We start from the raw sequence: 110806 nt of genomic DNA on the forward strand, positions 1-110806 counted from the left end.
CAGCAGATGTGAAATGGGTGAAGCCACCGGAAACAAGGGCGCAGTAGGCGCCGTTCGCCTTCATCGTCTGGACCAGCGTGCGGCCGCCCGGCATCAGCTGGATCCGCTTGCTGAGCACCGTTTCGATGGCCGACACCGGCAATCCGGCGAGAAGGCCAACACGTTCGCGCAGGGCCGGTTCAAAATCGATCTCGCCGCGCATCGCCCGCTCGGTAATTTCCGATATGCGATCCTTGAGGCCAAGTTCAGCCGCCAGTTCGTCGATGCATTCCTGGCGGATCATGGTGGAATCCATGTCCGCGATCAGCAGGTGCTTGCGGCGGCCGGCTTCCTTCTGCACAAAGACGTCGACGGGGGCACGGCCAATCACTTCGCGCAGGATACCGTCCGCGGCACTTGCATCCAGACCCTCAAAGCGGATATCCGCTGCGACACCTGCAGAAAGACGTGTCGAGGTTCCGGTAACGCCGAGTGCGTCGGATGCCAGCCGAACCAGATCCTCGTCGACTGCAGGCGCAGCAGGAGTGGACACCAAAGTGGCAACAAAAGACATGGACGGTTCCCTGGACGACGATGACGGCACGCCCGCAACTGCCAGGCGCGCCATTCTGATAGCCGGGCCGACAGCCAGCGGCAAGTCCGCTTTGGCGTTGACGCTGGCCAAAAGGCTGAATGGCGTCATCGTGAATGCAGATTCCATGCAGCTTTACGAAGACTTGCGATTGGTGAGCGCACGCCCCAGCGTCGCGGAGGAGGGGGAAGCGCCTCACAGGCTATACGGCGTGTTGCCTGCATCGACGGCCTTTTCGACCGGCGACTGGCTGCGTCTGGCGGAACGGGAACTGCAAGATGCCTGGGGAAACAGCCAGATGCCTATCCTCGTCGGTGGCACCGGCCTCTACTTCAAGGGGGTGACGGAAGGCTTTGCGGAAATGCCCGGCATTCCGGAAGAGATCCGCGCCAGGGCGAGATCCATTGCCGACACGCAGGGTGTCGAAGGCTTGAGGCAGCAGCTGATTGCCGAGGGGGATCCTGAGTCTGCCGAGGCGCTGGTTGATCCGCAACGTCTTGCTCGTGCACTGGAGGTTCTGCTGGCAACCGGTCGCCCTCTGAAGGCGTGGCAACAGCATGCCCAGTCATCGCCACTTCTCAAACCGCAGGCGTGTCACCGGATCGTTCTGGCACCACCGCGGCCCTGGCTGCATGAACGTATCGAGCAACGGGCAAGGTTGATGGTTTGCGAGGAAGGCTTCAATGAAGTGCGGGCCCTGCTTGATCAAGGCCTATCGGATAAGTTGCCAGCGATGAGGGCGATCGGCGTGCCGGAACTTGGCGCCTATCTTGCCGGAAAAGCCGATTATGCAGAAACCATCCACAGGCTGACTGTTGCAACGCGTCAATATGCAAAGCGTCAGGAAACCTGGTTTCGCAACCAGATGTCGGATTGGCAACGGGTTGATCCTTCAAACCTAATTGAGATGGAGGCTTTTCTTCGAACGGTTTGACGGCTCAGCGTCAACTTCTGATGTGTGCGGTGCAGCAGTGGTGTGAGCGTAACTCTTTGGTATTGCGAATATATTTTTGTCAAAATTGATCTTATACTTTTGTCTGCCATGGCAATGGCACAATTCAGGGTTACATGGCTAGCATGCGTTCGGTGGCGGGATTCGCCGCCGCGTGTACGGCCTGAAGAAATCCTAGACTGGGAGGTCACGGTGCAGACGATCATACTCGAATGCGGTTCAGTGCGGCTCGTCCCTTTCACGCCAACCGATATTCATCTCGTCAAAGATCTTCACTCCGACCCTTACGGCAACCGATGTACAGAATATTCCACCAATTGCACCGTCGTTGATGCGGAAGAACTGGTGCGGTCTGCTCAGCAGAACCAGGACGACCTCGGGTTTGCCAAGTGGAAGGCGGTGTCTTCCGATGGGGTATTTCTCGGCTGGGCCGGGTTTACGCCTGTCAGCGAAACTTCCGAGATCAGTCTGAACTATTGCCTGCGTCTCGACGTGCTGGATCAGGACCCGGATCTGCCCAAGCGCCTTTGTGCCGCCTTGTCTGACTGGTTCTTCGAAAACACCTATTTTTCCCATCTGGTCGCTGTCGTGCGCACCGACAACCGGAACATGCGGGAAGTGGTCAAGGGCAACGGTTTCTATCATCGCGAAAGCAAAGTGATCGAAGGCATGCAGGCGGACGTGTTTCAGCTCCTGAGCCCGTCCATGCAATCCTATCTCATGAGTGCTTAGGCATTTTCGGGGCTTACGGGACCTCGGGAAATGCGTCGGGACCGTGTCTGCCACGGTCCCTTTTTTTGAGAGTAACCCATTTGAACACACCCATTCTGACAACAGGCAGGCTGCGCCTGTTGCCTTTTTCCGAAGATGACTTCCCATTGTTGCAGGACCTTCATTCAGATCCGGAGGTCAATCGCTATCTGTCTCCGGGACCGGCGATCATGGATCCGGAGGAAGTGCGCCGGCGACTGGCGAATTACGTCGGCGATCACCGGGGCACCGGGATGTCCAAATGGAAACTGGAGACGATTGAGGGAGCCTTTATCGGCCGGGCGGGGTTCTCGTTCGAAAGGAACCCGGAAGGTTATGAACTCGGCTACAGCCTGAAACGATCAGCCTGGGGGCAGGGCTATGCGAGCGAGATCGCGCGGGCTCTTGTCGGTTGGTTTTTCGACACGACACAGAACGATCACATGCTCGCCTATGCAGTCGCGGAGCATAAGGCTTCGCAGCGGGTGATGCAGAAGGCAGGACTGCGTTTCTGGCGGGAAATAAGAAAGCACGGATTGCATTGCCGGTTCTACCGGATCACGCGTCGGCAATATCTTCGTTCTCTGGAGCCTGGCACGGGCGGTTGATCACTTGAGTGCGATTGGTCGCCATCAAACTCCGGCAGCCTGCAAGGCGGCGGGCAGGGCGGCCGCTGTCACGGTTTCGGCAAGGGCTTCATCCGACATGGCCCGTGCCGTGGTCAGCCCTCCTATCAGGAGACTGAGAAACACCCAGGCGCGGTTCCGACGTTCAGAAAGATTGCCTTCCTTCAGCCCCTCGGCAACCAGTGCCGCTATCTCCTGCATCTTGTCATCATAGAGTTTGCGGGTCTCAGGCTTGGCCCGTGCGACATCGGGCGATAGCGCGGTCATCGCACAGCCGCAGGCGCGGTCCTGTCGATGCGCCGTGCCGAGATAATACCGTGCAAATGCCTCGACCCATTTGTCGCCGAAACGTTCCCGGTAGTCAGGAATGGTGGTGATTACTTCTTCCAGTCCCTGTTCCAGCGCGGCGTGAAAGGCCCCGTCCTTTGATCCCAGGTGCGCGTAGAATGCACCCGAGGTAGCGCCCGCCGCCTTTGCGATCGCGTCGACACCAACCCCGGAATACCCTTCGCTTCGGAAGGCCCTGCTTGATGCGCTGAGCAAGGCTTTTTGAGTTTCTGCCTTGCGAAGCTGTTGTTTTGCCATGCGGTTCTCTCACTTTAAGAACGATCGTTATATATCATGTTGACTTCATAACGATCGTTACATAAATAGGGTGCGTCAGAAAATATAACGAACGTTATATTTAATCGAGAGGAACGGAAATGCCACTTGCACTCAATTACACCCAAGGCGTGATGAGCGAAGATGCCGGTTTGAAAGCAGGCAGGAAAATCACCGAAGCCTTCCTGAAATGGCACGGGCTTGGCGGCAACAAGGTCATGACCCCGAACGTGACCATGCAGATACAGGCACTGCCAAAGAATGGGGCGCTGTCCGGCGGCGAGCCGGTGGAAGGGGCGTGGCTGGAATGCAAGACGCCAAGTTTTGCCCTGGCTGCGCGGGACGTTCAGGTCGGGTTCTTCAAGGAAGCAACAGACATCATTGCCGCGGCGGCAGAAGGTCGTTTGCCACGCGACCGCATCTATTCAAACGTGGTGCACACTGTGGACGGGACCTGGAACCTGGACGGCGAAGCCATGACCAACAGCCAGCTTTCCGAACGGATTTCTCAGGGTTGACGTCACAACACGAACTGAACAGGGGCCGCTTCTGCGGCCCCTGTTGGCGGATCCAGGGACACTTTACCGGCAGGCCACGGGGAATTCAGGAAACCGGGCCACTCTCGAGTGAGCCGAGAAAACGCTTCAACTGGCGTGGACGGATGAAGACATGGCTCACTCCGGAGAACACCCTGATGCTTTCCAGATCACGTTCCCGCCGCGTCCGCCTGTAGTTCAGAACGAACTTGAAAAACGGCCAGTCGAAGCGCTCCAGGCAGCCATCCGGCAATTCGCCACTGCGGGTGCCGCCGCGGCCGAGAACGGAGCGCTTCAGCACTCTTGTCGCACAGAGAAACGTCTTAAAATCGAGATAGATGAGCGTATCGGCTGCTTTCAGGCGAAGGTCCAGGGTGCTGCCGTAGTTGCCGTCCATGATCCAGCGCGGGCGAGCGATCAGTTCTTTCATGGTGGCGCGCCAGGCTTCGGGGGAAGGGCGCTGCCAACCCGGTTGCCAGTAATGACTGTCCAGATGAATGACGGGCAGGCCGGTCAGGTCGCTCAAGGTTCGGGCCGCACGGGACTTGCCGGCCCCCGGGCATCCGGCGATCACCACGCGCTTCATCTCTCCGTCTGTGCCAAGGCTTTCCACCCCGTTTGTCCTCCCCGACAAAACAAAGCCTCCTGAACCTTACCGGAAAATCGGTGGCTCAGGAGGCTTTTCGTGTCAGGTCCGAAATCGGGCGACAATACAGTCACCTTGATCCGGAGCTTTTGGTGGTTCCGGCGTTAGACGGCAGCAAGCGCGCCCGGGTTGCCGGTCTGCTGGCGCAGGGCCAGCTTGTTCATGGCCGAAACATAGGCACGGGCGGAAGCGACCAGCGTGTCGGTGTCCGCTCCCTTGCCCGTGGCAATGCGGCCGCCAGCCTCCAGGCGCACGGACACTTCGGCCTGTGCGTCGGTGCCCTCGGTCACTGCATGCACCTGGTACAGCGACAGCTTGGCTTCATGCGGCACGATTGCCTTGATGGCGTTGAACGTGGCGTCGACAGGACCGTCGCCCGTAGCTTCCTTGGTAACGTGTTGGCCGTTGACGTCCATGGTCAGGATCGCCTTCTGCGGGCCACCCGTACCGGCAATTACCGTCAGCGCAATCACCTTGGTGCTTTCGCCCAGGATGCTGATTTCGTCCTCGACCAGGGCTTCGATATCCTCGTCGTAAACGTGTTTCTTGCGGTCGGCGAGGTCCTTGAAACGGCGGAAGGCATCCTGCAGGGCATTGTCGCCCAGTTCGAAGCCCAGTTCTTTCAGCTTGTCGCGGAAGGCGTGGCGGCCGGAATGCTTGCCCATGACCAGCGAGGTGGATTTCACGCCAACATCTTCCGGGCGCATGATTTCGTAGGTTTCGGCGTTTTTCAGCATGCCGTCCTGGTGGATGCCGCTCTCGTGGGCAAAGGCGTTCTTGCCGACGATGGCCTTGTTGTACTGAACTGCGAACCCGGAAGCGCCCGCCACCATCTTGGAAGCGCGAACCATGAATTTCGGGTCGATCTGGGTCATGTAGGGCAGGACGTCGCTGCGGGTGCGGATCGCCATGACGATCTCTTCCAGGGCAGCATTGCCGGCGCGTTCGCCCAGGCCGTTGATGGTGCATTCGATCTGGCGGGCACCGCCGGCGACACCGGCCAGCGAGTTGGCAACCGCCAGGCCCAGGTCGTTGTGGCAGTGGACCGAGAAGATCGCCTGGTCGGCATTCGGCACGCGCTCACGGATCTGCTCGAACATGGACTTGTATTCGTCCGGGGTGGCGTAGCCGACCGTATCCGGCAGGTTGATGGTGGTGGCACCGCACTTGATGGCGGCTTCCACGCAGCGGCACAGGTATTCGATCGGCGTGCGCGTTGCGTCCATTGCGGACCATTCGACATCGTCGATCAGGTTGCGCGACCGTGTCACCGTGTCGGTGATGATTTCCAGCACCTGTTCTTCGGTCTTGTTCATCTGGAACTTCAGATGGATCGGCGAAGTGGAAACGAAGGTGTGGATGCGGCCCTTGCCGGCGTGTTTCACGGCTTCGCCGCAGCGGTCGATATCAGCGTGGATGGCGCGGGCCAGACCGGCAATGACGGAGTTTTTCGAGCGCTTGGCAATTTCGCTGACGGCTTCAAAGTCGCCGTTCGAGGCAATCGGGAAACCGGCTTCGATGATGTCGACACCCATGTCGTCGAGAATTTCCGCGATCTGCAGCTTTTCTTCCAACGTCATGGAGGCGCCGGGCGACTGTTCGCCGTCGCGCAATGTGGTGTCGAAGATCCGGACCTGGTCCTTCTCGGAAGTGGCAGTCATGTCGTTTCGTCCCTGGCTTGGATCGGGCCTTAAGTCGCTCGGGTAAGGAAAGGCGTGGCGCGATCCGATGGTCGTGATGCGGTTTTTTGAAAACTCTCCCCTAAGTGCCCGTTCCGCCTAAAGACAAGCGAAGCAGCCGACGCTCAGGGGCATCTAAGAAGGAGGAGATCGCCAAGTAGAATGAGGCCGCCGCGCTGAGCCAGCGCGTTGCGAGAAGATCCAGAAATGTCGCGAACCGCGATCATGGGTCTGTCTTGGCCTTTGGTCGTCTTTTCAACTGGTCCGCCAAGCGTGGCGCAAAAGCGTGACCTGACGGTTAATGGGGACTGTTCATAAGTCAGGATGAACCATGATGCAACCAGCTTTTCCGAAGCTTGCACATTTGGAAACCCCTTGGCCCGGAGTTTCAAGCAATAGCGATAGCTGGCGCAGACGAGATCTGAGCCGCTGCAAAGGCAGGAGGCAAAGGCATCCTGCCCAAAGCCGGTCTTCTCCCGCGGCGTTGATCACAACGAAGCCAGGGCGATTGCCGGCGTTTCTGGTGGGCGTCTTGCGGTCTGATCGCCTCAGCCGTTTTTGGCCAGGGGAATGGGCTCGTCGGCAAACCTCGCCTGGATCTCTTCCACTTCCTTCTTCTTGCTCAGAAAGGCGGCAATGCACTCCGGGTCGAAGTCGCTGCCTGATTTTTCTTCCAGAAAGCTGAAGGCCCGTTCGTTGGTCCAAGCGGACTTGTAGGGGCGCTCCGTCGTCAGCGCGTCGAAGACGTCGGCAACGGCCGCTATCCGGCCGACAAGTGGAATTTCTTCTCCACGCAGGCCATTGGGGTAACCGCTGCCGTCCCAGCGTTCGTGGTGTGTCGCGGCAATCTGGGTCGCGACCTGCAGCAGCCGGCAGCTGGAGCCCTTGAGGATGCCGGCGCCGATTTCGGTGTGCCGGTTGATTTCCTCGCGTTCTTCCGGGGTGAGGGGGCCGCGTTTCAGCATGATGCTGTCCGGAATGCCAACCTTGCCGATGTCGTGCATCGGTGCGGCCATCTTGAGGTCTCGCCGAAACTCCATGCTCATGCCGAGTTCTTCGGCAATCAACTCGCAGAAGTTCGCCATGCGAAGGGTATGCATGGCCGTGTCGAGGTCCTTGTATTCGGAAGCAAGGATCAGCCGGTGAACGATTTCCTCGCCCCGTTTCCTCAGTTCGGTCGTTGCCCTGTCGACTTCCTCTTTCAGCCATTCCGCCCGCATCGACAGCTTGCGCTGCGCCTCGGCCAGTTTGGTGAGGTTCCGGACGCGGGCCTTGAACTCCACGATCTCCAGCGGCTTGTTCAGAAAATCGACGGCACCGGACGTCAGTGCCTCGATGCGCGTGTCCCGGTCCTTGTCTGCCGTGACGATCACCATCGGCTTGTCGGTGTGCGCGGGGTGCTGATGAATTTCCTTGATGAGCTCGATGCCGTTGAGGCCCGGCAATTGATAGTCGACGATCGCCACATCGAATTCGACCTTGTCGAGCGCCGCGATCAGGTCGATGGGATGGGCAAAGCTGACTGCGTGGCATCCGGGGATGCGCTCCACAAGCCGTTCCATGATCATGCGGTTGGTGGGATCGTCTTCGACCAGAAGGATGCGGAATTCGGTGTCGGCTAGCGGTGTGTCGGTCATATCGCAATCTTCCGGTATCTGTTTTTTGCTTTTTCCAGCTCCACCGTCAGGAGTGTCTCCTGGTTGGAGGTTTCGATGCTGGTGCGAAGTGCGTCCGCAGTTATTGAAAGGGTCGTAAATCCGAGATTGTCCGCCGCACCTTTCAGTGTGTGCAGCAGCCGGTCGTAGCTTTCCGCATCACCCGAGCTTGCTGCCTCGGTGACTTGCACAACGAGAGTGTCGGCATTTTCAAAGAAGGCATTCACCAGAGAATGGAAGATCTCGTCGCCAAGTTCCTCGCGCAGTTCAGCTCGCCGGGCATCCCCTTTTTCTTCTCCGGCAAGGCGAACCACATTGGCGTTTGGTGTCGCGACGTCGGATTGAGCCGCATGCATTGGTTCCGTCGGTTCCGGAGAACCTGGGGATGTCGGCAGGTCGGTGGTGCCTTCTGCTGAATTGTCCGAAGGACCGTGTTCACGCAGGATAGTCGCAAGCCTCTGGAAGGTGACGGGCTTGGACTCGAAGGCATTCATGCCCGCGTCCAGGCAGTCCTGGCGGTGCCGGTCGGAAGCATTTGCCGTCATTGCGATGATGGGCAGCTTGTCGAATGGAGCGCCGATGTTCCGTATCAGCCGTGTTGCCGCGATCCCGTCGAGATCAGGCATCTGCACGTCCATCAGCACGAGATCGAAAGTGGCGTCCTGCACATGTTTGATCGCCTCCCTGCCGTCGCTGGCAACGATGACTTCCTGACCCAGTCTCTCCAGCAACTTCGTTGCAACACGCTGGTTTATGACGTTGTCCTCCACGAGCAGGACACGCAGACGGGGGATCAATGCAGTTGGGGTCGAACCACTCTCCAAACCGGTGAGATTCGCAGCAGGGGCGTGTGCCAGTTGAACCGGCAAGGTGAAGCTGAAGGTCGCGCCTTCACCAGGAACACTGAACACACCTATCGATCCACCCATCGCCTCGACGATCTGTTTACAGATGGCAAGGCCGAGGCCTGTGCCGCCAAAGCGTCGGCTGATCGAGGAATCGACCTGGTGGAATGCGGTAAAGAGCTGCTTTTGTGCCTCTTCGGCAATGCCGATACCGGAATCCTTGACACTGATCTTCAGTTCCAGGGTCTCGGCGACAACTTTTCCGGCAACCACATCGACGTGGATTGAGCCGTTTTCGGTGAATTTCACGGCATTGGATAGCAGGTTGAGCAGGACGCGCTTCAGCCGGGTGGGATCGCTCTTGATGAAAGCTTTTTCCAGCGTCGGGTCGATATGAAGTTTGAGCTCGTCATTCTGCTCGAGCGCCTTGCCTTCCACGACAGCTGCCGCCTCTCGCACCAGTTCGTCGAGCCGGAAGACAATCTGTTCGGTCTCAAGGGATCCGTATTCGATCTTCGCAAAGTCGAGGATCTCGTTGATCATCTCCAGCAGCGTATTGCCGGAACTCGTGATGGTGCGGACGTAGCCGGTTTCTTCTTCCGGAAGCTGCTTTTGTGCCAGAAGTTCGGCCATGCCGAGAATGCCGTTCAGCGGGGTGCGGATTTCGTGTCCGATCGTGGCCAGAAACTCCGACTTGGCCTTGTTGCCGGCTTCTGCTGCTTCATAGGCTTTCTCGAATTCCTCTGCGGCCTTGTTCATGCCTTCGCGGGTCTGCTTCACGATGCGGACCTGCAGAAGCATGTGCAAGGCCAGGAAAAGAGCAGCCACAACGATCGCGAACATGAAGAGGAAGGCCAGCATCTGCACATGGAAGACGTCGTTGCGGGCTTCGGCGCGTGCTTCTGAAATCGTCGCGTTCGTGCGGACAAGAAATTCGTTCGTGGCGCTACGAATTTTTTCGAGCGTTTCTTCGACAGGCGCAAAGTCGATGTCGGAGTAGTTCTTTTTCGCTGCGATTTCATTGAAGACAGGTTCGATGGCCAGGATCTTGGTCTGAATGGTCGTGATCCTGGATCTGAAGTTCGGACTTTGCTCGAAGAAGACGTTGTATTTGGAGTTGGCGAGGACCGAGAGACGCGAATAGAGGATGTCATAACGCGTTACGAGATCTCGCGGTGCTACGGCTTCCTGCGCCGCTTCGATACCGGCCTCGCCGATACGATATTCGACGTGTTGTACCAGCTCGTAGACGGCACGTGTTTCGCGGTCGAGCTGATAGACAGCCCAGATTGCGTCTTCACGGATTGCGTCATGCAACTGGCCTTCGCGTTTGACCAGCATTGAAAAGATGGCAAGGACCGTACAGACAAGAAAGATCTGGACGACGAGAACGGATTTCGTCGCCCTTGCAGCCTGTTCAACGGCCTTACCGCCTATTTCGAGCTGATTTTTCACTCGACTACTTCAACTTCGCGGATTTGCCAGACCGAACGGGAAAAGTATTTCTCGTTGAAGAGTTCCGGGTTCGTGTCGAAAGGGTAGATCAGGAACAGGGGGCCCTTGTCGCGAACGGACATGTAGTCACCGTTCATTTTGGTCGCCAGCATGGTGTCGAAGTTCTCGGCATCTTCTACCGGCACTTCTGCACTGTAGTCGTTGAGAGCCTTGACGATCAGTTTGGAACCGCGTGCGCCAACTTCCTCCAGCACTGCGCGCAGCTGAGGGCCGGAAAAGGCGGTGGTGCCTTCAGTCCAGGGAGTCTCGAGCGTCTTGGAGATTTCTGTAAGGCCTTCCAGCATCTCCATGTCAAATTCGGCGCTGTCACCTTTGTTGGTGTTCTTGATGTTTCCGGTCACAACGAGGACGACATCACCTGTTGGAGCAGGAAGGTTGGCAGCCTGAACGGCAGAGCTGATCATCAGCGCCCCAGCCAGGAGGCTCAGTAAGGTTTTCATGGCGTTTCCCTGTTTACTTGTGCGTTACTGTAATTTTTGACAGTAAACTTGTTTTCATTAGTTCCTCTGCGGAACTTGGATACACCGGGAGCCTTTAATCAAATGCAAATTAAATGGGCAAACATCTGGTTAATTTCATCAAATAAAGTAAATATCTTTGTCATTTATGTGTTTTAAATCAATGTTTTAAAAGGTTTCGATGTGATGAATTTATTTAATTCGAGCACGAGGAAATGACGCCATGATGGCTCGCTGAAAGCACGTAAAGTATTGTGATTTTTTACTATCCAATGGCAATGCGCGTTTAAGCGGCTAGGCCTCATTCGGATGCGCGGAAATGGTGTTCAAGAAGCGACGATCCGGGCGGCGCTTCAACAGGATTGCGCCGAAACGCTGCCGTTGGGCAAACAGCCGCCCATGTGCGCCGGAGAGGCCGGCAGCCGGCGAGGGCCGGCGCCGGGGCTAGCGTTGGTGTCCTGCTTCTTATCCGTTCCTGGGGGCGACGAGATCAGCCAGTCGGGCAAAGCAGCCGTTCCAGCCGCCGCCGACACCGCGGCGGGCATCTTCGGTCTTGATGGCCTCGTGACGTAACTTGACCTCCGTCGCCTTGCCGACTTCGGTAAAGGTAACGGATACCCTTGAAGTGTCTGTCGCTTCCCGTGTGCCGTCGGCATGTTCCTGAACATGGCGCCAGGAAAATTCAAGACGGTTCGGCGCTTCGATGGCCAGGTATTCGCCTTCAAAGTGGATCTGCTTTTCTGGGGTTTTCTCGATGACGAAACACCAGCGCCCACCAACCTGAAGATCGATCTCCGCCGAAACCAGCGCACCGGACTTGGGTACGAACCAGCATCGTACCTCATCGGGTTCGGTAAAGGCGCGGAAGACCCGCCCCGGGTCGGCCCGGAACAGGCCTTCCACGAGCACCGGCTCCTGGCCGGGATTGGATTTCAGGAACGCTTGGGGCTGCTGTTGTATGGTCATTTTTCGCTATCCTTGGCGAGGTGACGGGCAAGAGCATCGAAACGGTCGATCCAGAACGCTTCATATTTGCTCAGCCAGTCCACGGCTTCCTTGATTGGTGCACCGCGCAGCCGGCAATGGCGGGTACGTCCGCGTTTTTCGATATCCACCAGCCCGGCATCCGAGAGCACCCGCAGGTGTTTGGAAACCGCTGTCAACGACATATCGAACGGTTCGGCGAGGTCCGAAAGCGATGTCTCGCCGTCGGCAAGCCTGGCTACGATCGCACGGCGCGTGCCGTCGCTGAGGGCGGCGAAGGTGGCATCGAGTTGAGGCATTTCAGCTGCATTCATAAAGTGAACCTTTTGGTTGACTATCACCTGACTTCATTATAGTCAACTAAATGGTTGAGTAAATGGGTGGCGCGCGACACCGGCTCAATTTTCCCATGGTCGCGCAGCACAGGTTTCCGGCCGAACCTGGAGCTGAGGACCGGACTTAAGAAAGTGGAGAGACGGACATGAAACTGTTCACAGCAGACATTTCGCCCAATTGCCGCCGTGTCGAGGCGGTGCTGCATCATCTCGGACTGTTCGATGAGGTCGAGGTTCACAGGTTGAACATGATGGCGGGTGAGCATCACCGGGATGACCTGAAGGCCGCCAATCCCAATTTGAAGGTTCCGACGCTCGTGGTGGGTGACATGAACCTGTGGGAAGCCAACCCGACCATGATCTACCTGAGTGACCGGGCAGGAGCCGAAGCGTTTTGCCCGACGGATGCCAAATCGCGCTTTGAGATCCTGCGCTGGATGTCCTGGGAGGTGCAGCATTACAACCAGGCCGCAAGGGACATTGCCTGGGAAACGATGGTCAAGCCGCTTTTCGGTCTGGGGGAACCGGACGAAGCCAGGATTGAAGCGGCAAGCGAAAACTTCCATCGCTTCGCTGCAGTTCTCGACACCCACCTGGAGGGGCAGGCCTACATGCTTGGGGACAGGGTGACCGTAACCGATTTTTCGGTCGGTGCCTTGTCGGCGTTGGCGTTGAACCCGCAGTCGCGTATGCCGTTGGAAGGCCATGCCAACATCATTGCCTGGTATCAGCGGCTGGAAGCAGTGCCGAGCTGGGCGATGACGGCACCTGCACGCCTGATGGAAGCTGCCGAATAGGCCAATGCAAGCGGCGGCCGGGATCCGGCCGCCGCGGCACACTGCTGACTTGGGGTGTCAGAGGTTCTGACCGCCCGAGACTTCAATGCGCTGGCCGGTCATCCAGCCGGTATTGCCGCTCAAAAGCGCGGTGATGGCTCCGCCAATGTCATCCGGAAGGCCGGCACGGCCCATGGCTGTCATGGCGGCGACCACCTTGTTGAGTTCCGGATTGTCACGCACGGCACCACCACCGAAATCCGTTTCGATGGCACCAGGCGCCAGCGTGTTGACGGCGATGTGACGAGGTCCCAGTTCCTTGGCCAGATAGCGGGTCAGAACTTCGATCGCGCCTTTCATGGTCGCGTAGGCGGAATAGCCGGGCAGGGAGAACCGGGCAAGGCCGGACGATACGTTCAGAATGCGGCCGCCATCTGCGATCAGCGGCAGCAACTGCTGGGTCAGGAAAAAGACTCCCTTCACGTGAACATTCATCAACTGGTCGAAATCGGTCTCAGTCGTCTCGGCGAAGGGCTTGTGAATGCCCGTACCGGCGTTGTTGACCAGGAAATCGAAACTGTCACGCTGCCAGGTCTGCTGTAGCACGGTTTTCAATGCGTCCGTGAATGCGGGGAAGCCGGATGTGTCGGCAGTATCGAGCTGCAGGGCAACAGCCCTGGCCCCCAGCGCTTCCACTTCGGCAACGACCTGTTCGGCTTCTTCCTTGCTGGTCCTGTATGTCAGGACCGTGTCGATATCGTTCTTGGCAAGATGAAGAACAGTGTTGCGGCCAAGGCCGCGGCTGCCGCCGGTGATGAGGGCGATCTTGGGGGAGGTGGTCATGTTATTGGCTCCAGTGTTGTGGGGCGTGATGTCGATGACCATGAGATAGTCCGTAGCGAGATGTGTTGTGTGCCGGTTTCTCCAGAAGACTTGCCTGATCCTACAAATCAGGCAACCTGCATACTTGCCATCACCAACCGGCGGGCGTATCGCTGGATTCTTGACGGAGGGAACCATGCAGGCAGACGAGCTTATCCGAAAAGTTGTTGCATTTGCTGATGATCATGGCGCTGGAGGCGATCCTTTTCCTGTTGGTGCAGGAGGCATGACGCTGGTGCGTCAACGCCGACCAACCCTGATTTATCCGATCGTCTACCAACCGATTTTCTGCCTGGTTCTCCAGGGGGAAAAACAGACATACCTCGGATCGAATACCGTCCGGTTCGGTGCCATGCAGTCACTGATTGTCGGGCTGGATCTGCCCGCGCAGGCACGGGTCGTGCGTGCGAGCCAGGCCGAGCCGTATGTTGCGCTCGCCATTCCACTGGACATGGCTCTGATCCGCGAACTTGCTTCGGAGCTGGACCGGCCGGGTAAAACATCTATTGCTGCACGCGCCGTGGCAAGCGGCAGGGCAGACGCGGCAATCGTCGATGCGATGCGGCGCCTGTTCGAACTTGCGGAGATGCCAGAGGCCGGCAAGGTGTTGCTGCCGTTGATCCAGCGAGAGATCCATTACTGGCTGCTGACGGCAGAACATGGCGCGATCCTGCGTCAGATTTCAGAGCAGGACAGTCACGCGGCCCGCATCGCCAAGGTCATTGCCGGTATTCGCCGGGACATTGCGGCGTCTTTGCGGGTGGACGATCTTGCCGGTGAGGCAGGCATGAGCGTGTCTGCCTTCCATGCGCACTTCAAGGATATTACCGGCACCAGTCCGCTGCAGTTTCAAAAGCAGTTGCGGCTGATGGAGGCGCGCCGGCTGCTGCAGGCGGAAAAACTGTCCGTCTCGCGCGCGGCGTTCCAGGTGGGTTACGAAAGCGCGACCCAGTTCAGCCGAGAGTACGCCCGGCATTTCGGTCTGCCGCCACGCGCCGACAAGGCGAACGAACCTGCCCAGGCAGCCTTCTGACCGTCCGGGCAGCTTCTGATTTGATTAGAGGAACAGTTCGCCCCGAGCGACAAGCGTCGCCTGACCGCCGATCCTGACCGCATGCATCTTGCCGCCCTCGATGTCGATTTCCAGGTCGATCAGGGATGGCCGTCCCATCTCGAAACCCTGTTCGATGCGGATATGGTGCGTGCCGTTGGGAAGGTCGTCGTAATAGTCGACCACACCTGCAAAAGCCGCTGCGGCAGAACCTGTCGCGGGATCTTCGGGAATGCCCATGTCGGGCGCAAACAGGCGGGCGTGGAAAGCGCTGTCATGGGAGCGGGTTTCGCGGCAATAGACATAAGCGTCCGTATTGCCGTTCTTGCCGAAGCCCGCGTTCCACATGGCCGGTACCGGTTTGGCGCGCGCCAAGGCATCCAGATCGCGCACCGGCACGAAGGTGAACGGAGGGCCCACGCGGAAGCGGGAGGGGCCATGGTTCTCGAACCCGATGTCACTCGGCTCCAGGTTGAGCGCGGCGGCGATTAGCTCGACGTTATGGGTCGGTCCGGCGGGTTCCGGCAGGCTGGGAACGTCGAACTCGGCAAAGGCGGCAGCGTGCTCGCGCAGGATGACCGCGCAGCGCACGGTGCCGATCTGCTGCTTCAGAACAACAACGGCATCCTGCTCGCCCGAAATGTCGCCGAAGCGTTCCGTTGCCAGAAGGATGGCCGTACCGACGGTCGGGTGTCCGGCGAACGGCAATTCCATCTTGGGAGTGAAGATCCGTATGGTGGCAGAATGCCCGGGCTTTTCCGGCGGGAAGACAAAGACCGTTTCGGAAAGATTGAACTCACCGGCGATCTTCTGCATCTGCTCGTCGCTCAGCCCCTCGGAGTCCAGAACCACCGCCAGGGGGTTCCCGGCAAGGCTCGTGTTCGTGAAGACATCCAGGATCGCGTAGCGGCGGCTCATACTTCTCTTCTCCCTGTCGCCGCCTGCCGGCCTTCAAACGAAGTCAGGCGAGGGGCTCAAACGTTGTAAAACAACCAACCTGTCCGCATCGGACGGCCCGTGCAAACCACGTGCCGGCTTCAAAGGTGAGCGGACTTTTGCATTTTCAGGCAAGTCCTGCCAGTGCTTAGTGCGCATTCTTGGTGAACAAAATATTGCCGTTCCCGGCCGTCTCGCCGAGTGCTCTTCATGGCAGCAGATATTTGCCGAGCGAACGGGCGTAAGGCACGATGGCACTGTCCTCAAGGTCCGCGCGCGTGCGAATGATGCGCATATCGGCAAGCTCCTGTTCTTCCGACGCCTCTGAAAAACGCAGGATCTCCGTGCGCAACTCTTCCGCAGGGCGGGGGACATCCATCACCTGGCCGATGGAAATCCGCCAGCCGTCGAATGTCACCAGCAGCTCGGCAGGCTGGACTTCGTCTCGTTTGAGGCCTGTTTCCTCTTCAAGTTCCCGGTAGATCGCCCCGACAACGTCGACCTTGCCATCTTCGGTCAGGTCGGTCGGGTCGAGATTGCCTCCGGGAGGGTAGATCATGCCCGCCGTGGCGGTCTTTCGGGACATGACACCATAGAGCAATGCGCCCTCGGCAGACCTCAGGATGGCGGAGCCGAAGAGATTGAAAGAGCTTGCGTCGGGCGCACCCCAGTCGCGCCACGCCAGGAAAGCGGCAAAGGAACATTCCGCGCAGGTGCCGTTAAAGGTGCCGTCCTTGAACTCGAACCCGGTCAACTTCATGGTTCGGCCATTCCAAAGTATGGGAATGCGCTTCCTGGCTTCCTCGAAATACGCATCGATGGCGTCTGCATGCTTCGTTTCGAAAGCCCAGGGTTCTTCCGAAACCTCGATGTTCAGCGCTTCCACCCGGTAGACCGCAGGTGGCAGCGGTTTTTCCATCAGGGGGATTTCCCCGCCGGGCGACATCTCGCTTGGTCGTGTCGCCATCGTCCGAAACCCGCGCTTTTCGTAAAAGGGGCCCGCGTTGGCGTCGCTTTCCAGATAAAGCCGGCTCAATCCCTGTCGGTGGGCATGATCTTCCGCGCGCTTCAGCAGAAGGTCGCCAATGCCCTGACGCTGGGCTTCAGGGGCAACAAACAGGAAATCGACAAGCAGCGTATCTTCGCTTTGGGGAGAGAGCCCGGAAAAGGCTATGGGCTGACCGTCCCGCTCTGCAACGGTGAGCGTAAGGGACTGGATGGTGGCCTCGGAAATTCGCCAGTAGTCGCGAAACTCTGCCATCTTGTCCTCCGGATAGCCCCAGGAGGCCTTGGCGCGATGGAGGATATCGGTGAGAGCAGGGGCGTCGGCCTCTGTGGCCGGGCGGAGTTTCAATGGCATGGGCTGTCCAGATTGATTGTATCCCGGACAGCCCTAGCCAGACTTTGTGAAAGTTACAAGGCAGCAGGTTCTTTTCAGCCCTACCGGATAAATGTGCCGTTCTGCAGTTCGGTTACCGCCTGGATCAGCTCCTGGCGGGTGTTCATCACGATGGGGCCGTGCCAGGCCACGGGTTCCTTGATCGGTGCACCGGAGACCAGAAGGAAACGGATGCCTTCCTCGCCTGCGTGAACGACGATCTCGTCGCCGGAGCCGAAGATCACCAGAGAACGGTTGCCGGTCTCGTCACGGATCTTCAGTTCCTCGCCGCCGAATTCCTTTTCCGTCAGAACCCCGAACGGGTCGGACGCTCCTTCGAACGTGCCGGAGCCTTCGAAAATGTAGGCGAAGGTCTGCTTGTAGGTGTCGACCTTGAAGCGTTTCTTGTGACCTGCCGGCACATGGATGTCGAGATATTGCGGATCCGCGGCAATGCCGTCGACCGGGCCGCGCTTGCCCCAGAACTCGCCACAGATGATCCGTGCGGAAGTGCCGTCGTCATCGGTCACAACCGGGATCTCTTTCGACGCGACATCCTGGTAGCGCGGTGCGGTCATCTTCAGCGAGGACGGCAGGTTCGCCCAGAGCTGGAAACCGTGCATGCGGCCATTGGCGTCGCCCTTGGGCATCTCCTGATGCATGATCCCGCGCCCGGCTGTCATCCACTGGACGTCGCCCGCACCCAGGTTGCCGCTGTTGCCCAGGCTGTCACCGTGTTCAACGGTGCCGGCCAGCACGTAGGTAATGGTTTCGATGCCGCGATGGGGATGCCAGGGAAAGCCCTTCAGATAGTCCTCGGGGCGTTCGTTGCGGAAATCGTCCAGCAGCAGGAAAGGATCCAGCATTTCCGGATCCTGAAATCCGAACGCTCGCTCCAGCCGGACGCCGGCGCCTTCCATGGTTGATTGTGTGTTGCCGATGTGGGTGACGGGGCGGATGGACATGACTTGGTTCCTGATGCGGATTGACTTTGAGGGAAAGATAGCGGCTCGCAGGGCAAAACCTAGTCTTGGCTCTGCAGACGCAGTGTTTCGAAAGACGAAACAGTGATGTCGTCATCCGGATAAGGCCCGACCGGACGGTGGCTTACGGCCAAAGGGTTGCATCTTGCGGACGGTCCGCCCACATGCAAGTGTGCACGCCTGTTTGGCCGTCTGGTCAAATCCCCAATTCCGAACCGGTTGAAACGATGGCCCCGATACTTTCCGTACGCGACCTGGAAAAAACCTATGAAGGTGGCTTCCAGGCTCTCAAATCCGTGTCTCTGGATATCCAGCAAGGAGAGGTTTTTGCGTTACTCGGGCCGAATGGCGCCGGCAAGACGACATTGATCAGCACGATTTGCGGCCTGGTGCGGCCGACCTCCGGCAGTATTCACGTGTGCGGCCATGACGCCTTGAGCGAGTACCGTGCTGCCCGGCAGATGATCGGTCTGGTACCTCAGGAAATGCCGACGGCGCCTTTCGAAATGGTCGGTGATACCGTCGCCTTCAGCCGCGGCCTGTTCGGCATGAAACCCGATCCGGCACGGATCGAGAGCATTCTCAAGGACCTGACGCTCTGGGAAAAGCGCAACAACCCCATCATGGCCCTGTCCGGGGGCATGAAGCGCCGCCTGCTGGTCGCCAAGGCGCTGGCGCACGAGCCGAAGATCCTGTTCCTGGACGAGCCGACAGCCGGTGTGGATGTGGAACTAAGGCACGACATGTGGCGCATCGTTGGGGAGCTCAAGCAGAAGGGCGTCACCATCATCCTGACCACCCACTACATCGAGGAGGCCGAAGAAATGGCCGATCGTGTCGGGGTGATCAACAATGGTGAGATCATCCTCGTGGAAGAGAAGGCAGAGCTCATGCGCAAGCTCGGGCGCAAGTTGCTGTCGCTCAGCTTGACGGAGCCACTCATCGAGATTCCCGGCAGTCTTGCCCGCTACGATCTGAAGCTCGAGGATGACGGCCGCAGCCTGGTCTATACCTACGATACCCAGGCTGACCGGACTGGCATCACATCGCTTCTGACCGATCTCTCCCAGTCCGGCGTGCGTTTTCACGATCTGCAGACGGATCAGTCGTCGCTCGAGGACATCTTCGTCGGTCTGGTCAGTCAGGGATGAGGCGGCGATGGACACCGGTTTCACCATTCGCAAGGCGACACTGGACGACTGCACGGCACTGACGGACCTGTGCATGCGCTCCAAGCAGTCGAACGGCTATGACGACGCTTTCATGGCCATGTGCGCCGAAGAACTCAAGGTCCGCGACAGCTGGATCGAGGAGCACGATTTCTGGCTGGCCCAGGACGCACGGGGTGAGCCGGTCGGCTGTATCCGGCTGTCCATGGAAGACGACGGCGAAACAGGGGAACTGGAGACCTGTTTTGTCGACCCTGCCTGGCAGGGACGCCGCGTCGGCCGGGCGCTGTTCGATGCGCTTCACGAAAGAGCGCAGAGCCTTGGTCTGGTGAGGATCGGTCTTGATGCGGATCCTTTTGCAGAACCTTTCTATGCCCGCATGGGCTTCAAGACCATTGGCCGGTCTCCATCCGGCTCGATCCCGGGGCGCACGTTGCCCCGAATGGAACTCATTCTGATTTCGGGGCAGCAGGGCACATGAATTTCGAAGCGATCAAAGTCATCTATCTGGCCGAAATGGCCCGCACCCGCCGCACGATCATGCAGAGCATCATCTCGCCGGTGATTTCCACGGTGCTTTATTTCGTTGTCTTCGGGGCAGCCATCGGCTCTCGGATCTCCGAGGTGGACGGTGTCAGCTACGGCGCCTTCATCGTGCCCGGGCTGATCATGCTGTCCCTGATGACGCAGAGCCTCTCCAACGCCTCGTTCGGCATCTATTTTCCGCGGTTTACGGGCACGATCTTCGAGGTGCTGTCGGCACCCGTGTCGTTCCTGGAAATCACCGTTGCCTATGTCGGGGCGGCGGCAACGAAGTCGATCCTGGTCGGGTTGATCATCCTGATCACGGCGAGTTTCTTCGTTCCGCTGGAAATCCAGCATCCTGTCTGGATGGCCGCGTTCTTCCTCCTGACGGCCGTTACATTCGCCTTGCTCGGTTTCATCATCGGCATCTGGGCGGACAATTTCGAAAAACTGCAGTTTGTACCGCTGTTGATTGTCACGCCTCTGGCTTTTCTGGGCGGCAGCTTCTATTCCATCAACATGTTGCCGGATATCTGGCAGAAGATCACGCTGATCAACCCGGTGGTCTACCTGATTTCCGGGTTCCGCTGGAGCTTCTATGGTCAGGCGGACGTCAGCCTTTGGCTGTCGCTGCTGGCGACGATGATCTTCCTCGGCGGTTCACTGGCCGTCATACATTGGATTTTCAAGACCGGATACCGCCTGAAGGCTTGAGGTATCCGGCCGAAACGCGAGTTTAAGAGAGCGGGAATGCGTGCGTCTGTCCTTTTGAAGAAGGCTTCGATCTTCGTTCTGGCCGGGTTTCTGGCCGCCTGTCAGACGGGGCAGGGGCCAGCCCCGACGCCTGTCACAAGTGCAGCGCCTGCCGTTCAGACAGCGCCTCTTCCTGCCGTTGCCTATGCGCCGGAAACGGCCGTCGAGCGCGGGTTCTCCGCGCTGGTGCTGAATGCGTCGACCGGCGAAGAGCTTTATGCGGTCGATGCGGATGCATCGAGGTATCCTGCTTCGCTGAGCAAGATGATGACGCTCTACCTGCTCTTTGATGCGGTTTCGCAAGGGCGTTACACGCTTTCCACCCCTTTGAGCGTTTCGGCCAAGGCGGCTTCGCAGCCGCCGGCAAAGATCGGCATCAAGGCCGGGTCGACCATCACGGTCGAGCAGGCGGCAAGGGCGCTTGCGGTCAAGTCGGCCAATGACGTCGCCATTGCCGTTGCCGAAAATCTGGCTGGAAGCGAAGCGGCCTTCGCCCGGCAGATGACGTCCCAGGCGCGGGCTCTTGGCCTGTCGCGTACCCGTTTCGTCAATGCCACGGGCCTGCCCGATCCCGCGCAGGTGTCGTCGGCGCGTGACATGGCGGTGCTTGGCCTTGCCCTGAAGCGGCGGTTCCCGCAATACGGCAGCTATTACCGGGCCAGGTCGTTTGACTACAACGGCCGCACCTTCCGGGCCACTAACAACCTGGTCGGCAAGGTTGCCGGTGTCGATGGTCTGAAGACGGGCTATATCCGAATGTCCGGCTACAATCTGGTAGCGACTGCCAACCGTGGCGGCAAGCGACTGATCGTCGTCGTCATGGGCGGGGCGAGCGAGGCTGCGCGGGACAAGGAAGTGACGCGGCTGATCGAAGCCTATTCCTGAGCTGTCCGCAAAGGTTCGGCTGGTATTGCACCGGAAACCTTCTCGACAACTGACACCCGATTGCGGCCGGTCCGTTTGGACAGGTAGAGGCTCTCATCGACTGTCTTGAGCAATTCGGCTGACGGCAGCTGGCTGCCGTCGCCGTGATAGACACCTGCCGACGCCGTCAGGTTGAAGTCCTGCGGGGCGAACTCGAACCGCAGGTCGGAAATGCGCTCGCGCAGGCGATCGGCAACCCGGAAGGCGTTCTCGCGCGAGATGGACGGCAGAAGCACCGCGAATTCCTCGCCGCCGAGGCGGGCAAAGCAGTCGTTCTGGCGCAGATGCGCCTTCACTTCCGAACAGACCTTCACAAGCGCTTCGTCGCCTGCAACATGTCCGAACCTGTCGTTCACCTGCTTGAAGTGATCGAGGTCGAAGTGGACCAGACCGAAGTCGTCCTTCTGCGTTTCCTGCAGGAGGCTTTCCAGACGTGTCTGAAACTCTCTGCGGTTGAAGGCACCGGTCAGGGGATCGCGCCTTGCCGCCTCCCTGTTCCGGTTCGCCACCAGCTCGAAGGACAGCGCAAGGGAGAAAGCGCCGGTCAGACTGACGAAGACGAGTGCGCACATCAGGTGAATGTCGACAATCAGGTCGTCGATCATGCCGGGCCCTTGCGGGCCGCCGGAAACAAGTCCGTGCACCGTGCGCAGCACACCTTCGGCAGCCAGAAAGAAGAACGCCAGGATGAGGCCTATGTTGGAAATCAAACCCCGGAACGGCCTTGAGGCGTAGACGGTAATGGTTGCGACGGACAGCAGCGTGAACACCACGTTGGAGGCCATGTAAGCAAGGGCGTAGTTGGAAAGCAGATACGCGCAGCCTGCGACGATGCCGTAGGCAAACGCGGGCGCGACAACATTGCTGAGCTTGCTCGGCATATCCGCCAGGAGGCGTGCCGCGTGCCAGTGACAGCCAAAACCGAGCAGCAACAGCGTGTTGGGGAGCAGATAGGCGACCAGAGGCGGCAGCATGCTGCTGAGCGCAAAGCAGATCAGAGACGACGCCAACAGGGCATTTGCAGCGGCCCAGCTCAACCAGTGAATGCGTGGACTGGTCTGCAGGGAAATGGCCAGGAAGCAGATGGCAAAAATCGACAGCAGAAGCACATTTGCCGAAAAGAGTGTCGATAGATCCATCAAGGCAGTCTCCGGAACCGGTTCCTCAATCTCACAAAGGATAGTGATTACGTTACGGGATAGGGTCTTGCAATCCGGTTAGCCGCGATAAAAAAACTTTTATCAAATAGGGAATTCAACGCTTTGGTCCCGTTTACGATACCTGTGAAATTTGCGGAGGCAATGCGGCATCTTTGGGGCGGCAGGGCGGGTGTGGTCGCGGGCTGCTTATTTATAACGCCCGCATCCGGATTTCTATTTGACGACCTGCAGGAACCGGCAAAAAGAAACCCCGCTGTTGCCAGCGGGGTCTCGTTTCGGGTCGATGGGGCGAACCTTGTTAGTTCTTGGTCTTGTCGACGAGCGCGTTGGACTTGATCCACGGCATCATGCCGCGGAGCTTTTCGCCAACTTCCTCGATCTGGTGTGCGTCGTTCAGGCGGCGGGTTGCCTTGAACTTGGCAGCGCCTGCACGGTATTCCTGCATCCAATCGGAAGTGAACTTGCCGGTCTGGATGTCTGTCAGGACGCGCTTCATTTCCGCCTTGGTTTCCGGCGTCACGATGCGCGGACCAGTCACGTACTCACCCCACTCTGCAGTGTTGGAGATGGAGTAGTTCATGTTGGCGATGCCGCCTTCGTAGATCAGGTCGACGATCAGCTTCACTTCGTGCAGGCACTCGAAGTAGGCCATTTCCGGAGCGTAACCGGCTTCAACCAGAGTTTCGAAACCGGCGCGGATCAGTTCGACGAGACCGCCGCACAGAACAGCCTGTTCGCCGAAGAGGTCGGTTTCGCACTCTTCCTTGAAGGTGGTTTCGATGATGCCCGAACGGCCGCCGCCAACGCCACAGGCGTAGGACAGGCCGAGGTCATGGGCATTGCCGGAAGCGTCCTGGTGAACAGCGATCAGGCACGGCACGCCGCCACCCTTCATGTATTCGCCGCGCACGGTGTGGCCCGGGCCCTTCGGTGCAACCATCAGAACGTCAACGGTCGACTTTGCTTCGATCAGGCCGAAGTGAACGTTGAGGCCATGTGCGAAGGCGATTGTAGCGCCGTCACGGATGTTGGCTGCGATGTGGTCCTTGTAGATGTCGGCCTGCAGTTCGTCCGGGGTTGCCATCATCATCAGGTCGGCCCAGGCAGCAGCGTCAGCCACGTTCATGACCTTGAAGCCGTCAGCTTCTGCCTTCAGAGCGGTCGTGGAGCCCTCGCGCAGGGCAACGGCGATCTCCGTGCAGCCGCTGTCCTTGAGGTTCATGGCATGGGCGCGGCCCTGCGAGCCGTAGCCGATGATGGCGACTTTTTTGGACTTGATCAGGTTAAGATCAGCATCACGATCGTAATAAACGCGCATGGGTTCCTTTCTCCCGTCTGCATTCTGTCGTTGGAAGGCCGGTTTTCCGGTCTTGATTGGTTCTGGTGTTTCCCAGTGGTTCCGAAGGTTCGCGGCGATCAGGCCCCGAACAGACGGTAAAAGCGATCGACGGCCACTTCGGCCTGCGATTTCAGATCCTTCTCGGCAGGACCAGCGGTCTCACCCAGAAGGAGGCGGATATGGACGTCCCGAATGGCAAGGCCGTAAAGCACCTGGTAGGCGTCTTCGGATTCGTCGAATTTCAGAAGCCCGTGGCGGCGACCGCTGTCCAGCATGGCGCGCGCACGGGCGGAAATCATGTGTTTGCCGCGCACCAGCAGAAGCTGGCCGAGGCGGTTCGAATTGGTGTTGGACTGGCCGATCGACAGCCGGTTCAACGCCAGCGAGGTTTCGGAAAACAGAACACCCAGCAGAGCTTCGACAAAGGCTGTCACATGTGCCCGGAAAGTCGCCGCATCGGCGGTGGCGCCAGCCTCGGAAGGAAACTGAACCTGGCTGGCCTGGAACGCGACAACCGCAGCCAGCAGGCCGTCACGGTCGCCGAACCACTTGTAGAGGCTTTCCTTGGAACAGCTTGCCGTGCGGGCAAGGCCTGCTGTCGTCAGCGCCTTCTCGCCACCTTCGACCAGCAGCGTCAGCGCATGTTGCAACACCACCTGCTGGCGCGGCGAAAATTCGGGCGCTGCATCCGGGCGGGAGGTGGCAATATCGTAAGCGGTCGCTGTCATGTCTCAGGTCGGATCGTTAATTGTCAGTAGGGAACCGTACGGTACGGTTCGGGTGTGGTTATGGCACCGGCGACAGGACAGGTCAAGGGTAATTTTGCACCTATTCGGCGTAGGTGCGCATCTGGGCAAGCACTCTGGAACAGGCGCTTCAAAGTGTGATCGGAGTAGACGTTTACGCTTACTTCAAGTTTGGCTTGCGTCTCGAAGAAAGTGCGGATTAGATTTTCGTATTCAATTTTGTTGTCTTGTATTTTCTTGGGTGTCTTTGAGATGTTGACCATCAGAAAACTCATTGCCGGGCCGTTGTTGCTGGCCTTTTTTGCCTTGGCTACCACCGGTGCAAGCGCTGCACCTCGGGTAACCGCAAAGATCGATCTTTCCGAACAACGGCTTTATTTGTACGTCGACGGACGTTTGCGAAACAAATGGCCGGTTTCAACTGCACGCAAGGGATATCGCACACCAACGGGAAGCTGGCGCCCGACCCGGCTGGAACGCGACTGGCACTCGCGCAAGTACAACTGGGCACCCATGCCCTATTCGGTCTTCTTTCTCGGCGGATACGCCATACACGGCACCAACGATCTCAAGCGGCTGGGCCGTCCCGCCTCGCACGGATGCATCCGGCTCCATCCCAGGAACGCCGCTCAGCTTTTCAATCTTGTGCGAAAGGTTGGTCGCGCCGATACGAGGATCGTGATCACGCGGTGACTTGAGGGGGCAATTCATCCGTTGCTACCACCGGCCGTTTTCAGGAGCGGCCTGTGTGGGCACAGGTTGCATGGCTTTGGCGTGGCGGCTTACCCTTCAGGAACTTTCAGCGTGATTCCCCTACTGCCAAGCGGAGGCCATCGTGACCGCCTGCTCGAATTTCTGTCGATGCCTGTCAGCTGCCCTTGTGTTGTGCCTGTCGATTTTTCTCGCACTGCCGGCATTGGGGCAGACGGCGGAAGGGGACGACAATCCACCGCTGCCGGTCTCGCCGGTCAGCGTCGGCCTCTACATCAGCCCCCCCTTTGTCATGGAGGAAGAGCCGGGTGTCTATTCCGGCATGGCGGTGGATCTTTGGGAAGCACTGGCGCAGAAAAACGGTATTCTCTACGAATATCGGATCTTCCCGACCATCCGGGAGCTGGTGGACGCCGCGGCGGACAAATCCATCGGTATTGCCGTCACCAACCTGACGATCACCCGCAAGCGCGCCGACAGGATCGACTTTACCCAGCCCTGGTTCGATGCGGGCCTGCGCATTCTCGTGCCTGACAGTCAGGGAGCGAGCTTCAGCGAGGTGTTAACGGGCCTGCAGGAATCCGGTTATCTGAGAGCCTATGGCTGGTTGGCACTTGTGATCGTGTTTGCAACGGCTCTGATGACGCTGTTCGACCGGCGTTTCGACAAGAACTTTCCCCGGGGCTGGCCGGAAGGCGTGTCGGAGAGCTTTTATGCGGTCATGTCGGTGGTGACATCCGGCAAGGCACCTTCGCGCAAGAACCTGTTTGGTTGGCCAGGCCGCATCTGGCAGGCGCTCTGGCTGGTCTGCGGCATTGCGGTGATGGCCTATGTGACCTCGTCGGTGACAAGCGTCATGACAACCCTATCGCTCACAAACCAGATCAACAGTCTTGCCGATCTGCCGGGCAAGAGTATCGGTGTCTTCGTCGGCAGTGTGGCCGAGGAGTTTGCGGAAGCATCCGGCTGGTCGCACCGGTCATTTGACGACATCGAAGGTGCAGTCACTGCTCTGCGCAATGACGAGATTGACGCCGTTGTGGGCGATGCGCCTGTCCTTGAGTATTACGCTCACAGTCACCCGCGGGCGAATGTCGAGGTGATCGGCCCGATCTTTGAACCGGACAAATACGGCTTTGCCCTTGCGCACGGCAGTCAGTGGACACGGCCGTTGACGCTGGAATTGCTGACGGCGCATGAGACGGACATGATCGAGCAAATGCGCGTGCGCTACTTCGGGGACGAGCGCTAGGAGCCATTCCCTAGAGCTGTGGCTGCGCGGCAGCTCTCAACCAGTCAACGACAATGGCGGCCGTTTCCCGGTTCCGGCTGCGGTGCGACAGCACGGCATGATAGGCGTTGTTTGGCTGCAGCGGCGGCAGGCCGGCGGGGACCAGCAGACCGTTTTGCACGTGGTCACCGGTGATCGAGCGCCAGCCGAGCATGACCCCGTGGCCCGACAAGGCCGCCTGGGTGGCCTGGACATAGTTGGAAAACCGGAGGCCTTTGGCCGAACCGGCGGCCTTCTGCCCCGTGCGGGCAAGATACTCCTGCCAGGAAATCCAGCGGCGATCGCTGGTGTCCACATGGATCAGGAAGGCTGAGCCCAGGCTGCCGCCATCGGCGCGGATGCGCTCGGCAAGGGAAGGGGCGCACACAGGCTCAACCAGTTCGCGGAACAATTGTTCGACCGTGCCGTCGTCCCAGCGGCCGTCCCCGTAGCGCATGGCGATATCGGTCCCCTGGCCAAGCCGGGGGACTTCCTGCTGCGTGGTGTGAACGTTCACCGGGATTTCCGGGTGGTCCAGATAAAACGCCTCAAGCCGCGGCATGAGCCAGTAGGTGGCGAAGCCGACGGTGCAGGCAACAGTGACAGAGGCGCTGGCCGGATCGGCAAGAGCCTGGATGTCATTCAGGGCTTCGCTCAGCCGTTCGCGGTTTTCGATCACCGCTTTCAGCAGGATCTCGCCGGCGGCAGTGAGGCCGGCCGGCCTTGTGCTGCGATCGATCAGGGCGGTGCCGACGTGCTCTTCCAACTGTCGCAGGGACTGGCTGATCGCCGACATGGATACATTCAATTCGCCCGCCGCCGCCTTGGTGCCTCCCGCGCGTTGAACCGTCTCGAAGACGGTGAGCAGCCTGAGCGGGGGGAGGCGGAGCATTTGTCTGTCCAAGTTAAGTGAATGCTTAAGTTAAGTTTCGATTTTATCGCCTTTCCAAATCGCCAGTGCAAGAGCAACTTCATAGAAAGTAAATGGAACGCAGAGCTTTGCGGTGACTTGTGCGAAGCACCTGTAAGGCTGATGAGCTAAACTTAAGGACGGATCTGATGCTTGGAACTGGTGATGCAGGTGTGTTGCTGCAGGAAAAAGGCCTCGATGTGCCACTGAGCAACGGGCAAACCGCCTATTTCAATTATTACTGGCTGCGCGACAATTGCCCGAGTTCCTTCGACCCGGAAACCCGCGAACGCGTCAATGACATCTTCGCCCTGGACGAAGCGCCAAAAGCAGCCTCCGCCGCCATTGTGGGAGGCGATCTGGAAATCGCCTGGGCCGGCACAAACGACGTCTCCCGCCTGCCGCTGTCCCTGCTCAATGCCTATTCCAAAGGCGAGAAGCGCCCCGATATCGCCAACCTTCGAAGAGTGCCCTGGTACGCTGACCACTATCCGAAGATGGCCCGTTTTTCCCATGACGAGGTTACGAACGACACCGCGCGTCGGCGTGACTGGGCCAAAGCGATGCTGACGGATGGTGTCGCGCTCTTGACCGGCTTGCCGGATACGGATGAAGCGCTCACCGACACGGCCGGCCTGATCGGTTATGTGCGTCCGAGCTACTTCGGCCTGACGTTCGAGGTAAAAACCCACATCAAGCCGACCAACCTTGCCTTCACTGCCAAGGCCTTGCCGCTTCACACGGACTTGCCGGACGAGGATCTGGCGCCGGGCGTGCAGTTCCTGCATTGCCGGGCCAATTCGGTCGAGGGAGGCAACAGCATCTTTGTGGACGGGCTGGCTGTCGCGGAAGACTTCCGCAAGGCCTATCCGGAAGACTTCGAACTTCTGATTACCGTGGATGTTCCCTATTTCTGCGAGCATGACACGTTCGACATGCGGTCCCGCCAGCGGGTGATCGAGCTGGATGAGCACGGCAATATTTCGGGTGTCACGATCAGCCAGCACCACGCCGATATCTTCGATATGCCGCAGCATGAACTCGACCGTTACTACCCGGCCTTCTGCCGCTTCGGACGGATGATGCGGGACGACAAATACCTGATGCGGTTCCGTCTGAATGCGGGCGAATGTATTGTCTTCGACAATCACCGCATCGTGCACGGTCGGGCTGCCTATTCGGCAACCAGCGGCAATCGGCACCTGCGTGGTTGTTATACCGACAGGGGCGAGCTGCGCTCCACCTACCGGATCCTGTCCGGGGAAGGACGTTTCAAATGAGTGTCGTTACGGATGTACGCTTCGGGGCTGACCCGGACCGGCAAAGCGAACAGGCCCTGCGGGAAGACCTCGCAGCTGCCTTTCGTCTGGCGGTAAAATTCGGCTGGAGCGAATCCGTCGGCAATCATTTCAGCGCCGCGGTTTCCGAAGATGGTTCGAAATTCCTGATGAACCCCAAGTGGCGACATTTCGGGGAAATCAGGGCCAGCGACCTGTTGTTGCTCGATGCCAATGATGACACCGTGATGGCGGGCGAAAATGCCCCGGACCCATCTGCCTGGTGCATTCACGGCACGGTTCACCGGGAAAATCCCAAGGCGCGGGTGCTGTTCCACTGCCACCCGCCAAATGCGACCGCGCTGGCGACGCTGCAGGATCCATCAATGAAACCGATTGACCTGAACACCGCCCGTTTCTTCGGCAAGGTTGCGGTTGATCTCGGCTTCGGCGGCATGGCTGACGAGGCGGAGGAGGGCAGGCGGATTGCCGAAACACTTGGCGACAAGCCGGTTCTTGTAATGGGCAATCACGGGGTGTCGATTTCCGCCGTCACTGTCGCTGAAGCCTTCGAGCATCTCTATTTCTTCGAACGGGCCGCCGAAACGCTTTTGAAAGCCTATGGGACCGGTCAGCCGCTGGCCATCATGTCGGACAACCTTGCCGCCAAGACAGCTGCCGAATGGGAGCCCTATGTCGGCATGGGCTATGCCCATTTCGACTATTGGAAGCGTGATCTTGACCGGAGCGAGCCGGATTACCGCGACTGAGATCCGTCGATGCCGACTTGCTTTCGCCTCTCCAATGCGGGGAGGCGAAATGCATTTGGGCGAAGCATGGCAATCCTTCTTCGTGTCGCCCCGGACAAGCGCAGTGCAGATCCGGGGGCTATTCGCAAGACACATAGCGGCATCGCGTGAGCTGGAAATCAGATGTCAGTGTGAGCTTCTAATCATTGATCATCATTCAATTTTGAGCAGGAGAGGCTTTGTCGCAAAATAGGTCAGGATCCGGATCAGAGTTCGGCTTCCGCCTCACTTGTCCGGTATGACGGGTAGGCAAATGTTCCTGCAATAGACCGCCAAAACTGCAGAAATCTAACCTGTAGTAGCGACCTAATACCCGTTCAAACGCGCCGACTGCTAGCCTTTCTCCATCGCAATTTGCCAAGCTGGAGGACAGAGCATGAGCGCGAAGAAGATCCTGATGATCACGGGAGATTTCACCGAAGATTATGAGACCATGGTGCCGTTTCAGACGTTGCTTGCCATGGGGTACACGGTTGATGCGGTATGCCCCGGCAAGAAGGCCGGCGAGACGGTCGCCACCTGTATCCACGATTTCGAAGGCGACCAGACCTATTCGGAGAAGCGCGGCCATAACTTTACGCTGAACGCGACCTTCGCCGATGTCGACGTTGCCGGTTACGATGCCCTCGTAATCCCGGGTGGCCGGGCACCGGAATATCTGCGTCTTGATGCGGCTGTCATCGATGCCGTGAAGCATTTCATGGACGCGGGCAAGCCCGTTGCCGCAATCTGTCACGGCGCGCAGATCCTGACTGCTGCCAAGGTGATTGAAGGCCGCACCGTTTCGGCTTATCCGGCCTGCCGTCCGGAAGTGGAACTTGCAGGCGCCACTTACGCCGAGATCGCAATCGACGGCGCCGTGACCGACGGCAACCTTGTTACCGCCCCTGCATGGCCGGCGCATCCGGCATGGCTGTCGCAGTTCCATGCGGTTCTGGGCGGTGCAGCCGAAGGTTCCCTGGCTGCCTGAGGCAAAACGGTGCGGGCCAACAAAGAGCCCGCACCATCAACTCCGTTTGCCTGGTCCGTGAAAGCGCAAGAGTGGTGCCCCGGCGGCGGACGACGGGTCCCGGGGGCGCCACCTACACGCTACCTGACCACTTTCCCGCACGCGGGAAGCGGACTAGGCTGAGTTCAAATAACGGGCGTTGAGATACCGCGACAGCTCCGCGATTTCAGCTCGCCAGTCCGTCACGAAGGAAACATCATGTGCAAGCTCTTCATCGAGGCAGATTCCACGCTTTGGGAAAGCACGACAAAGTCGCTGCGCATTGACGGCATGGTGACATCGGTGCGGTTGGAAACCTTCTTCTGGAAGGTTCTGGACGAGATCGCCGGACGGGACGGCATGAACGTGGTGCAACTGATCACCAAGCTTCACCACGAGAGCATCGACGCGGGCCATGATCTCGGAAATTTCACGAGCTTCCTGCGCGTTTGCTGCGGCCGGTACCTGGCCTTGCAGCTGTCTGGCGATGTGCCGACCGACAAGCGCCTGCCCATCGCGGGCCTGGATGCGGACGGCATTCTGGAAGCCGAAACCGGCCGTATGCATTGAGACATGCACCGGAATGAGTGCAGGAGCTCTCCCTCGTCATCTTGGCCGAGCACAACGCTGCCAGGATGACGTGGGATGGCTGATCATGTGCTGGTGATACAGCGCCTTGTCAGGCAGCCGCTTTTTGAGAAAGCGCCAGACGCATGTCTTCGGCGACCGCAACCGGGCCTGCCTCGGTCGGGACCTGGAACAGCCCCAGTTTCTTCGTGACCTTGCCCAGCAGCACCGATGCCGTCATCCAGACCAGGAGCGGAGCGACAACCAGTGGCAGGGCAACAGGCAGGAGCCAGTAGAACATCTCCGGCGCATAGGTGTGCGAGAAGGCGATTGCGCCGGCACCTGCAATGCTCATCCACCAGGTGGCGGAAAACGCCGCGGTGATCGGCAGCGAGCCGTCATCCCGATCGGCTGTCGGCCAGCCGCTGTCAGCACCCGTCAGCACCTGAAACACCGAGCGGCAGTGGAACATCATGTGGATCGGTGCAAGGATCGAGGTCAGCAGGATTTCAAGGAGAAAGCTGATCAGAAGCCGGACCGGACCGCCGAAGTCCGCCGAGTTTCCGCCAAAGAGCGCCCGGGCAACGAGCAGCAGCTTGGGCAGGATCAGCAGAGCTACCAGACCGAAGAGCAGGGCGAGCGCCGTGGTCGTTTCCGGATGTGGAAAGACCGGGAATGGCGAATGACCGTCGAAGTAGACCGGGGGCGGAGCAACCAGCGGGGCGGCAAGGCTTGCCAGCAGGAAGATGCACCAGATCGGCGAAGCCAGATAGGCAAAGACGCCTTGCAGGATCGAAATCCGGCTCCAGAAGCGGAAGCGCGGGGCCGCCAGAATGCGGCTGTGCTGCAGGTTGCCCTGGCACCAGCGCCGGTCACGCTTGGCGTAGTCGACCATGTTGGCGGGGGCTTCCTCGTAGGAGCCCGTCAGGTCCGGGTCGAGACGTACCTTCCAGCCGTCGCGCGCCAAGAGCGCAGCTTCAACAGTGTCATGGCTGAGGATGTGACCACCGAAGGGCGGTTTGCCGGTAAGCGGAGCCATGCCGCAGGCTGCTGCAAATGCGCGGGTGCGGATCAGCGCATTGTGTCCCCAGAAGGTGCCTTCCTCGCCCTGAACGGCGGCAAGGCCGCGCGCGAAGTAAGGCCCGTAGAGACCGGTTGCGAACTGCAAGAGGCGTCCGAAAAGCGTGGAGAGCCCGATGATCTGCGGCAGCGACTGCAGCAGCCCCAGTCGCGGATCGGCCTCCATGCGCCGGACCATTTCCAGGATGGTCTTGCCATCCATCAGGCTGTCGGCATCAAGCACCAGCATGTAGTCGTAGGCACCGCCTGATGTCGTCAGGAAGTCGGCAATGTTGCCTGCCTTGCGGCCGATGTTCTTTTCGCGCCGCCGATAGAACAGGCGGCCACCGGCGTTCTGGCGAACAAGCAGTCGCTCATAGGCACGTTGTTCTTCCTCGCCGACATCCGCCTTGGTGGTGTCGGACAGGACGAAAAAATCGAACCGGTCCGCCGCGGGCAGGGCGGCAACCGATTTCATGATGGCCTCCAGGCGGGCGAACACCGGACCGGTTGCCTCGTTGTAGATCGGCAGCAGAACGGCGGTGCGACCGTCGGGCAAAGCTTCTGCTGTTGCCCTTTCTTCAGGCGGAAACAGGATGCCGAAGAGAGCGATACATCCGCCCCAGGCCAGCCAGAAGCTTGCTACCGCCATCAACGCGATGCGGACGATGTCCAGCCAGTCGAAACCGTCCGACTGGACAACAATGGCAAACATGTACGAAGCGCCCGTGGTCAGGCACAGGGCGATCACTGCCATGGCCAGCCGCCGGAAGGCCGTCGACCAGGCTTCGGAGCTGGCCTTCTTCATGTCAGCGGTCCTTGGCTGGAACCGGAACGCGCTTCAACTGCGGAGCAAGCGGCTGCACAGCCCGTTGCCACAGGGCGACAAGCGGGGCAAAGCGCACGGCCAGTGGCGGATTGAGGTCGTGATGGGGCATTTCCAGCCCGTGACGGGGGGCAGGCACCGGCAAGGTCCTGATGAAGGCAGCCCGGTCTTGCGGCGTGCCGCTAAAATGGTCGATACCACGGCGCGTGGCGGCAGAACCGGACAGAACGGACAAGAGGACGTCGTCGCCAAGGTCGGGCCGCTTCAGGACTGTCCTGATTTCTTCAAGCAACTTACCGTCGGCAAAAAGGGTCGGACTGGTCGTCTGATCGATACTCACATGCGATGTCATCTGTTCCCACTCCACTGATACATCCAGGTTTCCGTTACATCGGTGCCGTCGAGTTGCAGGGCGAGAATGAACTCGACCGGTATTTCCTCGTCGTCCCGTGCGATATCGAGCACGGCACGCCAGCTGCCGCTTTCCAGCCGCTGGACGAACTGATGCTCCACCTTGCCGTTCTGCAGGGTCAGTCTCGGTGTCAGAGGAGCTTCCGCACCCATGTCACCCAGATTGCCGCCGGCAAATTCCACGACGAATTTGCGCAGTTTCGGGTCCGGATCTGAGGCAGCCGCGCCACCATGCCCTGTGCTGGTCGCGATTACCTGTGCCAGCTCGGTACCCGGTTCCGGTTCCCGGCCCCAGATCATCCGATAGGCAAAGCGATGTTCGGAGCCTGCCTTGGTGCCGTTTTCCGGCACCCAGCAAGCAACGAGGTTGTCGTAGATCTCTTTTTCGGCCGGGATTTCCGCCAGCATGACCTGGCCATTGCCCCAGTCGTTGATCGGCTCGATCCACAGTGACGGGCGTCGCTGATACTTGGCTTCCGTGTCCTGGTAATGATCGAAATTCCGGTCCCGCTGCAGCAGGCCAAAGCCTGCCGGGTTCTCCTCGTTGAAGAAGGACAGGGCAAGCTTTTCCGGATTGCGAGCCGGCCGCCACAGACGCTGGCCATTCTGGCGCAAGATCAGGAGACCGTCATTGTCATGAACTTCCGGGCGATAGTCGTCGAAGTTGGTGCGGTCGTTCTCGCCGAACAGATACATCGAAGTCAGCGGCGCAATCCCGAGACGTTCGACATCGTCGCGTAGGAAAATGTGCGCATCCACTTCCACAACGGTGTTGATGCCCGGCTTGATCGTGAACTGGTAGGCACCGGCAACGCGCTCGCTCTCCAGTTCGGCATAGAGCCGCATCTCGGCAGCGCCGTCCGTCGGCCGCTCCAGATAGAACTTCGTGAAACGCGGAAACTCTTCCGGTCCGGCGATGGCCGTATCGATCGCAAGTCCGCGTGCGGACAGGCCATAGACGTTGCCCTTGCCGAGCGCACGGAAATAGCTTGCCCCCAGGAACACCACCAACTCGTCGAAATACTCCGGAGTGTTCAGCGGATGGTGCAGGCGGAAGCCGGCGATACCCGGCAGATCCACATCCTTGAACTTTTCCGGATCCAGCGGCTCGCGATATTCGAAGTCCGCGCCGGTAAAATGCAGTTCGCTGATATTTCCGTCGACGATCTCATAAAGTTCCACCGGCTCCTTGTAGAGCCAGCCCGGGTGGAACGCCTGCAGTTGATAGTTGCTGCCGGTGTCCTTCCAGACGGACTTGTCGGGATTGAACCGGATTGCACGATGCTGGTCATAATCGAGATTGGCGAGGATTTCGGGAAGAGCCGGTACATCGGGCGCAAATGCGTTCCCGGCCTTTTCCTTCATGCGCTCGACGAGCGCGGAAAAGTTAAACTCTTCGCCTGCCGCAAAGGCTCCGCCTGCTTGTGCAGGTGCGGTATTCTCTGCTGCGAGTGCAGTGCGGAGGTCCGCGCCTGCCAAGGCACCGGCCGCCAGGGCCGTTGCCGATAAAAACGTGCGCCGATTGATCACGACGATTGGCCACCTTGTTGAAATTAAAGTGTTCTTTTTGGTTCACTTTTGAATGAGCACGCGCACTGCAGCAATTTTATGGAGAAAACCGGTCCAAAAAATGGCATTCCTGTGCAATGCAGCATCGTACGCTTGTTCGTTCGACTTTCAAACGTCCAAACAGCCGGTTGGTTTCATATTTTTTTGAAAAAAGTTAAGTTCAGATGCCGATTGTAACCAGATGGGCGACGTAACTTCCGATTGCCATGGCCGATGTGAGGCCGGGGGATTCGATTCCGTAGAGCGTGACCAGACCTGCAAGGCCATGATCTGACGGCCCGTCAATTCGGAAATCGGCCGCCGGTTCACCCGGACCGGCGATCTTGGGCCGGATGCCGGAATAGTCTGGCAAAAGTGCATCGTCCGGCAGGCCGGGCCAGTAGCTGCGGATGGCGGCATAAAACTTGTCGCCCCGGGCGGGATCCACCCTGTAGTCGGCAATCTCCACCCATTCGACATCCGGACCGAAGCGTGCCTGGTGCTGCAGGTCGAGTGTCAGGTGAACGCCGAGCCCGCCAGGTTCCGGCACGGGGTAGATGAGCTTGGAAAAAGGGGCCTTGCCCTGAAGCTTGAAATAACTGCCCTTCGCGAGGTAGGCGACCGGTGGATTGGCACCCTCAAGCCCGGCAGCCAGGGCAGGTGCGCCGTGGCCTGCGGACAGGATCAACTCCTTGCAGGTGAGGGCATAGGTTTCCGTTCCCTCCGTTTCCGCATGCACCCGGTAACCGCCATCAGCCAGGTGTTCGAGGCGCGCAACCCTCGTGTTCAGCACAACCTGACCGCCGTTTGCCTCGAGCTCTCCCTGTAGAGCCAGCATGAAACCGTGGCTGTCGACGATGCCTGTGGAGGGGGAATGCAGTGCGCCGGTGCAGGCAAGCTCCGGTTCGGCTTCGTTCAGGCTGTCCTGGTCGAGGAATACGAGATCTGAAACGCCGTTTTCCGCCGCTTTGCGACGGATTGACTGCAGTTGCTCCAACTGATCGTTATTGGACGCAACGATCAGTTTGCCAATCTGCTCGAAACCGACGCCATTCTCGGCACAAAACCGGTAAAGCCGTTCTTTGCCCTCCACACAAAAACGAGCCTTAAGGCTGCCCGTGGGATAGTAGATGCACGCGTGGATGACTTCCGAATTGCGGGCGCTGGTCTCCGATCCGATCAGGCCATGCTGTTCCAGCACCATTACCTCGCGGCCGGTCAGTGCCAGCTCACGCGCAATCGCAAGTCCAACGGCACCGGCGCCAATAACGAAGGTTTCAATGTCATGCATGGTGTTGCCGGCAATCCTGATCGAGCGTTCTTTTCCTTGTCAGCCCGTCATGCCACGGCTTGCTTCAGACGTCGATGCTGGAATTGCGGATGGAAACAAGGGCCTGGAAGTCACATCAACGAAAGTCGGCTCTGCCTTGGATTGAAACCCATAGACCTCTCTCCGTCATTGCCGGGCTCGGCCGGGCAATCCATCCCGTTCGTACGAGGAGCCTTTAGCACCCGTGAATTAAGTCGATAGGGCGCGCCATGGCATGACGGTGGAGGGATGTTTGCTCCAGCCCAGTTCACGCCAGGAAAATGTTCTTGAGGGGACTGCCGACACAAAGCGGCGGAGATGTCATGGTCAGGCTGCGGCCGACCGGAGAAAATCAGGTGTGCAGCCCCGGGCCGATGAACGGTCCGGGGCGCATATCAACAAACGGGATCAGCTCCACCAGGCTTCCGGCGAGAACGAGCCGGCGGCATCTTCGATGACCTGGCCGACCTGGAACAGGGTGCTTTCCTCAAAGGGTTTGCCGATCAGCTGAAGACCGAGCGGCAGGCCATTGTTGTCGAGGCCGGCCGGAACGGAAATGCCCGGAAGACCGGCCATGTTGACGGTGACGGTGAAAATGTCGTTGAGGTACATTTTCACCGGGTCGGAATGAAGGTCCTGGTCGGCAACACCGAAGGCGGCAGACGGGGTTGCCGGGGTCAGGATTGCGTCGACGCCGTTTTCCCAGGCCAGGTCGAAGTCGCGCTTGATGAGTGTGCGAACCTTCTGGGCCTTCAGGTAATAGGCATCGTAGTAACCGGCGGACAGCACATAGGTGCCGATCAGGATACGGCGCTTGACCTCTTCCCCGAAGCCTGCTGCGCGGGTGTTCTCGTACATCTCGACGATGTCCTTGCCCGGAACGCGCAGGCCGTAGCGCACACCGTCGTAACGGGCGAGGTTCGAGGAAGCTTCCGCCGGTGCCACGATGTAGTAGGCCGGCAGGGCGTATTTGGTGTGCGGCATCGCAATGTCGACGATTTCCGCACCGGCATCCTTCAGCCAGTCGATACCCTTCTGCCAGAGTGCTTCAATATCGGCGGGCATGCCGTCCAGGCGGTATTCCGCCGGAATGCCGATCTTGAGGCCCTTCACGGATTTGCCGATGGCCGCTTCATAGTCCGGCACGGGCAGATCGACCGAGGTGGTGTCCTTGGCGTCGACGGAAGCCATGGATTTCAGCATGATCGCGCTGTCGCGAACGGTGTGAGCAATCGGGCCGGCCTGGTCGAGCGAGGAAGCAAAGGCAACGACGCCCCAGCGGGAACAGCGGCCATAGGTCGGCTTGATGCCGACAGTGCCGGTGAACGCGGCCGGCTGACGGATGGAGCCGCCGGTGTCGGTTGCGGTGGCGCCCATGCACATGCGGGCGGCAACGGCGGCGGCAGAACCACCGGAAGACCCGCCGGGTACGAGATCCTGGTTGGAGTTCTTCTTCCGCCACGGGTTGATCACCGGACCGTAATAAGAGGTCTCGTTGGAGGAGCCCATGGCGAACTCGTCCATGTTCAGCTTGCCGAGCATGACCGCGCCGTCGGCCCACAGGTTGGACGTAACGGTGGATTCATAAGCGGGTTTGAAGCCGTCCAGAATGTGGCTGCAGGCCTGGGTGTGTACGCCCTGGGTGGCGAAAAGGTCCTTGATGCCAAGCGGGATGCCTTCCAGCGTACCGCCTTCGCCCTTGGCGAGCTTGGCGTCGGATGCCTTTGCCATGTCGCGCGCCTTGTCGGTGGTCACGGTGACATAGGCATTCAGTTTTTCATTGGCGGCTTCGATGTTCTTGATGAAGGCATCGGTCAGTTCAAGGGACGTGTAGTCCTTGTTTTTCAGGCCTTCGCGGGCCTCGGCAATGGTCAGTTTGGTCAGATCGGTCATGAATTTGAACTCTCAGGCGGCCGCCAGCGGCCGGGAATAGAAGATGGAATAGGGACTGTCGGGATAATCGAGCACCGGTCCGCAGCGGCTGAAACCGGCTCGTTCATAGATGCGCCAGGCTGCCGGGTGTTTGTCGCCGGTTTCCAGAACGAGCATGGAGATGCCCTCCCGGGTTGCCAGCTCAATAATCCGGTCCAGAATGCTGCTTCCCAGGCCGAGGCCCTGATAGGCCGGTCTGGTGTACATGCGCTTGACCTCGGCAATGCGGTCGGCGTGCCGGTGCAGGGCGCCGCAGGCTGCCGCCTTGCCGTCAATCCGTGCAACGAAGACAGTCGTTGCCTCGCCGGACATCTCTTCGGCCGTCATGTGGTAGCAGGCCTCGGGCGGGCTAAGTGTCAGCAGCAGGTCGTTCAGCTCGGCAATCATCTCGCCCATGTCGGCAGACAAGGACGTTTCGACGGCTATAGCTGGAACGGGTGCGATCATCCGGGGTGGTCCGCTTATTCGACGACTTTCGGCACCATGAAGAAATGATCTTCGGAGGCCGGTGCGTTCAGGGTGATGTCGGCAGCCTTGTTGCCGTCGGTCACGCCGTCGGCGCGCTTTTTCATGGTCTGTTCAACAACGGACGTCAGCGGCTCGACGCCGGAAATATCGACTTCGTCCAGTTGCTCGACAAAGCCGAGAATGGCGTTCAACTCGCCAGTCATGCGGGTCGCGTCTTCTTCGCTCACCTTGATGCGCGCCAGCCGGGCAACGCGTTTCACCGTATCGGTATCAACAGACATGTGTTCCTCGTCGTTACTGGTGCCTGAAGCGGAAATCCGCTCATGGCTTGCGCTCTTCTTGCGGCGGCCGCGCGGGGAAGGCAAGAGCGCAGGCTTGCCTTGCGGGAGAAATCGGAATAAATCGGTACCAATGGGAACCGAAATAGGTGTTTGCGCGTGATCCAGGCTTGCGAAACAATCCGGCCATTGCCGATGGCGGCCATCGTCTATCTGGCTTTCGAACCAGCCTGGCTGGCGCTCAGCCGCCAGGAAAGAGGCGAGATTGCCGGCCAGATCGGCACAATCCTGGCGCGTCACCCAAGGGTTGCCTTCGAGTGGTTCGACGCCGATGCCCTGGCAGGCGGGTTTTCGGATTTCGCGATCTGCCGGTTTTCCGACATGCGCGCCTATCATCACTTGTGGGAGGAACTGCGCGACACGGTGATCTTTTCAAAACCCTATGCGCGGATCGTCAACGTGACGACCGGCATCGAGAATGGGTTTCAGGACTACGAGGCAAATCTTCAAAGTGCTGCGGTTCCGGAGGCTGGAGATGCCTGAAGAAGGTGCTGCCGGTCGGCCGCAGGAGGGCCGGGTCAGCAAGGCGCTTCTGGAGGCCACGCTGATTGAGCTTGCCGAAAACGGCTACGAAAAGACGACGATTGCCGCCATCGCGGCGCGAGCGCGCACCAGCAAGCAGGCAGTCTATAGGCGCTATGCGGACAAGGGCGCGCTGATTGCGGCGTCTGTCGAAGCAGCTCTTGCCACTGCGAACCCGGCACCACCCCAGAGAGGCAGCGTGGCAGAGGATTTGCGGCAGTGTCTGTCGAACACCGTTGCGGCCTTGCAGGATACCGCGTTGGGCGCGGCGGTTCGGGCACTGGTTCCCTATCGAAGCAGGCCGGACCTTGCCGGCGTACTCGATGAGGCGGAGGCTGCCAGACGTCTGGTCCTGCGGCAGATCTTTATCGCGACCCCGTTCGAAGCTGACATGGAAGCGCGGATCGACCTGCTTCTCGGCCTCATCTATTTCCGCCTGCTGATCCGCAATATCAGGATCGAGACGAGGGACATAGAAACGGCCATCTATCTGGTGCTGGGGCTGGTCGCACCGCGCCAACCCGTACCACGCCCGGATCTGCCGGGCCTCCCCGGATTGTGAAGCCAGCCGCCATCACGATTTTCTCGCCCGCCGTTAGCGGCTCTGTGATCAAGGGTGATTGGCCAAATTCTGCGGCAGAAGACATGGTTTTTTCCGCGTGGAGCGTTAGGCTTCACCTGAACACGCCATTCACACCCCAATGGAGACGCACATGCCGCTCTATACGTCCAAATCCGTTCTGCTGGGACTGACCGCGCTCTTCTCCGCTGCTGCCTTTACCGCTTCCGCTGATGAGATCACCACTTTCACCAAAGGCGGGGCTGCAATCGGCGGCACCGATCCGGTTGCCTATTTCACGGACGGCAAGCCTGTTGCCGGCTCCGATGAATTCACCGCAGAATATGACGATGTGACCTGGAAGTTCTCGTCCGCGGAAAACCGTGACAAGTTCGTTGCCGACCCGGCGAAATATGCCCCTCAATACGGCGGCTTTTGTGCTTTCGGTGCGGCCATGGGTTTCAAGGTTCCGGTGGTGCCGGAAGCCTGGTCGATCGTCGACGGCAAGCTTTACCTGAACAACTCCCTGAAGGTGCAGGAACGGTTCGAGGAAGATGTGCCGGGATATATCCGCAAGGCGACCCTCAATTGGGACATCATCAAGGAGAAGAACCCGGGCGATCTGAAAGAACCGATCATTCGAGACTGATCTGTCGAGTGTTTTCCTGGCCTGAGCCCGTCAATCGGCGGGCTCAGGCTTTTTTCCGGAATAACATGATCGGCGCACGTACCATCCAGGCCAAGCGTCACGTGAACCTGGCTCGTAACCGCGCAGGTCTCTTCTGCCAGGCGCCGTTACACTTTTCCGAAAGGCAGATCTTTAAATCGGCTATCGTCGATGCTAAATCTTGAGATTATAACTCAAGATTTATGAGGTCCTCCTTGGCCACTCCTGCGAAACGCCAGCCCAGATTTCTAACCGTCAAGTCGACGCACTACCTCAGTCCAAATCTTATCCGTGTCACTTTTGCCGGCCCGGAGTTGCAGGGTTTTCCCGAAGGGCACGAGGGCGCGAACTGCAAGTTACTGTTGCCGCGCGACGGCGAAAGCCGCGAGGCCTTTGAAGCGCATTATGCGCCGGACGGGCCTTCCGAACGCGTTCATCCGGTTCGCACCTACACCGTCCGTTCTTTCCGCCGGGATACGCTGGAACTCGATATCGACTTTGTTGCTCACGGCGACGAAGGGCCTGCAACGCGCTGGGCACAGCGGGCGGCAGAGGGAGATTTCCTGGGCTTTCTCGGCCCAAGCCAGCCGAAAATCACCGAGTTTCATGCCGACTGGTATTTGCTGGCCGCAGACCTTTCGGCAATGCCGGTGGTCGAAGCGACGCTGGAGGCTATGCCGCGCGAGGCAAGCGGTCTCGTGCTGTTCGAAGTTCCGTCAGAAGACGACAAGCGCGAGATTGCAGCACCAGAAGGCGTGGAAATCAGATGGCTGGTCCAGGAAAACCCGCATCTGCCTTCAACCGCGCAGGTTGACCTCGTGAAATCTCTGGAATGGCCTGCGGGAACGATCCAGACCTGCATTGCAGGTGAAAGCTCCGTCATTCGGGCCCTTCGGGATCATCTTCACAACGAACGGAAAGTGCCGAAGGCGGACACCTACATTTCGGGCTACTGGAAAATCGGGCTCGTCGAGGACGAGCATCAGCAGCTCAAACGGGCGGAAGCCGCCTGAGTCCTCTTGCCTGAATATCCCACTTCTCGCCGGTTGGGCTTGCTCCAACCGGGGGGATGTAGAAGGCCGGTCTGACTGTGCGGTCGAATATCTTCCGGCGACCCAAATCTTGCCATCAACCTGAGATCCGTTAGATCAGTTGTTACAGGTCTTTCGGGAGGCATTCTCATGCGTGGTTTTGCAGTTGGTCTTGGGCTCGTTGTTGCCGGGTTCGCCTTTGTGCCGGCGGCTTGGGCAGCCGGCCCGGCCTTCGATTGTGCGAAGGCGGAAAGTTCGGCCGAAAAGCTGGTCTGTTCGAATGATGATCTGGGAGCACTGGACCAGAAACTGGCCGATATCTATGAAGGCGCGGTCGGCGTCGTGAAGTCGCTTGATGCAGGCGCCGAAGAGGAACTCAACACGCTGAAGGCCTATCAACGCGGCTGGGTGAAAGGGCGCGACGAATGCTGGAAGAGCGACGACGAACTCTCCTGCGTCCGCTCTGCCTATGAACGCCGGATCGCGGAACTGACAGCGCGCTATCAATTGATCAAGGGACAGGCCCCGGTCTTTTACACCTGCAACGAAAATCCGGCAGACGAGATCGTGGCGACCTTCTTCGATACCGAGCCACCGTCTGCACGGTTGGAGCGCGGTGACACGACGGAAATTGTCGTGCAGGGTCCGAGCGGATCCGGCGCGCGTTACGAAGGTGATTTCGGCATTCTTTTCTGGATCAAGGGAGATGAAGCCATGGTGGACTGGCCTCAGGGCACGTCGTTCGATTGCAAGGCGAGGAGCTGACAGGCCTTTGACCGCCTGTCAGACCGCAGAAAAAAAGCCGGCCGGTGCGATAAGGCAGCGGCCGCCGCCTCATGATCAGCCGTCCTTGTAATAGTAGCTATAGCCATTGAGGGCAGGGGCGCCGCCGAGGTGCGCGTAGAGTACCTTCGATCCGGCGGGAATCTTGCCAAGCTTTACCAGGTCGATCATGCCTTGCATGGATTTGCCCTCATAGACCGGGTCGGTGATCATTGCCTCGGTCTTGGCGGCAAGCCGGATGGCGTCGTTTGTCTCTTCAGAGGGAACACCATAAGCCGGGTAGGCGTAGTCGGGATTGATCACGATCTCGTCGTCCCGAACCGAGCGGCCAAGTTCCACAAGGGAGGCCGTGTTGTCGACGATCTGGCGGACCTGCGCACGGGTCTGGTCAAGGGTGCCGGAGGCGTCGATGCCGATTACGCGGTCCGCCCGGTTCTGGTCGGCGAAGCCCACGATCATTCCGGCCTGGGTGGAGCCGGTGACCACGCAGACGATGATGTAGTCGAAGGTAAAACCGAGCTCTTCTTCCTGCTGCTTCACTTCCTCGGCAAAGCGCACGTAACCAAGGCCGCCGTATTTGTGGACGGATGCCCCGGCAGGAATGCCGTAAGGCGTGCCACCCGCATCGCGAACGGACTGCATTGCGTCTTCCCAGCTCTGGCGAATGCCGATGTCGAAGCCGTCGTCGACCAGACGGGAATCCGCCCCCATGAGACGCGTCAGCAGAATGTTGCCGACCCGGTCGTAGACCGCATCGTAGTGCGGTACCCATTTTTCCTGCACCACAACGCATTTCATGCCGATCTTGGCGGCGGTGGCTGCAACCATTCGAGTGTGGTTGGACTGGACACCGCCGATGGAAACCAGCGTGTCCGCGCCGGAAGCGATCGCGTCGGGTACGATATATTCCAGTTTCCGCAGCTTGTTGCCGCCAAAGGCAAGGCCGGAGTTGCAGTCGTCCCGCTTTGCATAGATGTCCACCTTGCCGCCAAGCGCTTCGGAAAGCCGGGGTAGAGGTTCGATGGGCGTTGGGCCGAAGGTGAGGGGATAGCGTTCAAACTTGCTGAGGTTCATGGAGCACACCGGATTGATTGTTGACCCCTTGAGCCTTGCAGAAAATTTCAGAAAGGTGCTTTCAAAGTTTGATGTATTTTTTCTGTCAATGAGATGTTGAGACGAGTATGAATTCCTCAATCATCGAATTTTTGTCAAAAAACTGAAAGATTCTTCCATGGTTGGTGAGCTCGACCGGATTGACCGCAAAATTCTCAAGCTGCTGCAGGAAGATGGCCGCCTCAGCAACGCCGAACTTGCCGGTCTGGTAAATGTCAGCCCGGCGACCTGTCACAGGAGGACGCAGCGGCTGTTCGAAGAGGGTTTCATTCAGGGCGTGCGCGCGCATATCGATCCGCAAAAGGTCGACAGATCTGCTCTTGTAATCGTGGGGGTGGTGCTGGACCGGTCGACGCCACAAAGTTTTGCGGAGTTTGAAGAGGTGGTTCGCAAGGCGGACTTTGTTCTCGACTGCCACCTGGTGGCGGGCGACTTCGATTATTTCCTGAAGATCCGTACACGGGACATGGCGGACTTCAACAAGCTGCACGGCGAAAAGCTGATTGCACTGCCTGGTGTGCGCCAGACCCGCACGTTTTTTGTCATGAAGGAAGTGACGGACAACGCGCCGCTGCCTTTCTGATACAGTTCGGCTTCCTTGGCCGGCAGGTCGCCGGCCTCGCAGACCGGACGACTGATGAGCGCCCCGGATCTGCTGCCTGAAATTCCCTTCCATTGTTCTGCCGTCAGTGAGCCTCGATCGCCCTGGCTTAAAAAACGGTTGCCTTGGTCACCGGCAATAAAGTACAGATTTGATATGTAATAACATAACATATCAAACTTGCTGGAGGCCTTATGTCCGATCGACGCCTGCCTGTAACCGTTCTGTCCGGGTTCCTTGGAGCGGGAAAAACCACCTTGCTCAATCGCATCCTCAACAACCGTTCCGGGTTGAAGGTGGCTGTAATCGTCAATGACATGTCGGAGGTGAATATCGACGCAGACCTGGTACGGGCTGGCGGTGCGGAGCTGAGCAAGACCGAGGAAACGCTTGTCGAGATGTCCAACGGCTGCATCTGCTGCACCTTGCGCGACGATCTGCTGAACGAGGTTCGCCGCCTGGCTGGCGAAGGGCGGTTCGACTACCTGCTTATTGAATCAACGGGAATATCCGAACCGTTGCCGGTGGCAGCGACCTTCGAATTCCGAGACGAAGCCGGCGACAGCCTCGCCGATGTGGCAAGGCTCGACACGATGGTGACGGTGGTCGATGCGGTCAATCTGCTGAAGGATTACTCCAGCCATGATTTCCTGAGCGATCGGGGCGAGACGCTGGGCGAGGAGGACGAACGCACGCTGGTGCATCTCCTGACGGACCAGATTGAGTTTGCCGATGTGGTGGTTCTCAACAAGGTGGGTGCCGCGTCGGCCGGACAGGTGGATGCTGCCCGCAAGATCATCCGCAGTCTCAACGCGGATGCGAAGATCATCGAGACCGACTACTCGGAAGTCTCGCCTTCCGACATCCTGAACACGGGGCTCTTCAATTTTGACAAGGCTCATGAACACCCGATGTGGGCCAAGGAGCTTTACGGCTTTGCCGACCACATTCCCGAAACCGAGGAATATGGCGTTGCCTCCTACGTTTACCGGGCACGGCGGCCATTCAATCCGGAAAAGATCCATGAGCTGCTCAACGGGCAATTACCAGGCGTGATCCGCGCCAAGGGTCATTTCTGGATCGGCAGCCGGCCGCAGTGGGTGATCGAGTTCTCGCTGGCCGGGGCGCTCTCCAGCATCAGTCCGCTTGGCACCTGGTGGGCGTCTGTGCCGCAGGAGCGTTGGCCGGATGACGAACGCGCCCGGGCCTATGCGAAGTCGCTCTGGGTCGAACCGTTTGGTGACCGGCGGCAGGAAATTGTCTTTATCGGTGCGGGCATCGACTGGCCGCTTCTGAAAAGCCGGCTCGACGCGTGCCTGATCGGCGAAAACGCGGGTGACGAACTTTCGGCCTTTGCGCATCTGCCGGATCCCTTTCCTGCCTTCCGCCATGCGGACCGCGCAGCATGACAGCGCTGGAACCGAAAGTGGACGCCTTTTCGAACGTGCCTGCCGCACGGGATGTGATTATCGGCCGGGATCCGGACATCCTCGCCGACATTCGCGATCCGGGCATTGCCGCCGCTATCTGGCGGCGAACGCCGGATCCCGAATTTCAGAGGTGGATGAATGCCTTGCCGAAAGACAACCTGCCGGACCTGCGCACGGTGGTGCCTGTGCATCTGGCAGAGGCGGCTGTCCGGGCGGCTTGCGAGAGCCATAGAATTCCTGCGTGTCGGGAGACGGACATGCTGGCAAGCGATGTCGGGGCACTTGCCCTGATGCTGGCAAAGACGCTGACAGTGCGTCTGCTGCGATTGCGGCTGGATGTTTCGGAAGACGTGATGTGTCCGAAGTTCCACCTGGACAATGTTCGCGCCCGGTTGTTGTGCACCTATCGCGGGCCGGGAACGGAATATGTGCCGGAAAATGTGGCCGAGGAGACTGGCCGTATCCGTCAGGTGCCGCCTGGAGGCGTTGCCGTTTTTCGCGGCCGGCAATGGTCTTGCGACGAAAGAACCGCTCTCTTGCACCGGTCGCCGGCCGCAACCCCGGCAGGTGGACCGCGGCTTCTTCTGGTAATCGATCCGGCAGACTAGGCGGGCTGCATTTCCGAAGGGGACTCAGCCACGCTCTCGGCTTAGCCAGGTTTGATATCGGTCTAGGTGTCGCGTGACGATCGCGGCAAGGGAGGCATCCGTACAGATCATCTCGGGGGTAACGGCATTGCTGGTGAGGCCAAGCGAAAATCCGGCTTCGCCGACGATTTCGGCGGACATGGTCCGGAGGATCTCTTCCAGCTGAACCGGGGCAAAGGCGTGGCGGGAGGTGACATGGGCAAGGGCGACCGGCTTGCCGGGAAACTTCTGACAGCCAACCATCCAGTCGAGAGTGTTTTTGAAGCTGCCGGGCAGTGCATGCATGTATTCCGGCACGGCGAACAGCAGCCCGTCGGCGCGCGCCACCTGTTCGCGCAGGTCGATGACGATTTCCGGCAGGTGGTCGGTAATATCGAGATCCGGCACGAAATGCGGCAGATCGCCGATGCGGTCATAGCGGCTGAGAATGAGCCCGTCGGGCGCCAGTCGTTCTGCTGCGCTCAGCAGGGCCAGATTGGACGATGCGGCACGAAGACTGCCGCAAAATGTAAGGATCCTGAAAGGCAAGGGACTGGTCCGGTTGAAGGAGGCTAGGGGCGAGTCTATCGGATTCGCCCCCTACCGTGATCCTCAAACGACCGACCAGCGTGCAGCTGTTACCGGCTGGCTGCGGCCAGTGCAGCACCAAAGCCGACAAAGAGCGTACCGGTGATCCGGCGTACCCACAGCATGCGCTTCGCAGACGTCAGGAAACGGCGCATGTGGCCGCCTGCGTAGGCAATTGCGGCATGGTTGGCGAAACACAATGCGGCGTAGGTGAAGGACAGTACCGAGATCTCCGTGAGATCGATGCCGTCGGCGCGCATGAATTGCGGGAACAGCGCGGTTATGACCAGAATGGCCTTCGGATTGGTGACGGAAACGAGCAGCGCCTCCAGGAACAGCTTTCTGGGGCTTTTGCGGGCAATCAGGACCCCATCCTCCACGTGAAAGGCAGACTTGTCGCGCCAGATCTTGAGGCCGATGAATATGAGATAGGCGGCACCAATGACCTTCAGCACCGTGAAGGCCACGGCGGAGGCTGCCATCAGGGCGCCAAAGCCAAGGGCGACCGCGTATCCAAGGATTACCAGTCCCGTGGCATTGCCTGCCGCGGAAGCGAGGGTCGCGTTACGGCCGAACCGGAGCGTGTTGGAAATGGCCAGCATGACTGCCGGGCCGGGGCTGACGGCAGGCAGGAGCGAGACAGCAATAAAGACGAGCCAAAGATCTATCGGCATTTCGGTTCTCGAGAAAAGGCTGCGGGGTGCAGCCGGAGGGGTGGTTCAGGGCAGCAGCCGGCCGTCGCGTACGGCCTGGTTCAGCAGGTCCTGGGCAAAATCCCAAAGACCCGGGAAGGGAGACAGGCGGGATTCCTTCGTCAGCTTCAACGCTTCGGCGGAAATGGGTTCATGGGTCGGATCGTCCAGGCCGGATGCAAAGACCAGCACCATCGGATGCAGCGCGTCCATCGCGTTGGCGAATTTGGCCTCCGGTGTTTCGTTGGCTTCGAACTCCAGCCAAAGAGCCTTGAAATCCAGGCCCTGCGACGAGGGAAGCAGGGCGAACAGTCGGCTTGCGGCTGCCTGTTCCAGATCCTTGATGCCGGCCCGGTTGTCGTCAGTGACCCAGTGGTCGCCTGCGTCGATCTCGACCAGGTCGTGAACGGCGAGCAGCTTGACGACGTGGTTGATGTCGGTGCCGGCAGGGGCGTGCTCGGCAAGCGTCAGCGTCTGCAGGATCACGTGCCAGCAGTGCTCGGCCGTGGTCTCGCGCCGGGCGCCACCCGTGAGCTGGTTCAGCCGGACGACTTCCTTCAGCTTGTCGGTTTCCAGAAGAAACGCGACCTGCTTTGCCAAAGTGTCGTGCATCAGATCTCGCCCATGGCCCGGCGGAAGCGGGCAACGCTTTCGGCAAAGCCATGGATCAGCGCATCGGCGGTAAAGCCGTGGCCGATCGACATTTCCCGAATGAAGGGGGCGCGCGCCATCAGGGCAGGAATGTTTTCGACGGTCAGATCATGCCCGGCATTGACGCCGAGCCCGCAGGCTTGGGCAGCTTCCGCCGTGGCGACAATCTTGTCGAGTTCCTTTTCGGCGCGTGCCGGGTCATCGTAGCAGGCACCATAGGGGCCGGTGTAGATCTCGATACGCTCTGCCCCAAGCCTGGCAGCGTGTTCGGGGGCAGCCGGGTCCGGATCGCAGAAGAGCGAGACCGTGACTGCCCACTCCTTGGCGGCGGCAATTGCCGTTTCCAGCGCGCCGGTGTCTTTCGAAAAGTCCCAGCCATGGTCCGAGGTGGACTGCTGCGGGTCGTCCGGCACGAACAGGACCTGTTCGGGGCGAGCTTCCTCCACCAGCTTCATGAAATCGGGGGTCGGATAGCCTTCCAGGCACAGTTCCTTGTTCGGGAACCTGTCCTCGATCAGCTCGGACAGCTCGAACACGTCCGTCTTGCGGATATGGCGTTCATCGGGACGAGGATGCACGGTGATGCCCTTGGCGCCGGCTTCCATCGCGATGGCCGCAAGGCCAGTCACGCTCGGCCAGGGCAGATCCCGGCGATTTCGCAACATGGCGATGGCGTTGACATTGACGGAAAGGCGCGAAACGGCAGGCATGATTGATAGTCCGGTGAAAACGGTTCTGATCTGGCTTTAAGAGACTGGGTCAGGTTCGCAAGATTGTGTCAAAAGCCGTTGAAGTCAAACGAGGAATTGTCACTAGAGACAATGTTTTTCAGTGTTGGTTGTTGTCGGCTTTCCCGCGAGTTTGTGTTGGAGGGGCTTCAGCCACCCCTGATATCGCACGAGCCGCCCGAGGCCGGGCAGGGAGATCTCGACGTCGAAGTGGAAGATGCCATCCGGCGCCGTCTCGGCTGTTTCGCTGATCGGCAACAACCAGCGCGGCAAGGGAATGCCAAACAGCTTGCCACTGCGAACGGGATAGGCGAGTGCATCGCCTTTCAGGTTCAGGTGAATGTTGAAAGTCGTTGGTCCGAAACGCTCCTGAACCACGCCGGACCCCAGTGCTCCTGACAGGCTGAGCACGGACCGGAAAGTCTTGCCGCCGAAGTTGCGCTGCCAGATTTCCTTGTCGCCCTGCCGATCGATTGTCACTTTCACCGGAGTTGCATCTGCTTCGGGCGGAAAGCCGACAATACGGCACAGCAACTGGCCGAGCCATGAGGTGCCGCGCGTGACCTCTGCCTCACCGGTCCATTGCCGGCGATCAAACACTGTGTGAAGGGAGCGGATCTCTTCAGGCAAAGCTTTGAAGGTGCTGCTGCCGAGAGCCTGCTGGAACAAGACCGGTGCAGCCTGCTTTGCAACGAAGGTGCGAACGTTCAGATGAGCGGTGGCCTCCTCGACGTCTGTCAGCTTGAATTCTCCAAGGCTCGGCCGCGCTCCGGCTGGAACAACACCCTCAACGAGGTGCTTGCACAAGATAGCGCCCGGGACTGCCGGGATATGGGGCCCGTCGCCGGCTTCCGCAATCAGTGTCCAGCTGGCGGCCAAAGGCTGGCCGTCCTTGCCAAGCCCGGCAAGCCGGACTTCCATGCCGCCGCGGTCGGACCCGAACCGTTCGAACCAGCCCGCGACAGTGCGAAGGAGTGGCGCGGCAGCTTGCAGCGACCTGACAAGGCGAAGACGCACCAGCCAGGAAAGAGCCCAGAGACCCAGATGAAGGAGGGAGAGTTCAAGTCCTGCCCGGAACAGCACTGTTCGGGCGTTGTAGACCTTGGGAAAGAGTGTCAGATCCGGCGCGCCGATGAAACTCGACCAGCGCTTTGAAAGACCGCTGCTGCCTTCAGGGCCGATCCGGCGCCGGGAGAGACCGGACCAGCCGATGACCTTTGTCCATCCGCCATCGCGGTAGACGGAAACGGGCTTGCCGGACTGGGTCAGGATCGCTTCGATGACGGAGAGGCCACGAGGTGCACGATTACCCGGCAGGATGGAGCTTTCGATCAGGTCGACCTGTGAGAACTCATCCCGAAGAGCTTCGACCGCAACCGAAGAGAGAGCCGGTACGCTGGAAACGCCTGAAAGCACGGTCAGTCCGCGCAAGCGTGCCTGCTCGTCGAGCGCGGTAATACCGCTGGTAAACCCGGCATCGTCGGAAAGATCCAGATAATGGCTGCCGGCTGCAAGCGCGGCTTCCGCAACAGCGTAGGGGGCTTGCCGGTAGGCCTGAAACGGACCGGCGGCGTCGACGGTGACGAAAGGCCGAAGGGCGAGAAGGGCAGCAGCGAAATCAGGTGCCGTCCGATCCAGAAAGGCGGCAGTGCCGCCATGCCGGCGACAGAAGGCTTCAGCCTTTCGCTGGCTGCGGCCCGCGACGATGACCTCCAGATGCTCGTGCCTCAGCAGCGCCTCGGCCAGCTTTCCGCCGAAAACGCCATAGCCGCCGAGAACGACGATCCGCTTCCTTCGGGAAAGTTCAGTCAAGGAGCCGTTCCTTCAGCGCCGCCGACGGCAGGGGACAGGTTCGTCTGCCGAACCGATAGCGGTTTTGCGCAATCCTGTCATAAGTCCAGTCCGCGAGCCTGCGCGGCAGAAGATCCAGCACCGTGAGAGCCTTCCAGGGCCAGCCGAGACTTTTCATGGCTGCGGTGAAGGACGCCATTTTGGTGAAGGCCCGGCCGCGGCAGATAACGATGTTGGTTTCCATCTTCTGCGGGTCGAGCCCGTGGTGCCGGTAGAGTGCCTGACCGATGTCCGAGTGGGCGTCGACAAAGCGAAAGCCTGCTGTCCGGTCGTGCCTGGCGACGAACCGGGCAAAGCCGGAGCACAGAACGCAAATGCCATCAAAGACGATCAGGTTGTCCGGCAACTCTGCAAGGGCAGGCGGGACCGGTTTGACGTTGCGTCTGGTATCCATCGTCTTGGGGCTTTCGCGGGCAATGACAGGTTTCCACCTCTCATGTAGGGTTGCAACGCAGGGTTCGGCGAGCCCGCACAAGGTCGCAGTACAGTATTACGACTAGGTTTTCAGGTTCCGCCGTTTCCTCTAAGACTGGGCGCAAGGGGCCCGATTCTTAAGCTTGTTCCGGACTGAAACCGATTTCGGTGTCGATCCGAACGAGAATCAATGCATACATCGAGGTCTCGGATCGAGAAAACTACCAGGTAATCCATGGCCATCTCCAACGCGCTCCTCCTCTTGGCCCAGGCAGCCGTTTATTTCATCGTCATGATGAGCCTTCTGCGGGCTCGTCAGGTGATCGGTATCGGCGTCTTCATGTGCGCGCTCGGTGTGATGCATTTCCTGGAAACATATCTCGCCAGCGTCTTTTACATCGAGTTGCCGTTCGGCATCGTCTCCCCCGGGTCGACAGTGCTCTTTTCCGGCAAGCTTCTGATGATCCTGCTGCTTTACATCCGCGAGGATGCGCTGATCGTCCGCCAGCCGATCTACGGCCTGTTGATCGGCAACTTCCTGATCGTCGCGCTGGTGATGATCCTGCGGAACCACGATACCATCTCGGTCACGGACGGCCGCAATCCGGATTTCGCCTTTATCGATGAAATGGGACTGCTGATGGTCTGGGGCACCATCTTGCTGTTTGTCGACGCGATCGCGATCATCGTGCTTTATGAGCGGATCGGCAATTGGGTCGGGCGGCACCTGGGCCTGCGTTTCCTGATCTGCGGCGCGGCAGTGCTGACTTTCGACCAGGCCGGGTTCTTCCTGGCGCTGCATTATGTTTCCGGTGCGCCCTGGCATGTGTTTGTCGGCGGCTGGGCGGCCAAGATGGTGGCGACGCTGGTCTATACGGCGCTGTTCATCCTCTACCTGAAGTATTTCGACAACGAGAGCAGCTGGCTCACCAACAGGTCCTTCAAGGACGTGTTTCAGGTGCTGACCTACCGGGAGCGCTATCACAAGCTTCTGGAAGCTTCCATTCGCGATCACCTGACCGGCACGCTTCACCGCAGCCAGTACGACCAGAATGCGCCCAAGATCCTCGCCAAGAACCTGCAGGAAAACCGGCCCATGTCCCTGCTCGTGATCGACATCGATCACTTCAAGCAGGTGAACGACCGGCATGGCCATCAGGCCGGTGACGAGATCCTGAAGATGGTTGCCCGGCTTCTGGCCGACAACCTGCGTTCCGACGATCACCTCTACAGGGTCGGCGGCGAAGAGTTCGTGCTTCTGTGCGAGAAACTGCCGGTGGAAGGCGCGACCTCCATGGCCGAGCGGCTGCGCAAGGCGATCGAGCGTTTCAGCAAGATCTATCTTCCGGAAAAGGTGACGGTCAGCATCGGTCTGGCCAGTGCGCCGCAGGACGGCGAGACCATGGAGGCCCTGTTCAGGCAGGCAGACCTTCGGCTTTATGAAGCCAAGAAACAGGGGCGCAACCGGGTCTTCAGCCCGGTCACTGTTGATTAGACCTTCTGTGGCACCCGCGATCGTTCGGTTGAGTGACGGGTCGGACAGCTGCGCCGAAAAAGAAAAAGCCCTGGAACCGGTCCAGGGCTTTTGTCGTTTCTGAAGGCCGGGACGATCAGACCCGGTTAAGCAGCCTTGCCCGGATGGTGTTGGGCAGGGTGCGGATCTCTTCCAGAATGCTGACCGGATCTTCCACCGGGCTGTCGACATCCAGAACAACGTAGCCGATGTCCAGATGGGACTGCATGTACTGGGCACAGATGTTGAGGTTGTGCCGGGTGAAGAGGTCGTTCAGCGTGCGCATGGCACCGGGAGCATTGTGGTGCACCTGGATGAAACGCGTGGCCGACGTGCCCTTGGGCAGTTGAACCTGCGGGAACGAGACGGCGCCGATGGTGGACCCGACATCGGAGTATTCCACCAGTCGCTTGGAGACTTCCTCGCCGATCCGGTCCTGGGCTTCTTCCGTCGAACCACCCACGTGCGGGGTCAGGATGACGTTGTCGAGGCCGCGCAGCGGCGACAGGAATTCGTCCTTGTTGGACTTCGGCTCGACCGGGAAGACGTCGATGGCAGCACCCGCCAGGTGACCGGACTTCAGCGCGGCGGCCAGAGCGTCGATATCGACAACCTTGCCGCGGGCGTTGTTGATCAGGAACGCGCCCTTCTTCATCTTAGAAATCTGGTCAGCACCGAACATGTCGCGCGTTTCCGGCGTATCGGGAACATGCAGGGACACGACATCGGATTCAGCCAGCAGGCCATCGAGGCTTTCGGAGGGCATCACGTTGCCGTGCTGCAGCTTGTCGACGAGATCGAAGTAGATCACCCGCAAGCCCATGGCTTCGGCCAGGTTCGACAATTGCGTGCCGATATTGCCGTAGCCGACGATACCAAGTGTCTTGCCGCGAACTTCGTGGGAACCGGCAGCGCTTTTCATCCAGCGGCCTTCGTGGGCAGCGGTGGATTTCGGGAAGACGCCGCGCATCAGCATGACGATTTCGGCAACGGTCAGTTCGGCCACGGATCTCGTGTTGGAGAAGGGGGCATTGAACACCGGGATACCGCGCGTAAGCGCGCCCTTGAGGTCGACCTGGTTGGTGCCGACGGAGAAGCAGCCGACGGCAACCAGGCTCTTGGCCGCTTCCAGAACCTCTTCGGTTACCTGGGTGCGGGAGCGGATGCCGAGCATCTGGACGCCCTGCAGCTTGTCGATCAACGCGTCCTTTTCCAGGGCTCCGGACAGGACTTCAACGTTTGTATAACCGTGTTTTTCAAGAACCGCGCGCGCGGTCGGCGAAATGCCTTCCAGCAGCAGCCAGCGGATCTGGTTTTTCGGCCGGGAGAGACCGTGAATCATGGCGAAATGCCTTTTGGTCTGATTGGTTTGAATCGCGCCGGATCGGCGCTAACAGCGCGCGTGTCGTATACGCGCTCGTTCACGTCGCGTCTAGGGCGCCGTTTTGATGGAACGCAAGCCGACACCGCGCGTTTTGTCACCCCGGTGTTTGTGAAAGCGGTTGCTGACGGACGACAGCCTGTGCCAATAAGCGGCGGGGGCGCGTTACGGCCGGATCTCCAACCGGCTGCTTGAATAAAATCCAACACCAAGCGAGAGCAGGGACCCCGATCCATGTTGAAATTGAGCGGGCCTCAATTCGATTACGAGCCATATCCCGTTTGCTATGTAACAGATGTATTGCCGCCGGAAATGTACCGGTCACTCGTCGAGAGCTATCCTGACAAGGATCTGTTCAAATACATGCCAAACCTCGGACACAAATATTCTCTGTCCGATATCAATAACCCGGATAACTACTACAAGTTCCTGTCGGAGACACCTGGCTGGAAAGCGTTTTACGATTATGTGAAATCCGAGAACTTCATAGACAACGTGCTGGATATGTTGACCGCCAACAATATCGACCTGGGCCTGCGCCGGCTCAAGGTGATTGCGAAGGATGGGCAGCGGAAGGCCAGCCTGCTGAGTCGCCTTCGTCGCCAGACCGAGATCAGTGCCCGGTTCGAGTTCTCGATGATGCCGGCAAACGGCGGTCAGATCCTGCCGCATACCGACGCTCCGCATAAATTGATCACGCTGGTTCTGTCCATGATGGAGCCTGGAAGCTGGGATCACGCATGGGGTGGCGGCACGGCGGTGTGCCTTCCCAAGGACCGGACGAAGGTCTTCAACCACATCAACAAGGCGATGCCTCTCGAGGATGTAGATACGCTGAAGACATTCCCGTTTGAGGAAAACCAGTGTGTCCTGTTCGTGAAGACCTACAATTCCTGGCACCACGTCGCGCCGATGAGCGGACCGGACGATGCCCCCTTGCGCAAGACGCTGACGATCAATATCGAGAGCAAGCTTTAGGGAAGGCGAGGCCTGTGGAAATGCCGCAGGCCTCTCGGTATTGCGGTGCTGTTGCGCCCAATTCAGACGAGGCTGTGCAGATCCCTCAAGCGCAGGGCAATGGCTCGCACCGTGTCGTCGTCATATCCGAGGCCAAGGTCGTTGCGCATGAAACGGCCAAGGTCTTCCGCTTCCTCGATCAGCCACTCCCGCTTGTTGCCACCACCGACAAACCGTGCCCGGCCGTCCAGAAAGCTGATGAAACCCCTATCCGTCAGCCGGTAGAATTTCATGCTGCCCGCAAAGGACTGCCTGGGCGAGGCGGCGCACAGGAAATTGGCGGCTTCAATGTCGACAGAGCGGACGTCTACCCGGTCAAATCCGTAGAGCGCGAACCAACCCTCCTCAGTCTGTCGTTCCAGTACGTGCTCTTCTGACACAGCTTCAAAGCGGATCCTGTAGACCTGGTCGCGGATCTGCTGGCGTTCCTCTGAAATGCGCACAGGCTCGGCTGGAGCCTGGCCGCCGAACCCGGCATCGACCAGCCATTCGCTGCCATCACACGTCACGACATGGGCAAGGTGTGAGCGTGCTCCACCCTCCGCCGCCCCCATGCGAACCCGGGCAAGCACCTGCCGGGAGGAAAAACCGATGGCTGCCAGTGCGTCACCCAGCAGAGAGTTCAGCTCGAAACAGTAACCGCCGCAACGGTGTTGAACGAGCTTTTGCCAGAGGCTGTCCCGGCCAAGCTCCGGAACCTTGCCAAGAAAAGGCATAACGTTTTCGAACGGGATTGCGCTGATCTGGGCTGCCTGCAGGGCCCGCAAGCCATCCAGGGTGGCCGGGCACGTCTGCAGGCCAATTCGCTCAAGATAGAAATTAAGATCGAAGGGCATGGGCAGGCTCTGTCCGGTTTCGAGGTGTCCGCTGCATGTAGGCAAGTCTTCGGCTGTTGCCAAGGAACACGGCGGCGGGAGTTCGCCTGGCCTGCTGTGTGCTGCCTCAACATGCGCAGGAAAACAAAAAAGGCCCGCCGCACGGGATGCGACGGGCCTTGCGATCAGAAAGCGACCCCTTAAAGGCCTTCCGGTCCGCGCTGAACGGCAGCAACGCCGGTGCGGGAGACTTCGACCAGACCGAGCGGTTTCATGATGGAGATGAACTGCTCGATCTTGGAGGTCCGGCCGGTGATCTCGAAGACGAAATGTTCCGTCGTCGCGTCGATCACGGTGGTGCGAAAGGCATCTGCAAGGCGCAAGGCCTCCAGGCGCTTTTCACCGGTGCCTGCCACCTTCACCAGGGCGAGCTCACGTTCCAGCGGCTTGTCCTGGTTGGTGCGTTTGGCGCGAACGGTCAGGTCGGTCACCCGGTGCACCGGCACCAGCCGGTCGAGCTGGTGGCGGATCTGCTCGATGATCATCGGGGTACCGGTGGTCACGATGGTGATGCGGGACAGGTGTTTCTCGTGTTCGGTTTCCGACACGGTCAGGCTGTCGATGTTGTAGCCACGGCCGGAGAACAGGCCGATCACGCGGGCGAGGACACCCGGCTCGTTGTCCACGAGCAGCGATAGGGTGTGGGTTTCGATTTCGTTGCTGACTTCGGCCAGGAAATAGGCGGAAGGCGCATCAACATTCTGTGCGTTCATTTTCTTAAAGTCCTTTTGCCTATTTCACCTTAAACGAGCGACTTGCCTTCGGCGCTGATGGCGTTGGCAACCGCTTCGTCGTTGGCTTCGTCCGGCAGCAGCATTTCGTTGTGAGCCTTGCCCGAGGGGATCATCGGGAAACAGTTGGTCAGATTGGCTACGCGGCAGTCGAACAGGACAGGCTTGTCGACGGCAATCATTTCCTCGATTGCCCCGTCCAGATCACCCGGCTTTTCGACCCGGAACCCAACCCCGCCATAGGCCTCGGCCAGCTTGACGAAGTCCGGCAGGCTGTCGGTGTAGGAATGGGACAAGCGGTTGCCGTGCAGCAGCTGCTGCCACTGGCGCACCATGCCCATGTACTGGTTGTTGAGGATGAACACCTTGACCGGCAGGCCGAACTGAACGGCAGTCGACATTTCCTGGATGTTCATCAGGATCGATGCATCGCCGGCAATGTCCACGCACAGCGCGTCGCGGTGGGCCACCTGCGCACCGATGGCAGCCGGCAGGCCGTAGCCCATGGTGCCGAGGCCGCCGGAGGTGAGCCAGTGGTTCGGCTCCTCGAAGCCGTAGAACTGGGCCGCCCACATCTGGTGCTGGCCGACTTCGGTGGAAATGAAGGTCTTGCGGTGCTTGGTCAGTTCATAGAGCCGCTGGATCGCATATTGCGGCATGATGACGTCGCTGTTCGGCTTGTAGGCCAGCGAGTTGCGTGCCCGCCACTGATCGATCTGCGTCCACCAGTCCTTCATGGCCTTGGCATCGGATTTCAGCGAAGAAGATCGCCAGATCCGCACCAGGTCTTCCAGCACGTGGGCGACATCGCCGATGATCGGCAGGTCGACATTGATCGTCTTGTTGATGGAGGACGGATCGATGTCGATATGAATCTTCTTGGAGTTCGGCGAGAAGGCATCGGTCCGGCCGGTGATACGGTCGTCGAAGCGGGCTCCGATGCAGATCATCACATCGCAGTCGTGCATGGTCATGTTGGCTTCGTAGGTGCCATGCATGCCCAGCATGCCGAGCCAGTTGTCTCCGGACGCCGGATAGGCGCCGAGTCCCATCAGGGTTGAGGTGATCGGGAAGCCGGTCAGCGACACCAGTTCGCGCAGCAACTGGCAGGCCTGCGGGCCGGAGTTGATCACGCCGCCGCCTGTATAGAGAACCGGTTTCTTGGCGTTCGCCATCAATTCGGCGGCCATGCGGATGCTGGAGGCATCGCCCTTCAGCTGCGGACGGTAGCTCTTGTGCGCGGCAGCCGGGTTCGGCGTCGGGCCCTGGTAAGTGCCGGTCGCGAACTGAACGTCCTTCGGAATGTCGACGACAACCGGGCCCGGACGGCCGGAAGTGGCGACGTAGAAGGCTTCATGCAGGATGCGCGGCAGGTCGTCGACATCGCGAACCAGCCAGTTGTGCTTTGTGCAGGGGCGGGTGATGCCGACCGTGTCGCACTCCTGGAAGGCATCGTTGCCGATCAGATGGGTCGGTACCTGGCCGGAAATGCAGACAAGCGGAATGGAATCCAGCATGGCGTCGGTCAGGGCAGTCACCATGTTGGTGGCGCCTGGACCGGAGGTGACCAGGGCAACACCCGGTTTGCCGGTGGAGCGGGCATAGCCTTCGGCGGCATGGCCTGCGCCCTGTTCGTGCCGTACGAGAATATGCTCCAGACCTTCCTGCTGAATGATCTCGTCGTAAATGGGAAGCACAGCACCGCCCGGGTAGCCGAAGATCGTGTCAACTCCCTGGTCTTTCAGCGCCTGGATGACCATTTCGGCGCCGGTCATTTCCCGTGTCATTCGTTTCGTCCTTGCATTCTCGCCTGTGGATCAGGCTTTGGCTCACATAACTGTTTGTTCTTCTGTCAATCCTGCCCGATCGGGCGCGGACTGATACAACACTGTCTGTCTGGCCTGACGCATGCGGCGTCAAAGATCCGGGCAGTGGTGGAAAATGCGTGGTCAGGAGGCGGGTACAAAAAAAGGCCCCTTTGGGAGCCTTGGTCGCGCGCCATCCTGTCCGTACGGGGTTATCCCGCCGCGGAGGCGCGCTTTCCTACTACTACTAGAATGAGCGACATTGCCATGTCGTCCCGGTCCTTTGATGCTGCAGGCCGTCTGGCCCGGTTCGACGTCGTTGTGGAACTCCCGGAACCGGGTTTGTCCCGCCAACCTGAGGCAAGCCGATATGACAACGACTTCAACAAGCTGGCCCAAGCCCGTCACGTCTGCCCCGGTCTTGATGCGCCGCACCCTAGTCAGGCGGATAAAACCGGTCAAGCCTTAATTTCGAAAATTGCGCAAAAGATCGAAGATGTTTCTGAAAGTTGCCTTTCGGGCGGCGTTAACGAGCTTTCCTTCCGGCGTCTGCGGATTTTCTCCGGGTTGCATTCCCCGCAGACCGGCCATGATAAAAAATTGTCATAAAAACCGTTGCGCCAAATCGGATCGCACTATATACAACCGCCATCCGACGTGCCGCGCGGTTCTCGCGGCCCTGTCGCTTTGGGTGTGTAGCTCAGTTGGTAGAGCAGCTGACTCTTAATCAGCGGGTCTGGGGTTCGAGCCCCCACTCACCCACCATCAACCTTCCTTTGAAATTGCTGAAGAAATTGCGGTAAAGCGCAATTCTTGCGCTGTGAACGTGGCGTGAACATACGAACCCGTACGAATGCCGTGCGAATTCGTACGGTCTGTTCTGTTCCTGTTCCGTCCGAAATATCACACGGCATCGATAGCCTCCCGGGCGTCTGCAAGCTTCTGTTCTATTTGACGTGACAATCTCAGGAGCCCCTGGCGGGCGTCGTTCCAATCATCCTGTTCGGCTGTCTCGGTGATAATCCGGACCAGTCTGGCCAGATCCTGCGCCACCTCGAGGTGCCGGTCGGCGATGTGTGGCGGCGCTTGAGAAACTCCCATATTCTATCTGCCTCCCCGGCTGATTGAAATCTGCAATTAACATTAATTATGTCAATTTAACATCTGAAATGTAAATCGCAATCAGGGCATGCGGTATCGGCAAAAATAGCTACACTGCAACCGGATTTGCATTAGGGAACTTGAAATGGAAGACGGGAGCATCGATGTCCTCCGCATGGCTGGGGCAATAACCTCGCTGGAGCGGCAGATCAGGCAATGCGGTGTCGCGGAAGTCAGGATGTCACAAGACGTCGATCAGCTTGCCAAGGCGGAGACCGAGTGTGGCAAGACCAGTGTCGGTGAGCATCTGAGAAAATCCATCAATACGCTGCCACCCGGCCGGGTTCACTGGATCGGGGCTTTTGACGAAAACGGCAAATGCGTAGCGACGTGCGCCAGCCGGTTCGATGATATTTCCGGCTGGAGCTTGCAGCGCTTCATGCACGAATTCTGGACGCGGTCGTTTCCCGGCGAAGACGGCCAGCCGGCAAAGCTGGCGCCGCATGCCTGCAACTTCGCTGCTCGCTATACGGGATCGTTCGCCTATATCGGCGAGGGGGCCGTACGCAAGAGCCATCGGGGACGGAACCTGCTCGGCCTAGTCCAGAGGACTCTGATTCTGTCCGTTTGGTTTCTGTGGCGACCGTCGCTAATCTACGGCTACATGCGGCCGCCAATGATTGATGCGGGATACGATCTGAACTGGGGCTATACAATCCGTGTCAGGCACGCGCATGACTGGGAAAATCCGCCGCTACAAAAGGACCTGCTTGACCTCGTTTTCGTTGCTGTTGGCGTGGAAGGCATACACCGTCTGGTTTCCCAGGAGCAACTGGCAGATCCGTTCCGGCTGGAAAAGAATAGCAGCCTAGAAAAGGCGCTCCCTGCATCGTCTCAAGAGGCACAATAACCCGGTGGTAGCGCAAATGAATGGACCGGCCCTGTGCGTGCAGCGTCGTTGACACCAGGTCGAACACCGGGCGGCGCTGCAGGATGGCCACCCGGTAGGCCTCGCTGATCAGACAGCGATAGTCAGTGTCCATCGTGCCCGTTTCCGGGTGTCTGGCCCAGCCGTCTCCCAGGATGCGGCTGGCCAGGGCGTCGTTGCCGGCAAACAGGATCTCCGGTGCATCGTGCTGATTGTAATTCCCGTTGAGCATGATCAGTCTCCGCGACAGAGGCAGGAGACTGTCATTCAGCAGCCCGTTTGACCGCCGCCAGCATTCGATCAACTGCCGGGCCTCGTCGTTGGCGAAGCCGCTGTCGACAGCCGACACGTCGAGTGTGAACACACCCTCGGTCATTGCTTCAAAAGCTGCTGCGACATGATCGCTGTCAGGACCAGGTCAATGTCATCAATGAAGCATTGTGCCTCGTGAGGGTGCATCAGCAGGATCTCCTGGTGGCCTGAACGTTTCAGGCAGACCATTTTTGCGAACGTCATAACGTCGTGGCGTTCGCAGACCTGCAGGATATTGCGCACCTGCTCGTCCAGAGATAGAGCAGCGCTGCCTTCAAAAAGACTTTTGAAGAGGTCCTCTTTAGTTCCGTTTTTCAAAGTCATGGGAAGAAAAATATCCAGAATTGCCGAAAGTGAAAAATCTAACGCTAGGTTGTGAAATGGGCGTGATACCGCTGGTCTAGTCGCGGTTGTATTTCTATTCGGCACGGCCTTTCAGGATCATCTTGTAGATTAGACTGACCACTTCGGCGAAGACTTCCTTGTCGCCACGGCCACTAAGTGCGCTGTATTCTGCATCGCGCGCGATGCGGTATGCCTGCAAGTACGCCTCCGGATCCTCGATCCCAGGAAGGCGCTGAAGCATGGCCTCGGCCGTTTCCGCCTCGACCTGGGTGGACGCGTTGCCTTCCCCAGTCAGAAGCCATGCCGGGGAAACCGAAAACTGCATACTGTAAATGGTCGCGCTTTGCAGGCTGAGCGGGTTCTGGCCATTTTCGTGCGCGATATAGGTTGACACCGCAATGCCCATGTCCTTTGCGGCTGCGGAGGCAGATCGGTAGCCCGCTTTCTTGCGGGCTGCTTTCAATCTTTCATTCGGCGTCATTGCGACAGTTATAGGCAGGTTTTACCCCACGGGAAAAGGGGTGTCGATGCTCATCATTGTCATAGGCCTATGTCCGTTTCACCGTCCTTTTCGAACCATGCAACCATTTTCGCGATGGCGCTGTCGGCCATGTCCGGATGCATCGCCAGGTAGTGGTGCAGCACCTGGGTGGCGGACTGGACCGAATGGCCGGTGACCGCGCAGATCTCCGGGATGGTCGCCTCGGCCAGGGCCAGCCAGGTCACGGCCGTGTCGCGGAAATCCATTTCCTGGAAGTCCTCGAGCGAGCGGCAAGGCTGCACCAGGCAGGTGCCCTGAACGGGGCCGATGGTGACGTGCTTCAGATACTTGAAGCCCTCATTGACCGGGCAACGCAGGCCGCCGTCCGGCAGCTGCCAAAGACCGCCCACCGCAACGCGGCTGATGTCGTTGAAGAAATGGCGGTAGGTGTTCTGGTTGAATGGCTGCCAGGTGTTTTCGAACAGGATCAACTGATTGCTGACCACCCCGGCCTCCTGCCGGCGGATCTGCCCGGCCGTGCGCCGGCGCTGGAACTCCGGCGCAATCTGCATGTTGACGATGGCACCGGTCTTGGACTGCTTGCAGATCAGCCGATCCTTGACCTGGCCGCGCACCTGCAGGGCCAGCCTGTCGCCCTGGCGCTGTCCGGACCACACGGCGGCAATGAAGCTGTCGCCCATGTCCGGCCGGCTGACCAGGTCGGCCACCTTGACCAGGGTTTCCAGCTCCTGCCGGGAGGCGAAGCGGACGCGCGGATCCAGCGATTTCATTTTCAGTTTCAGGCAGGGGTTGGTTTCCCGGATCCGGAACTTGCCTTCGTCCAGGCCCCAGGTGATGGCGGATGACAGGATCCGGATCATCGAGCGGGCCATGGCGTTGCCGCGCCGGTCGCGCGCCAGCCGGTAAACGCTCTTGACGATGACGCGGTCAAGCGCATCGATCTCGCTGGCCCAGACATCGGGCGCGGTTTCGGCAATCGCGTTCATCTTGTTGGCGTAGTCGCGCCGGGTGCCGGCGACCAGATCCTTGAACTCGCTCGAGCGCTGCCAGTCCTCGTTCAAGCGGCTGAGCGGATAGGAATTGCGTGGGGCCGTTGCCCGGGACGGCCGGGAAACACCAGGTGTCTTGATTTGCGCCGGGCGCGGTTCGCTGGCCGCCTGTTCCTTCTGCAGGATAGCCAGGCGCTTGGCAAAGGCGGCCGACCAGTCCATGGCTTCGCCCGGGCCGAACCAGTCGCCCCGGTTCTTGGAGCCGGGCTGCAGCTCGGCCGGGGTGATCTTGTTGCCATCGGGGTGGCGCAGGTCCGTGCCGGAAAAGCCGAGCGCGCGCAGGTTCGCACCGGGGTCGAACCGGGGACGGCCGTCGCGCCAGTTCACGTAGGGAATGGAGATCTTACGCTTCATTGGCCTGGCCCTCCTGCAGAGTGACTATCTGGATAGGCGTGGGTGCTATCCCGGTGCGGCTTTCCATGCTGCGCGGATCCGACCAGATGGCGACTGGGGCCGGCGTCGTGCAAAGCATGTGCACGAGTTTGTCGCCTCTCTCGGTTGTCCGCCAGTTCTCGTCAATCAGGCCTTCCTTTTCGAGGTGTTTCAAGGCTGCTTCGCGGGCAACGCTTGCAGTCAGATGCTCGCCGAGTTGTATTCTCGGTCTTGCGAGGGCGTAGCCGAACAGGAGAGTGTGGATCTCCAACGGCGAAAAGATGCCGTAGTTGTCAGTCATAGCGTTACTCCAAAAGTTGCGGGCGGCCACTCGGTACAAAGGCCGCCCAGGTTGACATGAAAACACCGGAACCAGTGGCGGGCGGTCCCGGTGGAGTTGGGCCGGGCCGGACGCAATGTGGGGGGGCGTCCGGTGGCCTGAGATTTTGTTGTTATTGAAAGGGCCCCGGCCGTGATGTTTCACTTGACCGGGTACGCGCCGGGATGGGGCCAACGCGCAAGCCGTTGTGAGAGCCGGGCGCGAAGAACGGGTCCGGTTCCTGGATGGTGTCGTGGTCCTTGTGCAGGCCGCGCAGTGCCCAGATGCAGGCGGCCATGAGGCAGCCGAACACCATGGAGAGGGCGGCGACCACGACCATGGCTGCCAGCATCAGCCTGTCCGGATCGATCGATCCGAAGAAATCGCCGGCGGCGCTCATGCCCGGCCGCCCTGCAACGTCAGCCGCTTGGCCTCGTTGTCGCGGTGGATCTGGGCCACGCGGCCATAGGCGGCCTTGGCGGCGCGCAGGTGGTGGTTGGCCTCGGCCAGTTGCGGGTTGGTCTGGTCGCGCACGTCCTTGGGAAAGTCCATGTCGTTCAGTTCCGCCCGCAGCTGTGCCTGGGCCAGCTGGAACATGAGGGATTGCTGCCTGGTCATACCCGCTTCCTTTCGCGCTGGCCGGCCTTGGTTTCCTTGGCAAGCCATTCGCCCGCGCCGGTCAGCTGCAGGCGGGTTGTGCCCTTGCCCGAAACTTCCTGCGCCAGGCCCCGGCGGATAAGCGCTTCGCCGGAATTGAGCTTGTAGGATTTCGCGTGGCCCTTGGGGCTCCAGCAGCCGCGGCCGCGCCAGGCGCAGGAGTTGCCGGCCAGCGCCAGCAGCAGCTCGCGCGCGGACGGTGTCAGGTGCGTGGGAGTGGTAGCTGCTGCCGCGTTGTGCGGCGCGGCCATTGCGGCCTTGATGGCTGTGCGCATCTTCGGGGTCATGACGTCACCCCCAGGCTCTTGTGCAGGGCGGCGCGCTGTTCGGCGACCCGCTGCGGGTGCAGGTCGGCCGGGGTTTCGCCGGCGTTGTCATTGCCGGGAACGGCGCTGACGGCGGCCTGGCTGGTCAGCCAGATGTTGATGGCCCCGCGCGGCCACAGCCAGCCAGCGGCATGCTTGCGCGGCATGGCGTGCTTCTGGTGCAGCTTGAGCCAGGTGCGTTTCAGATTTTCCGGCGTGATGCCCAATACTTCCGCCAGCTCGGCAAGGCCGATCACCAGATCTCTGGTGTTGGTGGCCTGAAGTGTGCTTGGCATGATGCCATTCTCCCGTCGAGTTGGTGACGGGCGCATTGTCACTATAGGTGGCATTTTCTGTCAAGCGAAAATGTTACTATAGGTGACACTTAATTACGGTATCGAAATGAAAAATGTCACGTATTGGTATAAATATTCGTGCTCAAAATCCCTAAAGGTTTGAAAACAAACGAACCGGCAAAATGGGATTATGGCAATATGTGATATTTTCGAGCCGGGACCGGCTGGAAACCCACGTTGTTTTTTTAAGTGCGGGCTGTCGCTGTTCCCACGTGGGTTAATTAAGTGGGCCTTTTCTGAAACCCACGTGGATTTATTAAGTGCGTTCGACCGAAAACCCACACGGGTTTGTTAAGTGCGGGCACCCTGAAAACACACGTGGATTGATTAAGTGCTAGCGGCTGAAAAACCCGTGTGGGTTTCTTAAGTGCGCTCGGAGGGTTCGTCCCTGAAGGCGGACAGGAGCTTTAGCGCCTTGTCTTGCTGGTCTGTCGGAATGTGTTCGAACAGCAGGCTTAGGGAATTGAATTTGTCCTCGGGCGACCGGAGTAAGTCGCTCGGGTGGCAATCCAATACCTTCGCCAGGGCAATCAAGTGATCGATGTTCACACGCTTCGTCCCTGTCTCCAGTTGGGAGAGCAAGGTGCGGGTCATGCCCGCCTCTACCGCAAGCTTCTCTGCGGTGAAGCCGCGCTGTTTCCGCCACTCGAAAATGTAGACGGGATGGCGCGCGTTTTTGTGAGGGTAATCGGTCATTGCGAGACACAGCATACAAACTCTCGCCTGTTGAAAACGTTACTAATGGTGACATTCGCAGTTGATAAACTGTCACCATAGGTAACAAAATGCAAGCCGCAAATCACTCCACGGAGGCCAGCTTGCATGCATCCACTCGAAGAATACCGCAAGAATAACAATCTCACGATGCAGGAGATGTGCGACAGGATCGGGTGCAAACTGAGCCCGTACAAGTCGTGGATCTATGGCTGGAAATTCCCGTCTGCACGAAACCTCCTTCTGATTAAGGAAGCGGTGGACATATCTGCAGACAGGCTCCTGAAGGCATATGAGGAACTTCAGGAGAGCGCTGCATGAGTGCCGCCCTTGCTCCTCTGTCTGACTTCGCAACCGAGGTCACCGTGTCGGATCTGCTGCCGCAAGAGGGCGAGCCGGCCAAGTTCTATAAATCCGTGCTCGACGATGTGAACGGCCAGGCCGGTTATTACGGTTGGAAGGGGGTGACCTTCCGCCGGGTGCGCTACTGCGAGGAGACACGGGTCTTTTCCGTGACCGTGGGGCAGGGCGCTTTGCCGGCAACCCTGCACCTGATGAAAAAGCACATTGCCGAGGCTTCCCAGGCCGCACAAGCGGGGGCGAAGCCGAATGACGGATGAGGTCTGGCAAATCGAACGGCGGCGGCGGCATCTCGGGCTTTCCGCAAACAAACTTGCCGCGCTCGCTGGTGTCAATCAGAGCCATTACTACAGGATCATAAAGCGGGAATATGACCCGCGCCGCGACACTGTCGCCAAGCTCAAGACCGCCCTTGCCCGGTTTGAAAAGGGCGAACCTCCCAAATTTCCCTTGCTGGTCTATCGGCTGTGCCTGGGCTTGGTCTGCCAGGCCGAGGGCGTGCCGGTGGCCGAGGTTCTGGCCTCGGACCCGGGCCGCCGGGCGACCTTCGATCCCGTGTGGAAGCGGGCCGCCGATCTGCGCGGCCGGGCGCTTTACGTGGCCCATGCCTATTGCGGCATTCCCCAGGCGCAGCTGGCGGCCGCCGCCGGCCTGACCAATGCCGCCGTTTCCCTGGCCATGGGCCGGGTCGAAGACGCCTGCGAGCCCGACGACGATCCCCTTTTTCAACTGGTCGAAACAGCCATAGGAGGGCTTTAGGAATGCTGTCGCTAAGCCATATGTCTATGCTTAATTTCGCTAAGCTTTCCTCGTATTTTAGCTTCTCGCTTTACTGCGTGAGACTGTACATAAAAAATACTATCAAGAATACTATCGTATTGATCAAATACTTCTTTTATGCAATTCTTGAAAAGTTCCGGATTTCCCGTCTTATGTATCTTCATTGCATCAAAGAGTGCAAATATCTTCTGTATTCCCTGTGCAATTGGGTAAATCGTCATTCGTTCTTCGAAAATATCTCCGAAATGATCTTCGAAAAAAATGTCTTCTACTTCGTCGAGAAATTTCGAATAATTTTCGGGTATTCTTATTATTTCTCCGTATGTGGCCTCATTTATTTTTTTTGGAAGGTAATCGTTTCTTCGTTGTTGGAAGTAGAATGCAGAATTTTTGTATTTTGTGATGCGATCAAGTCTTTTGTGAAAATTCTCTATCATCGCTATTTCGGCTTGTGTTTGTCCGTCTCTCATCTGACGCAAAGCTATGAACAGTGCAGACAACGCCGAAGTAAAGGCGAGCATAGTGGTGATAAGCGTCAGCCACGCCACCAATGCCGCCCCACGTTCTGTGAACAGCAAGCCTTCCAACTTCAAGAACGAAAAAGTCGCCACAAGGAAAATGCCACCAAACGTGCAAAACGCCGCCGGCGCGATCCAGCTCTTTTCCTCTGCCATTCCATCCCCCAAACGCTTGCCCTGATCCCCAATCTTCAACCCATGGAGGTATTCCATGGATAGGCCGGAAATCAAGCAAGAACGACAAGTGCTGGAAGACCTAACGCCTGCCAACGTGCGTCAGGCGGCCAACACGAACGTCTGTGGGCACAAAGCACAAACAGCTGGCTCTCGGCAGCGCCCAAAGGATCCTCATGTTCATGCTTGGGGTAGGGACGTGATCGCACTGACCGACGCACAGGAAACGGTGGTCTATGCCGCTGGCGTGACGCCTACCACCGTTTCGCTTGCTGCGAACGCAATCGAAAACCTGCGCGATGACGTCCAGGACTATCTTTTTGAAGCTGGCCGAAACAAGCATGGGAAGGCTTTAGGGGCGATTGTTTGGTCAGATAAAACCGACCCGCTCCCTGAGTTCTGTTCGAAGGTCTTTTTCTCGTTTCTCAATTCCGAGACTGAATTCCTTCTCGATATCTTTGAATTGTTCGAACGAAATATCGAATACGTTTCTAAGATTACTCGGAAGTTTTCCAGTTCTCTCAATTGTATCTGCAATAAAGTGGAAATTATTCGATGTATTTTGAATAATGATTCTGTGTCTTATATTATTTTTTTCCATTTCCAAATCGCCGTAATAGTCTTTTGTGTATATATTAACCGCATTGAGATGAGTTGTTTTAGAGTAGTCTTTAAGTTTTTCTGTGATATTTTTTGTATCTATTTTTCCATCTATTACATTTTTTATCGTAGATCCAATGTATCTGGTTTTCAGTATTGTTTCTCTCGCGATTTCAAGTCTTTCAAGGCGATCTTTAATCTCATTCACTATCGAAATATTTTTCTGAGCTTGTCCGTCGCGCATCTGCTTCATGGCAACAAAAAACGCGCTCAAGGCTGCGATGAAGGCAAGTGCTGTTACGACGAGCGTGAGCCATGCTGCCATAGCTGTGCCGCGCTCAGTCAGCATCAGTTCCTGCTGCCGCAAAAACAAGAATATCGCGGCAATAACGACACCGCCGAATGTGCAAAAGATCAGCGGTGCGACCCAGCTTCGATCTTCTTTCATTCTATCCCCCAAACGCATGCACTGATCCAAAGTCTTCAACCCATGGAGGTAGTCCATAGGCATTCTCGAAATCAAGCTGGATCGACAACCATTGGCGGGTTTTGCGCTCGTCAACGTGTACCAGGTCGCCAACACTCTGCATGTCATGGCCGAGAGGTATGGCGCTACTATCGAGACGCAAGGAAGGTTAGCGCCAACGTCGTCAACATAGTGCACAAACAGCTGGCCCTGCGCAGCGCCGACAGGATCCTCATTTTCATGCGTGGGGTGGAGACATGATCACAGTGACCGACAAACAGGAAACGGTGGTCTATGCTGCCTTCAATCTTCTGACCGCGAACCTGCCCAACAAGGTGGTGATCTACGTTCTGGCGGACGTTCTGGCCGAGGCGATCCACGACAACACCAATGACCTGGACGTGGCGCGGATCAAGGCCGACACGCTGAATTTCAAGATCAAGCAACGCCTGCAGACGCTGGCGGAGGAGGGGGGGGGCAATGCTTCGCGTCGTCCTCAAGTTTCATAGCTTTCGTCGAAAGTTCCGTGAGCGTGTTCACGCAGCATTCTGCTATTCGAAGATGTTTGCTCTTCAGTACTACCTGGTAATCCAGAGCCTCATCCAAATCGACCTCTCCTACTTCCACAAATTGTATTGCATTTTTGATGATTATCCGATGTGCTTCCAAGTAAGAAATCAGGTCTTGGATAAAAGCTTTCGAGATGTTTTTCGGAAGTTGGTTGACTTTGCCAAGTGTTGTCCAGTCATCAGTGTTAGCGATCCTGTAGGACAATTCGGCAAGTTCTGTTGTTTCGCTAAGTACCATTTTTGCAATGCTATTTGTGGCATTGAAGTCTGCAGTGAAACTCTTGAGAAAGTCGACAAGAAGTCCAACATCATTTTTGAGACCCATTCTTTGGGCTTCAAGTGCTTGTTGTTGTGCGATGCGGGCCTGTTGGATGGCGTAGATCACCCCGGCAAAGGCCGCAATGAGTGCACAGGTGGTTACGCCAAAAGTCAGCCATGTAACCAAGGCGATACCGCGCTCGGTCAGAAGCAAATCTTCTGCTCTGAGGAAAGTGAAAATCATACCCATGAAAATGGCTCCGAAAGCTGCGGCAGCCACCGGCACAACCCAGTCTCGATCTTTTTCCATCTTTCCCCCTCGTTAGTAGATGTTTCGTGCGCGTTCTCAACCACTGGGAGTAGTGCATGACTGGTCAATATTTCAAGACTGACCGAAGCGATCGCGCCGAAGTCGAGCTGGTCAAGCAGTTGCTGTGTGACAGGCTGGAGGATGTCTGCCGCTGGCTGGTGCCGGACGGCCGGCGCAACGGCCGGACCTGGAACTGCAGCAACCCGGTGAAGGACAAGCCCGGCCAGACGGCGGAAATGCATGTCTATTTCACCGGGGCGGTCGGTTCCTGGAAGTGCTACCGCTCCGGCGACAAGGGCGATGTGCTGGGCCTGGTCGAATACATCCACGGGTGTGACTTCCGCCAGGCGATGGCGATGGCAAAGGATTTTGTCGGCCTGCAGCGGATGAGTGCGGACGAACGCCGGGAGAGTCAGCGCCGCGCCGTGCAGCGCCAGGCGCAGGAGGATGACAAGGCCAAGGCCAAGGAAGCGAAAAAGCGCAAGGACGCGGAAAAGCTGTTCCTGTCCGGTGCGCTCTATGGGGCCGGCAGCCCGGCCGAGATCCACGCCCGGCGGTTCGACATCGAGATACGCGGGATCGATCTGGACGGGATCACCGCCCTGGACAAAACAACCTTCCGCTATCTGCCCGACGTTGAATACTGGACGCTGGCCGAGTGGACACGCGACCCGAAAGGCTTTTTCCGCAAGGTGAAGGACGGGCCGCGCTTTCCGGCCATTGTCAGCGCCATGCGCTGGTGGAACGGTATCTTTGCCGACCACCATGTGACCTTCCTGGATCCGCTCAAGCCGCATAAGGCGCAGCTGCCGCTGGACAGCAAGGGCCGGCCGCGTTCCAGCCGGCTGATGAAATGCCCGAACAAGGGCGCCGTGATGCGGATTTCCCACGGGCCGGAAGGCAAGCCGCCGGAGCACTCGACCGAACCGCACCCGCTGATCCTCGGCGAAGGCCGCGAAACCTGCCTGCACCTGGCGCGCGGCATCCCCCAGGCGCGTGTCTGGGCGTGCGGGTCCATCAACGGCATCGGCGATGCGCCGGTGAATTTCCCGTTCGTCTCCTGCGTGATCATCGCCGGCGAAAACGACTGGAACAATCCGCAGGCGGAAGCGCAGCTGCGCAACGCGATCACCAAGCTTGAGGCCCACGGCAAGCCTCTGGACCTGATGCTGTCGCATGTCGGCAGCGATTTTGCCGATCTCGGAAAGGGTTACTGACGTGGCGAGGAAGGAAGATGCAAAACAGAAAGATCAAGACCTGCGGCAAGAAACGGCCGCAGCCGGGGAAGGTGAGGGCGGCGAGGCGAGTGAAGCAGCGCCCGAGCCCTTGACCCAGGACCTCTCCGTATGGGCCGGTTTTCGGGCGCAGCGTTCGGCGGCCCGTGCTCTGGCGGATGACCAGGACGCGCCGTGCCTGACCCTGCAACAATGCGCCTCAGTCAGCTTCCTGGTGCGCAAGAGCCCGGCCTGTCCGGCGGCCGCCATGCTGAAGCACCTGGAGCTGGTGCGCGATCCGTTCGATGGCGAAAAGCTTCTGGCGCTGTTCCTGGTGGAAACCTTCCGCAGTGTGCTGTTGCAGGCCAACCACTACCAGTCGGCCCTAGAGGCGGCCGCAGCTCCGGCGCCGGAACGCCGGCGGCGCAAGGTGGCGCTGGACGAAACCACGCTTGAGCTGGCGGATGAACCCTTCGCCCTGACAGAAGTGGCCCGGAAACTTACAGGCCGCTGATCCCGTTCGCCCCGGACTGTCGGCCGGGGTGTCCCCTGGCTGCGGTTTCATCAAACGCCGCAGCTTCCTTGCCGGGCCCTTGTATTTCGTGCCCGGCTTTTTTTGACTTCGGAATTGGGAATGGCACGGAAGACGCAAACGGGGATCGCCGCGATCCAGGCACATTTCAAGGATGCGCAGCGGCGGCTAGAGGAACGGGCGAGCTTCGCGGATCCCGATCCGAATGTTGAACGCAACGGGATCCGCCCAGGCAAGTGGATGGGCGCCCCCTGGGACAACATGCCTCCGGACTGCCCGGTGAAGGTGCTGGGCCACGACGGCAACACGATCTTCATTGTCAGTGCCACGGGGCAGCTGCACGCGGTGGAAGCCGAGAAATGCACGCTCGGCACGCTGGCGAGCCTCTTTGCCCCTTATGTGAATTACCTCTACTGGGCCTGGCCCGCCTTCAAGAAAATCAAGACGGAAGACGACGACGGCAACGAAATCACCGTGCATATCGTTGATCGTGTCGAACGCGACAAGGCGATGATCTGCCTGGTGAACGAAGGCAAGCGGCGCGGCCTGTTTGATCCGGAGCGGGCTGTGCGCGGTCGAGGCGGCTGGCTGGCAGAAAATGGCCGATACGTTTGGAACTCCGGCGAATATCTCTGGATGGTGGACGACAAGGGCGAGCTGCAGGCGGCCGAGCCGGGCGAGCTTGGCGGTTATCTTTACACCCGCGCGCCGGACGTGGACCGACCCTGGGAAAGCCCGGTGGCGGCAGAGGAAAGCCCGGCGGTCGAGATCCTGCAGACGCTGAGGACCTGGAACTGGGAGCGGCCGTATCTGGATCCGGTTCTGTTCCTGGGCTGGCTGATCTGCGCCTATATGGGCGGTGCGCTGGCCTGGCGCCCGGCGATCTTCACGACGGGCGGCGCAGGTGTCGGCAAATCGACGTTGCACAAGATCACCCAGGCAATCCTGAATAGATCGCTGTTCGCCCTAGTCGATACCACAGCGGCCGGCATCTACCAGCATGTGAAACAGGACAGCCTGGCAGTGACCGTCGATGAGCTGGAGGCAAAGAAAGGCTCGTCCAAGGCGATGGCCGTCATCGAGCTGGCACGCTTGGCGTCCTCGGGCGGGCGCATGTCGCGCGGTGGGGCAAACCATGAAGGAACCACCTTCCAGGCGCGCAACTGCTTCATGTTCTCGGCGATCATCCCCCCGCCCATGGGCGTCCAGGACAAGACCCGCATGGCAATCCTGAACCTGAAGAAGCTGGAGCGCAAACAGGGCAAGGAACCTGTCGTGCACGACACAGATGGGCGGATGATCCTGCGCCAGATTATGGATGGGTGGACCGAATTCGGGCAGCGGATCCTGCCGGACTGGAAAACGACACTGCACATGGCAGGCTGCGATGCCCGCGCCATGGATACCTACGGCACCTTGCTGGCAGCAGCCGAATTGGTGGTTGGCCAGGATGCGTTGGAAGAGATCGGCCTTGAAGTGAGTGACCAGGAACGCCTGGCCAATCACCTGCGCGCTGCCCTGGCGAGCGAATTCACCGAACAGGTCGAGAAGTGGCAGGAGTGCCTGGAGCACCTTCTGGCCGCTCCGCTCGATGCGCATCGAAACGGCGAGCGGCTGACCGTTGGCGGCGTGCTACTGGAATTCGAAAAGGGCACCGGCGGGCTGTTCGATATCAACGGCGCGCGCGAACGCCTGGCGCTGGTCGGCCTCGGCCTGCTGCCGGCAGCAAGCGCGGGCGTCGGTCCGTTCCTGGCTGTTCCAACCGGCAAACACCCGGCCTTGAACAAGGTGTTCCAGGAAAGCGATTTTTATGAAGGCGGATGGTCAACTGCGTTGAAACAAGCCCCTGAGGACCTGGTGCTGCGCGGCGGCCAGGCCAAGACCGTGAAGATCCAGCGCAGCCCGAAACACTGCCTGCTGGGCGTATGACAGGAAGGTTGGAAAGGGAGACTAACGGATTGGTAATTTACAACCTTTGATTTTATGTAATATTCGCTTCTTGGAAGCCAATCCATCCATTGAGGAATTGAAATGAATATTTTTCGACGATCTCTGAATTATCTGGCAGTATTAATTAGTATATTTATCGCTCTTTTTATTTCTTTGTCGATATTTGGCGATTTTATTCCTCTAGAAATAAAGATTCTCTTAGAAAATATCGACTATAAGAGGATTTACTCCGGATTTATTCTTTTTTCTTTCGTTGGTATAATATTATTAATGTTTGGATTAATTTTATCATACTTAAATCGTGGTGATCTGGTCGGACCTCTTTTCCAGATGCCATCCGAGAGGCGAAAAGATGGCTTGTATTATTTGAGTAATGAAATAGAGAGAATTTCCACAAGATTAAATCAAATAGATGTTTCGAACTTGGACTATTTTATTGATAAGTCTAAAGATGAAGTTGTAAGTGGTTCTTTTGATCAACTGAAAAAAATGTTTTGGCAGGAATATGAGATAAAGAATGATTTCGCTATTAAAGACTACGTGGCGAGTTTATTTGACGAATTCAAGAGAAGGTTAGGGGGCGAAGTGAGGAGAATTTCTCGTCAAGGAAATTTAAATTTGACTATTGGAATTATGATTGCTGTTATAGGAATGTTTTTTCTTGGTTATTTTGTATTTGAACTTAGAGATTTATTGAAATCTCCTAATTCAGATACGATAAACACGATAACATCAAGAGATGTATTTTTGCATGTTTCGAAATTTTCTTTCGTTGTAGTTGTGGAGATTTTCGCATATTTCTTTCTGGGGTTGTATAGAAATAGTCTAAGTGAAATTAAGTATCTGCAAAATGAGCTGACAAATGTAGAATCTAGAGAGATCGCTGTATTAATAAGTCTTGCCACCGTTGATCAAGATGGAATTTCTAGGTCTATTTCTTCTCTATTGGGCACGGAGAGAAATTTTATCTTGAAGAAGGGGCAGACGACGGTTGATATTGAGAAAATTAAGTTGGAGAACTCTCTCTGGGAGGCTTTGGCGGAGACGGCGGGTTCGACTGGATCTGCAATTTTCGGCAAAAAAACTGCTAAAGCGGAATGAGTACTCTTCATTGTCGTTTTGCATACAGCGTATTCGCTGCAAGAGCGTTGTCGGCGCTAACTCTCTGAAATTTCGAATGGCAGATATTTGTTCCAATCGAGATTCTCGTTTGACATTGTTACAAACGTACGGGGTGGAGATATCATTGACGCAAATAGTCGACCGATCCGGCAAGGCGGCCGAGGCCGCGCTTGGGTCCACGTCCCGGACTTCTTGCGAACATTCGACGCTTGCCAATCTGATGTTTGATGGCTGCTTGACGGAGCGGGGCTACATTCGGAAGTAGCTTGGTGCTCGTCCAGTTCCTTTCGGTTCGTCAATCCATACCACTCGGACGACCCGCTGAGTATCGGATAGTCCGGCCGCTTTTCGACACAGGAGACGCGCCGCAGCGGCTGCACCTGAAGCGATGGTGTGTAGGAAGGTCGGGGATAGTTTCGCTGTCCCGAAACCGGTCAAAGTCGATAACGGTCATTTGCTGGCACTTCAGACAATGCACCTGAATGCGGCGGCAGTTTTCCTTCGCAAAGGCAATCGTGACAGAAACGAGGACGTCAGCCCGGTCACCGCTTGGCGGCCAGGCCCGGCTTTGAATGCTCGGGCCAGTCCTTCAGCCGATATCCGTCTAGGTAGGCGCGCAGAGGGCGCTCCGTCGCAAAGTTAGCGTAAGTGGGAATTTGAAGGGAACGCAACGCTGGTAGAGGCAAAAGGCCCTGACTGACCAGGGCTTTTTGGTCCTTCGTTGTACCGAGCCTCCTCAGGGAGGCTTCCTTCTGCGCTCACCAATTCCAAGGAAGAATTTGTTTTGGATCTTGTATTATTTTCTTGGCATCTCCGCCAATGCCAACACTATCCAAAACGTCGTCCCTGGCTTTTGGGACGACTGCTGTCGGTCCCCCTAACGGCCTTCCATTCATGATTTCGGAGACATCCACATATGTGAATTGAGGTGGGAGAAACTCAGAGAGCCCTGCAGTGTAAATTGAAACGACCACATTCGCCATTTGCTGCATTGGGACATATCTTTGCGTGCATTGAAACCTCATTTGCTCTACTGCTCGAAATGCTCGATCCCGTGCTCTCAGGTGAAGAAGAATCAGTGCATGTATTTCGTCTGGTGGAAGGTTCAAACTTTGCACGTTGGCTATCCGAAAAGCAGTGTCTCGGGCAATCCCCATGCCGATTTGATTTGCTTGCCTATCGCAAACACCTGCACCTTGAGCGCTGGCTAGACTTGGTGAAAATAAACACAGCAATCCTGCTAAGCAGGCGATATGTACTACTCTCATTTTAGCCTCCTCTAGCACTTCCTTTGAAAAGTGAGGCACTTCCAGGGATCTCTCGCAATGTTTGCAATTGTTCCGCTGTCGCCCCTAAGGATGTCTTCCCGGAACTTGGGGACGAGCGCGTTTGGTCCCCCTAGTGGGTATCCGGCGAGAAGTTCGGAGACGTCCACATGCGTCATTCTTGTGGCCAGGATTGTGGACAAGCCGCCAGTGTAAACCGCAACGACTGAATCCATCATGTCTTGAAGGGGCTTGAATTCCGCAGTGCAAGCTTGTTTTTGAGTCTCAACTGCAGCGAGAGCCCTCTCTCTGTTTCGATTGAAAAGCAGTGTTAGTGCGTCTTTCTCATCTTGCGGTAACGACGGATCAATCGAGTCGACCCAGCTATTTGCGTCTTCGTTTACTTTTGTAGCAATCTCCTCAGCTGCTCTATTGCAGACACCAGCGCCTTGGGCAAGCACTGCTGTTGTAGATAGAAGTGAAAATATGATCGCGGCACTTGATAATTTGATGTATTTCATAACTAAATCCCCCTTATTACGTAAAGGAAAGTTACCCTATATCAATTTAAAGTTGTTATCAATGACAAGTTAACGAGCGCTCAGGTGGTTTTTCTAATTCGTTGAAAAACAGAATTTATTTTTGACCTCGTGCACCCGCGCCCTCTTTCCCGGCCAGCAAATCCCTTGGAATTTGGCCACCGCACTTAATGTCTTTTCCCGCGCCCGGTTGGCTCTAAGCGGGGTCCGCGCCGGTTAGGCTAAGTGCGGCGAAGACCTGCGGATCGCAGGCCTTCTGCCTTTCCGTGTGGGGAGGCAGTGCGGCGCGAACACTTAATGACAGGGGGAGCGTGTGAGGCTGTGATTTGCCGCCAATTGGTCCGCCTGGGTCGGTGACGGTTAGAACTGGTTAGAAGCGGTTGGAATGGCTTCTAACCTGAAAATATAAATCAAAACAATGAGGTAGGGAATGTGGTTAGCCGGTTGGACCGGTAAGGTAAGTGTTTCGTACACGCGCGCGCATACATGCAGGAAGATCTAACCATCTAACTTCTAACCCGTAGATTTATATTCCTGATTTCATTGAATTTTCTCGGTTAGGTTGCGGTTGGAAACGCCTATTTCAGTCGTCCGAGTTCTAAACGAATAAACAAATGGGGATCAAATCAGCGATGGCTGACGAAGACCGGAATGAGACTATTCCAGGGGCACACCGGCGCGCGGATCTGGAGCCGGAGCCGGAGAAATCCGCCAAGATCGGCGACCAGGCCGCCGTTGCCCAGACTGCCCTGGATGACCTGGCCCGGCAGAGCCAGCCGGAGGAGGCCGAACCGCCTTCTGATCTGTTCGAGGACGAACCGTCGTTGTTCTCCGGCCCGGTCGCGCATGTCGCGGAGACTTTCGAGAAAGCTCAAGGGCGCGGGAGGCCTAAAGGCTCCAGAAATAAGAGAAATCAGCTCTTCAGGGATACGCTGCTGCGAATGGGGTACCGGCACCCGGGCCTGAACCTGGCAGACCTGGCGAACGCTGATCCGCACAAGCTGGCCAGCGAACTGTCGCAGCCGTACACGGTCAAGGCCGGGCCGCGCGCGGGTGAGCTGGTCGAGGCGAGCTGCACGCCTGCCGAGGCGCTCGAGCTGATCCGCAAGGCGAACGTCGAGCTGATGCCGTACTTCGAAAGCAAGCGGCCGACCGAGGAAGTCCAGCGGACAGAGAACCTGCATTACCTGGTCATCGACAACGGCGGGTTTGCGGCCGGGCAGGGCGGCGATGACGGCATGATGTCGATTACCGGCACGGTTCGGGAAAACCCAGACAAATCAGATACTTAGATTTTCGGGTGCCGTAAGACTGGCTGAGCGAAGTCTCACGAAAACACCAAGTCATTGAATTAACTAACGTTTTACGTGCTGAGCAACTGATTGGAAATCAGTGGTGCAGGTCAAGGCAGTTTCCAGCTCCGGCCTTTTTGGTCGCCGGAACCGCCAGCCTGGTCGCGATCATGGGGGGGGGGGGCCTCGGTCCTGGTCGAGCCGCCCAGATCCCGGCCTTCAAAACTCAAATCCGCACCCCTCCCCGGGGGGGGGTGCCGCCTCACACACACGGCCATTTCTGTTCTGTCCGACCCTCCCGAGCACTGAAGCGGTTTGTGGCGGGGCCATCCTAAGGCTCGGGAACGCGGGTGCGGGGTGCGCGGCGCGGGTACAGGGAGCCGGGAATGGGTGATAAACCCGCGATTGATTTTCAGCGCTACAAGCCGCCGGGGCCGGTAGGGGCTTCATTCCTCAATTCGCTCGGTCCGATTGACACGATCATGGGGCCGGCGGGCTCCGGGAAAACCGTGGCGTCGGTGTACAAGGGGCCGAAGCTGGCGGCGGAATATCTGCCGGTCTGCAAGGACGGCTGGGTGCGCGTGCGTATTGCCTGCATCCGCGACACTTACCGCGATTTCGCGCGAACGGCGCTGGATAGCTGGCATGACGCGTTTCCCAAAAATCACCCGTTTACGGTGCATTACGAGGGCGGCCAGGATCGTCCGGTAAAGCATCGGCTGCAATGGGCGGCGCGCCGGCCTGGTGTTGGTGAGGTCAAGATTGATTTCGAAATGCAGACCGGTGCCATTGGCGATGAGAACATAGAAAAATTCATCAAGGGCTACCAGGTTTCGGCCGCCTGGCTGAACGAGTGCGACATGCTGAACGAGCGTGTGCCGTCGCTGATGCTGCAGCGTACCGGCAGATATCCATCGGTCGACATGATCGCGCCATCCGAGCTCGAGCGGGTTTCGAAGGACGGGCAGCGGGCTTTTGAGCTGATGGGGCTGACCTGGGACCCTGGTGAAATCATCCTGCCGCGCATGGTCTGGTGCGACTGCAATCCGCCGGATCTCGGCAATTGGGTCTACCGTTATCACATCAAGGAAAAGAAACCCGGCTTCAACTTCTTCTGGCAACCTGGCGGCCTGACCGCTGAGGCAGAAAACCGGGTCGGCAAGCCGCGCTCCTCCTATGAGCTGGAGCTGGCAACCCAGACCGAATACGACACGCAGCGTCTGGTCCATAGTCAGTTCGGCTATGCTCTTGACGGCAAACCGGTTTATACCGAATTCAACCTGCGACGGCACCGTGCGAGCGGGCCGCTTTCCCCGCGTCAGGCCCTACCGATCGCCATCGGCCTCGATGCCGGTGGCTGCCCGGCCGCCGTCATCGTGCAGTTTCTGCCCAATGGTCAGCTGCTGATCCTGCGGGAGATCTGCGCGCAGCCCGGTACCGGGGCGGCCAGGTTCTCGGAAATGATCCTCGAAGTCCTGCTGAAGGATTTCGCAGGCTTCCCGATCAGCGAAGCCTGGGCGGATCCGTCTGCCTTCTGGGGGGCTGACAGGCAAAACAATGAACTGAGCTTCATGGAAACGGTCGCCCGGGCGCTAACGCTCAACATCATGCCGGCCCCGTCCAATGAACCCTCGATCCGCCATGACGCGGTGCGCTGGTATCTCGGTGCGCCGATTGACGGCAACACCGAGCGCATGCAGATCGACCCGGGCAATGACATGATCATTGGCGGTTTCGCGGCCCACTACAAGCTGACGAAACAGGCAAGCGCCGGCGAAACAGACGTTCTGGCGGTCAAGAAAAACATGTACTCGCACCCGCATGACGCCCTGCAGTATGTCTGCCCGACTTCCTACGACGATTGCCTTACGTTGGCGCCACCGACCAGGTATGCCCGCAAGGTCATCATCCGGATGCGCTCGGATGCCGAGTCGGCCGCGATCTACGCTGGCAATGACCTTTTGTGCGTCGGCTACCTCTTTCCCCTGGGGAGCGATGAATACGAGTGCTGTTTTGCCGTCGATCCGAAGGCCCGGCCGCACATGCGCCGCATCATGCGGATCGCGCACTTAACCTTGAACCGGGTCGCCAACACTAACCGTATCGTGTCGGCCCGCGTCCGCCCGGGGCACAAGCCCGGGGAGAGAATGGCGCGGCTGACCGGCTTCGTGCCGGATCCCGACACGCCCGGAAAATGGCTTTTTAGCGGGAGAATGCAAGATGGCACCCTTGATCGGTGGCGGCAAGAAGGGCAACACGGGGACGGCGACGGAAGACGCCCGCAGGAGCCGGGAAGCAAACAGGATTGCCCAGGAACGCCAGCTCCAGCAGGAGAGCGAGGCGGATCGGCAAGCGAGTGCCTCGACACGTCGGAAAGCTCCGAAAGGCCGGCGTCTGTTTGAGGATGCCGGCCAGACACTGGGTGACGCTACATGAGTGCGCCATTCGGGATGCCGCTTTCCCGCCTCCAGCAGCGCTCGAAAGAGGCCTGGAACGACCGGGGTGGCTGGACGGCACTTTATGATGAGGCCTATCGATGGGCTGTGCCAATGCGTCGACCGGGTGGTTCCGGATCGGTCGCCCTGCAGCTGGATCATCTCTATGACATGACAGCGCCAACCAGCGCCATGCATTTTGCCGGCAATCTGCAGCGCGATCTTTTCCCGTCGGGACAGCCGACATTTTCCATTCAGGCCGGGCCGGTGACGGCCGCCGCCCTCCGCAAGGAAGAAACCAAATCTTACAACCGGGTTCTGGAGCGGCAATCGAAGCTTTTGCACCCGTTCTTCCTGGCCGGGGATTTCGATACGGCTATCCACGAAACCTGCATCGATCTGTCTGTTGGGACTGGGGCGATATTGCCGTTGAAGGGGACACCTGACCGGCCGCTGATGTTCGCCGCGATCCCCTTCGATCAGGTGGCAATAACCGTCGATCATGTCGGCCAGCCGCTGCTTGTCTCCTGGAAACAGCAGATGACCTATGACCAGGTCCGCGAGCAATTCCAACACGGCAAGTTTGAGAAAAGCTTCATCGACAAGCACCGGAACACGCCGAACACGAAACTGACAGTTGTCCAGGATTTCTTCAGGGATCCGCGCGGCTGGCAATATGGCTGGCATTTTGTCGCCTATGTCGAGGGCGAAGACAGCCTTATCGATCACGAGGCCTATCGCACGCAGCCAATCGCCGTACCGCGGTACTATCGCGTGCCTGGAGAAGCCTACGGCCGCGTCGTCGTGCTGACGGCGTTGCCGTCGATCCGCACGGTCAACAAGGCGCAGGAAATCGCCCTGAAAGCGGCGGCCATTCAGATGCTCGGCATTTGGGGCTATCGCGCCGGCGGCACCTTCAACCCGGATACGGTCCGGATCGCGCCTGGCGAAATGTGGTCCATGCAATCGACCGGTGGCATGCTGGGTCCTGACGTGCAGCGCCTGGACACGGCGACCGGCCGCCAGGACGTGGCCCGTATGCTGATCGGCAATTACCAGGACCAGATCCGCGAAGCGATGCTGGACACGCGGTTGCCCGACTACCAGGGCACGCCCAGGGCCGCCAGCGAGATCACGGCGCGGCTCCGGCAGAAAGCCGATATCCATATCGGCGCTTTCGGCCGCCTGGTGCGCGAGATCATGCCTGTCATCGTGCCGCGTTCCATCGAGATCCTGCACGGCTTCGGCGTCATGAGCCAGGTGCCGATGCAGCTTGACCAGCTTCTGCACACGATTGAAGTGCAGTCGCCGATGGCGGCCGCGCTCAACGCGGACCGTCTGGCTTCCATCGCCAATTACATCGAGTTCGTCGGCGCTATCGCTGGTCCCGAACGGGTCGAGCTTTACGCCAACCTGGATGAAATCATGGATCGGGTCGCGAGCGGCCTGCAAATCGACAAGGAACTGATCCCCGACGAACAGCAGCGCGCCGACATAGAGAAGAAAATCGAGAACCGCAAAATGGCGCAGGTCATCGAGCTGTTTGGCCAGCGGATGGCGGAAAAAGCACCCGATATGATTGCCTAGCAGGCGCAGCAACAGGCGCAGGCAGCATGAGCGGCGGACCGCAATTCGGCAAGCGCCTGGCGCAGCCCCTGGACATGATGCTCGACCAGGTCGCCGGTCCTGGCTTCGTCGGGATCGAAAAGCTCATGGAACCGGTCGTTCCCCGCGACCGGCTTCAAGCTCCGGACGAAGTCGCCCGGACACTGGCAAAGCTGCTGCTCTACCCCGGCGGGCGTGCCGTCTTCGAATGGTTGATGGATATCTCGCTTCGGCAGCATTTTACCACGCAGGCTACAAGCTGCGAGGCGGTGGCGCTGCAGGTGAAACAGAAAGAAGGCATTGACGGTTTTGCGGCCGTCATCCTGGCCGAAGTCGTACGCGGCCAAAAGCTCCTGGAAGAAGAGGACTAAGAACATGGACAGGTTCAAATACCTGGATCTCCTGCGTTTCGACACGGGCGAAGGTTCCGGTGCTGCCGGCGGCGGCGATGTTGTGGATCCCGCAGCCGGTGGCGGTGCCGATCCGGCGGCCGGCGGTGCTGCAGATCCTGCTGCTGGCGGTGCTGCAGATCCCGCTGCAGGCGGCGATGCGATCCAGCTTTACCGCCCGGAGGGTCTCGCCGAGCACTATCTTGGCGAGAACGACCAGGGCACCATCGACAACATGAAAAAGGCGCTGGACGGCTATCGCGACCGGGACGCCAATGTGCCGGAAGATCACACGGCCTATGCGACGTTCAATGAGGAAAACGTTCCTGAAACACTGCGGCCGCATCTCGGCGCGCTTGCCAATGATCCGCTGTTCGGCAAGGTGTCCGAGAAAGCAAAGGAACTGCGCCTGCCGGTGGACACGTTTCAGACGCTCACAACGGAACTCTACACGGCCGCGCAAGATGCCGGGCTTCTGGAAGAACCTCTTGATGTCGAGGCGGAGCGGGCGGCGCTGACGCCGGATCATGCGAAGCACCTGTCGCCCCAGCAGCAACAGCACGCCCGCGAAAGGCGGATGAACGAAAATTTCGGCTGGCTGGACCTGCTTGCTGGCGATGAAAAGAGCGGCATCTCCAAGGATATGGCCGAGCACGTCAAGGTGGAGCTTGGCGATAGCGCGCTCGGCCATGCCTTCTTCGAAGCGATGCGCAACAAGATCGGCGGTGGGCCTGGTCCGCAGGCTGGGCATGGTGGTTCTGCCTCCCAGGATGCGCATGCCGCGCTCCTGGCACGCGGGGCCGAGCCGAAGAACAATCCCAGTCATAGGGACTTCGATCCAAAGAGTTACGACCAGTACAAGGCCGACCTTCAGGCCTATCACGCCTAGAACCCCACTTAACGTCTCCTGGCTCCTGCCAGAATTTCGCAACTGGCTTGGGAGCGACCTGGACCACGCGGCGGCTATCCTTCACCGGACCTGCCGCGTTCCGGCTAATCGGCCCTCCGGTGAACCTTTCTAGTCACTCGAATGGTAGGGCGAAAAATGGCCGATACATCTTACAAGTGGTATGAGGACCTGCTGACTGTCCGGGTCCGTGAGCGCAACAAGGTCAAGGGCGCTTATCTCGACGAAACCATGGAAACCGGCGATGCCAGTCAGGCGGCCGGCGTGGTTCGTTTCCCGGTGATCAGCGGCGCAATCGAAGTCGTCAAGGTTTCCGGTGCTATCCAGAACGTTAAGACCTCCCAGGCGACCATGGATACCGTCCCGATCACGACGGACGAATATGAGGCCGCGACCTATGTCAAGTCCCGGGATCTGCGCAAGCAGGGGCCGAAGGAACAGGCAAAGGTCGCCAATGAATTCTCCAAGTCCATCAACAAAAAGAAGGACTTCCTGAAACTCGATGCCCTGGCGGTGTTCTGTGAAAGCGGCTCCTCGTACCTGACGCTCGGCGCGACGACGGTCGAGACGATTGGCGACGGGTCTGCAATCATCGATCTTCTGGATTTCCGTACCGCCGCGACCCGGATCCAGGGCACCGGTGCCGATGAGCAACTCTACTGGCCGATCCCGGGCGTCTGGATGGACCAGCTGGAAATGTACAAGGAATTCGCGAACGCGGATTACGTCGGCGACAAGGATCTGCCCTTCGCCAAGATGGACAACGTGCGCAAGGTCACCCGGCACGGCGTCCATATCTTCACCCTGCCGGATGAATATTTCCAGTACGGCACGGGCAAGTTCGGCACGGGCGCCGGTCATCTGCCGTTCAATGCGGCCGGTTACCTCGACACGTTCATGTGGACCAAGGAAGCCATGGGCGCGCAGATGGACTGGTTCCAGGACACCGTCGAGGTGACCAAGATGCAGGGACTGGAAGGATCGCCCTTCCTGCTGAAAGCCGGTCTCGATGGCGCTGCCATCGGCATCCTGCCGGAACAGGTAAAGCGTCTTCGCTTCAAGGCGATCAACGCGGCCACCCGCCCGGCATAACGTCGGTATAAGCCATCTGGGGGCCGGTCGCCCGGCCTCCTTTCTTCCCCGTGATGGGGAGAACCAACTTGCCAAACCGGAGACTTCACCATGGCACATCGTCCCCTGGCGCTGCAGCGCTACAAGGAAACGCATACCGCCAACGGCTATATCAGCTGGTACAAGTACGCGACCAACCACACCAAGGCCGAAATGCTGACGGCCGCCTATTTCAACGACAGCGTCAACACGCTTCGCGTTGGTGACATCATCGAAGCCATCGCGGATGCCGACGGCACTCCCGAGCTTGTCATTGCCCGGGTGACTGTGGCGGCTGTCGGTGACGACGTTGAAACAGCTGATCTGACGCCCGCTGCGGCCTGATCCTGACCGGCCGGGCCGAATGACAGGCCCGGCCGTATTTTCTTCCGGGGTGTGAAATGATCATAGACAAGGCCGCAATCGTGAACATGGCGCTTTCCGAAATCGGCCATTTCACAACCTTTACCCAGGACGACGATCCGGACCTGGCCGACGCCGTCAATCAGAGCTGGCAGCGCGCGATTGATCGCTGCGTTTCCCTGCATGACTGGAAAGATTTTCGCCGTACCCGGAAACTGGAGCGGCTGACGGAACCGCCCGAAACTGGCTGGGCCTACGCGCATTCCCTGCCGGGTGACCGTATCGGCGAGCCTCTCAAAATCCTCAGGCGTGCCGGCGACAGCCCGGATCCGCTGCGCAGCTTCGACCGTGAAGGCAACCTGATCCTTTGCAACGAAACCACGGTATGGGCGCGTTGCAAGGTCGAGTTGGAGCCCGCGAGCTGGGATGCAGGATGGCGCGATGCCTTCGTGACGGCGCTTGCCGGCTATCTGGCGGTGCCAATCCTGCAGAGTATGGACCTGAAGGTCGAGAAGCATCGCGAGGCCTTCGGCACGCCTTCTCAAGAGGGGAGCGGCGGTAAATTTGGTCGTCTCATGTCTCAGGACCGGGCGTCCTCACCGCTTGGATCTTCCATCGCCGACGCCGAGCCGCTGAGCCGCGCGCATGGGGGCGACACGGGCCGGTGCTCCGGTCCCTGGCACGGAGGCTTCTAGATGACCAGCCAGCCGGGCACGCTCAAAAGCTCCTGCAACGCCGGTGAATTCAGCCCGGACCTTGAAGGCAAGGTGACGCTGAAACAGTGGTATTCCGCAGCCAAGAAAATGAAGAATGTCGAGCCGGTCCCGCAGTCCGGCTTTCGGCTTTTACCGGGCACGGCTCTCATCCAGGAGGCGGCATCCGCGACGGTGAAACATGGCGTTCTGAAAGTGACGCCGACTCTGTCCTATACGCTGATTTTCTCGCCCGGACAGGTCGATATCTTCCGTAATGACCGGGTGAAAGTCGCGACCAAGGCAATTGCCGCAATCACGGTGGATCTTCTACCCGAGCTGAAATTCTACGGGGAGGCGAATACGTTCGGGGTGTTTCACCAGGACCTGGAAACGATCCGGCTGTTTCGCGATCCGGCTGATGACACAGTGTGGACCGTGGATCTCTGGCCGTATGACAAGCTACCGGATGTCGATCTCGGCGGTGTTTATGCCAAGGACGATGATGTTTGGGAGATCGGTATTCGCTGGTCGGAAGGCGTCAGCACCATCGTCATCGATGTGGATGTGGATGGCGAGTTCATCAACAGTATCGAAATCACCGATCTAACCAGCGGATGGGCGGCATTTGCCACGGCCCTGCAGACTGAGCTGCGCGACCTGCCGAGCCTTAGCGACGATCTGACTGTGTCTGATGAGGGCAGCAAGGGCCAGACCCGGTACCGGCTGATGCGGGTCACCTTTGGTGGTGATCTCTCCGGCGCGGAATATTCGCTCAATGCGCGGATCCTCAACACGGCCGATGCCTCGGTGCTGTCCTATCACCGCGAGATCGGTGAAACCCATGGCGAACCGCTGGTGAGCGATGAACGTGGCTGGTTTGAGGGTATGGATCTTTTTCAAGATCGGGCGATCTACCACGGACCTAAGGCGCGCGGTGGCGCTGTCGCCATGTCCCGGGTCGGCGAATATTTCGATCTGAACATCGAGGCCTCCGGCGACAGCGCGGCCCGCCTGGAAGCCTTGCGTACGGAAACTTCCGAGCGGGTGCGGTTCGTTTATGAGGGCATTTATCTGCTCGGCTTCACTGACCAGGCCGAATGGTTCGTCTCAAATCGCGTTATCAAGGCGGATGAGCCGGTCAACTGGGTGCGCACCTCGACCCATGGCATCCATCCGCAGATACCGCCTTTCGAAATGGAAGGTCGGGTGTTTTTTGTCTCATCCGGTCGGCGCAGCGATGACGAGCCGGAAAACTTCGACGTCGGCCAGGCGCTCTATTCCATGGTCTATGACGACGTGGCAACGCGGTTCGGGGCAGAGCCGGAAAGTCTGCTTGCCTCGCACCTAATCAGGGACGTTGAAGGTGGCGCGCTTCAGAAAAAAGTGCGTCACAATGATGCCGGGCGGTTGTGGTTGCGCGATGCCTTCGGTCGCTTGGTCCTGGCCGTCATCATCAAGAACCAAGAGATTGTTGCATTCTGCGAATGGGTTGCTGCTCTTGCCGGGAAGGTGGTCGGGTCCTCGGTCGATGGACAGAACCAGGTCTGGCTGACAATCGACCGTGCCGGGATCGTGACCCATGAAATCATGGAGGAACAGGATCTCAACCTGTTTCAGGGGGCTGTGCGCGGGTCAACGGATCTGGCCGGGCAATTTTCGGGTCTTGATCTCTGGGAAGGCAAGGAAGTCTGGGCACGCGCTGACGGCTACATTCTGGGACCTTACACCGTGACAGGCGGGGCGATAGACCTCGGCGACCCTTACGACAATGTAACGGCCGGTCTCTGGCAGCCCCCCTTCTATGAGGGATTGCCGCTGTTCAAGGTGCTGCCAAACGAAGAAATCCTGCACCGGCCCGGGCGGATCCACTCCGTTGTTGCCAACGTGCTCAACACCGAAAGCATCGCCATTGGCGCGAACGGGGCATCTCCTCGGGACATCGCCTTGCTCGATGCCGGCGATGACATGTCGAAGCCGATGCCGGCAAAGCGCAAAAAAGTTCGCCGCACCGCGATCCCGGGCCACGTCATGGGTCCGACAGTGGTCATCACGCAGACCCGGCCGGGAATGCTGAGGGTGCTGGACTATACACCGGAGGCAAGACTCTAATGCAGTTACCGTTTGCACTTTTAGGGCTTGGCAGCGCAGGCACGGCAGCGGCCGGAACCGCAGCAGCGGCCGGAACCGCAGCGGCGGCCGGCACGGCTGCTGGCGTTGGAACGGCTGTAGGAACAGGAGCTGGGGTCGCGGCCGGCACTGCCGGTGGGGCTTTCAGCGGCGGCTCGCTCTTTTCTACCCTGCTGCAAGGTGGTGCGACGTTGCTCGGCATGATGGCGACCATTGACGCGGGCGAACACGACGCGGACGTGTTTGAGGCCAAGGCGGAAGACGCCCAGGCCGAAAAGCCGCTGGAAACCCTGCAAGCCATTGAGCGGCGCACCAGCCTGAAGCGGGATCTGGTTGAAGCCGTCTCCGAACAGGAAACGGCCTTTGCCGCTTCGGGAGTGGATCTGAGCTTCGGCACGCCGGCCGTTGCCCGCAAGGAAGCCTTCCGGGATGCAGACCGGGAATTGACCAGCGAGAACGCAACCGAGGAAACCCGGCTGAACCGGCTGGACGAACGCACGTCGCAATACAAGCTGAGCGGCCGCCGTGCCCGGAAAAGCGCACGGCAGCAAGCGCTGATCCAGGGGCTTTCCTTCGGCGCAGACGTTTTCGCAAGGGGGTAATTCATGTCAAATCGGCAGCGTCAACAAGTCGGATACAGGCAGTTTCGGCCGCAGGGAACCAAGGCTGACGGGCTCCTGGCGGTCTCCCGGGAAGGTGGTGACATGGAGCGCCGGGTGGCGGCCGGCTTCGCGCGCCTGGCCGGACAATTCGGGCAGATGGCGGACCGGCAGGCCGCCATCGAGGGCGAGCGCGCCGGGATCCGTGCAGCACTGGCCGGCGCTCCCCAGGCTGGAATGATCACTGGCGGATCCGCTGCACGCGGCATCGTCGTCGGCGAAAAGGACAGCAACGAAACGGCAGCGGCCGCGCGCGACTATCTGATCCAGAAGCACGGCCTGCAGCCGCACCAGGCGGCGGCAATTGCCGGCCACGGCATGCAGGAAAGCGGCTTCAACCTGAAGGCTGTCGGCGACAACGGCACGGCTCATGGTGCCTTTCAGCACCGGGGAGACCGCCTGGTGAACGGCAAGCGCTATGCGGCCAGCTCCGGCCGGAGCTGGGACAGCCTGGAAGCGCAGCTTGATTTCGTGATGCACGAACTGGCAACCAGCGAAAGCTATGCCGGTAACGCCCTGCGTGCGGCAACGAACCTTGACGAGGCCGTGGCCGCCTTCATGCATTTCGAGCGCCCGGCCGGCTACACGCGTGCCAACCCCACGGCAGGGCACGGCTATACGAGCCGTCTGGCCTATGCCAAGGGTCTGTCCGGCATCGCCATCGATGACGCTGCCCGGGACGGGCCGATGCGCGTGACGCCCATTGGTGAGGCCGTTCCAGTGCGCGCCGGCGCGCCCGGCACATTCCGGCCCACGGGTAGCGCGACGATCCGGGGACGCGCCTATGATGTTGCCGGCACGCGCACCTATCTCCAGCAGCTCGACGTCACCATGCAGCAGGATATGGCAGCAGTTTATGACGCCTATTCCGAAGATCCAGCCATGCTGCAGAAAGCCCTTGGCGAGCTGAAGACGGCGCATCTGCAGGATCACGTCTTTGATGAGATCGCAGGCGATTACTCGGCTGTCTATGACAAGAAATCGCTCAACATGCTTGAGCGCTCCCGCGAGGCGGCAAAGATCCGCCAGGAGCAAAAGGACCGGGAGGAATTCCTTGGCCGGATCGATACCCTTGAAGAGGAAAAGGCTCGCTTCCTGGCCGGCCAGAATGCAGGATCGGAAGCCGATGCCGATGATCTGTTCTCCATTCAGGGTTCCATTGATGAGCATTACGACAATGCTGTGTCTCGGGGGATCCTGACGCAGGCCGAGGCGGACCGCTACAAGGCGAGTTCGATGCGCGATACGTCCGTTGCCTTTTATCTCGGCCAGGCGGACGGCAAGTCTTCCGATGAAATCGTTGAAATGCGCCAGCAGATCGCCAAGGATTACTCCGAAGGTAAGCTGGAGAATGTTGACCGGGAAAGCTGGGCCCGCATCGATGGCGGATTGGAAAAGCTGTCGAAGGACAGGACCACGGCCGAGCGCCAGGCAAGCGACAATCTGCGCCGGCAGGGCGATGAGTTCGCGTTGCGGATCGTGGACGGGGCATCGATCTCCGAAGCCGAGTACGCCCGTTTCGAGCGCGGCCTTGGTGTTTCTCCGGAAGCGGAAGCCATCGGCCAGTCGGCGTTGCGCCGGCTGAATGTCGCGCGCCATTTGCGTACCAATCCACCTGGTGTCGTGCGCCAGAACCTGGCCGAGATCCTGAAAGGTCCGGACGGGAGCGTGAACCGGGAGGATCTTACCTTTGCCCGCGACCTGATCGCCCGCCAGGAAAAAGCTCTTGAAACCGATCCGTTGGCTCTCGCCGAACGCTATGGCGCGGTGCCGTTGGTGCCCGGGCTCCTCGATGCCATGCAGACCGGCGGGGCGATTTCGGCGGTGAAAGGCCGGGTCGATACGGCGCATGCGGTTGCCGAACGCTTCGGCGTTGCACCGAAATATTTCACCGGGACAGAGAAGGTCGAGATCGCCGAGCTGATCCGCACCGAACCGGATACAAGTCTTGGGCTGATCGCGGGTATAGTGGAAGCCGGGGGCGCTGCCTCGGTCGACATGCTGCGCGAGCTGCGCGAGGCCGCACCGGAAGCCGAATGGGCCGGCGTTGTGCTGGCGCTGGGGGGCAACCCGCGTGCGGCCCAGGACGCGCTTCTTGGAAACCAGCCTGGGGTGGATGGCAAGCGGCCGCCGAACCCGGTGAAGAAACAGCGGCAGGCCGTCACATCCGAGGTGCTGGGCGGCGCGCTGTCGCAGCTGCATCCTGAAGACAGTAGCCGTGTCGAAGAAAGCGCGATGTCCATTGCCCGTCGCCAGGCGGAAGTCGCCGGCGTTGCTCCGGACAGTCCGGAAGCGGAAGAGATCTACCGGCGCGCCCTCAACGAAGCGGCCGGGGCGGTGTTCTCGCCGGACGGCCAGCGTGGCGGCTTTGCTGAGATCAACGGTCGTACTGTCCTGTTGCCGCCGGGCATGACGGCGGAAAATGTCGAAGATCTGCTGGAAGGCATGAGCGAACAGGACCTTGAGGCTATCAGCGCGCCGCTGTCGCCCCTCGGCGAATTCGGGGTAAAGGTCACGGCCGACGATATCAGGGATGGCGTGCTTTTCGCCGTCGCTCCCGGTGCCTACCGGATTGGCAAGGAACGCGGCGGCCGGATGGAATTTGTCGCGGATCCTGCCGGTGGTTTCTGGGAGCTTGATCTTGCTCGCCTGGCCGAGCTGCAGCGCCAGCGCCTGTCTCCCAACTTCGGTGCCGGCGGGGGTGGTTTCTGATGAGCCTTTTCCGGACGATCGATCCAGCTGATGCAAGTGTTTACGAGGGGGAGGCGAGCCTTTCGGCAATTGCCGGAGCGGCACGTGAGACCGCGCTTTATGTCGACAATTTCAACGCCCGTCTGCTGACAGAGACCGAAGCCTTTGACGAGGCGGTCAAGAGCATTCGGGAGGCAACCGGCATCGAGCTGGAAAATCCGCGCCTGGACACACAATCGACGCCGATGCACCGGGATCCCGTGCGTGGTGATCCCTTCAAGCTCTAGGAAAAGCGCGTTGGCGAGATCATTGAGCAGCATCCGGATAAGGCCGATCTCCTGTCGCCGTTCCGCCTGGACGGCATCGAAAAGGCCGCCAGGGAAAAAGCCAGGCAATCGGCCGAGCATTATGAGCTTCTGTCCTCCACCCGCGAGGACTGGGCCGGTTTCGGTGCCGGCGTCGCCGGCGGCATCGGCGGCGCGCTGCAGGATCCCGTCACGCTGCTGACGCTGCCGCTTGGCCTTGGGGCCGGTGGTGCCCGCACGGTCGCCGGCAAGGTTCTGGCAACGACCTGGCGTGAGGCGCTTGTCGCCGGGGCGACGGAGACAGCCGTGCAGCCTTTCGTGCAAAAGTGGCGCGAAGACGCCGGCCTGCCGCACGGCCTGGCCGAAGGCCTGAAGAACATCGGCATGGCGACGGCGCTCGGCGGCATTGTTGGCGGCACGCTGCGCGGTGCCATCGAGACACCGGGCGCGATCAAGCGCAGCTGGCGTCGGCGCGTGGACGCTCAGTTGCCGAAACCGGATCCTGAAAAGATCGTGGACGACCTTCTTCCTGTTCGTGACAGCCTGCCGCCGGCAACGCGGGCTGCAGTCGATGTCTATGACGACAACCGCGCCGTCATGCGCGCGATACGCGCCGAGCTCGGCGACGACATGAGTGCTGATTTCGGACGGATGCTGGAGCGGGCCAACCGTTTCGCCGAAACACTCGACGCCGGCGATCCGGAGGACTTTGCCAGGTTCCTGCGTGAACAGGAGCTGGCTGCAGATCCCCGCCTGGCGAGTGAGCTGGGCAGCGCCCGGGCTGAACTGGAAGCCGCGCAAAAAGCCGTCGCTGACCTGGAAGGGCCTTTAAGCGCACGCACGGCCGCTGACACACTTGAGCGCATCGATCCGGAAACAGCCGCGCGCATGCGGGCAGTCGAGGAGGAACTCAAGACAGAGATACCGGCAAAGCGGCGGGCGGATCTTGAAGCCGAGCGTGCCAGCATCATCGAAACCGTCGGCAAGGGCGCTCTGGAGCGCGCTGAGCGTGAATTCAGGATTGGTCCTGAGAAACAGCTCAAGCGCGCCCGCAAGAAGTTGCGTGAGGCTCGCAGGACCTTCAATAGCGTGCAGCGGACAGCCGATGCCCGCGCCGGCGGCCGCCTGGAAGCGGGCAGGGCGGTTGCGCGCTCCGGCCTTCAGGGATCGCCTGACGGATCCGTTGCACCGGCGGCCCCCGGACAGGCGGCCGCACCGGCGGTGCCGTCTCGCCCGGTCAAACCCGATCCCTTCGAGCCCGACAGCCCGGAAGCCGCCGACCAGGTCGCAGCGCTGGAGACCCAGCTGGATCCCGAAGATGAGCTTGCCGACATGCTGTTCGTCCAGGAGGACGGCCGGGTGACGGCCGAAACGCGGACGGTCGCCGAAGCCCTGGAGGAAGCCAACCGGGGCAACTATCTTTCTGATCTCGTAAAGGCCTGCAAACTCTCATGAGCATCGACAACTGCCTGACTTCCGCCCTTGACCAGGGCGAGATCTCCGAACGCGAAGCGGCCTGGCTGCGCAACATCTATGAAGGCTATCGCCGCAAGGCGGCCCAGAAGGGAACCGCGACGGCCGCCATGGACGCCCAGGCAGCGACCGCGCGCCGGATGGCGGCCGATGCCGCGCTGAAAAAGCGCCGGCTTCTGCTGCAGGCCCTGGCACAGAAAAAGGCGGTGAAGGATACGTTGACCTACCGCACAGCCAAAGGTGAGGCAGACCTGGCCGAGGGAACTATCGCCCTGCTGGAGCATTATGGCAGCGCGCCGTTCCAGTCCATGGAAGGTCTGCGCAAGGCCATCGTCGGCCAGGCCCATGCCGAGCTAACCGAGTTGCTGCAGAAATTCGAGCGCACCGCCCTGACCGGCCGAACGCCGAACCGCGCTGATCTTGATAATGTCGTGCGCGAGGCTTTCGGTGAGAGTACCGGGGATCCGGCCGCCAAGGCACTGGCGCAGGCCTGGGCGGACGTCGCGGACGGTCTGCGTGTGCGTTTCAACAAGGCGGGCGGCGATATCGGCAAGCTGGAAGGCTGGGGCTTGCCGCAGTCGCACGATCCGAAGGCGCTGTTGAACGCTGGCAAGCAAACATGGAAAGATGCGATCCGTCCTCGGATTGACCTTGCCCGCATGCGCCATCCGGTGACCGGTGACGAGATCCTGGAAGAAGAACTTGACGGGATCCTGGACCGGATCTGGGGAGATATCGTCACCAACGGCTGGGCGTCCCGCGAGCCGAGCCAGACGACGTTCGGACGCGGTGCGATTGCCTCGCAACATGCAGAGCATCGGTTCCTGGTATTCAAGTCTTCAAATGACTGGCTGGCCTACCAGCGCGATTTCGGCCAAGGCAATCCGTTCGCGTCGATGATGAACCACATCAATCTGATGGCCCGTGACATCGCGGCCGTCGAGCGTCTGGGGCCAAACCCGAATGCGATGCTGACGTTCCTGAAACAGCGGATTGAAAAGGCGGGTCAGGAAAAGAAAGCCGGAGATATGGTGCCTTTCGCCGGATCACGTGCCCGCGCGGACAGCCGGTCGCGCGGCAAGATCCGCACAATCGAGAACATGTGGGAAGCCTACCGGGGCAATGCGGAAGTGGCGGTGGACACGCAGCTGGCGGCCGGCTTTTCGATCACGCGCAATTGGTTGACCTCGTCCATTCTGGGATCGGCCATCTTGTCCGCTCTGCCGACAGATCCGATCTACCAGGCCATTTCCCGGCGCTTTGTCGGCATTCCGGCGTTGTCTACCCTGCACGGCCTTGCCGGCCAGATCAGGAAATCCAGCCGCATGGAAGCCGTGCGTGGCGGCCTGATCCTGGACTCGGCCATGCATGTCCTTGGCACTGAGGCGCGCTATCTCGGGACGCTGTCCGGTCCGGAATGGAGCCAGGTGCTGCCCGACCGGGTGCTGGCCTGGCAGGGGCTGACGGCCTGGACGCAGGCCGGGCGGCATTCCTTCGGGCTCTCCTTCCAGGGAATGCTGGCGGATCGTGCCGGCAAGAGCCTGGCCGAGCTGAAAAACGCCAAGAAAAACACGCTCGAGCGGGCTACTGCGAAGTCGCTCGAACGCTGGGGCTTCACGGCCGAGGATTGGGACAGGATCCGCAGTTCGGTGCTGCATGAGCGCGATGGGGCAACTTTCCTGCGGCCGCAGGAGATCGCCGCCGTTGACGAGGGTCTTGCCGAGCGTGTCCTGGAGATGATCCTGCAGGAAACCGAATATGCGGTGCCGAGCGGCACCCTGCGCGGCCGGTCCTTCACCCGGGCAGGGTCGCAGCCCGGTACGCTCTGGGGTGAGATCATCCGTTCTGCCGGCATGTTCAAGAGCTTCGCGGTGACCTATGCGCTTCTCTATGGTTCCCGGGCTTATCGGGAATTCGGTGCGTCCCGCGCTGCCGGCGCGCGGTTTGCCGCTGCTGTCAGCCTGACGACGGCGCTCGGCGGTGCGGTTTCGCTCTGGTTGAAGGATATTCAATCCGGGCGGGATCCGCGGCCGATCATGGGCAGGGACGGCAATCCGCTTGCCTTTGCCGGCCAGGCCTTCATGCAGGGCGGCGGCTTCGGCATCGTTGGCGACTTCCTGCTTGGTGATCTCAACCGCTTCGGCGGCGGGATCGGCGCGACCATTGGCGGGCCGGTGGCTGATTTCGGCACCGATTTCATTGATCTGACCTTCGGCAACGCCGCCCAGTTCGCGACAGGCGACACGACGAACGTTGCCGAGGAAACGCGGCGGTTCGTTGCCAAGAACGCGCCCGGCCGCTCGCTGTGGTTCTGGCGCCTGGCCTATGATCGAGTGCTGATGGACAGCATGCGCCGGCTGACCGATCCGGAAGCCGAGAAGGCTTTTCGCCGGCGCGGCCGCTATGCCGCCGATCTCGGAACAGATACCTGGTGGTCGCCAGGCAACCTGCTACCGGAGCGCGCTCCGGATCTCGACGTGACCCGGCCCGGGTCCTGATCCGCACTTAACCTGTCTGTCCGCCCGCCATCATGGTCCGGTCAATCTGGAGCCGGACCATGACCACTGCCTATCCCGTAGAGCGAAGCGCGCGTATTTCTAACGCTATGGCCTTTAACGGTGTCGATGACACGTTCGGGCCGTTCACTTTCAAGATCATCTATCCTCTCGACGTCGTTGTGGAAATCCGCGATATCGGCGAAGACTTCTGGCAGCTGACGGCGGACGTCACAGTGATCAAGGGGCCGGATACAGCGGACTATTTCACAATTCAATTTGACGCGGTGCATCCGGACACGAAGGAATTCCGGGTGCTCGGCGCGCGGGTCCATGAGCGCAGCATTTCTCTGTCCAAAGGCACCGGTCTCAACATGGAGGCGCTCGCTCGTGTCCATGCCGAGATCGCCTTCACCCTGCAAGAAATCCGCCGAGATCTGGGACGCGCACTGTTGGTGCCGTCAGTGAGTGCGGGTGGGCAGGTTGCTGATGTTCCAGGGGGGCACTTCTTGAAGCGAACCGCCGACGGGAACTGGGGCGACGGCGGCGATGTGGATGATATTGCAGGTGCCCAGGAAAATGCTGCCATCGCTGCGCAGGCGGCGGTTGAGGCCGCCGCTTCTGCGGCGGCGGCAGAAGGTGTCGGGGCTTCGGTTGCGGTCTGGCCTTCGGGTACGACGCGCACGATGAAACAGCGTGCCACGGACACGTATTGCATCCTCGATGCTCCGGGCAATCCTGATCCGACAGGCGTCAATGACAGCTCGGCCGCCTTGAAAGCAATGATCGCCGGAGGGGTGCAGTGCGAGCTGACAAAAGGTGACTTTGTCACGACAGAGCCGCTGCTGTTCAAGACGACAGGGCAAAAGGTCGTCGGTCAGGGTCGAGGCTACGGTTACGGTCGGGCGGATTATTTTGCCCGCGATTTTCAACCGATGAGCCGGGTCATTGCAGCCGGTACATTCGCCAAGCGCATTTTGACCCGGCGTAAACACCGGGCGTCCGGGGCGGACCTGAAAGACGATCCGATGTCGGCCGCCATCGAAATCCATGCAGACGGCATAGGTTTCCAGGATTGGCTACTCTGGTTGAACTGCGACTATACCGATCTCAGTCATACAAATCTTGGGGACAATATCGATATCGGGGTTCTCCGCACGGGGCGTCCCGGCTTCAACACGGTCAATTTCGGCATTATTGGCCACTTCCGCAAAACCCGGTTGCTGCAGGAATACACACGGGCCTTGAACCTGCCTGAGCTTCTCGACCCCGATGGCGCTGCGCTGCCGAAAGGGGCGTCCGGCGAGACATTCGCGGGGGGCGACGGCTGGAGCCATCACAATTTCCTCTCCTGGGGAGGCTTCTCGGGGTTCACAGAATACGGCCCGCTGCACCCGGGAGGTGATTACTACGATGAGGCAACCGGTCTCGTCCCGGATGAGCGCGGGGCTTCCGGCGACAGCGACGGGCGTTTCACCGGCCGCTGCGCTATCTACGTGGCGCATCAATCCGGACGCCGGATGGTCGACCCGACCGGCTTCGGTGCCGCTCTGACCCGGAATAACATGGAGGCCGAGCCGGACTTCTCACCGGCCGCTGTCGATATCGACGGTTGGGCATCAAATGCCGGGTCCACGACAACGGGACGTGGTCAGGTAAGAAACATCAACTTCGGAACGATGCGGGTCTCTTCATCTGCTGCGTTTCGAGTTCGTCTTCGCGACTGTGATCAAGTTCATTTTAGTGGCATTACGTGGATCGAGAGCGGTGATTATCCATCAACCTTATTGTCTTGGCAGGACACTTCCGGTGACGATATCAACGTCAACGATTACACCAATGTTACTTATGGTCACATTGCCACTGACCAAGCGAAGACTGGTGTGGTTTGGGTTAATGATATTGTCGGTGGGCTCAATCAGAGCTGGGTACATAATAAGCAAAATTTGCGCGCTTCTGATGCCTATGGGCGAGAGCTGATGCAAGCTTTGTGGGGGCGAGGAGACACCTCTATTCCTTTTCCGTCTGGAATGCGCTGTCTCGATCATGTTTATGACGATGGACCTGCAAGTGAGTATGGAGGTCGTATTACTGAAAGCTTTAGACCATTCGCTTACCTTTTGGATAGATCGAGCGGAAAGGCGGCTGGATTTCGTTATGATACAGGTATCTTCAGATACTCTTATGGAGCGCACACTTCTGGTCTAGAGCTACCGAACGTCGGTTTTGAGCATAACGAAAACAGATTTGATTTCCGCCAGCCCGTAAAGTTACCGGTCTATTCAGTTGCAACACTTCCAGCAGCAGCAGATGCAGGCGCGGGGGCAAATGTCTGGTGTACAAATGGCCGGGCCGGTCAACCCTGCGTCGCAGTTTCAACCGGGTCTGGATGGTTTGTCGTCGGTAGCTATGCCGCTGTCTCAGCTACTTAAGAACGGGTATGCGGTGCCAATACCTCTTGTCCGTACTTAATGGTCTGGTTGAATTGAAATGCGAGTTTACGAGCAAGATTTTGGTCTTTCTTGTAAAAACGCTCGTTCAAGAGATCAAATTTCATTGTTAATCGAGGTCTCGTTGCTAGCTATTTTCCGGTCCTGATCCTCTGTTCAATTAACTCTGCAAGGTTAGGGGCCTGACGGTTGCTCCACCAAGTCAGTGCAGCTGTAAAAACTCGCTGCTTGATTGTCAGTGGAGCTTCCCTCCGAAATACCGCGACGGTATCGCCCCAATAGCGGTCTTCCGCAACTCGAGTGTAATCGTATGCTCGTGACCCTGGGATTTTGGGTGGAAAATCAGTATGGACATCTATCAAAGACAGTCCTGCAAATGCTGCGAGGGCTCTCATGCTGTCTGGGTAAAAGCGCCAGCAATCGAATTCTTGCTTGCTAGCATGCACGTGACCCCTGGAAGGGACGGACAAGAAGATGTAACCGTTTTGCCTGAGCATTCGAGCCATCTCGAGAAAGGATACCCAGAAGAACGGAACGTGTTCAAAAACCTGCCCGCAAACAATGACATCGGCAGATGATGTTTTAATCGGAATACTGTAGGGTTGTACCAAAACAACGTCCACATTTGGACCTGCTTCAACGTCCAAACCTGTATAAGAGTGGTCAAAGTTTTGAAGAATTTCACGGTGGGAGAGTTTTTGCCCATCTACCATTCGCGAACCGACTTCAATTATATCGTAATGCTTGTTTCGCGCTAAGTTTGAATTGATGCAATTTTGCATGTGGTTAAACGCAGATTGATGCATTTTTTGCCTATCGATTTCCCTAAACAATTGTCGAACGAAGCACGGTCAAAGAGCATTCGTCAATAATTGATGTAGACCTGGGTTGATTAACTGATTTGCCTGCAGATCGATGATCCGAAGACAATTCTAAGTTTTACGCGCAGTTCTTATAAGTCGAAAAAACAGCTAAAATATAGGTTGAATGCCGGGAATTTCACAGTTCCCAAATATCAGCTTCAGTTAACCCCACGCTGCACCGTCGATAATCGCGATCAGAAACCAATCCGGCAACCGGAGATCGCGATTATGACGGCGGTGAATTTCGAGGAATGCCTGTCCTGAGTGCTCGTCCATGAGGGCGGTTATGTTAATCATCCGAAAGACCCGGGCGGTGCCACGAACAGGGGCGTGATCCAGCGCACCTATGACGGCTATCGCCGGCGCATGAACCTTTCCAAGCAAAGCGTCAAACACATCACCGAGGCGGAAGTCCGCGCGATCTACCGGGAGCAATACTGGCAGGCCGTCGCGGCCGACCAGCTGCCTGCCGGCGTCGATTATGCCGCGTTCGACTACGGGGTGAACTCCGGGCCGAAACGGGCGATCAAGGATCTGCAGCGCGTCCTGGGTGTCAAGCCGGACGGCTGGATCGGCAACGTAACCCTGGCAGCCCTCGGTGATCTTTCGGCCGATACCGTTGTCCGCCAGCTGTGCGAGCGGCGGTACAAGTTCGTCCGGGGCCTCAAGCACTGGTCAACCTTTGGAACTGGCTGGACGCGGCGCATCATGGGCGAAAAGCTCGGCGTGCAAACGGACGATTACGGTGTGATCGACCGGGGCGTGATGCTGGCCATGAACGCCGTGCGGACCAAACCCGTGCCGATCCCCGCGCCGAAGGCCGAAGCACCCGGCAAAGCCCTGGAGGAAGACAAGGGCACGATTGCCGTTGTCGAGGAAGTCGCCAAGGATCCCAAGTGGCTCAAGCTGCTGGGGACGTTCGGTGCCAGCCTTGTCACCATCGCGACCGGCTCCGGACCCGTTGCATGGGCGGTTGCCGGGTGCCTTGTCGCCGGCGGGGTCTATTTCATCTACCGGCTCGAGCGTGACCGGGTGCCGGCATGATTGCCGCCTATGAAATCGCCAAGCGCGTCCTGGGCAACAAATACGCCTTGGGCGCGCTGTTCTGCCTGGTCGTGCTGTCAGGCATATGGATCTACGGGGAAACGCGCTGGAGGGCCGGCTATGCGACATATGAAACGGAACTGGCGGAAGGTGCTACAGAAGCTGAGCGCGCACGCGTCCAGGATGAAACCCGGCTCAAGGGCCTTTCTGATCATGATCTTTGTGCCGGCTACCTTCGCTCTCGGGGGCTGCCCGTCGAAGCATGTCAGCAACTGCGCGGGCTTCCGGGCGAACGCCCTTAGTCCGGCCGGCACTGTCGCCTTGGCGCAGGCCGACCGACCTGGCCTGGAGCGCGTTGCCGCAAACGATGCAAACTATCAACGCCTGGGGTGCCCCTGATGGCTGAAGCAAGACACAAGTGGATCCAGCCCGGAGTATCGATGGGCAACGTCATCGTGCTGGCGACAATGGTTGCCGGCCTGGCTGCCGGTTGGGGGCGGCTCGAGGCCGGGCTGTCGAACCATGATCGACGGATCACGGAAAACGCTTCGGACGTGAAAGAGATCCAGCGGGATCTCCGGCCGTTGAGTACCGAGCTAACCGAGATCCGATCCGACATGAAGTATTTAATTCAGGAGGTAGGCCGCACGCGGCAGGCCCTGGAGCGTCTTGACAGGGAGCGGCGAGGCAATCCATAAGACTCGCCGTAGAGTTCATGTGGACTATCAAAATCGCGTAGGACTTGTTTATTTACTTCTCATAAGTAGCTGAAAAACAAAGAACCAATAATAACTCTTAATCAGCGGGTCTGGGGTTCGAGCCCCCACTCACCCACCATTTATCTTCCTTTGAAATTGCTGAAGAAATTGCGGTAAAGCGCAATTCCTGCGCCGTGAGCATTGAGATCGCGTGCGGCGTCGCGCGGTTCGTTCGGTGATGCGAAGCGGCAGGCAACAGTGAGCAAACGTGCTGAAGCTGTGAAACACCTTTACATCATCTTCACGCCGTTTATCTAGAACCCAGCCCAGATTGGCCGGGGCGTTGAACGAGATTCTATTATCCGTGTCGCGTCTTTCAGAATTACCGGATTGAAAAATTAAGGATAGTCATTATGCGGAAAGTATTGATTGCAATCGTTTCGCTCGCAATTGGAAGCTCTGGTCTATTGCTTCTTTATTTTCAGCTGTTTGTTTGGGGCTATATTCACGCGATGGCTCTAATGGCTGTAGGTTTACTTCTTGCAGTCGGCTTCGGTTGGTTTTGGGTTGATGTTCTACGTCCCGCAATAACAGGGCGTGACGATCAATAATCCCATAGGCTCGTTGCTAGCATATCTAGTGAAGTTGCCTGCGTGGCGGTCTACTATTTTGGTTGGGACAACTCGGCATCAATGACCTTCCGTGCGCCTGCAAGTTCCTGTTCGACCTGGCATGACAGCAAATAGCCCCTCGTGTCCGCCTGTTCATTAGTACCCTCGGTGATTGACGAGGCCGCTGCTGGTGACGTGTTCAGGGCATCGAGAACGGCCAATCCAATTGCCTGAAGCATGCCTAAGCATGTCTGGCACCAATAGGATTTATTTGTCTGTCCCGATAAGTTGACGCGTGGTGCCAACCAAAATAGTAGATCGGCGCGCCATGGCGAATTACTTGAGGGCAGCTGGTCGACAACGCTGAGACAGGCGCTGGAGACAAGCGTGCTGCGCGGCCTTGGCAACAAGCAGGTGATCAAGATCGATCGATCGGCAACGCACTGCCTGCTGACCGACCTGTCGGCCTATGACAAGCATGTGGAAGGGAAGCGGGGACGGTCGCTTCGCTTCATGGGGTGTTCCACGCGCGAAGATGCCTGTTTCACGAAATGTGTAGAAATTTCTGCCGTTGGTCTTGCATTGCACGTTTACACGGACAATGGTGAAGCGGTGGGAACTTTCCCATAGTGATTTGGCCTACGACGAAGCTCCGACGGCAAGCATTCGAAGGGCTCCGCAATTTGAGTTCGCCAGCCTGTGGGCCATAAAGGCGGGCCGATGATTTACGGAGGTGGTGCTCCTGATCATTGGCCCCCGTCGCACGAGGCAATTACTAACATGCAGTTAAAATCAGTCCGGTCACCTATATATAGTGGTCATCAACAAGTTTGGCACAAAAACCTTGTGAAAACTGCTAATGTCCTCAGGCTAATCTGAGTAAAGTTCTGTTTGGCAGACCGAATCATTTCCGCTTTTCAAGCCCATACCAGCTGCTGCGATGATCCTTTGACGGATAATTCGGTCGGGTTCCACCCGCGCCCCGCCGCACCTAGTGCAGCGAAAGCGCCGGCGCTTCGGCAGATCCATAACCGACCTTTCGTCCTGGAACAGATCACAACTGACAATCGTCATCTTCTGGCAGCGAATGCAATGTGTCTGCATCTCGGTGCAATGTTCTTTTCCATATGCGAGGTGGTCGTTCGTCCCAGTGGTACTAGGCGTGTCCTTTCCATGCCTTGTCCAAGGTTGTGAATCTCCGGTTGAAAACTCCCGTTCTTTCAAACCGGTACCCGCAAGTTTTAACCTTGATATTTTTTCTTGTTTGACCGCCTTGGCAGACAACTTAACGTGCTGCCAAGCAGGGAAAATCGGTGCCTATTTAATCTATTGGCAAACAAGGCGATCGCCGCGTTTGACGCGGCCGCTCTTTGCAGGATGCGGATGAAGGGCAACATCAGACGGGACATCCATGCATAAACTGGATTTCGAGTTGGACAAGGCACAGCTGAAACGTGCCTGGGGCGTTATAGACAGGGAGTTTCAACACCTGGGGCTGATGCTGCGCCGCGGGTCGGATTTCGATGTTGTCGAGGCCATGGCAGCGGCCAGCGGCCTGAAGCGGCTGGAGGGGCATTTCACCCCCAGTCTCAACACCTATACGCCTTCACAGGCATTCTGGCTGGCGCTGGTGGACGAGGAAGACCGGATGGTCGGGCGGGTGTGCGCCCGTTTCGACAGAATGGCCTATCCGATGACGCTGACCGATTTCTGGCGCAAGTATTTTCATCGCTGCTACCCGGACGCGGAAGGCGGCAAGGTTGTGCTGAGTGACAAGCAGCCGCGCGTTGGCCGGCGCATTACCGGCGACGTTGTATATCTGGGCGGAACGGAAGTTGCCAAGGAGTGGCGCGGTTCGAAGCTCGGCGGCCTGCTCAACCAGATGGCCCAGATCGAGGCATTGGATGAGTGGGGCGCCGGCTTCTATTACGGCTGGGTGCAGGGTTTCAACTTCATGGACGGCTTCTGGCGCGACTGCGGCTTTACCCGTGCACACTTTCATGCACTGAACTGGGTTGAACCGCTGCCTGGTACGCTGGATGCCAATCTGATTTTTGTTGCGAACACAGCTGACGATGTGTGCGATCTGATTGATAGGATCGCGAATGGACTTCAAGCAAAGTCATGAGGCAGAAAATCCGCGTGAACCCGGCACTGGTGCGGAATTTCACGAGGAGACGCTGCAGCGTCATGTCCGGCACACCTTCGCCCAGCTTGTTGCCTGTGCGCTGGATATCGAACCAGGGCTCGCCTTCCATGGCAATCTGGTAGGCATCAGCAACGCCCTGGCGGTAGACCGAGGGCAGGAAGCTGGTCGGCGGACGTGGTGTTTCCGGGTCAAGAGCCTGTGGAAAGAACCGGCGGAAGGTGCTGTGCTTGCCCACAAAGGTCAGCGGCGGCACATCGCCCGGCTCGGCGGTCGGCAAGGTCATCAGCAGATACGGGCTCAGCTGCGTCATGCGGCTGTCCTGCACGATGATGCCTTCGTTTTCGCGCCAGGTCTTGAACAGAAACTGCGTCTTCTCTCCCGCCAATCCGTTTTCGATCAGCGAGAAGGGTAGCGGCTCAACAAAAGTGTTGATGCTCATGGACGCCTCCAAAGGGACTGGATTTCGGAAGAAACCCCTTCTGCATGGCTTCGGCATAGATGTCATATCTTGCCGCTGCCGCCAACTGGGCACGTTCGCCGTCGCTCAGCAGGCTGGTCTGGTCGTGGTCGAACAGATCGAAGCAATGGAAATCGAGCAGGAACAGACAGTCATATCTTGCTGCAATTTCAAATATTTCCAGGAATTCGAGCTGCTCTTTGGTGTATTGATCTTCGCTCATCCCTGCCGCCTTGTCTTTACATGTCATTTTTTGTTTTGCCTTTCAGACAATTTCCGGCGTCGAGAAACCCATTGAACGGTCTGCTCGCCTGGAAAGCGGCCGGCTTTTCGCGCCGGTACATCTTCCAGGCGTCCCCTGATGTGCAGAGGCCGCTTCAATCCGAGATTGGTATGGATCCCGTTTCGCCAATCGCAGATTAGCAAAGAATTTTGCTGCACGCGAGATTTCTTCTTCAACTTTCCTTAGGTGTTACCCAAGAAGCGAAGAAGTAGTCGCCCGGGCACTGTCACGTCACCTGCAAGTTGACGGTTTTGAAGCCGAAGACAAGGCTAAGACAGCCGGAATCCGTCTTTCCGGCAGCGTCAGGATAACGCTGGAACCGATAGCCACCGGTTAGGGAGGGGCGGCGGGAATCGCGTTGACCCCTGATGCGCCGAGCTCGGTTCCAGCTGTCGTTCTGATCAGGACAGTTAGCGCGCCAGGGTGGACGAATGGCGCCGGCTCGGCAGGCAGGGCACCGGCAGCATGAGCTGCGATTGGCTCCCGACCCGTACGCCTTCAGGCCTGTTGTGCAGCTTCCGCTTCGCGCAAATCCAGTTTCTTTGCGGCCGCGTCCAGAGACCGGATGTCCGAAGAGGCGGCGATTTCCCCTGCCGCTGCATAGCGGTCGTGGTTCTGGGCCACCTTGCCGAGATCGTAGAGGTAATTCACCATCACGCCGGCGGATTGGGCCCGGCCCTTTGCGGAGGTGTCGGCTTCAGCGTGGACGGCATGCACCAGTGCGCCGTTGCCCAGATGGAAGCGGGCCACCGGGTCAACCGGTTGTCCGTCCTCGCGGCGGGCTGACAGAAGATAATGCGCGGCGAGGGTACGCAGCAGCTTCGGGTCCGCGTCCTGGAAATCAATGCCTTCCGCCGACAGCCACTTCGTCAGGCCAGGGATCGGCGACAGGGTGACGAAGGTTTTCAGTCCGGGCAATTCTGCCGAAAGATCGGCCGCCACCTGCTTGATCAGGGAGTTGCCGAAGGAAATACGGGCCAGGCCTTCCTGACAGTTGGAAATCGAGTAAAACACGGCGGTACGGGCCGTGGCCGCTGTGATGGGTTCCCTGTCACCTGCCAGAAGGTCCTGGATGGAACCCGGGATGTCTGCGGTGAGCGCGACTTCGACGAAGATCAGCGGTTCGTCGGGCATGGACGGGTGGAAAAAGGCGAAGCATCTGCGGTCGCCTGGGGCCAGGCGGCTGCGCAGGTCTTCCCAGCTGGTGATTTCGTGCACGGCCTCATAGGCGATGATCTTTTCAAGAATATGTGCCGGACTTTCCCAGCTGATTGGCCGCAGCACCAGAAAGCCCCGGTTGAACCAGGAAATGAACAGGTGCCGGAAATCCTGGTCAAGTGCCTGCAATTCCGGATCGGTGCCGCCGAGACGCAGGAGGTCGGCGCGCATGCGCACCAGTTGCTCGGTGGCGCCGGGAATCTGGTTCAGCCGCCGGATCAATTCCTGACGCTTGGGTTCCACAGCCGCCATGAACGCCGTGTATGTCTTCCGGTTCGGGCTCGCCTCATAGGCATCAAGGGCAGTACGCACGCCGGCCGGATCGATGTTCATGTCTTGGGCAAGGTGGCGGAAGAACTGCAGCTTGTCGCTGTCCTCCATTTCCTGAAACCGTTGCAGGAGCGTGCTGGCCGCGGCGAGGCCCGTCACGTCGCCGGCCGTGCCGACAAGTGCGCTGACCAGATCCTCCATCGGCCGGTTGTCGCGCCGGTCCGGCGCCGCTGTGCGATAGCGGCGCTCGAAGATGGTCGACAGCAGGTCGCCGAGAATGGTCATGTAGGCCTCCAGAACGTCCAGTGAGGGGTGGGCTCTGTCCTGAAGATAAGAGGTGTGAGGCTTTGACCCAATTCCCCAAAAGAGGCAATCCGGACACGAATGCCCGGGTTGGATTGCCTAACAGCCAGTGTGCCTAGGCGGCTTCGCTGTTCTGCTGCTCGAGCGGGCCTTTCTTCAGTGATTTGAAGAAGGCCGCCACTGCTTCGGTGAGCTGCCCGGCGTTGGAGGACATGCTTTCCGCGGAGCTCAGCACGGTCTTGGAGGCCGCGTGAGTGGTTGCCGCATTCTGGGCGACACCGTCCACAATTCCGGTCACCTTGTTGGTGCAGGCCACCGTGTTGGTCACGTTCTCCTGTATGGCCTGTGTCGCTTCCGCCTGCTTTACCGACGCGTTGGAAATCATCGTGGTAATGGATTCGATTTCCGTAATGGTTTTGGAAATCGTGTCGAAGGACTGAGCCGTATCGCGGCTGGCCGCGTCGACTTCTTCCAAAGACTGGGTGATCTCCTGTGTCGCCTTGGCTGTCTGCGTTGCCAGTTCCTTGACCTCGGCTGCAACCACCGCAAAGCCCTTGCCCATTTCACCGGCGCGGGCCGCCTCGATGGTGGCATTGAGTGCCAGCAGGTTTGTCTGGTCGGCAATGGAGGAAATCAGGTCGATGATCTCGCCGATAGCTTCGGCGGAAGTCCGAAGGCTGTTTGCCTTGTCCTGGCCTTGCGTGACCTGGGTAACGGCAGCACGGGCGATTTCGATGGAGCGTTCGATCTGGCCGCTGATTTCGTTGGCCGTCGAGGACAGGTGATCGGCGGCGGATGCCGCCGCATTCACATTTTCGGCTGTCAGGTCGGCCGCGTCGGCAATGGCGGTCACGACTTCCGAATTGGAAACGGCAGAGGTTTCCATTTCCTCGGCCGTCCCGGTCATCTGCTCGGCGGAAGCCATCAGGCTCTGGGCAATCTGGCTGATCTGGCTTTCAAAGGAATCCGTCGACTGGCGGAAAGCGCCGACGCGGCCCTTGATGGTCTCGATGGCCATGTTCATGATTTCCGCATTCTGCAGATAGCTGCCATTGAGGCCACCTGGCTGGATGCGGCGGTAGTAGCGATTGTTCTCGATCGCGGTCATCGAGGCAGCAGCTTCACGCAGGAAGGCGTCCGTCCGGTCGATCATGTGGTTCATGGAGGTCATCAGCTCACGAACTTCACCGGCTTCGGTGTAATCCTTGGCTCTCACCTCGAAGTTGCCCCAGCCGATCTGGCTGCAGACCTCCGTCGCAGCAACAAGCCCCTGCCGGGTCCGATGCACCGCGGTCAGCGCGAAAAGCATGGCCAGCATTACGATGGCGCCACAGAGGACCGTAGCCATGGTCAGGCCCAGCAGGGCGCAGACCACCGTCGCCGCGCCGCCCACAAGTGCGACACCCGACGCGATCGTGGCGTTAAAGAGTGTGAATGAGCTCGTCATAGCTCACGCCTTTCGATTGAAGGATCGATACCAGCTGATCGTGACCGGCCTGCATGCCGGTCTTGCGGTTGTCCGCCTGCTGTTCTGTCTGTCGCAGCTGGGCGTAAAGCGGGGTGATGATGTCGTCGACGATACGGCGGTTGGGCACCCGGCGATTGGAATGGTAGCCGATGATCTTGCCGCTTTCGCCATAGGACGGCGTGACATGGGCCAGCACCCAGTAGTGGTCGCCGTTCGCGGACATGTTGACCACATAGGCGAAAATCTCTCCGCCGGCCTCTATCGTGTCCCACAGCAGCTTGAAGACACAGCGCGGCATGTCCGGGTGGCGGATGAGGCTGTGCGGCGCATTCTCCAGAGCCTTGCCATCAAAACCCGCAATATCCCGGAAGATGTTGTTGGCGTAGGTAATGCGCCCGCGCGTGTCTGTTTTCGAGACGATCAGGTCCCGTTCGGAAAAGAACCGTTCCACCCCCGTCGGGGTGACCTTGTACTGGGTCATCCTTGGTGCGCCCGCTCATGTTGGCAATTCAGGGTTAGGGTACGGTTGCGTGCTTAATGATCCTTAAATGAAACCGGATGAGGTTTGATTTTTAACTATATGAATTCATTCGTATTTCTAACGATGTCATCTTTCGCTGTAGAGAGTTTTGTTAAGGCGAATTGTTGTCGATCTTTTTGTTGCTCTGACGCTATTCTTCGATTCTTCCGAACGGTTTGGGCGATGTTCCTTTCGACGAACTTCAATCGGCAAGTTCCGCGTTGCATGGCCCCTGGCGCATGTTCGGTTGTGCTCAGCCAAAACCTGCAGGGCGGCCTCGCCTGCAGAGAACCGGGTCCGAGAAACTGCGGACTTTTCAGAAGGGGGGCTTAGGCTGTATAGAGGGCGCCAATAGCCGGGTGGTGCTTTTGCCCCTTTGGCCCGGCGTCTTTCAAGAAACAGAACAAGCCCCATGAACGAATTTCTCGTTGCCGCCCTTTATATGTTTACGCCGCTCGACGACTTCGAGGCCATGCGCAGTCCACTCAAGGCCTATTGCGAGGAACGGGATGTGCGCGGGAGCCTGCTGCTTGCAGGAGAGGGTATCAACGGCACGATTTGCGGGCCGGAAGCCGGTGTGCGTGAGGTCCTTGCGCATCTGCGGTCGGATCCACGGCTTGCCGGGCTGAACCACAAGGAAGCCTGGACCCACCGACATGTCTTCAAGCGCATGAAGGTGAGGCTGAAGCAGGAGATCGTGCGGCTTGCGGTTGACGGGATCGACCCGAATGAGATCGTCGGCGAATACGTCAAGCCGGAAGACTGGAATGCCCTGATCTCCGATCCGGATGTCGTCGTCATCGACACGCGCAACGACTACGAATTCGCCTTCGGCACGTTCGAGCGGGCGCTCAATCCGAAAACCCAGTCGTTCCGGGAATTCCCGGCCTGGGTGGACGGCGAAGACGAGCTTCAGAAAAAGCCGAAGGTCGCCATGTTCTGCACCGGTGGCATCCGCTGTGAAAAGGCGACGGCCTGGATGCTGAAAAACGGCTTCGAGGAAGTCTATCACCTGGAAGGCGGCATCCTGAACTATCTGGAGAAGGTGCCGGAAGCCGACAGCCTCTGGAAGGGCGAATGTTTCGTCTTCGACGACCGCGTGTCCGTCGACCATCAGCTGCAGCCGCGCTGGGGAGAATGGATCCCCGAAGAAGCCCGTCACATCATCAACGAGGACACCGATTACGAGAAGAGTGCTCGCGCTGAAGCTGATGACGAAGAGAGCGAACAGCAGATCGTCAGAGCTGTTTCTTAACGGATATTAACTTTTTCGCTTTAATGGCTTGTGGAACTTCCCTAAAGTCAGGGGTGCGGGGGAATTCCTGCGCCAGACTGGGGGAAAGTACATGCGTCACAGCTTCTGGAGCGCGCTTGCCGCGCTGATCGTCAGTCCGTTGGTCAGCACGTCCGTGCTGGCCGGGGGCAAGGCACTGTCCTGCTATGAACAGGCCACCGTGCCGGCCGTCTACAAAACTGTGAACGAGCGAGTTCTCGTCCAGCCGGCATCCAGCTACGTGGTGCAGAAACCTGCCGTCTACAGTTATCAGGCCCGCCGTGTTCTGGTGCAGCCGGAGCGGGTCAGCTATCGCACATCGCCTGCCGTCTACCAGACACGTCAGAGCCGGGTTCAGGTTCAACCCGCCAGCGTCGGCTGGGAATACCGGGTCATCAACGGCCGCAACATCCTGTGCAAGGTGCAGAACCCCGCCGTCTATCGAACCGTCAGCCAGAAGGTTCTCGTGCAGTCGGCCTCACGCGTCGCAGTACGCCAGCCTGCCATTTACAGCTCCGTGAAGGAAAAGGTGCTGGTCCAGCCAGCCACGAGCTACCGGGTGCAAAAGCCCGCGGTTTACCAGACGGTCAGCCGCCAGGTGCTGGTTCAACCCGCCCAAACAGTCTGGAAGCCCGTAAAGGTGCGGGGTTGCCGCTACTAGGTGACTGGGTCAAGATCGGTTTTCTGTCCGTTTTCCGGGGCAGGCTGAAAGCCGGTTACCTGACCTGTTGTGGGGCTGAAACATGATTTGCACATTGATTGCGTCTTCCATCCTGCTCAGCATGGAGGACGGCTCCATGGCCGTGCTCATTCCCGAAAACCAGTCGGTCCGCATTTTCAACGAACAATCGGTGAAGGGAGAGGGGGCCGTCGTTCACCTTTACGGGGAAACGAAAATCCAGGTGCCGGGTGTGAAAGCGGAACAGATCATCGAGGCTCTCAGGGACTGCCAGCCTCCGAAGGACGCTGAATAACCGGCCCTAAACAACTGCCGTCGACAGACAGTCGTCAGGCAGACCGCTCAAAAATTCATCCCGGCATGGCCTCCGAGCGAAAGGCTCTCCCTCATCCAGAGGAGGAGGGATGTTTATCTTCACCCTGATGTTGTGCCCGGGTCGGCGGAACGGATGACAGGCCAAATGTGCGGCAGGAGCCGGTTACAGCAGAAACCGACTTGCCCCAAGCGTTGCTTTTGATCAGCTTTTTGCCGTCCTGAACCGGTATGTCTTCAAACCGGTCTTGCCGTGACCTTCCACCAGGAACAGGCCGCCGGACAATGTGTCGGGTTCGACCGCGGTCGGGTCGGCGGGCTGCTTGATGCTGGTGACGATCAAATGGTCCAGATCCGGGCCGCAAAAGCAGGGCATGGTGGGCTTGTCGACCGGAAGCTTGATGGCGGCAAGCAGGTTGCCGTCCGGACCAAAGCAGTTGAGAACGCCGGCGGAAACCCCTGCGCTCCAGTAGTTGCCTTCGGTGTCGACCGCTGCGCCATCCGGCCGGCCGGTGTCGTTGGTCTGCTGAGCGTAAAGCATCTTGGAGCCAAGTGCACCGGTCTCCGGGTCGAAGCCGTAATATTCGATCCAGCCGGGGGAGGTGTCGGAGTGGTACATGTAGGTGCCGTCCGGCGTCCACGCGAGCCCGTTGGAACACTGCAGTTCGTCACGGATCTCGGCAACGTCGCCGCTGCCGTCGACCCGGTAAAGACCGGCAATCGGTTCACGCGGTGAGCTGGTGTCCATGGTACCGACCCAGAAGGCCCCATCCGGACCGACCTTGCCGTCGTTCAGCCGTGTGCGCGGCTCATCAGCCTGAACTTCTGCCAGAACCTCGCTGGCACCGCTTTCGGGATCGAACAGAACGATCTTGTCCCACACGCTGACAATCAGGCGATCGTCATCCGTCAGGCCGAAGGAACCGACCTCATTGTCGAATTGCCATGTGGTGATCTTGCGGCTGGCCCAATCCATGGACTGGATGGAGCGGCCCTGGATGTCGGCCCAGAGCAAGCGGTTCAATCTGTCGTCCCAGGTCGGGCATTCTGCAAGCTGGTAAGTCGTATCGATGAAACGGGTGATCGTATGGGTCACCGGAGCGGGTTCCTTGAAAAGCCGGGCAGTTGAATGGATGCGGACTATACCTGCCAGTGCTGGCTGCGTCGAGACGCTGGATTTAGTGGCGGAATTGCAGGCGGTTTGGTTGTGGATCGGTCCCGAAAGGAACTCATGTTTCGCCGTTCAGGGGAATCGCCGTGCGTCTGA

At 58.9% G+C, this 110806-nt stretch carries 118 protein-coding genes and 1 tRNA gene (2 of these 119 cut by a window edge); 61 read left to right on the forward strand and 58 right to left on the reverse strand.

Going from position 1 to position 110806, the window contains the following annotated elements:
* Positions 1-553, reverse strand: the 5' portion of a protein-coding gene (gene serB / locus FIV03_RS15015) for a phosphoserine phosphatase SerB (protein ID WP_152510109.1). Its footprint begins 338 nt before the window's first position; only the first 553 of its 891 coding nucleotides appear in the window; it begins with the start codon at positions 551-553; its stop codon lies beyond the left edge, outside the window.
* Here serB and miaA point away from each other — a divergent pair.
* The 3 genes from miaA (at position 552) to FIV03_RS15030 (ending at position 2881) form a co-directional block, all read left to right on the forward strand.
* On the forward strand, positions 552-1505 hold the full coding sequence (gene miaA, locus FIV03_RS15020; protein ID WP_152511942.1) for a tRNA (adenosine(37)-N6)-dimethylallyltransferase MiaA: 954 nt from the start codon (positions 552-554) through the stop codon (positions 1503-1505). The genes serB and miaA overlap by 2 nt on opposite strands.
* Before the next feature lie 210 nt (positions 1506-1715).
* A complete protein-coding gene (locus FIV03_RS15025) occupies positions 1716-2255 on the forward strand; it encodes a GNAT family N-acetyltransferase (protein ID WP_209009669.1) in 540 nt (179 codons plus the stop codon).
* Between the two features lie 80 nt (positions 2256-2335).
* Positions 2336-2881: a GNAT family N-acetyltransferase gene (locus FIV03_RS15030; RefSeq protein WP_173013856.1), complete on the forward strand. Its 546-nt coding sequence runs from the start codon at positions 2336-2338 to the stop codon at positions 2879-2881.
* 24 nt (positions 2882-2905) lie between these two features.
* Here the strand turns inward: FIV03_RS15030 and FIV03_RS15035 are convergent, their stop codons facing one another.
* The gene (locus FIV03_RS15035) at positions 2906-3484 is read right to left on the reverse strand and encodes a TetR/AcrR family transcriptional regulator (RefSeq protein WP_152510111.1); all 579 of its coding nucleotides are present in this window, start codon (positions 3482-3484) and stop codon (positions 2906-2908) included.
* 119 nt (positions 3485-3603) lie between these two features.
* On the opposite strand from FIV03_RS15035, the gene FIV03_RS15040 reads away from it, so the two are divergent.
* The gene (locus FIV03_RS15040) at positions 3604-4020 is read left to right on the forward strand and encodes a hypothetical protein (RefSeq protein ID WP_023000537.1); all 417 of its coding nucleotides are present in this window, start codon (positions 3604-3606) and stop codon (positions 4018-4020) included.
* 85 nt (positions 4021-4105) lie between these two features.
* Here the strand turns inward: FIV03_RS15040 and FIV03_RS15045 are convergent, their stop codons facing one another.
* The 7 genes from FIV03_RS15045 to FIV03_RS15075 all read right to left on the reverse strand — a co-directional run bounded on the left by FIV03_RS15045 (position 4106) and on the right by FIV03_RS15075 (position 12134).
* Positions 4106-4672 carry an adenylate kinase gene (locus FIV03_RS15045; RefSeq protein ID WP_209009670.1) on the reverse strand — a complete coding sequence of 189 codons (567 nt, stop codon included), beginning with the start codon at positions 4670-4672 and terminating at the stop codon, positions 4106-4108.
* A 116-nt stretch (positions 4673-4788) separates the two neighbouring features.
* On the reverse strand, positions 4789-6345 hold the full coding sequence (locus tag FIV03_RS15050) for a 2-isopropylmalate synthase (protein ID WP_152510112.1): 1557 nt from the start codon (positions 6343-6345) through the stop codon (positions 4789-4791).
* Between the two features lie 566 nt (positions 6346-6911).
* The gene (locus FIV03_RS15055) at positions 6912-8000 is read right to left on the reverse strand and encodes an HD domain-containing phosphohydrolase (RefSeq protein ID WP_152510113.1); all 1089 of its coding nucleotides are present in this window, start codon (positions 7998-8000) and stop codon (positions 6912-6914) included.
* The gene (locus FIV03_RS15060; RefSeq protein WP_152510114.1) at positions 7997-10318 is read right to left on the reverse strand and encodes an ATP-binding protein; all 2322 of its coding nucleotides are present in this window, start codon (positions 10316-10318) and stop codon (positions 7997-7999) included. Before FIV03_RS15060 ends, FIV03_RS15055 begins: the two co-directional genes overlap by 4 nt.
* Positions 10315-10818 carry a molybdopterin-dependent oxidoreductase gene (locus tag FIV03_RS15065; protein ID WP_062488176.1) on the reverse strand — a complete coding sequence of 168 codons (504 nt, stop codon included), beginning with the start codon at positions 10816-10818 and terminating at the stop codon, positions 10315-10317. Before FIV03_RS15065 ends, FIV03_RS15060 begins: the two co-directional genes overlap by 4 nt.
* 483 nt (positions 10819-11301) lie before the next feature.
* Entirely contained in the window at positions 11302-11802 is a 501-nt protein-coding gene (locus FIV03_RS15070) for an SRPBCC domain-containing protein (RefSeq protein ID WP_152510115.1), read from the reverse strand.
* A complete protein-coding gene (locus tag FIV03_RS15075) occupies positions 11799-12134 on the reverse strand; it encodes a metalloregulator ArsR/SmtB family transcription factor (RefSeq protein ID WP_023000544.1) in 336 nt (111 codons plus the stop codon). Before FIV03_RS15075 ends, FIV03_RS15070 begins: the two co-directional genes overlap by 4 nt.
* A 167-nt stretch (positions 12135-12301) precedes the next feature.
* Here FIV03_RS15075 and FIV03_RS15080 point away from each other — a divergent pair, with 167 nt between their 5' ends.
* Positions 12302-12952, forward strand: a complete 651-nt coding sequence (locus tag FIV03_RS15080) for a glutathione S-transferase family protein (protein WP_152510116.1) — start codon at positions 12302-12304, stop codon at positions 12950-12952.
* Between the two features lie 57 nt (positions 12953-13009).
* Here FIV03_RS15080 and FIV03_RS15085 read toward each other — a convergent pair whose 3' ends face one another.
* Positions 13010-13774 (reverse strand): SDR family oxidoreductase, encoded by a 765-nt coding sequence (locus FIV03_RS15085; protein ID WP_152510117.1) that lies wholly within the window; start codon positions 13772-13774, stop codon positions 13010-13012.
* 265 nt (positions 13775-14039) lie between these two features.
* Here FIV03_RS15085 and FIV03_RS15090 point away from each other — a divergent pair, with 265 nt between their 5' ends.
* Positions 14040-14846, forward strand: coding sequence for an AraC family transcriptional regulator (locus FIV03_RS15090; protein ID WP_173013857.1), 807 nt, complete (start codon positions 14040-14042; stop codon positions 14844-14846).
* A gap of 24 nt (positions 14847-14870) precedes the next feature.
* On the opposite strand, the gene FIV03_RS15095 is transcribed toward FIV03_RS15090, so the two are convergent.
* The 3 genes from FIV03_RS15095 to FIV03_RS15105 all read right to left on the reverse strand — a co-directional run bounded on the left by FIV03_RS15095 (position 14871) and on the right by FIV03_RS15105 (position 18143).
* The gene (locus FIV03_RS15095) at positions 14871-15782 is read right to left on the reverse strand and encodes a PhzF family phenazine biosynthesis protein (protein WP_152510119.1); all 912 of its coding nucleotides are present in this window, start codon (positions 15780-15782) and stop codon (positions 14871-14873) included.
* A 226-nt stretch (positions 15783-16008) separates the two neighbouring features.
* Positions 16009-17160: a GNAT family N-acetyltransferase gene (locus FIV03_RS15100; RefSeq protein ID WP_152510120.1), complete on the reverse strand. Its 1152-nt coding sequence runs from the start codon at positions 17158-17160 to the stop codon at positions 16009-16011.
* An 80-nt stretch (positions 17161-17240) separates the two neighbouring features.
* Positions 17241-18143 (reverse strand): pirin family protein, encoded by a 903-nt coding sequence (locus FIV03_RS15105; protein WP_152510121.1) that lies wholly within the window; start codon positions 18141-18143, stop codon positions 17241-17243.
* A gap of 245 nt (positions 18144-18388) precedes the next feature.
* Here FIV03_RS15105 and FIV03_RS15110 point away from each other — a divergent pair, with 245 nt between their 5' ends.
* The 4 genes from FIV03_RS15110 to FIV03_RS15125 are packed head-to-tail and all read left to right on the forward strand — an operon-like array spanning position 18389 to position 21493.
* Positions 18389-19312, forward strand: coding sequence for an ABC transporter ATP-binding protein (locus FIV03_RS15110; RefSeq protein WP_152510122.1), 924 nt, complete (start codon positions 18389-18391; stop codon positions 19310-19312).
* Between the two features lie 7 nt (positions 19313-19319).
* The gene (locus FIV03_RS15115; RefSeq protein ID WP_152510123.1) at positions 19320-19811 is read left to right on the forward strand and encodes a GNAT family N-acetyltransferase; all 492 of its coding nucleotides are present in this window, start codon (positions 19320-19322) and stop codon (positions 19809-19811) included.
* Positions 19808-20569: an ABC transporter permease gene (locus FIV03_RS15120; protein WP_023000553.1), complete on the forward strand. Its 762-nt coding sequence runs from the start codon at positions 19808-19810 to the stop codon at positions 20567-20569. Before FIV03_RS15115 ends, FIV03_RS15120 begins: the two co-directional genes overlap by 4 nt.
* Before the next feature lie 36 nt (positions 20570-20605).
* Positions 20606-21493 (forward strand): D-alanyl-D-alanine carboxypeptidase family protein, encoded by an 888-nt coding sequence (locus FIV03_RS15125; protein ID WP_152510124.1) that lies wholly within the window; start codon positions 20606-20608, stop codon positions 21491-21493.
* Here FIV03_RS15125 and FIV03_RS15130 read toward each other — a convergent pair.
* From FIV03_RS15130 to FIV03_RS15140, 3 genes are all read right to left on the reverse strand, one after another.
* On the reverse strand, positions 21484-22671 hold the full coding sequence (locus FIV03_RS15130; RefSeq protein ID WP_152510125.1) for a GGDEF domain-containing protein: 1188 nt from the start codon (positions 22669-22671) through the stop codon (positions 21484-21486). The two genes, FIV03_RS15125 and FIV03_RS15130, sit on opposite strands and share 10 nt — an antisense overlap.
* Before the next feature lie 319 nt (positions 22672-22990).
* Positions 22991-24010, reverse strand: coding sequence for a ketol-acid reductoisomerase (gene ilvC, locus FIV03_RS15135; protein ID WP_152510126.1), 1020 nt, complete (start codon positions 24008-24010; stop codon positions 22991-22993).
* Between the two features lie 98 nt (positions 24011-24108).
* Positions 24109-24759, reverse strand: coding sequence for a TetR/AcrR family transcriptional regulator (locus FIV03_RS15140; RefSeq protein WP_055655398.1), 651 nt, complete (start codon positions 24757-24759; stop codon positions 24109-24111).
* 270 nt (positions 24760-25029) lie between these two features.
* Here FIV03_RS15140 and FIV03_RS15145 point away from each other — a divergent pair, with 270 nt between their 5' ends.
* Both FIV03_RS15145 and FIV03_RS15150 read left to right on the forward strand, forming a co-directional pair.
* The gene (locus FIV03_RS15145; RefSeq protein ID WP_152510127.1) at positions 25030-25470 is read left to right on the forward strand and encodes a L,D-transpeptidase; all 441 of its coding nucleotides are present in this window, start codon (positions 25030-25032) and stop codon (positions 25468-25470) included.
* A 142-nt stretch (positions 25471-25612) separates the two neighbouring features.
* Entirely contained in the window at positions 25613-26740 is a 1128-nt protein-coding gene (locus tag FIV03_RS15150; protein WP_209009671.1) for a transporter substrate-binding domain-containing protein, read from the forward strand.
* Positions 26741-26750: 10 nt separating this feature from the next.
* Here the strand turns inward: FIV03_RS15150 and FIV03_RS15155 are convergent, their stop codons facing one another.
* Positions 26751-27650, reverse strand: a complete 900-nt coding sequence (locus tag FIV03_RS15155) for a LysR substrate-binding domain-containing protein (protein ID WP_152510128.1) — start codon at positions 27648-27650, stop codon at positions 26751-26753.
* A 167-nt stretch (positions 27651-27817) separates the two neighbouring features.
* On the opposite strand from FIV03_RS15155, the gene FIV03_RS15160 reads away from it, so the two are divergent.
* From FIV03_RS15160 to FIV03_RS15175, 4 genes are all read left to right on the forward strand, one after another.
* A complete protein-coding gene (locus FIV03_RS15160; protein WP_152510129.1) occupies positions 27818-28948 on the forward strand; it encodes a TauD/TfdA family dioxygenase in 1131 nt (376 codons plus the stop codon).
* Positions 28945-29715, forward strand: coding sequence for a class II aldolase/adducin family protein (locus FIV03_RS15165; RefSeq protein ID WP_077292383.1), 771 nt, complete (start codon positions 28945-28947; stop codon positions 29713-29715). The genes FIV03_RS15160 and FIV03_RS15165 overlap by 4 nt, the downstream gene beginning before the upstream one ends.
* 415 nt (positions 29716-30130) lie before the next feature.
* Positions 30131-30724: a DJ-1/PfpI family protein gene (locus FIV03_RS15170; RefSeq protein WP_173013858.1), complete on the forward strand. Its 594-nt coding sequence runs from the start codon at positions 30131-30133 to the stop codon at positions 30722-30724.
* Positions 30725-30961: 237 nt separating this feature from the next.
* Positions 30962-31312 carry a ribbon-helix-helix domain-containing protein gene (locus FIV03_RS15175; RefSeq protein ID WP_006932881.1) on the forward strand — a complete coding sequence of 117 codons (351 nt, stop codon included), beginning with the start codon at positions 30962-30964 and terminating at the stop codon, positions 31310-31312.
* Positions 31313-31421: 109 nt separating this feature from the next.
* Here the strand turns inward: FIV03_RS15175 and mdoH are convergent, their stop codons facing one another.
* The 7 genes from mdoH to gatC all read right to left on the reverse strand — a co-directional run bounded on the left by mdoH (position 31422) and on the right by gatC (position 39143).
* Positions 31422-33176 (reverse strand): glucans biosynthesis glucosyltransferase MdoH, encoded by a 1755-nt coding sequence (gene mdoH / locus FIV03_RS15180; protein WP_152510130.1) that lies wholly within the window; start codon positions 33174-33176, stop codon positions 31422-31424.
* 1 nt (position 33177) lies between these two features.
* Complete coding sequence (locus tag FIV03_RS15185) at positions 33178-33546, reverse strand: hypothetical protein (protein ID WP_152510131.1); 369 nt, start codon at positions 33544-33546, stop codon at positions 33178-33180.
* The gene (locus FIV03_RS15190; protein ID WP_286202195.1) at positions 33543-35135 is read right to left on the reverse strand and encodes a glucan biosynthesis protein; all 1593 of its coding nucleotides are present in this window, start codon (positions 35133-35135) and stop codon (positions 33543-33545) included. Before FIV03_RS15190 ends, FIV03_RS15185 begins: the two co-directional genes overlap by 4 nt.
* 199 nt (positions 35136-35334) lie before the next feature.
* On the reverse strand, positions 35335-36444 hold the full coding sequence (locus FIV03_RS15195) for an NAD(P)/FAD-dependent oxidoreductase (RefSeq protein ID WP_152510132.1): 1110 nt from the start codon (positions 36442-36444) through the stop codon (positions 35335-35337).
* Positions 36445-36870: 426 nt separating this feature from the next.
* A complete protein-coding gene (gene gatA / locus FIV03_RS15200) occupies positions 36871-38355 on the reverse strand; it encodes an Asp-tRNA(Asn)/Glu-tRNA(Gln) amidotransferase subunit GatA (RefSeq protein ID WP_152510133.1) in 1485 nt (494 codons plus the stop codon).
* A 12-nt stretch (positions 38356-38367) separates the two neighbouring features.
* Complete coding sequence (locus FIV03_RS15205) at positions 38368-38841, reverse strand: GNAT family N-acetyltransferase (RefSeq protein WP_152510134.1); 474 nt, start codon at positions 38839-38841, stop codon at positions 38368-38370.
* 14 nt (positions 38842-38855) lie between these two features.
* Positions 38856-39143, reverse strand: coding sequence for an Asp-tRNA(Asn)/Glu-tRNA(Gln) amidotransferase subunit GatC (gene gatC / locus FIV03_RS15210; RefSeq protein ID WP_023000570.1), 288 nt, complete (start codon positions 39141-39143; stop codon positions 38856-38858).
* A 156-nt stretch (positions 39144-39299) separates the two neighbouring features.
* On the opposite strand from gatC, the gene FIV03_RS15215 reads away from it, so the two are divergent.
* The 5 genes from FIV03_RS15215 to FIV03_RS15235 all read left to right on the forward strand — a co-directional run bounded on the left by FIV03_RS15215 (position 39300) and on the right by FIV03_RS15235 (position 42744).
* Positions 39300-39683, forward strand: a complete 384-nt coding sequence (locus FIV03_RS15215) for a darcynin family protein (protein WP_152510135.1) — start codon at positions 39300-39302, stop codon at positions 39681-39683.
* The gene (locus tag FIV03_RS15220) at positions 39676-40284 is read left to right on the forward strand and encodes a TetR-like C-terminal domain-containing protein (protein WP_173013859.1); all 609 of its coding nucleotides are present in this window, start codon (positions 39676-39678) and stop codon (positions 40282-40284) included. The genes FIV03_RS15215 and FIV03_RS15220 overlap by 8 nt, the downstream gene beginning before the upstream one ends.
* Before the next feature lie 151 nt (positions 40285-40435).
* The gene (locus FIV03_RS15225) at positions 40436-40930 is read left to right on the forward strand and encodes a YHS domain-containing (seleno)protein (RefSeq protein ID WP_031269160.1); all 495 of its coding nucleotides are present in this window, start codon (positions 40436-40438) and stop codon (positions 40928-40930) included.
* 233 nt (positions 40931-41163) lie between these two features.
* On the forward strand, positions 41164-41961 hold the full coding sequence (locus tag FIV03_RS15230) for a siderophore-interacting protein (RefSeq protein WP_173013860.1): 798 nt from the start codon (positions 41164-41166) through the stop codon (positions 41959-41961).
* A gap of 168 nt (positions 41962-42129) precedes the next feature.
* Positions 42130-42744, forward strand: coding sequence for an MliC family protein (locus FIV03_RS15235; protein ID WP_152510138.1), 615 nt, complete (start codon positions 42130-42132; stop codon positions 42742-42744).
* A gap of 75 nt (positions 42745-42819) precedes the next feature.
* Here FIV03_RS15235 and FIV03_RS15240 read toward each other — a convergent pair whose 3' ends face one another.
* Positions 42820-43836 (reverse strand): 1-aminocyclopropane-1-carboxylate deaminase, encoded by a 1017-nt coding sequence (locus FIV03_RS15240; protein WP_152510139.1) that lies wholly within the window; start codon positions 43834-43836, stop codon positions 42820-42822.
* 157 nt (positions 43837-43993) lie between these two features.
* On the opposite strand from FIV03_RS15240, the gene FIV03_RS15245 reads away from it, so the two are divergent.
* The 3 genes from FIV03_RS15245 (at position 43994) to FIV03_RS15255 (ending at position 46514) form a co-directional block, all read left to right on the forward strand.
* Positions 43994-44458: an Lrp/AsnC ligand binding domain-containing protein gene (locus FIV03_RS15245; protein ID WP_152510140.1), complete on the forward strand. Its 465-nt coding sequence runs from the start codon at positions 43994-43996 to the stop codon at positions 44456-44458.
* A gap of 212 nt (positions 44459-44670) precedes the next feature.
* Entirely contained in the window at positions 44671-45885 is a 1215-nt protein-coding gene (locus FIV03_RS15250) for a GTP-binding protein (RefSeq protein WP_152510141.1), read from the forward strand.
* The gene (locus FIV03_RS15255; RefSeq protein ID WP_152510142.1) at positions 45882-46514 is read left to right on the forward strand and encodes a DUF1826 domain-containing protein; all 633 of its coding nucleotides are present in this window, start codon (positions 45882-45884) and stop codon (positions 46512-46514) included. The genes FIV03_RS15250 and FIV03_RS15255 overlap by 4 nt, the downstream gene beginning before the upstream one ends.
* Before the next feature lie 24 nt (positions 46515-46538).
* On the opposite strand, the gene FIV03_RS15260 is transcribed toward FIV03_RS15255, so the two are convergent.
* From FIV03_RS15260 to FIV03_RS15285, 6 genes are all read right to left on the reverse strand, one after another.
* The gene (locus FIV03_RS15260) at positions 46539-47081 is read right to left on the reverse strand and encodes an NADPH-dependent FMN reductase (protein ID WP_173013861.1); all 543 of its coding nucleotides are present in this window, start codon (positions 47079-47081) and stop codon (positions 46539-46541) included.
* Positions 47082-47170: 89 nt separating this feature from the next.
* Entirely contained in the window at positions 47171-47794 is a 624-nt protein-coding gene (locus FIV03_RS15265; RefSeq protein ID WP_023000581.1) for a LysE family translocator, read from the reverse strand.
* Positions 47795-47839: 45 nt separating this feature from the next.
* On the reverse strand, positions 47840-48424 hold the full coding sequence (locus FIV03_RS15270) for an HD domain-containing protein (protein WP_152510144.1): 585 nt from the start codon (positions 48422-48424) through the stop codon (positions 47840-47842).
* Positions 48424-49173 (reverse strand): pyridoxine 5'-phosphate synthase, encoded by a 750-nt coding sequence (locus FIV03_RS15275; protein WP_152510145.1) that lies wholly within the window; start codon positions 49171-49173, stop codon positions 48424-48426. The genes FIV03_RS15270 and FIV03_RS15275 overlap by 1 nt, the downstream gene beginning before the upstream one ends.
* A 102-nt stretch (positions 49174-49275) precedes the next feature.
* A complete protein-coding gene (locus tag FIV03_RS15280) occupies positions 49276-51003 on the reverse strand; it encodes an SDR family oxidoreductase (protein ID WP_152510146.1) in 1728 nt (575 codons plus the stop codon).
* Positions 50996-51436, reverse strand: a complete 441-nt coding sequence (locus FIV03_RS15285; protein ID WP_152510147.1) for a DCC1-like thiol-disulfide oxidoreductase family protein — start codon at positions 51434-51436, stop codon at positions 50996-50998. The genes FIV03_RS15280 and FIV03_RS15285 overlap by 8 nt, the downstream gene beginning before the upstream one ends.
* Positions 51437-51691: 255 nt before the next feature.
* Between FIV03_RS15285 and FIV03_RS15290 the strand changes: the two genes are divergently transcribed.
* Positions 51692-52951, forward strand: coding sequence for a GGDEF domain-containing protein (locus FIV03_RS15290; protein WP_152510148.1), 1260 nt, complete (start codon positions 51692-51694; stop codon positions 52949-52951).
* Positions 52952-53066: 115 nt separating this feature from the next.
* Here FIV03_RS15290 and serA read toward each other — a convergent pair whose 3' ends face one another.
* Positions 53067-54311 carry a phosphoglycerate dehydrogenase gene (gene serA, locus FIV03_RS15295; RefSeq protein ID WP_023000587.1) on the reverse strand — a complete coding sequence of 415 codons (1245 nt, stop codon included), beginning with the start codon at positions 54309-54311 and terminating at the stop codon, positions 53067-53069.
* A 273-nt stretch (positions 54312-54584) separates the two neighbouring features.
* Between serA and FIV03_RS15300 the strand changes: the two genes are divergently transcribed.
* Positions 54585-55328, forward strand: a complete 744-nt coding sequence (locus FIV03_RS15300; protein WP_152510149.1) for a hypothetical protein — start codon at positions 54585-54587, stop codon at positions 55326-55328.
* 62 nt (positions 55329-55390) lie between these two features.
* Here the strand turns inward: FIV03_RS15300 and FIV03_RS15305 are convergent, their stop codons facing one another.
* The 3 genes from FIV03_RS15305 to FIV03_RS15315 all read right to left on the reverse strand — a co-directional run bounded on the left by FIV03_RS15305 (position 55391) and on the right by FIV03_RS15315 (position 58760).
* Positions 55391-56203, reverse strand: coding sequence for an arylamine N-acetyltransferase (locus FIV03_RS15305; RefSeq protein WP_152510150.1), 813 nt, complete (start codon positions 56201-56203; stop codon positions 55391-55393).
* A gap of 179 nt (positions 56204-56382) precedes the next feature.
* The gene (ilvN, locus tag FIV03_RS15310; RefSeq protein ID WP_023000590.1) at positions 56383-56955 is read right to left on the reverse strand and encodes an acetolactate synthase small subunit; all 573 of its coding nucleotides are present in this window, start codon (positions 56953-56955) and stop codon (positions 56383-56385) included.
* Between the two features lie 29 nt (positions 56956-56984).
* Positions 56985-58760 carry an acetolactate synthase 3 large subunit gene (locus FIV03_RS15315; RefSeq protein ID WP_055655364.1) on the reverse strand — a complete coding sequence of 592 codons (1776 nt, stop codon included), beginning with the start codon at positions 58758-58760 and terminating at the stop codon, positions 56985-56987.
* Between the two features lie 270 nt (positions 58761-59030).
* On the opposite strand from FIV03_RS15315, the gene FIV03_RS15320 reads away from it, so the two are divergent.
* Together FIV03_RS15320 and FIV03_RS15325 are read left to right on the forward strand one after the other, a co-directional pair.
* A complete protein-coding gene (locus tag FIV03_RS15320) occupies positions 59031-59387 on the forward strand; it encodes a hypothetical protein (RefSeq protein ID WP_152510151.1) in 357 nt (118 codons plus the stop codon).
* 80 nt (positions 59388-59467) lie between these two features.
* Positions 59468-59543: transfer RNA gene (locus tag FIV03_RS15325), tRNA-Lys, on the forward strand.
* Positions 59544-59681: 138 nt separating this feature from the next.
* Here the strand turns inward: FIV03_RS15325 and FIV03_RS15330 are convergent.
* From FIV03_RS15330 to FIV03_RS15385, 12 genes are all read right to left on the reverse strand, one after another.
* Positions 59682-59879 (reverse strand): hypothetical protein, encoded by a 198-nt coding sequence (locus FIV03_RS15330; RefSeq protein ID WP_152510152.1) that lies wholly within the window; start codon positions 59877-59879, stop codon positions 59682-59684.
* A gap of 241 nt (positions 59880-60120) precedes the next feature.
* On the reverse strand, positions 60121-60384 hold the full coding sequence (locus FIV03_RS15335) for a hypothetical protein (RefSeq protein ID WP_152510153.1): 264 nt from the start codon (positions 60382-60384) through the stop codon (positions 60121-60123).
* Positions 60385-60601: 217 nt separating this feature from the next.
* Positions 60602-61183 carry a hypothetical protein gene (locus tag FIV03_RS15340; protein WP_152510154.1) on the reverse strand — a complete coding sequence of 194 codons (582 nt, stop codon included), beginning with the start codon at positions 61181-61183 and terminating at the stop codon, positions 60602-60604.
* The gene (locus FIV03_RS15345; RefSeq protein ID WP_152510155.1) at positions 61180-61443 is read right to left on the reverse strand and encodes a hypothetical protein; all 264 of its coding nucleotides are present in this window, start codon (positions 61441-61443) and stop codon (positions 61180-61182) included. The genes FIV03_RS15340 and FIV03_RS15345 overlap by 4 nt, the downstream gene beginning before the upstream one ends.
* A gap of 94 nt (positions 61444-61537) precedes the next feature.
* Positions 61538-61945, reverse strand: coding sequence for a helix-turn-helix transcriptional regulator (locus tag FIV03_RS15350; RefSeq protein ID WP_152510156.1), 408 nt, complete (start codon positions 61943-61945; stop codon positions 61538-61540).
* A 59-nt stretch (positions 61946-62004) separates the two neighbouring features.
* Complete coding sequence (locus FIV03_RS15355) at positions 62005-63369, reverse strand: hypothetical protein (RefSeq protein WP_152510157.1); 1365 nt, start codon at positions 63367-63369, stop codon at positions 62005-62007.
* Positions 63359-63688, reverse strand: a complete 330-nt coding sequence (locus FIV03_RS15360) for a hypothetical protein (RefSeq protein ID WP_152510158.1) — start codon at positions 63686-63688, stop codon at positions 63359-63361. The genes FIV03_RS15355 and FIV03_RS15360 overlap by 11 nt, the downstream gene beginning before the upstream one ends.
* Before the next feature lie 151 nt (positions 63689-63839).
* On the reverse strand, positions 63840-64106 hold the full coding sequence (locus tag FIV03_RS15365; RefSeq protein ID WP_152510159.1) for a hypothetical protein: 267 nt from the start codon (positions 64104-64106) through the stop codon (positions 63840-63842).
* Positions 64103-64324: a hypothetical protein gene (locus tag FIV03_RS15370; protein WP_152510160.1), complete on the reverse strand. Its 222-nt coding sequence runs from the start codon at positions 64322-64324 to the stop codon at positions 64103-64105. The genes FIV03_RS15365 and FIV03_RS15370 overlap by 4 nt, the downstream gene beginning before the upstream one ends.
* Complete coding sequence (locus FIV03_RS15375) at positions 64321-64650, reverse strand: hypothetical protein (protein WP_152510161.1); 330 nt, start codon at positions 64648-64650, stop codon at positions 64321-64323. The genes FIV03_RS15370 and FIV03_RS15375 overlap by 4 nt, the downstream gene beginning before the upstream one ends.
* Positions 64647-64964: a hypothetical protein gene (locus FIV03_RS15380; protein ID WP_152510162.1), complete on the reverse strand. Its 318-nt coding sequence runs from the start codon at positions 64962-64964 to the stop codon at positions 64647-64649. The genes FIV03_RS15375 and FIV03_RS15380 overlap by 4 nt, the downstream gene beginning before the upstream one ends.
* Before the next feature lie 423 nt (positions 64965-65387).
* Positions 65388-65720 carry a helix-turn-helix transcriptional regulator gene (locus FIV03_RS15385; protein ID WP_173013862.1) on the reverse strand — a complete coding sequence of 111 codons (333 nt, stop codon included), beginning with the start codon at positions 65718-65720 and terminating at the stop codon, positions 65388-65390.
* A gap of 126 nt (positions 65721-65846) precedes the next feature.
* Here FIV03_RS15385 and FIV03_RS15390 point away from each other — a divergent pair, with 126 nt between their 5' ends.
* The 3 genes from FIV03_RS15390 to FIV03_RS15400 are packed head-to-tail and all read left to right on the forward strand — an operon-like array spanning position 65847 to position 66857.
* Positions 65847-66059: a helix-turn-helix transcriptional regulator gene (locus FIV03_RS15390; protein ID WP_152510164.1), complete on the forward strand. Its 213-nt coding sequence runs from the start codon at positions 65847-65849 to the stop codon at positions 66057-66059.
* Positions 66056-66358: a hypothetical protein gene (locus FIV03_RS15395; RefSeq protein ID WP_152510165.1), complete on the forward strand. Its 303-nt coding sequence runs from the start codon at positions 66056-66058 to the stop codon at positions 66356-66358. Before FIV03_RS15390 ends, FIV03_RS15395 begins: the two co-directional genes overlap by 4 nt.
* Complete coding sequence (locus FIV03_RS15400) at positions 66348-66857, forward strand: helix-turn-helix transcriptional regulator (RefSeq protein ID WP_152510166.1); 510 nt, start codon at positions 66348-66350, stop codon at positions 66855-66857. The genes FIV03_RS15395 and FIV03_RS15400 overlap by 11 nt, the downstream gene beginning before the upstream one ends.
* Before the next feature lie 11 nt (positions 66858-66868).
* Here the strand turns inward: FIV03_RS15400 and FIV03_RS15405 are convergent, their stop codons facing one another.
* A complete protein-coding gene (locus tag FIV03_RS15405; RefSeq protein WP_152510167.1) occupies positions 66869-67552 on the reverse strand; it encodes a hypothetical protein in 684 nt (227 codons plus the stop codon).
* A 55-nt stretch (positions 67553-67607) separates the two neighbouring features.
* On the opposite strand from FIV03_RS15405, the gene FIV03_RS15410 reads away from it, so the two are divergent.
* Both FIV03_RS15410 and FIV03_RS15415 read left to right on the forward strand, forming a co-directional pair.
* Positions 67608-68897 carry a hypothetical protein gene (locus FIV03_RS15410; RefSeq protein WP_152510168.1) on the forward strand — a complete coding sequence of 430 codons (1290 nt, stop codon included), beginning with the start codon at positions 67608-67610 and terminating at the stop codon, positions 68895-68897.
* Positions 68898-68902: 5 nt separating this feature from the next.
* Positions 68903-69145, forward strand: a complete 243-nt coding sequence (locus FIV03_RS15415; protein ID WP_152510169.1) for a hypothetical protein — start codon at positions 68903-68905, stop codon at positions 69143-69145.
* On the opposite strand, the gene FIV03_RS15420 is transcribed toward FIV03_RS15415, so the two are convergent.
* A complete protein-coding gene (locus FIV03_RS15420; protein ID WP_152510170.1) occupies positions 69075-69773 on the reverse strand; it encodes a hypothetical protein in 699 nt (232 codons plus the stop codon). The genes FIV03_RS15415 and FIV03_RS15420 overlap by 71 nt on opposite strands.
* A 56-nt stretch (positions 69774-69829) precedes the next feature.
* Here FIV03_RS15420 and FIV03_RS15425 point away from each other — a divergent pair, with 56 nt between their 5' ends.
* From FIV03_RS15425 to FIV03_RS15440, 4 genes are all read left to right on the forward strand, one after another.
* A complete protein-coding gene (locus FIV03_RS15425) occupies positions 69830-70990 on the forward strand; it encodes a toprim domain-containing protein (protein ID WP_152510171.1) in 1161 nt (386 codons plus the stop codon).
* Position 70991: 1 nt separating this feature from the next.
* Complete coding sequence (locus FIV03_RS15430) at positions 70992-71501, forward strand: hypothetical protein (RefSeq protein ID WP_152510172.1); 510 nt, start codon at positions 70992-70994, stop codon at positions 71499-71501.
* Positions 71502-71621: 120 nt separating this feature from the next.
* Entirely contained in the window at positions 71622-73448 is a 1827-nt protein-coding gene (locus FIV03_RS15435) for a hypothetical protein (protein WP_152510173.1), read from the forward strand.
* 102 nt (positions 73449-73550) lie between these two features.
* On the forward strand, positions 73551-74570 hold the full coding sequence (locus FIV03_RS15440; protein WP_152510174.1) for a hypothetical protein: 1020 nt from the start codon (positions 73551-73553) through the stop codon (positions 74568-74570).
* A 779-nt stretch (positions 74571-75349) separates the two neighbouring features.
* Here FIV03_RS15440 and FIV03_RS15445 read toward each other — a convergent pair.
* Together FIV03_RS15445 and FIV03_RS15450 are read right to left on the reverse strand one after the other, a co-directional pair.
* The gene (locus tag FIV03_RS15445; RefSeq protein WP_152510175.1) at positions 75350-75859 is read right to left on the reverse strand and encodes a hypothetical protein; all 510 of its coding nucleotides are present in this window, start codon (positions 75857-75859) and stop codon (positions 75350-75352) included.
* Positions 75860-75870: 11 nt separating this feature from the next.
* Entirely contained in the window at positions 75871-76377 is a 507-nt protein-coding gene (locus FIV03_RS15450) for a hypothetical protein (RefSeq protein ID WP_152510176.1), read from the reverse strand.
* Positions 76378-77009: 632 nt separating this feature from the next.
* Here FIV03_RS15450 and FIV03_RS15455 point away from each other — a divergent pair.
* From FIV03_RS15455 to FIV03_RS15525, 15 genes are all read left to right on the forward strand, one after another.
* Positions 77010-77687, forward strand: a complete 678-nt coding sequence (locus tag FIV03_RS15455; RefSeq protein ID WP_152510177.1) for a hypothetical protein — start codon at positions 77010-77012, stop codon at positions 77685-77687.
* Positions 77688-78073: 386 nt separating this feature from the next.
* Positions 78074-80089, forward strand: a complete 2016-nt coding sequence (locus FIV03_RS15460; RefSeq protein WP_152510178.1) for a hypothetical protein — start codon at positions 78074-78076, stop codon at positions 80087-80089.
* 30 nt (positions 80090-80119) lie between these two features.
* Positions 80120-81709: a portal protein gene (locus FIV03_RS15465; protein WP_152510179.1), complete on the forward strand. Its 1590-nt coding sequence runs from the start codon at positions 80120-80122 to the stop codon at positions 81707-81709.
* A 26-nt stretch (positions 81710-81735) separates the two neighbouring features.
* The gene (locus tag FIV03_RS15470) at positions 81736-82098 is read left to right on the forward strand and encodes a hypothetical protein (RefSeq protein WP_152510180.1); all 363 of its coding nucleotides are present in this window, start codon (positions 81736-81738) and stop codon (positions 82096-82098) included.
* Between the two features lie 4 nt (positions 82099-82102).
* Entirely contained in the window at positions 82103-83005 is a 903-nt protein-coding gene (locus FIV03_RS31600; RefSeq protein ID WP_173013863.1) for a hypothetical protein, read from the forward strand.
* Between the two features lie 156 nt (positions 83006-83161).
* On the forward strand, positions 83162-84115 hold the full coding sequence (locus tag FIV03_RS15480; protein ID WP_152510181.1) for a phage capsid protein: 954 nt from the start codon (positions 83162-83164) through the stop codon (positions 84113-84115).
* 90 nt (positions 84116-84205) lie between these two features.
* Positions 84206-84478 carry a hypothetical protein gene (locus tag FIV03_RS15485; RefSeq protein WP_152510182.1) on the forward strand — a complete coding sequence of 91 codons (273 nt, stop codon included), beginning with the start codon at positions 84206-84208 and terminating at the stop codon, positions 84476-84478.
* Positions 84479-84534: 56 nt separating this feature from the next.
* A complete protein-coding gene (locus tag FIV03_RS15490) occupies positions 84535-85191 on the forward strand; it encodes a hypothetical protein (protein ID WP_152510183.1) in 657 nt (218 codons plus the stop codon).
* The gene (locus FIV03_RS15495; protein WP_152510184.1) at positions 85192-87300 is read left to right on the forward strand and encodes a hypothetical protein; all 2109 of its coding nucleotides are present in this window, start codon (positions 85192-85194) and stop codon (positions 87298-87300) included.
* The gene (locus FIV03_RS15500; RefSeq protein WP_152510185.1) at positions 87300-87920 is read left to right on the forward strand and encodes a hypothetical protein; all 621 of its coding nucleotides are present in this window, start codon (positions 87300-87302) and stop codon (positions 87918-87920) included. Before FIV03_RS15495 ends, FIV03_RS15500 begins: the two co-directional genes overlap by 1 nt.
* Before the next feature lie 3 nt (positions 87921-87923).
* On the forward strand, positions 87924-90689 hold the full coding sequence (locus tag FIV03_RS15505; protein ID WP_152510186.1) for a phage tail tip lysozyme: 2766 nt from the start codon (positions 87924-87926) through the stop codon (positions 90687-90689).
* The gene (locus FIV03_RS15510; protein WP_152510187.1) at positions 90689-90955 is read left to right on the forward strand and encodes a hypothetical protein; all 267 of its coding nucleotides are present in this window, start codon (positions 90689-90691) and stop codon (positions 90953-90955) included. The genes FIV03_RS15505 and FIV03_RS15510 overlap by 1 nt, the downstream gene beginning before the upstream one ends.
* Before the next feature lie 324 nt (positions 90956-91279).
* Positions 91280-92428, forward strand: coding sequence for a hypothetical protein (locus FIV03_RS15515; protein WP_152510188.1), 1149 nt, complete (start codon positions 91280-91282; stop codon positions 92426-92428).
* On the forward strand, positions 92425-94944 hold the full coding sequence (locus FIV03_RS15520) for a hypothetical protein (protein ID WP_152510189.1): 2520 nt from the start codon (positions 92425-92427) through the stop codon (positions 94942-94944). Before FIV03_RS15515 ends, FIV03_RS15520 begins: the two co-directional genes overlap by 4 nt.
* Before the next feature lie 59 nt (positions 94945-95003).
* Positions 95004-97373 carry a hypothetical protein gene (locus tag FIV03_RS15525; protein WP_152510190.1) on the forward strand — a complete coding sequence of 790 codons (2370 nt, stop codon included), beginning with the start codon at positions 95004-95006 and terminating at the stop codon, positions 97371-97373.
* Between the two features lie 149 nt (positions 97374-97522).
* Here FIV03_RS15525 and FIV03_RS15530 read toward each other — a convergent pair whose 3' ends face one another.
* Positions 97523-98197: a methyltransferase domain-containing protein gene (locus tag FIV03_RS15530; RefSeq protein ID WP_152510191.1), complete on the reverse strand. Its 675-nt coding sequence runs from the start codon at positions 98195-98197 to the stop codon at positions 97523-97525.
* Between the two features lie 321 nt (positions 98198-98518).
* Between FIV03_RS15530 and FIV03_RS15535 the strand changes: the two genes are divergently transcribed.
* From FIV03_RS15535 to FIV03_RS15560, 6 genes are all read left to right on the forward strand, one after another.
* Positions 98519-99298 (forward strand): glycoside hydrolase family 108 protein, encoded by a 780-nt coding sequence (locus FIV03_RS15535; protein WP_209009672.1) that lies wholly within the window; start codon positions 98519-98521, stop codon positions 99296-99298.
* Positions 99295-99600 carry a hypothetical protein gene (locus FIV03_RS15540; RefSeq protein WP_152510192.1) on the forward strand — a complete coding sequence of 102 codons (306 nt, stop codon included), beginning with the start codon at positions 99295-99297 and terminating at the stop codon, positions 99598-99600. Before FIV03_RS15535 ends, FIV03_RS15540 begins: the two co-directional genes overlap by 4 nt.
* Positions 99601-99738: 138 nt before the next feature.
* Positions 99739-99996, forward strand: coding sequence for a hypothetical protein (locus tag FIV03_RS15545; RefSeq protein ID WP_209009673.1), 258 nt, complete (start codon positions 99739-99741; stop codon positions 99994-99996).
* Between the two features lie 998 nt (positions 99997-100994).
* Positions 100995-101237 carry a hypothetical protein gene (locus tag FIV03_RS15550; protein ID WP_152510194.1) on the forward strand — a complete coding sequence of 81 codons (243 nt, stop codon included), beginning with the start codon at positions 100995-100997 and terminating at the stop codon, positions 101235-101237.
* A gap of 781 nt (positions 101238-102018) precedes the next feature.
* Entirely contained in the window at positions 102019-102735 is a 717-nt protein-coding gene (locus tag FIV03_RS15555; RefSeq protein ID WP_152510195.1) for a hypothetical protein, read from the forward strand.
* The gene (locus FIV03_RS15560; RefSeq protein WP_152510196.1) at positions 102713-103168 is read left to right on the forward strand and encodes a hypothetical protein; all 456 of its coding nucleotides are present in this window, start codon (positions 102713-102715) and stop codon (positions 103166-103168) included. Before FIV03_RS15555 ends, FIV03_RS15560 begins: the two co-directional genes overlap by 23 nt.
* A gap of 4 nt (positions 103169-103172) precedes the next feature.
* Here the strand turns inward: FIV03_RS15560 and FIV03_RS15565 are convergent, their stop codons facing one another.
* The 4 genes from FIV03_RS15565 to FIV03_RS15580 all read right to left on the reverse strand — a co-directional run bounded on the left by FIV03_RS15565 (position 103173) and on the right by FIV03_RS15580 (position 107236).
* A complete protein-coding gene (locus tag FIV03_RS15565) occupies positions 103173-103436 on the reverse strand; it encodes a hypothetical protein (protein WP_023000596.1) in 264 nt (87 codons plus the stop codon).
* Positions 103437-103994: 558 nt separating this feature from the next.
* Positions 103995-105269, reverse strand: coding sequence for a malonyl-CoA decarboxylase (locus FIV03_RS15570; RefSeq protein WP_152510197.1), 1275 nt, complete (start codon positions 105267-105269; stop codon positions 103995-103997).
* Between the two features lie 133 nt (positions 105270-105402).
* On the reverse strand, positions 105403-106734 hold the full coding sequence (locus FIV03_RS15575; protein ID WP_152510198.1) for a methyl-accepting chemotaxis protein: 1332 nt from the start codon (positions 106732-106734) through the stop codon (positions 105403-105405).
* A complete protein-coding gene (locus tag FIV03_RS15580; protein WP_023000600.1) occupies positions 106709-107236 on the reverse strand; it encodes a PAS domain-containing protein in 528 nt (175 codons plus the stop codon). The genes FIV03_RS15575 and FIV03_RS15580 overlap by 26 nt, the downstream gene beginning before the upstream one ends.
* 451 nt (positions 107237-107687) lie before the next feature.
* Here FIV03_RS15580 and FIV03_RS15585 point away from each other — a divergent pair, with 451 nt between their 5' ends.
* The 3 genes from FIV03_RS15585 to FIV03_RS15595 all read left to right on the forward strand — a co-directional run bounded on the left by FIV03_RS15585 (position 107688) and on the right by FIV03_RS15595 (position 109522).
* Positions 107688-108530, forward strand: a complete 843-nt coding sequence (locus FIV03_RS15585; protein ID WP_152510199.1) for a rhodanese-related sulfurtransferase — start codon at positions 107688-107690, stop codon at positions 108528-108530.
* A 91-nt stretch (positions 108531-108621) separates the two neighbouring features.
* Positions 108622-109209 (forward strand): hypothetical protein, encoded by a 588-nt coding sequence (locus FIV03_RS15590; RefSeq protein WP_152510200.1) that lies wholly within the window; start codon positions 108622-108624, stop codon positions 109207-109209.
* A gap of 82 nt (positions 109210-109291) precedes the next feature.
* The gene (locus tag FIV03_RS15595; RefSeq protein ID WP_023000603.1) at positions 109292-109522 is read left to right on the forward strand and encodes a hypothetical protein; all 231 of its coding nucleotides are present in this window, start codon (positions 109292-109294) and stop codon (positions 109520-109522) included.
* 222 nt (positions 109523-109744) lie between these two features.
* Here the strand turns inward: FIV03_RS15595 and FIV03_RS15600 are convergent, their stop codons facing one another.
* Both FIV03_RS15600 and FIV03_RS15605 read right to left on the reverse strand, forming a co-directional pair.
* On the reverse strand, positions 109745-110635 hold the full coding sequence (locus tag FIV03_RS15600) for an SMP-30/gluconolactonase/LRE family protein (RefSeq protein ID WP_152510201.1): 891 nt from the start codon (positions 110633-110635) through the stop codon (positions 109745-109747).
* Positions 110636-110768: 133 nt separating this feature from the next.
* Positions 110769-110806 carry the 3' portion of an Lrp/AsnC family transcriptional regulator gene (locus FIV03_RS15605; protein WP_023000605.1) on the reverse strand. 433 nt of this gene lie beyond the right edge of the window, so 38 of the gene's 471 nt are visible here — the last part of the coding sequence; the start codon falls outside the window, past its right edge; its stop codon occupies positions 110769-110771.

The organism is Labrenzia sp. THAF187b (assembly GCF_009363375.1).
GTDB lineage: Bacteria > Pseudomonadota > Alphaproteobacteria > Rhizobiales > Stappiaceae > Roseibium > Roseibium algicola.

Bases quoted from the DNA above. Each gene is read 5' to 3' on its own strand.
- miaA (WP_152511942.1), top strand. From the start codon at position 552: ATGGACGGTTCCCTGGACGACGATGACGGCACGCCCGCAACTGCCAGG.
- FIV03_RS15035 (WP_152510111.1), bottom strand. From the start codon at position 3,484: ATGGCAAAACAACAGCTTCGCAAGGCAGAAACTCAAAAAGCCTTGCTC.
- FIV03_RS15040 (WP_023000537.1), top strand. From the start codon at position 3,604: ATGCCACTTGCACTCAATTACACCCAAGGCGTGATGAGCGAAGATGCC.
- FIV03_RS15050 (WP_152510112.1), bottom strand. From the start codon at position 6,345: ATGACTGCCACTTCCGAGAAGGACCAGGTCCGGATCTTCGACACCACA.
- FIV03_RS15055 (WP_152510113.1), bottom strand. From the start codon at position 8,000: ATGACCGACACACCGCTAGCCGACACCGAATTCCGCATCCTTCTGGTC.
- FIV03_RS15065 (WP_062488176.1), bottom strand. From the start codon at position 10,818: ATGAAAACCTTACTGAGCCTCCTGGCTGGGGCGCTGATGATCAGCTCT.
- FIV03_RS15070 (WP_152510115.1), bottom strand. From the start codon at position 11,802: ATGACCATACAACAGCAGCCCCAAGCGTTCCTGAAATCCAATCCCGGC.
- FIV03_RS15075 (WP_023000544.1), bottom strand. From the start codon at position 12,134: ATGAATGCAGCTGAAATGCCTCAACTCGATGCCACCTTCGCCGCCCTC.
- FIV03_RS15080 (WP_152510116.1), top strand. From the start codon at position 12,302: ATGAAACTGTTCACAGCAGACATTTCGCCCAATTGCCGCCGTGTCGAG.
- FIV03_RS15085 (WP_152510117.1), bottom strand. From the start codon at position 13,774: ATGACCACCTCCCCCAAGATCGCCCTCATCACCGGCGGCAGCCGCGGC.
- FIV03_RS15090 (WP_173013857.1), top strand. From the start codon at position 14,040: ATGACGCTGGTGCGTCAACGCCGACCAACCCTGATTTATCCGATCGTC.
- FIV03_RS15095 (WP_152510119.1), bottom strand. From the start codon at position 15,782: ATGAGCCGCCGCTACGCGATCCTGGATGTCTTCACGAACACGAGCCTT.
- FIV03_RS15100 (WP_152510120.1), bottom strand. From the start codon at position 17,160: ATGCCATTGAAACTCCGCCCGGCCACAGAGGCCGACGCCCCTGCTCTC.
- FIV03_RS15105 (WP_152510121.1), bottom strand. From the start codon at position 18,143: ATGTCCATCCGCCCCGTCACCCACATCGGCAACACACAATCAACCATG.
- FIV03_RS15110 (WP_152510122.1), top strand. From the start codon at position 18,389: ATGGCCCCGATACTTTCCGTACGCGACCTGGAAAAAACCTATGAAGGT.
- FIV03_RS15115 (WP_152510123.1), top strand. From the start codon at position 19,320: ATGGACACCGGTTTCACCATTCGCAAGGCGACACTGGACGACTGCACG.
- FIV03_RS15120 (WP_023000553.1), top strand. From the start codon at position 19,808: ATGAATTTCGAAGCGATCAAAGTCATCTATCTGGCCGAAATGGCCCGC.
- FIV03_RS15125 (WP_152510124.1), top strand. From the start codon at position 20,606: ATGCGTGCGTCTGTCCTTTTGAAGAAGGCTTCGATCTTCGTTCTGGCC.
- FIV03_RS15130 (WP_152510125.1), bottom strand. From the start codon at position 22,671: ATGGATCTATCGACACTCTTTTCGGCAAATGTGCTTCTGCTGTCGATT.
- ilvC (WP_152510126.1), bottom strand. From the start codon at position 24,010: ATGCGCGTTTATTACGATCGTGATGCTGATCTTAACCTGATCAAGTCC.
- FIV03_RS15140 (WP_055655398.1), bottom strand. From the start codon at position 24,759: ATGACAGCGACCGCTTACGATATTGCCACCTCCCGCCCGGATGCAGCG.
- FIV03_RS15145 (WP_152510127.1), top strand. From the start codon at position 25,030: ATGTTGACCATCAGAAAACTCATTGCCGGGCCGTTGTTGCTGGCCTTT.
- FIV03_RS15155 (WP_152510128.1), bottom strand. From the start codon at position 27,650: ATGCTCCGCCTCCCCCCGCTCAGGCTGCTCACCGTCTTCGAGACGGTT.
- FIV03_RS15160 (WP_152510129.1), top strand. From the start codon at position 27,818: ATGCTTGGAACTGGTGATGCAGGTGTGTTGCTGCAGGAAAAAGGCCTC.
- FIV03_RS15165 (WP_077292383.1), top strand. From the start codon at position 28,945: ATGAGTGTCGTTACGGATGTACGCTTCGGGGCTGACCCGGACCGGCAA.
- FIV03_RS15170 (WP_173013858.1), top strand. From the start codon at position 30,131: ATGAGCGCGAAGAAGATCCTGATGATCACGGGAGATTTCACCGAAGAT.
- FIV03_RS15175 (WP_006932881.1), top strand. From the start codon at position 30,962: ATGTGCAAGCTCTTCATCGAGGCAGATTCCACGCTTTGGGAAAGCACG.
- mdoH (WP_152510130.1), bottom strand. From the start codon at position 33,176: ATGAAGAAGGCCAGCTCCGAAGCCTGGTCGACGGCCTTCCGGCGGCTG.
- FIV03_RS15185 (WP_152510131.1), bottom strand. From the start codon at position 33,546: ATGACATCGCATGTGAGTATCGATCAGACGACCAGTCCGACCCTTTTT.
- FIV03_RS15195 (WP_152510132.1), bottom strand. From the start codon at position 36,444: ATGCATGACATTGAAACCTTCGTTATTGGCGCCGGTGCCGTTGGACTT.
- gatA (WP_152510133.1), bottom strand. From the start codon at position 38,355: ATGACCGATCTGACCAAACTGACCATTGCCGAGGCCCGCGAAGGCCTG.
- FIV03_RS15205 (WP_152510134.1), bottom strand. From the start codon at position 38,841: ATGATCGCACCCGTTCCAGCTATAGCCGTCGAAACGTCCTTGTCTGCC.
- gatC (WP_023000570.1), bottom strand. From the start codon at position 39,143: ATGTCTGTTGATACCGATACGGTGAAACGCGTTGCCCGGCTGGCGCGC.
- FIV03_RS15220 (WP_173013859.1), top strand. From the start codon at position 39,676: ATGCCTGAAGAAGGTGCTGCCGGTCGGCCGCAGGAGGGCCGGGTCAGC.
- FIV03_RS15225 (WP_031269160.1), top strand. From the start codon at position 40,436: ATGCCGCTCTATACGTCCAAATCCGTTCTGCTGGGACTGACCGCGCTC.
- FIV03_RS15235 (WP_152510138.1), top strand. From the start codon at position 42,130: ATGCGTGGTTTTGCAGTTGGTCTTGGGCTCGTTGTTGCCGGGTTCGCC.
- FIV03_RS15240 (WP_152510139.1), bottom strand. From the start codon at position 43,836: ATGAACCTCAGCAAGTTTGAACGCTATCCCCTCACCTTCGGCCCAACG.
- FIV03_RS15245 (WP_152510140.1), top strand. From the start codon at position 43,994: ATGGTTGGTGAGCTCGACCGGATTGACCGCAAAATTCTCAAGCTGCTG.
- FIV03_RS15250 (WP_152510141.1), top strand. From the start codon at position 44,671: ATGTCCGATCGACGCCTGCCTGTAACCGTTCTGTCCGGGTTCCTTGGA.
- FIV03_RS15255 (WP_152510142.1), top strand. From the start codon at position 45,882: ATGACAGCGCTGGAACCGAAAGTGGACGCCTTTTCGAACGTGCCTGCC.
- FIV03_RS15265 (WP_023000581.1), bottom strand. From the start codon at position 47,794: ATGCCGATAGATCTTTGGCTCGTCTTTATTGCTGTCTCGCTCCTGCCT.
- FIV03_RS15270 (WP_152510144.1), bottom strand. From the start codon at position 48,424: ATGCACGACACTTTGGCAAAGCAGGTCGCGTTTCTTCTGGAAACCGAC.
- FIV03_RS15275 (WP_152510145.1), bottom strand. From the start codon at position 49,173: ATGCCTGCCGTTTCGCGCCTTTCCGTCAATGTCAACGCCATCGCCATG.
- FIV03_RS15285 (WP_152510147.1), bottom strand. From the start codon at position 51,436: ATGGATACCAGACGCAACGTCAAACCGGTCCCGCCTGCCCTTGCAGAG.
- FIV03_RS15290 (WP_152510148.1), top strand. From the start codon at position 51,692: ATGGCCATCTCCAACGCGCTCCTCCTCTTGGCCCAGGCAGCCGTTTAT.
- serA (WP_023000587.1), bottom strand. From the start codon at position 54,311: ATGATTCACGGTCTCTCCCGGCCGAAAAACCAGATCCGCTGGCTGCTG.
- FIV03_RS15300 (WP_152510149.1), top strand. From the start codon at position 54,585: ATGTTGAAATTGAGCGGGCCTCAATTCGATTACGAGCCATATCCCGTT.
- FIV03_RS15305 (WP_152510150.1), bottom strand. From the start codon at position 56,203: ATGCCCTTCGATCTTAATTTCTATCTTGAGCGAATTGGCCTGCAGACG.
- ilvN (WP_023000590.1), bottom strand. From the start codon at position 56,955: ATGAACGCACAGAATGTTGATGCGCCTTCCGCCTATTTCCTGGCCGAA.
- FIV03_RS15315 (WP_055655364.1), bottom strand. From the start codon at position 58,760: ATGACACGGGAAATGACCGGCGCCGAAATGGTCATCCAGGCGCTGAAA.
- FIV03_RS15320 (WP_152510151.1), top strand. From the start codon at position 59,031: ATGAGCGACATTGCCATGTCGTCCCGGTCCTTTGATGCTGCAGGCCGT.
- FIV03_RS15330 (WP_152510152.1), bottom strand. From the start codon at position 59,879: ATGGGAGTTTCTCAAGCGCCGCCACACATCGCCGACCGGCACCTCGAG.
- FIV03_RS15335 (WP_152510153.1), bottom strand. From the start codon at position 60,384: ATGCGGCGCCAGCTTTGCCGGCTGGCCGTCTTCGCCGGGAAACGACCG.
- FIV03_RS15340 (WP_152510154.1), bottom strand. From the start codon at position 61,183: ATGACCGAGGGTGTGTTCACACTCGACGTGTCGGCTGTCGACAGCGGC.
- FIV03_RS15345 (WP_152510155.1), bottom strand. From the start codon at position 61,443: ATGACTTTGAAAAACGGAACTAAAGAGGACCTCTTCAAAAGTCTTTTT.
- FIV03_RS15350 (WP_152510156.1), bottom strand. From the start codon at position 61,945: ATGACGCCGAATGAAAGATTGAAAGCAGCCCGCAAGAAAGCGGGCTAC.
- FIV03_RS15355 (WP_152510157.1), bottom strand. From the start codon at position 63,369: ATGAAGCGTAAGATCTCCATTCCCTACGTGAACTGGCGCGACGGCCGT.
- FIV03_RS15360 (WP_152510158.1), bottom strand. From the start codon at position 63,688: ATGACTGACAACTACGGCATCTTTTCGCCGTTGGAGATCCACACTCTC.
- FIV03_RS15365 (WP_152510159.1), bottom strand. From the start codon at position 64,106: ATGAGCGCCGCCGGCGATTTCTTCGGATCGATCGATCCGGACAGGCTG.
- FIV03_RS15370 (WP_152510160.1), bottom strand. From the start codon at position 64,324: ATGACCAGGCAGCAATCCCTCATGTTCCAGCTGGCCCAGGCACAGCTG.
- FIV03_RS15375 (WP_152510161.1), bottom strand. From the start codon at position 64,650: ATGACCCCGAAGATGCGCACAGCCATCAAGGCCGCAATGGCCGCGCCG.
- FIV03_RS15380 (WP_152510162.1), bottom strand. From the start codon at position 64,964: ATGCCAAGCACACTTCAGGCCACCAACACCAGAGATCTGGTGATCGGC.
- FIV03_RS15385 (WP_173013862.1), bottom strand. From the start codon at position 65,720: ATGACCGATTACCCTCACAAAAACGCGCGCCATCCCGTCTACATTTTC.
- FIV03_RS15390 (WP_152510164.1), top strand. From the start codon at position 65,847: ATGCATCCACTCGAAGAATACCGCAAGAATAACAATCTCACGATGCAG.
- FIV03_RS15395 (WP_152510165.1), top strand. From the start codon at position 66,056: ATGAGTGCCGCCCTTGCTCCTCTGTCTGACTTCGCAACCGAGGTCACC.
- FIV03_RS15400 (WP_152510166.1), top strand. From the start codon at position 66,348: ATGACGGATGAGGTCTGGCAAATCGAACGGCGGCGGCGGCATCTCGGG.
- FIV03_RS15405 (WP_152510167.1), bottom strand. From the start codon at position 67,552: ATGGCAGAGGAAAAGAGCTGGATCGCGCCGGCGGCGTTTTGCACGTTT.
- FIV03_RS15410 (WP_152510168.1), top strand. From the start codon at position 67,608: ATGGATAGGCCGGAAATCAAGCAAGAACGACAAGTGCTGGAAGACCTA.
- FIV03_RS15420 (WP_152510170.1), bottom strand. From the start codon at position 69,773: ATGGAAAAAGATCGAGACTGGGTTGTGCCGGTGGCTGCCGCAGCTTTC.
- FIV03_RS15425 (WP_152510171.1), top strand. From the start codon at position 69,830: ATGACTGGTCAATATTTCAAGACTGACCGAAGCGATCGCGCCGAAGTC.
- FIV03_RS15435 (WP_152510173.1), top strand. From the start codon at position 71,622: ATGGCACGGAAGACGCAAACGGGGATCGCCGCGATCCAGGCACATTTC.
- FIV03_RS15440 (WP_152510174.1), top strand. From the start codon at position 73,551: ATGAATATTTTTCGACGATCTCTGAATTATCTGGCAGTATTAATTAGT.
- FIV03_RS15445 (WP_152510175.1), bottom strand. From the start codon at position 75,859: ATGAGAGTAGTACATATCGCCTGCTTAGCAGGATTGCTGTGTTTATTT.
- FIV03_RS15450 (WP_152510176.1), bottom strand. From the start codon at position 76,377: ATGAAATACATCAAATTATCAAGTGCCGCGATCATATTTTCACTTCTA.
- FIV03_RS15455 (WP_152510177.1), top strand. From the start codon at position 77,010: ATGGGGATCAAATCAGCGATGGCTGACGAAGACCGGAATGAGACTATT.
- FIV03_RS15460 (WP_152510178.1), top strand. From the start codon at position 78,074: ATGGGTGATAAACCCGCGATTGATTTTCAGCGCTACAAGCCGCCGGGG.
- FIV03_RS15465 (WP_152510179.1), top strand. From the start codon at position 80,120: ATGAGTGCGCCATTCGGGATGCCGCTTTCCCGCCTCCAGCAGCGCTCG.
- FIV03_RS15470 (WP_152510180.1), top strand. From the start codon at position 81,736: ATGAGCGGCGGACCGCAATTCGGCAAGCGCCTGGCGCAGCCCCTGGAC.
- FIV03_RS31600 (WP_173013863.1), top strand. From the start codon at position 82,103: ATGGACAGGTTCAAATACCTGGATCTCCTGCGTTTCGACACGGGCGAA.
- FIV03_RS15480 (WP_152510181.1), top strand. From the start codon at position 83,162: ATGGCCGATACATCTTACAAGTGGTATGAGGACCTGCTGACTGTCCGG.
- FIV03_RS15485 (WP_152510182.1), top strand. From the start codon at position 84,206: ATGGCACATCGTCCCCTGGCGCTGCAGCGCTACAAGGAAACGCATACC.
- FIV03_RS15490 (WP_152510183.1), top strand. From the start codon at position 84,535: ATGATCATAGACAAGGCCGCAATCGTGAACATGGCGCTTTCCGAAATC.
- FIV03_RS15495 (WP_152510184.1), top strand. From the start codon at position 85,192: ATGACCAGCCAGCCGGGCACGCTCAAAAGCTCCTGCAACGCCGGTGAA.
- FIV03_RS15500 (WP_152510185.1), top strand. From the start codon at position 87,300: ATGCAGTTACCGTTTGCACTTTTAGGGCTTGGCAGCGCAGGCACGGCA.
- FIV03_RS15505 (WP_152510186.1), top strand. From the start codon at position 87,924: ATGTCAAATCGGCAGCGTCAACAAGTCGGATACAGGCAGTTTCGGCCG.
- FIV03_RS15510 (WP_152510187.1), top strand. From the start codon at position 90,689: ATGAGCCTTTTCCGGACGATCGATCCAGCTGATGCAAGTGTTTACGAG.
- FIV03_RS15520 (WP_152510189.1), top strand. From the start codon at position 92,425: ATGAGCATCGACAACTGCCTGACTTCCGCCCTTGACCAGGGCGAGATC.
- FIV03_RS15525 (WP_152510190.1), top strand. From the start codon at position 95,004: ATGACCACTGCCTATCCCGTAGAGCGAAGCGCGCGTATTTCTAACGCT.
- FIV03_RS15530 (WP_152510191.1), bottom strand. From the start codon at position 98,197: ATGCATCAATCTGCGTTTAACCACATGCAAAATTGCATCAATTCAAAC.
- FIV03_RS15540 (WP_152510192.1), top strand. From the start codon at position 99,295: ATGATTGCCGCCTATGAAATCGCCAAGCGCGTCCTGGGCAACAAATAC.
- FIV03_RS15545 (WP_209009673.1), top strand. From the start codon at position 99,739: ATGGGCAACGTCATCGTGCTGGCGACAATGGTTGCCGGCCTGGCTGCC.
- FIV03_RS15555 (WP_152510195.1), top strand. From the start codon at position 102,019: ATGCATAAACTGGATTTCGAGTTGGACAAGGCACAGCTGAAACGTGCC.
- FIV03_RS15560 (WP_152510196.1), top strand. From the start codon at position 102,713: ATGGACTTCAAGCAAAGTCATGAGGCAGAAAATCCGCGTGAACCCGGC.
- FIV03_RS15565 (WP_023000596.1), bottom strand. From the start codon at position 103,436: ATGAGCGAAGATCAATACACCAAAGAGCAGCTCGAATTCCTGGAAATA.
- FIV03_RS15570 (WP_152510197.1), bottom strand. From the start codon at position 105,269: ATGACCATTCTCGGCGACCTGCTGTCGACCATCTTCGAGCGCCGCTAT.
- FIV03_RS15575 (WP_152510198.1), bottom strand. From the start codon at position 106,734: ATGACGAGCTCATTCACACTCTTTAACGCCACGATCGCGTCGGGTGTC.
- FIV03_RS15580 (WP_023000600.1), bottom strand. From the start codon at position 107,236: ATGACCCAGTACAAGGTCACCCCGACGGGGGTGGAACGGTTCTTTTCC.
- FIV03_RS15585 (WP_152510199.1), top strand. From the start codon at position 107,688: ATGAACGAATTTCTCGTTGCCGCCCTTTATATGTTTACGCCGCTCGAC.
- FIV03_RS15590 (WP_152510200.1), top strand. From the start codon at position 108,622: ATGCGTCACAGCTTCTGGAGCGCGCTTGCCGCGCTGATCGTCAGTCCG.
- FIV03_RS15595 (WP_023000603.1), top strand. From the start codon at position 109,292: ATGATTTGCACATTGATTGCGTCTTCCATCCTGCTCAGCATGGAGGAC.